This window comes from Salegentibacter salegens (genome assembly GCF_900142975.1).
Taxonomy (GTDB): domain Bacteria; phylum Bacteroidota; class Bacteroidia; order Flavobacteriales; family Flavobacteriaceae; genus Salegentibacter; species Salegentibacter salegens.
In genome coordinates this window covers 1-115,343 of record NZ_LT670848.1, presented here as the reverse complement: position 1 = coordinate 115,343, position 115,343 = coordinate 1, and the positions used below count along the sequence as shown (strand labels likewise).

Annotated in this window: 104 protein-coding genes and 1 pseudogene (1 of these 105 running past the window's edge); 24 read left to right on the top strand and 81 right to left on the bottom strand. The window is 35.9% G+C overall.

What is annotated here, in order from left to right:
• The 3 genes in view from B5488_RS00500 to B5488_RS00490 are tightly spaced (at most 4 nt apart) and all read right to left on the bottom strand, a layout consistent with a single transcriptional unit that may run on beyond the window.
• Nucleotides 1-1,139: the beginning of a GumC family protein gene (locus B5488_RS00500; RefSeq protein ID WP_079733499.1), read on the bottom strand. 1,264 nt of this gene lie to the left of the window's left edge; only the first 1,139 of its 2,403 coding nucleotides appear in the window; it begins with the start codon at nt 1,137-1,139; its stop codon lies beyond the left edge, outside the window.
• Nucleotides 1,140-1,925, bottom strand: coding sequence for a polysaccharide biosynthesis/export family protein (locus tag B5488_RS00495; RefSeq protein WP_106197123.1), 786 nt, complete (start codon nt 1,923-1,925; stop codon nt 1,140-1,142). It abuts the gene before it with no gap.
• Between the two features lie 4 nt (nt 1,926-1,929).
• The gene (locus B5488_RS00490) at nt 1,930-3,777 is read right to left on the bottom strand and encodes a polysaccharide biosynthesis protein (RefSeq protein ID WP_231919779.1); all 1,848 of its coding nucleotides are present in this window, start codon (nt 3,775-3,777) and stop codon (nt 1,930-1,932) included.
• 59 nt (nt 3,778-3,836) lie between these two features.
• On the opposite strand from B5488_RS00490, the gene B5488_RS00485 reads away from it, so the two are divergent.
• Entirely contained in the window at nt 3,837-4,832 is a 996-nt protein-coding gene (locus B5488_RS00485) for an IS1595 family transposase (RefSeq protein ID WP_079733415.1), read from the top strand.
• Here B5488_RS00485 and B5488_RS18370 read toward each other — a convergent pair.
• The 26 genes from B5488_RS18370 to pseB form a co-directional block, all read right to left on the bottom strand.
• Nucleotides 4,818-4,919, bottom strand: a complete 102-nt coding sequence (locus tag B5488_RS18370; protein WP_407690225.1) for a cytidylyltransferase domain-containing protein — start codon at nt 4,917-4,919, stop codon at nt 4,818-4,820. The two genes, B5488_RS00485 and B5488_RS18370, sit on opposite strands and share 15 nt — an antisense overlap.
• A gap of 14 nt (nt 4,920-4,933) precedes the next feature.
• Nucleotides 4,934-5,455: a KdsC family phosphatase gene (locus tag B5488_RS00475; RefSeq protein ID WP_079733496.1), complete on the bottom strand. Its 522-nt coding sequence runs from the start codon at nt 5,453-5,455 to the stop codon at nt 4,934-4,936.
• A gap of 159 nt (nt 5,456-5,614) precedes the next feature.
• Nucleotides 5,615-6,367, bottom strand: a complete 753-nt coding sequence (locus B5488_RS00470) for a crotonobetainyl-CoA--carnitine CoA-transferase (RefSeq protein ID WP_079733495.1) — start codon at nt 6,365-6,367, stop codon at nt 5,615-5,617.
• Nucleotides 6,368-6,597: 230 nt separating this feature from the next.
• Complete coding sequence (locus B5488_RS00460; RefSeq protein WP_231919778.1) at nt 6,598-7,650, bottom strand: N-acetylneuraminate synthase family protein; 1,053 nt, start codon at nt 7,648-7,650, stop codon at nt 6,598-6,600.
• Nucleotides 7,634-8,587 (bottom strand): polysaccharide deacetylase family protein, encoded by a 954-nt coding sequence (locus tag B5488_RS00455; protein WP_079733493.1) that lies wholly within the window; start codon nt 8,585-8,587, stop codon nt 7,634-7,636. The genes B5488_RS00460 and B5488_RS00455 overlap by 17 nt, the downstream gene beginning before the upstream one ends.
• Nucleotides 8,588-9,226: 639 nt before the next feature.
• Nucleotides 9,227-10,330, bottom strand: a complete 1,104-nt coding sequence (locus B5488_RS00450) for a hypothetical protein (protein WP_231919777.1) — start codon at nt 10,328-10,330, stop codon at nt 9,227-9,229.
• Between the two features lie 100 nt (nt 10,331-10,430).
• On the bottom strand, nt 10,431-11,369 hold the full coding sequence (locus B5488_RS00445; protein WP_079733491.1) for a GNAT family N-acetyltransferase: 939 nt from the start codon (nt 11,367-11,369) through the stop codon (nt 10,431-10,433).
• An 83-nt stretch (nt 11,370-11,452) separates the two neighbouring features.
• A complete protein-coding gene (locus B5488_RS00440) occupies nt 11,453-12,526 on the bottom strand; it encodes a glycosyltransferase (RefSeq protein WP_262507369.1) in 1,074 nt (357 codons plus the stop codon).
• 245 nt (nt 12,527-12,771) lie between these two features.
• Nucleotides 12,772-13,590, bottom strand: coding sequence for a glycosyltransferase (locus B5488_RS00435; protein ID WP_079733489.1), 819 nt, complete (start codon nt 13,588-13,590; stop codon nt 12,772-12,774).
• Entirely contained in the window at nt 13,583-14,692 is a 1,110-nt protein-coding gene (locus B5488_RS00430; RefSeq protein ID WP_079733488.1) for a glycosyltransferase, read from the bottom strand. Before B5488_RS00430 ends, B5488_RS00435 begins: the two co-directional genes overlap by 8 nt.
• A gap of 15 nt (nt 14,693-14,707) precedes the next feature.
• Nucleotides 14,708-15,961 carry a glycosyltransferase family 4 protein gene (locus B5488_RS00425; RefSeq protein ID WP_079733487.1) on the bottom strand — a complete coding sequence of 418 codons (1,254 nt, stop codon included), beginning with the start codon at nt 15,959-15,961 and terminating at the stop codon, nt 14,708-14,710.
• 3 nt (nt 15,962-15,964) lie between these two features.
• Nucleotides 15,965-16,705 (bottom strand): glycosyltransferase family 29 protein, encoded by a 741-nt coding sequence (locus B5488_RS00420; protein ID WP_079733486.1) that lies wholly within the window; start codon nt 16,703-16,705, stop codon nt 15,965-15,967.
• Between the two features lie 2 nt (nt 16,706-16,707).
• Entirely contained in the window at nt 16,708-17,331 is a 624-nt protein-coding gene (locus tag B5488_RS00415; RefSeq protein WP_079733485.1) for an HAD family hydrolase, read from the bottom strand.
• The gene (locus B5488_RS00410; RefSeq protein ID WP_079733484.1) at nt 17,312-17,998 is read right to left on the bottom strand and encodes an acylneuraminate cytidylyltransferase family protein; all 687 of its coding nucleotides are present in this window, start codon (nt 17,996-17,998) and stop codon (nt 17,312-17,314) included. Before B5488_RS00410 ends, B5488_RS00415 begins: the two co-directional genes overlap by 20 nt.
• Before the next feature lie 4 nt (nt 17,999-18,002).
• Nucleotides 18,003-19,535, bottom strand: coding sequence for an aldolase catalytic domain-containing protein (locus tag B5488_RS00405; RefSeq protein WP_079733483.1), 1,533 nt, complete (start codon nt 19,533-19,535; stop codon nt 18,003-18,005).
• Nucleotides 19,536-19,834: 299 nt separating this feature from the next.
• Nucleotides 19,835-21,649: an ABC transporter ATP-binding protein gene (locus tag B5488_RS00400; RefSeq protein ID WP_079733482.1), complete on the bottom strand. Its 1,815-nt coding sequence runs from the start codon at nt 21,647-21,649 to the stop codon at nt 19,835-19,837.
• A 17-nt stretch (nt 21,650-21,666) separates the two neighbouring features.
• Nucleotides 21,667-22,602 (bottom strand): glycosyltransferase family 8 protein, encoded by a 936-nt coding sequence (locus B5488_RS00395; protein ID WP_079733481.1) that lies wholly within the window; start codon nt 22,600-22,602, stop codon nt 21,667-21,669.
• Entirely contained in the window at nt 22,603-24,057 is a 1,455-nt protein-coding gene (locus B5488_RS00390; RefSeq protein ID WP_079733480.1) for a hypothetical protein, read from the bottom strand.
• A complete protein-coding gene (gene pseI, locus B5488_RS00385; RefSeq protein WP_079733479.1) occupies nt 24,044-25,093 on the bottom strand; it encodes a pseudaminic acid synthase in 1,050 nt (349 codons plus the stop codon). The genes B5488_RS00390 and pseI overlap by 14 nt, the downstream gene beginning before the upstream one ends.
• Nucleotides 25,090-26,094 (bottom strand): GNAT family N-acetyltransferase, encoded by a 1,005-nt coding sequence (locus B5488_RS17955; RefSeq protein ID WP_106197129.1) that lies wholly within the window; start codon nt 26,092-26,094, stop codon nt 25,090-25,092. Before B5488_RS17955 ends, pseI begins: the two co-directional genes overlap by 4 nt.
• 8 nt (nt 26,095-26,102) lie before the next feature.
• Entirely contained in the window at nt 26,103-26,816 is a 714-nt protein-coding gene (locus tag B5488_RS00375) for an acylneuraminate cytidylyltransferase family protein (RefSeq protein ID WP_079733478.1), read from the bottom strand.
• Nucleotides 26,801-27,559, bottom strand: coding sequence for an SDR family oxidoreductase (locus B5488_RS00370; protein ID WP_079733477.1), 759 nt, complete (start codon nt 27,557-27,559; stop codon nt 26,801-26,803). The genes B5488_RS00375 and B5488_RS00370 overlap by 16 nt, the downstream gene beginning before the upstream one ends.
• Nucleotides 27,556-28,452 carry a Gfo/Idh/MocA family protein gene (locus B5488_RS00365; RefSeq protein ID WP_079733476.1) on the bottom strand — a complete coding sequence of 299 codons (897 nt, stop codon included), beginning with the start codon at nt 28,450-28,452 and terminating at the stop codon, nt 27,556-27,558. The genes B5488_RS00370 and B5488_RS00365 overlap by 4 nt, the downstream gene beginning before the upstream one ends.
• The gene (locus B5488_RS00360) at nt 28,437-29,291 is read right to left on the bottom strand and encodes an aldo/keto reductase (protein ID WP_146128764.1); all 855 of its coding nucleotides are present in this window, start codon (nt 29,289-29,291) and stop codon (nt 28,437-28,439) included. The genes B5488_RS00365 and B5488_RS00360 overlap by 16 nt, the downstream gene beginning before the upstream one ends.
• Nucleotides 29,257-30,474 (bottom strand): UDP-4-amino-4,6-dideoxy-N-acetyl-beta-L-altrosamine transaminase, encoded by a 1,218-nt coding sequence (pseC, locus tag B5488_RS00355; RefSeq protein WP_079733474.1) that lies wholly within the window; start codon nt 30,472-30,474, stop codon nt 29,257-29,259. Before pseC ends, B5488_RS00360 begins: the two co-directional genes overlap by 35 nt.
• A 3-nt stretch (nt 30,475-30,477) precedes the next feature.
• Entirely contained in the window at nt 30,478-31,494 is a 1,017-nt protein-coding gene (gene pseB, locus B5488_RS00350) for a UDP-N-acetylglucosamine 4,6-dehydratase (inverting) (RefSeq protein ID WP_079733473.1), read from the bottom strand.
• Between the two features lie 182 nt (nt 31,495-31,676).
• On the opposite strand from pseB, the gene B5488_RS00345 reads away from it, so the two are divergent.
• On the top strand, nt 31,677-32,648 hold the full coding sequence (locus B5488_RS00345) for a sulfotransferase family protein (RefSeq protein ID WP_079733472.1): 972 nt from the start codon (nt 31,677-31,679) through the stop codon (nt 32,646-32,648).
• Between the two features lie 757 nt (nt 32,649-33,405).
• On the opposite strand, the gene B5488_RS00335 is transcribed toward B5488_RS00345, so the two are convergent.
• From B5488_RS00335 to B5488_RS00255, 17 genes are all read right to left on the bottom strand, one after another.
• Entirely contained in the window at nt 33,406-34,662 is a 1,257-nt protein-coding gene (locus B5488_RS00335; protein WP_079733470.1) for a sulfate adenylyltransferase subunit 1, read from the bottom strand.
• Between the two features lie 84 nt (nt 34,663-34,746).
• A complete protein-coding gene (gene cysD / locus B5488_RS00330) occupies nt 34,747-35,652 on the bottom strand; it encodes a sulfate adenylyltransferase subunit CysD (RefSeq protein ID WP_079733469.1) in 906 nt (301 codons plus the stop codon).
• Nucleotides 35,652-36,260 carry an adenylyl-sulfate kinase gene (gene cysC / locus B5488_RS00325; RefSeq protein ID WP_197686283.1) on the bottom strand — a complete coding sequence of 203 codons (609 nt, stop codon included), beginning with the start codon at nt 36,258-36,260 and terminating at the stop codon, nt 35,652-35,654. Before cysC (B5488_RS00325) ends, cysD (B5488_RS00330) begins: the two co-directional genes overlap by 1 nt.
• Nucleotides 36,253-36,708, bottom strand: coding sequence for a DUF2061 domain-containing protein (locus tag B5488_RS00320; protein WP_456114821.1), 456 nt, complete (start codon nt 36,706-36,708; stop codon nt 36,253-36,255). Before B5488_RS00320 ends, cysC (B5488_RS00325) begins: the two co-directional genes overlap by 8 nt.
• The gene (gene cysQ / locus B5488_RS00315; protein ID WP_079733467.1) at nt 36,701-37,495 is read right to left on the bottom strand and encodes a 3'(2'),5'-bisphosphate nucleotidase CysQ; all 795 of its coding nucleotides are present in this window, start codon (nt 37,493-37,495) and stop codon (nt 36,701-36,703) included. Before cysQ (B5488_RS00315) ends, B5488_RS00320 begins: the two co-directional genes overlap by 8 nt.
• A 120-nt stretch (nt 37,496-37,615) precedes the next feature.
• On the bottom strand, nt 37,616-38,560 hold the full coding sequence (locus B5488_RS00310) for a UDP-glucuronic acid decarboxylase family protein (protein ID WP_079733466.1): 945 nt from the start codon (nt 38,558-38,560) through the stop codon (nt 37,616-37,618).
• 15 nt (nt 38,561-38,575) lie between these two features.
• Nucleotides 38,576-39,970 carry a UDP-glucose 6-dehydrogenase gene (locus B5488_RS00305; RefSeq protein WP_079733465.1) on the bottom strand — a complete coding sequence of 465 codons (1,395 nt, stop codon included), beginning with the start codon at nt 39,968-39,970 and terminating at the stop codon, nt 38,576-38,578.
• A 338-nt stretch (nt 39,971-40,308) separates the two neighbouring features.
• The gene (locus B5488_RS00300; RefSeq protein WP_079733464.1) at nt 40,309-41,592 is read right to left on the bottom strand and encodes a nucleotide sugar dehydrogenase; all 1,284 of its coding nucleotides are present in this window, start codon (nt 41,590-41,592) and stop codon (nt 40,309-40,311) included.
• Nucleotides 41,593-41,650: 58 nt separating this feature from the next.
• Nucleotides 41,651-42,316: a GNAT family N-acetyltransferase gene (locus tag B5488_RS00295; protein ID WP_079733463.1), complete on the bottom strand. Its 666-nt coding sequence runs from the start codon at nt 42,314-42,316 to the stop codon at nt 41,651-41,653.
• Nucleotides 42,317-42,322: 6 nt separating this feature from the next.
• Complete coding sequence (locus B5488_RS00290; protein WP_079733462.1) at nt 42,323-43,318, bottom strand: SDR family oxidoreductase; 996 nt, start codon at nt 43,316-43,318, stop codon at nt 42,323-42,325.
• A gap of 325 nt (nt 43,319-43,643) precedes the next feature.
• Entirely contained in the window at nt 43,644-44,900 is a 1,257-nt protein-coding gene (locus B5488_RS00285; RefSeq protein ID WP_079736479.1) for a sulfate adenylyltransferase subunit 1, read from the bottom strand.
• Between the two features lie 117 nt (nt 44,901-45,017).
• Nucleotides 45,018-45,923: a sulfate adenylyltransferase subunit CysD gene (gene cysD, locus B5488_RS00280; RefSeq protein WP_079733461.1), complete on the bottom strand. Its 906-nt coding sequence runs from the start codon at nt 45,921-45,923 to the stop codon at nt 45,018-45,020.
• Between the two features lies 1 nt (nt 45,924).
• Nucleotides 45,925-46,518 (bottom strand): adenylyl-sulfate kinase, encoded by a 594-nt coding sequence (gene cysC / locus B5488_RS00275; protein ID WP_079733460.1) that lies wholly within the window; start codon nt 46,516-46,518, stop codon nt 45,925-45,927.
• Nucleotides 46,519-46,638: 120 nt separating this feature from the next.
• Nucleotides 46,639-47,463, bottom strand: a complete 825-nt coding sequence (gene cysQ, locus B5488_RS00270) for a 3'(2'),5'-bisphosphate nucleotidase CysQ (RefSeq protein ID WP_079733459.1) — start codon at nt 47,461-47,463, stop codon at nt 46,639-46,641.
• Between the two features lie 238 nt (nt 47,464-47,701).
• Nucleotides 47,702-48,571 carry a glucose-1-phosphate thymidylyltransferase RfbA gene (rfbA, locus tag B5488_RS00265; protein ID WP_079733458.1) on the bottom strand — a complete coding sequence of 290 codons (870 nt, stop codon included), beginning with the start codon at nt 48,569-48,571 and terminating at the stop codon, nt 47,702-47,704.
• The gene (gene rfbB / locus B5488_RS00260; protein WP_079733457.1) at nt 48,568-49,626 is read right to left on the bottom strand and encodes a dTDP-glucose 4,6-dehydratase; all 1,059 of its coding nucleotides are present in this window, start codon (nt 49,624-49,626) and stop codon (nt 48,568-48,570) included. The genes rfbA and rfbB overlap by 4 nt, the downstream gene beginning before the upstream one ends.
• 86 nt (nt 49,627-49,712) lie before the next feature.
• Complete coding sequence (locus B5488_RS00255; RefSeq protein WP_079733456.1) at nt 49,713-50,720, bottom strand: LacI family DNA-binding transcriptional regulator; 1,008 nt, start codon at nt 50,718-50,720, stop codon at nt 49,713-49,715.
• 306 nt (nt 50,721-51,026) lie between these two features.
• Between B5488_RS00255 and B5488_RS17950 the strand changes: the two genes are divergently transcribed.
• From B5488_RS17950 to B5488_RS00220, 8 genes are all read left to right on the top strand, one after another.
• Entirely contained in the window at nt 51,027-51,176 is a 150-nt protein-coding gene (locus B5488_RS17950) for a hypothetical protein (protein ID WP_170065302.1), read from the top strand.
• A 158-nt stretch (nt 51,177-51,334) separates the two neighbouring features.
• Nucleotides 51,335-51,655: a phosphoribosylpyrophosphate synthetase gene (locus tag B5488_RS00250; RefSeq protein WP_079733455.1), complete on the top strand. Its 321-nt coding sequence runs from the start codon at nt 51,335-51,337 to the stop codon at nt 51,653-51,655.
• Nucleotides 51,656-51,753: 98 nt separating this feature from the next.
• Entirely contained in the window at nt 51,754-52,245 is a 492-nt protein-coding gene (locus tag B5488_RS00245) for a Dps family protein (RefSeq protein WP_079733454.1), read from the top strand.
• A 10-nt stretch (nt 52,246-52,255) separates the two neighbouring features.
• The gene (locus B5488_RS00240) at nt 52,256-52,864 is read left to right on the top strand and encodes a mechanosensitive ion channel family protein (RefSeq protein ID WP_079733453.1); all 609 of its coding nucleotides are present in this window, start codon (nt 52,256-52,258) and stop codon (nt 52,862-52,864) included.
• Between the two features lie 24 nt (nt 52,865-52,888).
• Nucleotides 52,889-53,173, top strand: coding sequence for an IS66 family insertion sequence element accessory protein TnpA (tnpA, locus tag B5488_RS00235; RefSeq protein ID WP_079733452.1), 285 nt, complete (start codon nt 52,889-52,891; stop codon nt 53,171-53,173).
• Between the two features lie 3 nt (nt 53,174-53,176).
• Entirely contained in the window at nt 53,177-53,551 is a 375-nt protein-coding gene (tnpB, locus tag B5488_RS00230; protein WP_079733451.1) for an IS66 family insertion sequence element accessory protein TnpB, read from the top strand.
• Nucleotides 53,552-53,589: 38 nt separating this feature from the next.
• Nucleotides 53,590-55,230, top strand: a complete 1,641-nt coding sequence (gene tnpC / locus B5488_RS00225) for an IS66 family transposase (protein WP_079733450.1) — start codon at nt 53,590-53,592, stop codon at nt 55,228-55,230.
• A gap of 69 nt (nt 55,231-55,299) precedes the next feature.
• A complete protein-coding gene (locus B5488_RS00220) occupies nt 55,300-55,614 on the top strand; it encodes a mechanosensitive ion channel family protein (RefSeq protein WP_079733449.1) in 315 nt (104 codons plus the stop codon).
• A gap of 335 nt (nt 55,615-55,949) precedes the next feature.
• On the opposite strand, the gene B5488_RS00215 is transcribed toward B5488_RS00220, so the two are convergent.
• On the bottom strand, nt 55,950-59,669 hold the full coding sequence (locus tag B5488_RS00215) for a metallophosphoesterase (RefSeq protein WP_079733448.1): 3,720 nt from the start codon (nt 59,667-59,669) through the stop codon (nt 55,950-55,952).
• Nucleotides 59,670-59,723: 54 nt separating this feature from the next.
• On the opposite strand from B5488_RS00215, the gene B5488_RS00210 reads away from it, so the two are divergent.
• Nucleotides 59,724-60,908 carry a Pycsar system effector family protein gene (locus B5488_RS00210; protein WP_079733447.1) on the top strand — a complete coding sequence of 395 codons (1,185 nt, stop codon included), beginning with the start codon at nt 59,724-59,726 and terminating at the stop codon, nt 60,906-60,908.
• Here B5488_RS00210 and B5488_RS00205 read toward each other — a convergent pair.
• Nucleotides 60,900-63,269 carry a GAF domain-containing protein gene (locus B5488_RS00205; protein ID WP_079733446.1) on the bottom strand — a complete coding sequence of 790 codons (2,370 nt, stop codon included), beginning with the start codon at nt 63,267-63,269 and terminating at the stop codon, nt 60,900-60,902. The two genes, B5488_RS00210 and B5488_RS00205, sit on opposite strands and share 9 nt — an antisense overlap.
• Before the next feature lie 137 nt (nt 63,270-63,406).
• Here B5488_RS00205 and B5488_RS00200 point away from each other — a divergent pair, with 137 nt between their 5' ends.
• Nucleotides 63,407-64,528, top strand: a complete 1,122-nt coding sequence (locus B5488_RS00200; protein WP_079733445.1) for a TlpA disulfide reductase family protein — start codon at nt 63,407-63,409, stop codon at nt 64,526-64,528.
• A 70-nt stretch (nt 64,529-64,598) separates the two neighbouring features.
• Here B5488_RS00200 and B5488_RS00195 read toward each other — a convergent pair whose 3' ends face one another.
• Both B5488_RS00195 and B5488_RS00190 read right to left on the bottom strand, forming a co-directional pair.
• Nucleotides 64,599-65,291: an SIMPL domain-containing protein gene (locus B5488_RS00195; protein ID WP_079733444.1), complete on the bottom strand. Its 693-nt coding sequence runs from the start codon at nt 65,289-65,291 to the stop codon at nt 64,599-64,601.
• Between the two features lie 48 nt (nt 65,292-65,339).
• The gene (locus B5488_RS00190) at nt 65,340-65,987 is read right to left on the bottom strand and encodes a rhomboid family intramembrane serine protease (RefSeq protein ID WP_079733443.1); all 648 of its coding nucleotides are present in this window, start codon (nt 65,985-65,987) and stop codon (nt 65,340-65,342) included.
• Between the two features lie 52 nt (nt 65,988-66,039).
• Here B5488_RS00190 and B5488_RS00185 point away from each other — a divergent pair, with 52 nt between their 5' ends.
• Nucleotides 66,040-66,942 carry a lysophospholipid acyltransferase family protein gene (locus tag B5488_RS00185; RefSeq protein WP_079733442.1) on the top strand — a complete coding sequence of 301 codons (903 nt, stop codon included), beginning with the start codon at nt 66,040-66,042 and terminating at the stop codon, nt 66,940-66,942.
• Here the strand turns inward: B5488_RS00185 and glmM are convergent.
• Complete coding sequence (gene glmM / locus B5488_RS00180; protein WP_079733441.1) at nt 66,939-68,324, bottom strand: phosphoglucosamine mutase; 1,386 nt, start codon at nt 68,322-68,324, stop codon at nt 66,939-66,941. The genes B5488_RS00185 and glmM overlap by 4 nt on opposite strands.
• 191 nt (nt 68,325-68,515) lie before the next feature.
• Here glmM and B5488_RS00175 point away from each other — a divergent pair, with 191 nt between their 5' ends.
• Nucleotides 68,516-69,097, top strand: coding sequence for an acyl carrier protein phosphodiesterase (locus B5488_RS00175; RefSeq protein WP_079733440.1), 582 nt, complete (start codon nt 68,516-68,518; stop codon nt 69,095-69,097).
• Nucleotides 69,098-69,150: 53 nt separating this feature from the next.
• On the opposite strand, the gene B5488_RS00170 is transcribed toward B5488_RS00175, so the two are convergent.
• The 6 genes from B5488_RS00170 to B5488_RS00145 all read right to left on the bottom strand — a co-directional run bounded on the left by B5488_RS00170 (nt 69,151) and on the right by B5488_RS00145 (nt 79,216).
• The gene (locus tag B5488_RS00170; protein ID WP_079733439.1) at nt 69,151-70,809 is read right to left on the bottom strand and encodes a hypothetical protein; all 1,659 of its coding nucleotides are present in this window, start codon (nt 70,807-70,809) and stop codon (nt 69,151-69,153) included.
• A 91-nt stretch (nt 70,810-70,900) separates the two neighbouring features.
• Entirely contained in the window at nt 70,901-72,355 is a 1,455-nt protein-coding gene (locus B5488_RS00165; RefSeq protein WP_079733438.1) for a hypothetical protein, read from the bottom strand.
• A gap of 598 nt (nt 72,356-72,953) precedes the next feature.
• Nucleotides 72,954-73,982, bottom strand: a complete 1,029-nt coding sequence (locus B5488_RS00160; RefSeq protein ID WP_079733437.1) for a M12 family metallopeptidase — start codon at nt 73,980-73,982, stop codon at nt 72,954-72,956.
• Between the two features lie 432 nt (nt 73,983-74,414).
• Complete coding sequence (locus B5488_RS18035; RefSeq protein WP_079733436.1) at nt 74,415-76,043, bottom strand: thrombospondin type 3 repeat-containing protein; 1,629 nt, start codon at nt 76,041-76,043, stop codon at nt 74,415-74,417.
• An 82-nt stretch (nt 76,044-76,125) separates the two neighbouring features.
• Nucleotides 76,126-77,799, bottom strand: coding sequence for a hypothetical protein (locus B5488_RS00150; protein ID WP_079733435.1), 1,674 nt, complete (start codon nt 77,797-77,799; stop codon nt 76,126-76,128).
• Nucleotides 77,800-77,863: 64 nt separating this feature from the next.
• Nucleotides 77,864-79,216 (bottom strand): hypothetical protein, encoded by a 1,353-nt coding sequence (locus B5488_RS00145; RefSeq protein WP_079733434.1) that lies wholly within the window; start codon nt 79,214-79,216, stop codon nt 77,864-77,866.
• A gap of 352 nt (nt 79,217-79,568) precedes the next feature.
• On the opposite strand from B5488_RS00145, the gene B5488_RS00140 reads away from it, so the two are divergent.
• Nucleotides 79,569-80,807 carry an IS256 family transposase gene (locus B5488_RS00140; RefSeq protein WP_079733433.1) on the top strand — a complete coding sequence of 413 codons (1,239 nt, stop codon included), beginning with the start codon at nt 79,569-79,571 and terminating at the stop codon, nt 80,805-80,807.
• 51 nt (nt 80,808-80,858) lie between these two features.
• On the opposite strand, the gene B5488_RS00135 is transcribed toward B5488_RS00140, so the two are convergent.
• Nucleotides 80,859-81,836, bottom strand: a complete 978-nt coding sequence (locus B5488_RS00135; RefSeq protein WP_079733432.1) for a helix-turn-helix transcriptional regulator — start codon at nt 81,834-81,836, stop codon at nt 80,859-80,861.
• 509 nt (nt 81,837-82,345) lie between these two features.
• On the opposite strand from B5488_RS00135, the gene uvrA reads away from it, so the two are divergent.
• The 4 genes from uvrA (at nt 82,346) to B5488_RS00115 (ending at nt 91,377) form a co-directional block, all read left to right on the top strand.
• A complete protein-coding gene (gene uvrA, locus B5488_RS00130) occupies nt 82,346-85,177 on the top strand; it encodes an excinuclease ABC subunit UvrA (protein WP_079733431.1) in 2,832 nt (943 codons plus the stop codon).
• A gap of 16 nt (nt 85,178-85,193) precedes the next feature.
• The gene (locus B5488_RS00125) at nt 85,194-85,883 is read left to right on the top strand and encodes an LOG family protein (RefSeq protein WP_079733430.1); all 690 of its coding nucleotides are present in this window, start codon (nt 85,194-85,196) and stop codon (nt 85,881-85,883) included.
• 73 nt (nt 85,884-85,956) lie between these two features.
• A complete protein-coding gene (locus tag B5488_RS00120) occupies nt 85,957-88,770 on the top strand; it encodes a gluzincin family metallopeptidase (protein ID WP_079733429.1) in 2,814 nt (937 codons plus the stop codon).
• A 204-nt stretch (nt 88,771-88,974) separates the two neighbouring features.
• Nucleotides 88,975-91,377, top strand: a complete 2,403-nt coding sequence (locus B5488_RS00115) for an alpha-ketoacid dehydrogenase subunit alpha/beta (RefSeq protein WP_079733428.1) — start codon at nt 88,975-88,977, stop codon at nt 91,375-91,377.
• Between the two features lie 96 nt (nt 91,378-91,473).
• Here B5488_RS00115 and B5488_RS00110 read toward each other — a convergent pair whose 3' ends face one another.
• From B5488_RS00110 to B5488_RS00100, 3 genes are read right to left on the bottom strand one after another with little or no spacing between them, the layout of a single operon-like run.
• Nucleotides 91,474-92,994, bottom strand: a complete 1,521-nt coding sequence (locus B5488_RS00110; protein WP_079733427.1) for a PH domain-containing protein — start codon at nt 92,992-92,994, stop codon at nt 91,474-91,476.
• On the bottom strand, nt 92,984-93,511 hold the full coding sequence (locus tag B5488_RS00105) for a PH domain-containing protein (RefSeq protein WP_079733426.1): 528 nt from the start codon (nt 93,509-93,511) through the stop codon (nt 92,984-92,986). The genes B5488_RS00110 and B5488_RS00105 overlap by 11 nt, the downstream gene beginning before the upstream one ends.
• Nucleotides 93,499-94,338 (bottom strand): 1,4-dihydroxy-2-naphthoyl-CoA synthase, encoded by an 840-nt coding sequence (locus B5488_RS00100; RefSeq protein ID WP_037320904.1) that lies wholly within the window; start codon nt 94,336-94,338, stop codon nt 93,499-93,501. Before B5488_RS00100 ends, B5488_RS00105 begins: the two co-directional genes overlap by 13 nt.
• Before the next feature lie 106 nt (nt 94,339-94,444).
• Between B5488_RS00100 and B5488_RS00095 the strand changes: the two genes are divergently transcribed.
• A complete protein-coding gene (locus B5488_RS00095) occupies nt 94,445-94,936 on the top strand; it encodes a hypothetical protein (protein ID WP_079733425.1) in 492 nt (163 codons plus the stop codon).
• Here the strand turns inward: B5488_RS00095 and B5488_RS00090 are convergent.
• From B5488_RS00090 to B5488_RS00060, 7 genes and pseudogenes are all read right to left on the bottom strand, one after another.
• A complete protein-coding gene (locus tag B5488_RS00090) occupies nt 94,933-95,769 on the bottom strand; it encodes a CvfB family protein (protein ID WP_079733424.1) in 837 nt (278 codons plus the stop codon). The genes B5488_RS00095 and B5488_RS00090 overlap by 4 nt on opposite strands.
• A 114-nt stretch (nt 95,770-95,883) precedes the next feature.
• Nucleotides 95,884-96,228 (bottom strand): DUF2853 family protein, encoded by a 345-nt coding sequence (locus B5488_RS00085; RefSeq protein WP_079733423.1) that lies wholly within the window; start codon nt 96,226-96,228, stop codon nt 95,884-95,886.
• A gap of 67 nt (nt 96,229-96,295) precedes the next feature.
• A complete protein-coding gene (menD, locus tag B5488_RS00080; protein ID WP_079733422.1) occupies nt 96,296-98,029 on the bottom strand; it encodes a 2-succinyl-5-enolpyruvyl-6-hydroxy-3-cyclohexene-1-carboxylic-acid synthase in 1,734 nt (577 codons plus the stop codon).
• 250 nt (nt 98,030-98,279) lie between these two features.
• On the bottom strand, nt 98,280-99,428 hold the full coding sequence (locus B5488_RS00075; RefSeq protein ID WP_079733421.1) for a chorismate-binding protein: 1,149 nt from the start codon (nt 99,426-99,428) through the stop codon (nt 98,280-98,282).
• Nucleotides 99,429-99,431: 3 nt separating this feature from the next.
• Nucleotides 99,432-99,596, bottom strand: a pseudogene (locus B5488_RS00070) (PaaI family thioesterase); the annotation flags it as partial.
• A 63-nt stretch (nt 99,597-99,659) separates the two neighbouring features.
• Nucleotides 99,660-100,907, bottom strand: a complete 1,248-nt coding sequence (locus B5488_RS00065) for an IS4 family transposase (protein ID WP_079736478.1) — start codon at nt 100,905-100,907, stop codon at nt 99,660-99,662.
• A gap of 99 nt (nt 100,908-101,006) precedes the next feature.
• Nucleotides 101,007-101,858 carry an endonuclease/exonuclease/phosphatase family protein gene (locus B5488_RS00060; RefSeq protein ID WP_231919775.1) on the bottom strand — a complete coding sequence of 284 codons (852 nt, stop codon included), beginning with the start codon at nt 101,856-101,858 and terminating at the stop codon, nt 101,007-101,009.
• 339 nt (nt 101,859-102,197) lie between these two features.
• Here B5488_RS00060 and B5488_RS00055 point away from each other — a divergent pair, with 339 nt between their 5' ends.
• Nucleotides 102,198-102,743 (top strand): hypothetical protein, encoded by a 546-nt coding sequence (locus B5488_RS00055; RefSeq protein ID WP_079733420.1) that lies wholly within the window; start codon nt 102,198-102,200, stop codon nt 102,741-102,743.
• Between the two features lie 128 nt (nt 102,744-102,871).
• Nucleotides 102,872-103,099 (top strand): hypothetical protein, encoded by a 228-nt coding sequence (locus B5488_RS00050; protein ID WP_079733419.1) that lies wholly within the window; start codon nt 102,872-102,874, stop codon nt 103,097-103,099.
• 46 nt (nt 103,100-103,145) lie between these two features.
• Here the strand turns inward: B5488_RS00050 and katG are convergent, their stop codons facing one another.
• Nucleotides 103,146-105,443, bottom strand: coding sequence for a catalase/peroxidase HPI (katG, locus tag B5488_RS00045; protein WP_079733418.1), 2,298 nt, complete (start codon nt 105,441-105,443; stop codon nt 103,146-103,148).
• Nucleotides 105,444-105,769: 326 nt separating this feature from the next.
• On the opposite strand from katG, the gene B5488_RS00040 reads away from it, so the two are divergent.
• On the top strand, nt 105,770-106,039 hold the full coding sequence (locus B5488_RS00040; RefSeq protein WP_079733417.1) for an alpha/beta hydrolase family protein: 270 nt from the start codon (nt 105,770-105,772) through the stop codon (nt 106,037-106,039).
• Nucleotides 106,040-106,153: 114 nt separating this feature from the next.
• Here B5488_RS00040 and B5488_RS00035 read toward each other — a convergent pair whose 3' ends face one another.
• Nucleotides 106,154-107,464, bottom strand: a complete 1,311-nt coding sequence (locus B5488_RS00035) for a sugar porter family MFS transporter (protein WP_079733416.1) — start codon at nt 107,462-107,464, stop codon at nt 106,154-106,156.
• A gap of 220 nt (nt 107,465-107,684) precedes the next feature.
• Here B5488_RS00035 and B5488_RS00030 point away from each other — a divergent pair, with 220 nt between their 5' ends.
• On the top strand, nt 107,685-108,680 hold the full coding sequence (locus B5488_RS00030) for an IS1595 family transposase (RefSeq protein ID WP_079733415.1): 996 nt from the start codon (nt 107,685-107,687) through the stop codon (nt 108,678-108,680).
• Here B5488_RS00030 and B5488_RS00025 read toward each other — a convergent pair.
• The 11 genes from B5488_RS00025 to B5488_RS18240 form a co-directional block, all read right to left on the bottom strand.
• Nucleotides 108,666-109,652, bottom strand: a complete 987-nt coding sequence (locus tag B5488_RS00025) for a glycoside hydrolase family 130 protein (RefSeq protein ID WP_231919774.1) — start codon at nt 109,650-109,652, stop codon at nt 108,666-108,668. The two genes, B5488_RS00030 and B5488_RS00025, sit on opposite strands and share 15 nt — an antisense overlap.
• Before the next feature lie 12 nt (nt 109,653-109,664).
• The gene (locus tag B5488_RS18080) at nt 109,665-110,294 is read right to left on the bottom strand and encodes a RagB/SusD family nutrient uptake outer membrane protein (RefSeq protein WP_231919773.1); all 630 of its coding nucleotides are present in this window, start codon (nt 110,292-110,294) and stop codon (nt 109,665-109,667) included.
• A 41-nt stretch (nt 110,295-110,335) separates the two neighbouring features.
• A complete protein-coding gene (locus tag B5488_RS18075; RefSeq protein ID WP_231919772.1) occupies nt 110,336-110,995 on the bottom strand; it encodes a RagB/SusD family nutrient uptake outer membrane protein in 660 nt (219 codons plus the stop codon).
• Between the two features lie 160 nt (nt 110,996-111,155).
• Entirely contained in the window at nt 111,156-111,524 is a 369-nt protein-coding gene (locus B5488_RS18030; RefSeq protein ID WP_197686281.1) for a TonB-dependent receptor, read from the bottom strand.
• Nucleotides 111,525-111,628: 104 nt separating this feature from the next.
• Nucleotides 111,629-111,922 carry a hypothetical protein gene (locus B5488_RS18025; protein WP_197686279.1) on the bottom strand — a complete coding sequence of 98 codons (294 nt, stop codon included), beginning with the start codon at nt 111,920-111,922 and terminating at the stop codon, nt 111,629-111,631.
• A 54-nt stretch (nt 111,923-111,976) separates the two neighbouring features.
• Nucleotides 111,977-112,396, bottom strand: a complete 420-nt coding sequence (locus B5488_RS18020; RefSeq protein WP_231919771.1) for a TonB-dependent receptor domain-containing protein — start codon at nt 112,394-112,396, stop codon at nt 111,977-111,979.
• Between the two features lie 287 nt (nt 112,397-112,683).
• Complete coding sequence (locus tag B5488_RS18015; protein ID WP_197686275.1) at nt 112,684-112,830, bottom strand: hypothetical protein; 147 nt, start codon at nt 112,828-112,830, stop codon at nt 112,684-112,686.
• On the bottom strand, nt 112,827-113,882 hold the full coding sequence (locus B5488_RS18010) for a TonB-dependent receptor plug domain-containing protein (RefSeq protein ID WP_197686316.1): 1,056 nt from the start codon (nt 113,880-113,882) through the stop codon (nt 112,827-112,829). The genes B5488_RS18015 and B5488_RS18010 overlap by 4 nt, the downstream gene beginning before the upstream one ends.
• Complete coding sequence (locus B5488_RS18005) at nt 113,828-114,247, bottom strand: carboxypeptidase-like regulatory domain-containing protein (RefSeq protein ID WP_197686273.1); 420 nt, start codon at nt 114,245-114,247, stop codon at nt 113,828-113,830. The genes B5488_RS18010 and B5488_RS18005 overlap by 55 nt, the downstream gene beginning before the upstream one ends.
• Before the next feature lie 190 nt (nt 114,248-114,437).
• The gene (locus B5488_RS18245) at nt 114,438-114,884 is read right to left on the bottom strand and encodes a substrate-binding domain-containing protein (protein ID WP_262507366.1); all 447 of its coding nucleotides are present in this window, start codon (nt 114,882-114,884) and stop codon (nt 114,438-114,440) included.
• A gap of 2 nt (nt 114,885-114,886) precedes the next feature.
• Nucleotides 114,887-115,243, bottom strand: coding sequence for a type 1 periplasmic-binding domain-containing protein (locus B5488_RS18240; RefSeq protein ID WP_172839992.1), 357 nt, complete (start codon nt 115,241-115,243; stop codon nt 114,887-114,889).
• Between the last annotated feature and the right edge of the window lie 100 nt (nt 115,244-115,343).

The following is a 115,343-nucleotide window of genomic DNA, read 5'->3' as shown; positions in this document are numbered from 1 at the left end:
TTCAAATACATATTACGCTCCATGACCAGCGTATTATAAGAAGTTATTAAACCAGCAACTCCCCCTTCGCTTATTCCAACTTCTGGCAGTAATTCATAATTGCCTTGGTTTCTTAAAACTTCTTCTATTGATTCAAGAAGGGAAAGTTCCGTTTCAAGACCAAAAATTTCCTGTTCCGCTGCAGAAAATTTTGATTGAAACTCTGATGCTCCACTAGAAATATCCATCAAACGATTCTCTCGCTTAAATTCGGCTATTCCACCTTCTACAGAATCTAATTCAGTTGTAATCATTTCAAGCCTATCCTGGATAAATTGAGTCGTATTCTCTGCAACTTCCTGCTTATCTTCAATACCTTCCTCGTTAAAACGTTCCATTAATTTATTAAGGAAATCTTCTGATTTTCCTGAAGATGCATGAACTAAACTTAAGGCTAAAATATCCTTGGCCTGACCCTTTTGGGATATTTGCAATTTAGAAATATACTCTGCAGCCACCGCCCTTAGCGATTGAATTCTTATATTTACAGGACTAGTTTTTCTAAATGTTCCTTCTTCTCCTCCTGATTTTGGTAAAATAGTGAATTGAATATTATCTAATTTAATCACTTCACCAATACTATGATCTTTAGAATATCCACTGGCCTCCTCTTCCAGTTTAAAAGAAGTATCTGAAGTAGGAGTAACTATGAGATTTTTTGAGATAGAATGGATAATACTATCAGGGGTAATGAACTCAATTAAAACAGGGCTTGATTTATAAGCCTCAACAGTAATCACATTTCCCTCTATGAAATAGCTTACGTTGTGGTTTAATTCATCCACAACACTTTCAACCAGTTGTTTAGATTTTAATTTTTCTATATGGTTTTGTATGCCGTCATCTTCCAGTGAAAAAATAGCTCCGCCTCCAGATGGGGTAGCGTTCATAGCATTTTTTTCCTGATCGTCCACGATCATCATCGTGGCTTCCGTACTATATTTTGGAATAGTATATCTATTGTATAAATAGGCTATTAAACCTCCAATAAGAAACCCCAAAAGAATCCATTTCCAATAAGCTATATATTTGAAAATCTCTGCTTTTAAATCGAAGGTCGATTCTTCTTTCTCTTCAGTAAAATCGTTTAGTTCTTCCATTTAAAGACTATTAATTAAAAAGTAAAGACTAATTATAGTTGTACCCACCGAAACTATCCCCTGGTAACTGCTAAAGAAACCAGCTGATTTGACAGTTCTATAAGTAGGCTCTACATATACCAAATCATTTTGTTTCAAATAGTAGAACGGGCTATCAAAAAGGTCTGATTCAGTCATATCAATATATCCTACTGTTTTAACTCCGTTAACTTCCCGAATTATTTTAATATTTTCACGCTTACCATTGTAGGTAATATCACCACTCATTGCCAATAGCTCTGGCATGGTAACTCTCCCATCTGTAATTTGCACTCTACCGGGAGAACCTATTTCGCCTAAAATCGTTACACTAAAATTTACAATTCTAACATCAACCACTGGGTCTCTAACATATTCGGCGATTTGCTCTTCCAATTTTTCCTGAATCGCGGTTCGGGTTAGGCCTTCTACTTCTAAAGTTCCGAGAACAGGAAAATTTATGGTTCCATTTGGGCTTACCAGGTAACCGGTTAATGAGAGATTTTGGCCACCCCCGCCGCCGCCAGAACCCTGCCCTTGACTATTCATTTGAAAAGGAGCTACGATTTCTTGGTTAACCGAAGAGGAAGAAACGTTAATCCTTAGCACATCATTACGCTCTATTTTGGGTTCATAATCTAAAAGATTTTCTTTTCCCTCAAGACTTTGTGAATTATCAAAATAAACCACCTCATCTTTTGTGGCACAGCTTAAAACACTAATCGATACACTAAGAAGTAAAAACGCTCTACTAATTTTCCCAATCATTAATTTATCTTTTATCACTTATTACTTCTTCTTTATTATCCAGACTTTCAAATAAGGAATTATTACTCTTAAATTCTGGAATCAGCATTTTTAATTTTTTCACCATCTTGTCGGCTTTTAGAGAATTCGCCGATTCAATAATACTTTCTATTCTATCACTAATCAGTTCATAGTCCCTAACCACTTCCTGGCCAATCATTATTTTTTTATGGTGGGTTGGTAGGGTTTTGCATTCATCATTCAATAATTCTTCATAAAGTTTTTCACCGGGTCTTAAGCCGGTAATCCTTACCTTAATATTCTTGTTTGGTTCGTAACCTGCAAGTTTAATCATTTTTATGGCCAAATCCATAATTTTAACCGGCTCTCCCATATCAAAAATAAAGATCTCTCCCCCTTTTCCCATAGCACCGGCTTCTAAAACCAGCTGACAGGCTTCGGGAATAGTCATAAAATATCTAATGATATCTGGATGCGTGATTGTCACCGGGCCACCTTTTTCTATTTGCTTTTTAAACAACGGCACTACAGAGCCATTTGAACCTAAAACATTCCCAAAACGGGTGGTGATAAATTTTGTGGTATCTGGATTTTCTTTAATGCCTGAATGATAAAGCGACTGTACATACATTTCCGCAGCTCTTTTGGAAGCTCCCATTACGTTACTCGGGTTCACCGCTTTATCTGTAGAAACCATTACAAAATGTGAAGCCTTATATTTTAAAGAAAGATCGGCCAGGTTTTTTGTTCCCTGGATATTTACAAAAACAGCTTCGTGCGGATTTTCCTCCATTAGAGGCACATGCTTATAGGCAGCAGCGTGATAAACTACATCAATTTGATGATTTTGGAACATGAGCTCCAAACGCTTAAAATTCCCTACATCGCAAATAATAAATTTGCAATTAAGCTCCGGAAATTTTGCGTTCACCTCAAGACTCAAAGAGTGTAGTGGTGTTTCAGCCTGATCGAGAATTATTAATTTCTTCGGATTATATTGCGCAACCTGCCTTACAATTTCGCTACCAATAGAACCTGCGCCCCCGGTTACTAAAATAGTTTTCCCGGTTAATTGTTCAATCTTATTTTCAGGATTAAGTCTAATGGGTTCGCGTTCTAAAAGATCTTCAATTTGAAGCGATTTTACCTTTTTGGCAATAGGTTGGGTATCTTCTCCCCAGGTAGAAATAACTGGCGCATTAAACACCTTTATATTATTTTCAAGACAATCTTTAACAAAAGCAAATTTTTCTTCTGCAGTAAAATTGTTTTCAGAAAGAATAATGGCTTCCGCTTTAACAGATTCAATCGCCTTGTGAATTTGAGCTGAATAATTAATTACCGGTTTATCCAGTAACCTAATACTTTTATTATGTCTTTCATTAATTAGAAAACCAACTATTTTAAACCTTCTTGGAATTTCGATATCAAGGGCACCTGCAATAGAAATTGCGTTTTCATCGGCTCCAAGAATAACTGCGTTCAGGATATCTTCGTTCTGACTAACTAATTTAAAATATTCGTAAATCTGTTTTACACCTAATCTAAATAGAAAAAGTAAAGAAAAGGAAATACATAAATTGATTAATAAACCGCCGACCAAAAAGATCTTTTTATCTATAACAAAGTAAGTTATATAATTGATTAGCATTAAGGTGATAAACGAACTAATTGTGGCCAATAATAGTTTTAGCGCATCTATATTAGAGGAATACCGAATAATCCCTGCGTAAGTTTTAAAAACGTAAAAATAGAAGGTATGTACCGCTATTACGATAAATGCCTTATCATAAAAACTGAGTATAGTATAGTAATTTGGAGTAAGGTCTACAATAATTAAAACGGTAAACAATGTAGAAAAGCTTTGTTCTAAGATGAATATGTCTTATATTTGTGTAAAACTATATAGATATGATACCTTCAGATTTCAGGGATTTTTTCGTTAATAGTCCAGCGACTGTTCAACAAGAGATAGTGGCTTCGTTGCTATCATTGTCTTTGCAAGAAAGTGAAGTAAAGGACAGCAACGAGGCAAAAGCAGTTACCTGTCCTCATTGCTCAGAAAAGCGTGTTCGTGCCAATGGCAAGCTCAAAGGCGTTCAACGCTATGTTTGCAATGGCTGTAAGAAGAATTTCAGTGAGACCACAGGTAAGTTTTGGTATAATATAAAAAAGAAAGAGAAGTTAAATCGGTATTTATACTGTTTGTTGTCGGGCTACAGTATCAGGAAAAGTGCAGAAGAGACGGAGATATCAATTCAAACGTCCTTTGATTGGAGACATAAATTGCTCACGTCATTTTCCAGTGTTTCGGTAGAAGAGTTTCAGGGCATAGTCGAAAGCGATGACCTGTTCTTTGCCTACTCAGAAAAAGGAGGACGTCATTTAGGTAGAAAACCGAAAATGCGAGGAGAAAAAGCAAGCAAAGCAGGCATAAGTGATGAAAAAGTAGCTGTAGTGGCAACTTGTGATAGATCTGGAAACAAAGACTTTAAAGTGGCCACAAGAGGTCGTATCAGTAAAGAGGATCTGAATAGAATACTTAAAGGGAAACTTGATAAAGCTGACGTACTCTGCAGCGACAGCCATAGAAGTTATGGTGCTTTTGCAAAAGCCAACACAATTGCCCATAAAAAGTTCAACACCTCAAAGGGACAGCGAACCGTAGATAAGGTGTACCATGTCCAGAATGTAAACAATATGGATATGAGATTGAGAAAGTTCATGGATTCTTTCAATGGGGTAGCTACAAAATACTTACAGAATTACTTGAATTGGTTCTTGGTACTTGAAAAAATCAAGAACTCAACCAGTAAAATGGCAACAGTTACAGCCATTGCCTTTGCTTCAAATAGCGCATGGTACGAGTACAAACAACAACTATTCAATATGCTAATTAGAACTTAGCCTTTTTAATCTATTCACTACATACCAAATGAGAGGCTGTGGACCAATTTTCATTAAAGATTTTCCCGGTAATCGGGAGCTTGACATCCTGGCCTGTATAATTATTCCTGCGTTTGCAAACATTCATTGATGTATTTAGCGTATGTCTCCTCCAGATCCCCTGATTTTTCTAATATTACTTCAACAAATTCCCTGAAAGCACCATTTCCTCCTTTTTTTTTCAATACAGAATTAGCAGCTTTTCTGATTCCATAATAAGCATCCTCAGGACAGGCAAAGAAACCAACTTTCCCAATTAAAGGAAAATCATTCATATCATCTCCTATATAAGCAACTTCAGAAAGTTCTATATTCATTTTATTACAATAGGAGCTAATAACTTTTAATTTATTTTTCCTTCCAAGTTCAACATAACGCAGCTTCAGTTTTTTCATTCTTTTCTCGACCATCATATTCTTTTCGGAAGATAGAATAAGAACAGGAATATTGGCCAGCCGGCATAAACTTATACCATAACTATCTTTGGTGCTGAATTTTCTTATAACATCCCCTTCCGAAGAATAGTAAAAAGAACCATCTGTCCATACACCATCTACATCTGAAACTACAAGTTTATATTTCATATTGTATTTAATTGTTTTACAAAAATCAATTCACTCTGAACTCATTGATTAAATCCCAACTCATGCCTTACCCTCCCAAGTTTCCAACTCCCTTTTCTCCAAATCTCCCTTTCTGCCGACCTCCAAGTCTCCTGCTCTCCATGTCCCCACGTCTCCAACTTAATCCATCACAACGTAAGACTGCATTCCACTAAATTTATTTCTCTGGATCTTAAGGGAATTTAAATCTGCAAATTCCCTGAGAGCAAGTGTCTCTCCCGGAAATTTGGGATCGTTAAGTTCATCAAAACCTAAAACAGCTCCTTTTGTCAAATAAGGTTTAATTAGGTTTAAACAATCCAAAGTTGGCTTATAAAGATCAAAATCAAACCACGCAAAAGCGATCAGTGCTTGAGGATTATCCTCAAGATATTTTTTCAGGCTAATTGGGGCGTCTCCTTTGATGAGCTTATTTTTCTCAATATGCGATAATGGACATTCATTTTCATGAACTTGCAAAAGTTGTTCTAAATAAACCTCATAATTCCCAGTAACTCCTAGACTCCCCTCTTTTATAATTGAATCTACACCATCCTTTACATCCGTATTTTTAAAACCTTCAAAAGTATCAAATCCAAGAATTTTTCGGTTATAATTATAAGGCTCATAAATCGCCCTTAAATTATTTAAAGTAATAAGATTCTGTCCCCATCTACATCCAAACTCTATAATTATACCATGTATACTCTGGATCTGCTGGTACAATTCATTAAAAAATAAAATTTTAGATAGTTCCTGACGCTTTAAAAATAAAGCTGAGTTAGACGTCACTTCCTCGCCTGGAAGTGGATTTTTTTGATAAAGATCAAATAATTTTTCCCTGTTTCTCTTTTCTTGATTTGAGGCTAAGGTAGTCGTTGTTATTTTTTCCATGGGATAAATTTATTAATAATTAGGTTCAATTGCTTTTCGACCAGAATCAATCCTTTTAAGCCTTCAATAAGCTTGAATATTATCAAAAATATTCTTCTCAATATTGAACTAGTAATGATACTAAGAGCCAAAATATTTACCATCAACCAGCCAGGAATCACAAAAAAATTTAATTGAGTTTGTCTCAATAATAACGGAAGCAGATTTTAAATGATGAATTTTCATATTCTTTATGAGATATGGCCAGGTAAGATGATCTCATCTTTATAAATAATCTGGCTTGTCTTTTTTCCTATGATCCTGAATCTCTCATTCCATTTATAACCTGTTCCCGGAGACAACAAATGAATATCCTCCTCTAACATTATTTCTCCCTTCATAATGGTACGATTCGTAGCCAGGGATCGCTCTAGTTTATTCCTTACAGCCTGAACAGCATCCTGAATAAAAATATCCTCTCGCCCTAATGCCATTTCCATCAATCGTATATCCCTTACCATACGCCGCACCCCGTCTATTCCCAATGACCCTTTTTGGTCGGTTCCTTTCATACTTCGATCAATAGTTATATGTTTTTCAATGATTTGTGCTCCTTTCGCCACTGCTGCAACCGGAACTGAAATCCCAATAGTATGATCGGAATAGCCAATGCTATATTCCCCATAATTCTTCAACAAATAATCCAGGCTTCTTAAATTTACATGTTGTGGATGAGTCGGGTACTCAGATACACAATGTAAAATAGAAATTTTAGAATGAATTCGGGTTATTACCTCCAATGCCTCATCCAATTCCTGCTTCCCTGTCATTCCTGTAGACAGTATAATAGGAATCTTCGTTTCAGCAAGAGCTTCCAGTAAAGGAAGATTTGTAAGGTCCCGGGAAGCTACCTTTAACTTATTCGGTTCAAAATATTTTAAAAGGGAAAGACAGGAAGGCGAACATAAAGTTTCTACAAAATCCAAATTCTTCAATTTCGCATACTTAAAGAGTGCAAAATGCTGTTCATCACTTAACTCCAAAGCTTTGCGGTGCTCCCCATAGGTTTTTCCAAAGGAATTGGGAGACAGGTATGGTTTCTTCATTTCGGAAGCAGAAAGCTCTTGTGTTAGATCTCTTTTAGTGAACTTTACCGCATCCATACCTTTTACCGGAAGATCAAACAATTTTTCCCTTACCGGCATTGCTGCCAGATCGATAATTTGCTTTGCCAATTCAAAGGACCCATTATGATTCTGGCCTATCTCCCCAATTAGATATGTACTTTTACACTTTTTTTCCAAGTTTACTCATATTAAAAGATTGAAAATTATATTTTTTCCTACAGAAATCAAAGTGACTTAATATTTGCTTTAGGTCCTGAAGATTTTTCTCTGGATTATCTCCGAAATTATGTGGGTGCCACCACAAATGATAGATCTCTTTATTCTTAGCAGCTGCACTCATTTCAGACTGTATCCTATTCAGACGTGTTTTATCAAGAAAGCTTTTTCCACTATAAGGCCTTAATAACCTGCTAGCTTTTTGCCCGGTAATACCGGGAGCTATTTCTGGGATATCCCTGTAAGATTTATTGTTCAATCCAAAATAGGCATCCCCTGTTCGGAAAATCTTCTGTTGTAGACTGTCTTTCTGGGTATTTTCCCAATACCAATCCGCTGGATTGGTTCTGACGGTCCTTAACCCGTTTTCCATGCATACATCCAGGTAATCTTCGTTACATTGATTTCTGGGAAATACCAAAGATTCTAAGTTTATTCCAAACTTATCAGCCATCTTCTTTGATTTTTCAAGATCAGCCCTAAAGCTTTCTAGGGTTTGTCCAGGCTCCAGACAGTAATAGTGCGAATAGGTATGTGTCCCTATTTCCTGGCCCTGGGTTTCTTTAATAAATTTTATAAGATTAGGAGCGAAACAAAATTCCTCAGTTTCTTTACTTTGGATAGAATTCCCGTATTTATATGCAGATAGCTTCTCATTATAATATTCCGGTATAATTTGGGGAACATTTGAATTCCAATCATCCCAATTTTCGTTAAATAACATTCCTACAGTAGCCCAGGTACAGGATATTTCATATTCTTCAAACAGCTTCAGAATTTCAGGAATTAGCTTTCTGGTATTCTGAAAATATACTTTTCTCTCCCTCCATTCTATCTTATCAAATACACCCCATAGCAGTTCAAAATCTAAAGAAATTACCAAAGCACCATTTTCCATACTGCTGTTTATTTTTTTAATATTTAATAATTCTTGAAACCCTTACCCGACCTCTTCCTGAGGGAAAGGTGAAATAAAAACATATTTGTGCATTCGTGGCAAAAACCAATTAACAATACCACATTCCGGCAACTTAGGTTCCGAATAAAATAATCAATGACAATAGCTTACTATTTACAGCTTCACATAATTACTACTCCAAACCAACAGAATGCCTCACCCACGGGGTCGCAATGACGATATAGTGCTATAAATTCATAAATAACCACAATATCATATTTCAAAAAATTCACCGTCATTGTAAGTGACGAAGTAGAGTGGCAAACCGTTTGACTGTATATTGAATACCATATAATTAACCACCAAACACTTCAATAGCATTTGCGAAGCCTAAATCTGAAGCAAAGGCTTAATGACCAGTAAAAGTACTAAAAAACAACTTCTCGATACGAGTAAAACTGCATTGACATTCCGTTTTACGCTACTCGAAGTGATGGTTTTTTTGATAAATGTATACATTGTAAATACTCAGTCACAACTTCACCAATTAACCAATCCAAAATTAATTAACGACTCTCGAACTCACGAATCCCGAATTAAAAACTCGCTACTCCAGTAAAAGTTCACAAGATCACATCGTCACATCATCACAACTTCACTATTCCGATTTTTTCTTCTTCTCTTCAACTTAATTATCTTATCATACTTCTTTTGCGCTAAATAATAATAGATCACAAAAAAGGCAAAATACATCACCATAGATTTTTGTCTCATAATGATCCCCAGGTTAGACATTACAAAGGTCATTGCGAAAGATGCCAGCAGGAAAACAACTAGGCTCATTTTAACAGCAATAGGTGAATTTTTTATAAATTTTATAAAATCCTTCTTTAGAACCTTAAAGAACAACAAAAGATACATCAGGTTTTCTACCGAGGTAATAAGCCCCAGAATTCCGGGAGCATCAAAAAACAATGGCCTGAACCAAAAGGTGAAAAACTTTATGGGTAAGGGATAACTTGACATATCCACTCCGGATCCTGAAGTAGCCAATTTATCAGATCTACCTTCCGAAAACTGGCTAAAATCTTCAGTGAAATCTTCAGAACCCTCAAGCCCTGCCATTCCCAGAATAGTATCCTGAACCAGGACCAATCCTCCTATCAAGGAAATATAGATGAATAGTTTCTTACCAAATGATATTTTTTCCTTCCCACTCATATAACCTAAAACGGTTCCTACTGCCACAAACATGAATACGTGAGGACGTATATAGTAAATAAGGAGCGAACCCAAAATTAAGGTTATAAGCCTTGATTTTGGGTTTTTAATTGCATAGGCGAATAGCATCAATCCTAGAAAAATTGGGGCTCCTTTTCCCAAAGAAGCGGTCCAGAAGTGCATGTTTGGAAAAAACAGAATGAGAGTAAGTAAATCAAAATTTTTAAAAACGGTGATCTTAATAGGGATATTTTCTCTAAAAAATACGTAAGCATACACAAAACCCAGATACCCAAACCAGGCGAAAAGCGCCATCATCATTTCGTAATTGAAGTTAAAAAAATTAACAAAAGGATAGGCTAAAAAATCAATAAATGTGGTACTGGTTCCAAAAGTTTCTGCCCAGGTTCTACTTGCAATTTCTGCCCGATCATAATAGGCCAAAGAGTCTGAACGATTAAATATGGTGTAGGTGTAGTAGATTCCCAAGAAAACAATATGATACCAAAAAAGTTGATTCATCAGCTTTTTTGAAAAGAAGGCATGTTTTTTAGACAGGGAGCTAAAAAGTCCCTGGGTAATAACAAATAGTATTAATATTAAAAAAAAACCTCCAGGCATATTAAAATAATTCCAGATCCCCCAAAGTATAGGACCAATTGTTAAGCTGTAATAATTCCTGTTTTAAATTTGGATCTAAATTTACATCTCTCAGCGTTAAAACCGGACCATAATTACCGGAAAACCCAACACCATAACTTAATCCTGTAGACGTAATAATTTGAGCCCCAAATTTTTTACTGAATTCCTTTACAGCTTTATTTATTTTTTGCAGACCACGATCGTCCGAATAAATATGTTCTGTTATACGAAGTTCTTTAACATATTTATGTTCTTTAATATATGCTGCCAGATAAAAATCCTGATCTGCCTTTATCTCATAATTTTGTAAGGGATTATTTTCATAACGCCAGATAAGATATTCCGGCGATTTTAAAGTGAATAATCTATTTTCCTCAGCTTTTAATTTATTATAAACCGAAGTCAAATTGGCTAGTTGTCCTTCACCGCAAGTATTATTAACAGTATAAGCTTTACCTGTTTTATTATTAAGCCAGTGAAATGGATTCGCAGGCTTCACCCGAATCTTTAATTTAGACACTTCCTTCCAGCCCATTTTTAGATATCCGGGTAAACTTTGGGTATTAGGGGTGTTAAAAATAAAATCATCCCCCTGTTCCTTAACCACCTCTAATGCATTCAAGGTAAGTTTTTTAAATACCCCCTTTCCCTGATGATCTGGGTGGGTTGCGGTATCTACCGCTCTGAAAGTAGAAAATATCTGATCTCCTAAACGCCATTCCCAATGCATAAAAGCACGAATTCCAACAATCTCCTCGTTTTCTTCAGCTACCAAAACCACTGATTTCCCGAACGGATTATCTTCATGCTTATACCTCCATACCGCTTCCGTCTTTTTTGAATAAGTTTCACCCAGACTTGCCTTTAGCACTTCTATAATCTCAGGTATTTCTTGCTCTATAGCTTCTCTTATTTGCATTTGTTATTGGTTTTGTCCCCCGCGTAGAAGAAGATTTTTCCATCCCCATTTTTCCCATTCAATTTCCTGCCTGATACTTTCATTTACTTCCCATTCGGGATTTGGAGAGCTAGCGATTCATAAATTTCTTCCAAAGAATCAACCATCGCTTTCAAACTAAACGAATTTACGGCCCGTTCCCGGGAAGCTTTTTTAAAGTTGCTTAACTTATCAGGATCGTCTATTAAAACTTGGCATAAACCGGAAAGTTTTATCCATTCTTCCATTTTGCAAGTTAAACCATCTTCTCTGTTTCTTACAACCTCTTTAATCCCTCCCGCATCTGTTGAAACAATTGCACACCCCATACTCATTGCTTCTAGGAGCGCAATGGGCAATCCTTCAAAAGAACTGCTCATCATAAAAATATCCATCGCGGAAAAATAGGGTTTAACATCGGTTTTTAAACCCGGTAGGAACACCTTTTTCTCTAATTCCAGTTTAATCAATTCAGCTTTTATCTCCTCTTCCAAAGGTCCTGCTCCAACAATTATTCCATATACATTCGGATTTTTATTTTCAATTGCTTTAAAAACCTGCAGCCATTCTAACAGTCGCTTTTGAAATCTAAAGACAGCCACATTTCCTAAAACCAAAGCATCTTCAGGAATTCCCAACTGCTGCTTTGTTTTAGTTCCCAATCCCGGATCTCTTTGAAAAGAATCCGTATTCGCACCATTTAAAAGTGTATTTACCGGAATTTTTGGATTGATGTTTTTCTTTATGGAATTGGTAACATCTTCTGAAACTCCCAAAGCCAAAGTCTGGGAATTAAATGTAAGGCTGTTAATTATTTTCGTGGCAATATGATAACGCTCCTGCATATTGTGCTCGGTATAAACAACCGGTATTTTAGTTTTGGAGAAAACCAGTCTACCTAAAAACCCTGCCCATGGCAAATGACAATGAATTAAATCGATTTCATTATTTTTACAATATTCAATCACGCCTGAATACTGTTGCATTAATCTTATATTATCCTTTGCTTCAAAACATGTCACTCTCCCCCCAGTGTTTCTAATACTTTCCGCCATTTGATCTTTCCAGGGAAGAAAATAAATATAATGGAATTCGAATCTAGATGTGTCATGTATTTTTAAGGTTTCAGGCAATAACATTTCTGCCCCGCCCCTGCCTAAAGATTTTATTATATGAAGGATCTTTATTTTTTGCATTTAATCGCTCAGTATTAAAGTGCAAAAATACTTGAATAAGAAAGGATAACAAGATTTTAAGAAAAATTTATTAAAGGATACGGATTACGCGAACTAAAACGAATTGCACGGATTCAAAAATTTCATTAACTCCCCCTTCGAGGGTTGGGGGGCTAGAATCCCCAATTAACAAATCCCGAACTAACGAATCAATAACCCTGATGCAACTTTTCAATTTTACCCAACTTTCCTGCTAGTCCGTGCACAGTACCTAAGCCTACCAGGTATATTTTTTTTAGCTTTTCCGGCTCTTTAGATATTATCCTGTAAAAAGTACCCATAAACACATATATCATTCGGACAGCACCTTTCAGGTTAAGTGGAAAGATCCGGGTTCTGTAATATAAAGTATTACGGATGGTGTAATAATAATACCAGGAAGGTTTATTTCCGGTACGCTGATGTAAATGTTCTACAACGGCATTCCCACATCTATATGGTATGATCCCATTCTTCCTGATCATTCTATTCTGTAAATACTCTGTATCTTCTGCCCAGTAAAAAAAATCTTTGATAGGCAATCCTGCTTTTTCTACTATCTGCTTTGAGATCAAAACTCCCCACCACCCAAAGGCAATAACCTCTTCCCCTGTTTTTTTAAGAACTTTTGAAAAGATATAAGATTCTGTTTCTGTACAGTCCATTAAGGATTGGAGGCAACCCGGTTCCGGTATGATATCATCATCCATCAACCAAACAAAATCACTTTTGCTTTCCAGGAATTTTTTTAAGCCGTAATAAAAACCTCCCGCAGGCCCCACATTGTCGTAAATTTCAAAAGAGATTTTTGAAGGAAATTCCAAAGAAAATTTCTTTATAACCTCTAAAGTTAAACTCTCATTATCGTTTACTATAATATGAAGATGTTCAATTTTATAAATTGAAGATTTTAACACAGCAGTTAAGCATTGCTCCAGAATACTTGCTCTTTTATAAGTAACAACTACGGCAAATACCTTTTTATACATATCCTGACTTATGATTCAAGACTTCAAAATAGCGTTTGGCAAAACCTTGTGCAATTTGCTTATTCAGAAATTTATCAGAGATCATATTTTTGGCTGTTTTAACCCTATCGGCAATATTTTCATTCCCTGTTAAGATTTCCTCAAGATGCTCCTGAAATTTAGCCTGCTCATTTTTTTCTACAAGCCACCCGGTTTTACCCTGAACCACAACCTCGCCAATTCCGCCAACATTATAGGCTACTACCGGAATTTCACAATACATGGCCTCCAAAATAACGGCAGGCAATCCTTCTATCAAACTCGGTAAAACAAAAGCTTTGGAATTATTTAAAATATCTAGGACATCGCTCCTGTAGCCTAAAAAATGCACATTATTCTGAATTTGTAATTCTTCTACTTTTGACTTAATTTTCATCTCCAGATTACCTTTTCCCAATAAAAGAAGCTGGGTTTCGGGAAATTTCTCTAAGCTCTTATTGAAAATATTAATAAGCCCATCGTGATTTTTTTCGGGTACAAAACCCCCAATATGCGTTATGACAGGCCCCCTTTTAAAAATTTTCTGCAGATCTCCAGGAATTCCTTCTAATTCCTGTTCCTCTACTCCTATCTCTACAGTATTAATCTTTTTCTGTGGATAAGAAAAAGTTTTTATAAAATCCTTTTCACATTCCTTACTTACAGAAATTACATAAGCCACTTTTGACATATAAAAATTATTGAGTTGCCATTTTAATTTGGAAGTGATAAAATCTCCCATTTTATTCGCATTCCTGTACACCAATGGGTGTTTCCAGGAAAATAGTATTTTTGAACTCACAGCAAATTTTAGCGTATCGGCAGCGTTTGCCTGTATGATATCGGGTTTGAATTTCCGAATGATACTATTGAACTTTTTCCATCCATTAAGATCAAAAAATCTTTTTGAAAGCGGACGATCTAAAGAGATAAGCTTTCCTTTAAAAGGCAGTTCAGAATCTCCTTTAAAGATACTAACCACCAAAACTTCATGCCCCTGCTCTTTTAAATGATTAGAAAGTTGGCAGGCAAATATTTCAGCACCACGAAGTTGGGGTTTTTGTATAAGCTGGATAATCTTCAAAATTGAATTTTTTTATTAATATTTAATTTCAAGAATATCACAAACACTTTTCAATTCGTGGATCCAAGCTCCTTCTTTTTCAAACCAATTTTTGGAACTTTCCTCAAGTTTGAGCTTTAAATTTTCATCGGTTAAAAGGGTTTCCATCTTTTGGGCCAGGTTTTCAATATTTCCGGTATCGTACAATAGAAGATCTTCTTCGTCTGTAAATAACTCCGGTATTTCCCCTGCACGGGGAGCAATCACCGCTTTACCGGTAGCCTTGTATTCACGTAATTTTAAAGGTGAATAGTGAAAACCAGCAGCCGAACGAGCGCTTACTATGGCAATATCAAAATTACTAACAAAGCCAGGAATATCTGTGAACTTTTGTTTTCCGGTTAGAATAACTTTATTCTTTATTTTTTTTAATTCAATAAGCTTTTTAATGTCAGGCATTTGGTTGCCATCACCAATTAGCATTAAAACAGCCTTTGGATACTTTTTCTCAATTAAAATAAATGCTTCAATAATATGATCAATACCATGGAAATCTCGAAAACTTCCTATCCAACCAATTACCTTCTTTCCGCTAAGATTATATTCCAAAGCTATTTCTTTTCCTTCAACCCCCGGATTAAATAAAGTTGAATCTACCCTATTAGGCGTTACAATTACCTTATCTGGATCTACTCCTAAAGAAAGCACCTTTTCTTGTAATTCACTTGAAACACAACAAACCAGGTCTGATTCCTTTAAAGCTTTTGCTTCAAAATTATTTTCCATCCATTTCCCCCAGAAGGGTCTTTTAACGCCCCATTTTTCCGCTTCCCAAACCGCTAAGGCTTCAACAGAAGTAACCAAAGGTACTTTATATTTATCAGCTAATTTTCGTCCCGGCCCCGAAAAAAGATCATGTCTTTGCCATACCATTTTAACATTCTTGCCTTTTAAAGCGTCATTAACCTCAATAGGCCATATAGCCGGTTTAGAATTCTTTAACCTCCAGTCTTTATATGCAGTTATAAAGATTTCTGGTACAAGTTTTCTAATATTTTTTTTAGAAGAATTAGAAGAAGATTGTACCGATGAATTTTCATCGGTCCTTGGGAATAATCTTGATTCCCTGGGGTTAAATAAACCATCTGAAGTGGCTACAACAGCATTTCCCCACAATTGCTCTCCCGCTGCTGCCCAGCCCGATGCTGTTATCCAACCTGCTTCATTACCTTTCCATTCAGAACTGCCTCTGGGAATTATAAAGACTGATGTAAGGTTTTTATGTATCATAATTTAATTCTTCTGGTTTTTAATTATTTGTAGAAGCATTGGATCTAATATTACATGAGTATCCTTAGCTTTTATTTCATCCAAATTGCGTAAAAACTCTTTTAATTCCAAATCCGGATTATGAAGACCCTGGTCTCTAATATGTTCCTTATTTGCTTCCATATCTGTTAATTGATTTCGATAGTCTGCAGCATAAGGGGTTTTAAAAAATGTAAATCCTGTTATATAAACCTCTTTGCACTTTGAATTTAAAATTGTATTTAAAGCTGAAAAACCAACCGTTGGGATCCATTTATCAAAGTTCTTGGTATTTTTTTCAGAAAATGAGCGAGAAAGAATATAGGTTAAATTATCATTCAGGTTTCTTTTATAATAATTTAAATGCGTCCAAAGTCCTTTTGAATTAAAATTGGGGTTAACAATATAGTTTATCCCCTGCTTTGCGTAAAGCTCAAGATCTATTGGTCCACCACCGCTTTCTAAATTCTCGTAAAACGAGTGAAATAAAACATCAGTACGATTTCCTATAAACTTCGCTTTTTCAGCACTCCAGGAATGGGGGGCTTTATTAACCCTGACTATCAAATCAAATGAATCAATATAAGCTCCATTTTCCTTTTCAAAGGCAGAATCTGCTGCTCCAATCACAGCTACTCTTTTACCTTTAAACACATTTTCCGGATGGAAAATTTTTGTTGAAAAAAATAGCAACCAAAGTCCTTTTATAGTATTTAATAATTTCATTTTCAGGTAAAGCTTTCTATATACAAAGTTTTTAACTCTTTGAGCCGCTCATTATTATATCCGCCAAAATCAATATCATTACTTTCAGCAGCTTCATAATCATTGATAGAATCTCCTATCAAAATGGTATCATTTCGTTTATATTTATGTTTAATTAAAAGATTGTGCACCAATTCCTTTTTGGGAACCGGTGACCCATGTATTGAGATGAAATACCAGGAGATTTCAAGTCTTTCACATAAATAGTTCAGTTCCATTCCATCGGAACCTGAAACAATGTGCATATTGAATTTCCTGTAATTCTCCTTTATAAAATTCAAAGAATCCTTAATTAACAAAGGCGGTTGCACTAATTCCTTCTTCATTATTTTAGAAAATTTTTGCGCCCATTCCTTTACCTCTTCTTCCGAAACATTTTCACCTCTTATTTCCTCAAAAAAATGTCTAAATTTCACATAACGGGAAAGGCCCCCATTTTTTAAATGAAACTTCATAAGCGCCTGTACCTGGTCTTTTGGATAATTCTCTAAAACCAACTCGAATCCTTTGTTCCTTATAGGCATAGAATCCATAATGACTCCATCAAAATCCCAAAAAATATTTTTCTTATCCTTTAAATTTATCATATACTGCCTCTGCAATTTTAAAATCTTCTTCCCAATCTACATCTAAAGAAGTGAATTTATTCATCTCAAATAAGTAAGGATTCTTTCCTACCCTATCCCCATTCTTTTTATAAATCTCTTTGGGAGTTATAAAAACAGCACTATTAATCTCGTACAGCATTTCTAGGTCCTGGGTTTTGGGCCAACGCTCATCACCTATTCTATTAATAATATCATTACGTTCTTTTTTCCATAAAAAGTTTTGAAAACCTGTTACAGACATCAAAGAATCAAAACCCTTTTCCAGACCTTCATAATAGGTTTTTATACTATCTGAATAAATCTCAGTATCAACCATGGGTGAGGTAACATGGGTCCAAAGAACATGCTCGCTGTTTATTATGTTTGGAACATAGGCAATTAAATCACTTAAACTGGTAGTACTTAATGCTAAGGCATCGGGACGAACTTCAATTTTAAGTTTCGGGAAATCACTTTCAAAATTCCTGGCTACCGCTAAAGATTCTTCATCATTTGTTGAAAGCACAACCTCATCCACATCTAACTTAGCTAACTGTTTTAACTTTAATTCCAGCAAGCCTCCGTCAAAATTTGAAAATTTTCGTGTATTCTTATTTTTAACTCGTTCACTACCCTTCCGGGTGGGCAAAAAAACTGATATAGACATAATCTTAAATTAAAGCAAATACAGATTGAGGTTCTAGGCTATCATACAAAGTTGGGGTAATAGCAATAGGGGTGTAATTACCGTTTTCCTTAAGACGTTCAAAAATATATTCGTTTTCATTAAATAATTCCAGTTCCTGGGCTTTAATTTCTCCCGAATATCCATCATACCCTGCAAAATAGAATTTTTCAACCCCTAACTTAAGCGCAGTTTCTATTGCTAAAGAGGTAACCGATTCATGAAATTTATCGGTAAAGCTTATTTCCTGAAGCTGAAATGCCACATCTTCTAAACTTTCCGGTATATAAGTACCCATGGTTCTTGGATAAGGTGGTAGCACTACAAGTTTGTCTTTTATATTCATCTCGCTGTAACTATCTTCAAGGCGATGACCTTCATTCCCGGCCAGACAATGTATTTGAAGTTTATGAACATCTTTAAATTCCTGAGAATTCTTTGAACTGGAATGGATAAGACAGATATCCTCTTGTTTATCTATAAATTCATTAATGGCTTTAGCATGTTTCTTGCCACTAGGACCGCCACCAATTATTAAGGCTAATTTAAACTTTTTCTCTTCCTCCAAATTCTTTAGATCAATGTTGTCTTCAATTCCTTTTGATTGATTTGAAAGGGCCCGTATTATACTGTTTAAAGAATAAAAACGTTTGGTAACCCAAGACATTACCTCCTTTTGAGGAAGCGAATTTGCTCCAGAAACCATATAAGGTAGGTTGGTTCCCCACCCATACTCCTTCTGCATAGCTTCAAATGGATCTACCACTTTGCTCAAAGCATTGAAATCAAGATCAAGTTCTCCTTTTCCGTTAAGCGCAGTCAACAATAATTCTGTCTGCAAATTTCCGGCTCCACGCCCCATTCCTGTTACAGTTGTATCCACAATAGAAACACCACAATCAATAGCAGTTAAAGTGTTCACCAAGGCTAATTGTAAATTATTATGGCCGTGAAAACCTATCTTTGTATCAGTTTGATTTCTAACTATATCAAAGGTTTTTCTCACATCTTCAGGGTAAACCCCTCCAAAAGAATCAACCATATAGAAATAATCAACAATTCCGTTAATTTCCTTAATTTGCCCAAGGAATTCCTTTTCATTCTCCCAGTTAGACATATACATTACGTTAAACCCAACCTCAAAACCAAGTTTTTTTACAGCTTCTGCAAGACTCAGTGCTCTTTTAAAATTTTTAGGATCTATGGCTATTCTAACCATAGTAATATAGCCCACACAAGGTTCCAGTAAATCAGGAACATGTTCTGCCCGTACATCTTTTTCATTTAAGATAATAACCAGCTTTTTTGAACTATTTATTTTGGCATCTTCCAGTACATATTGCGGGCAATAAAAATATTCCCCCAGGTAAGAGTTCATTGAATTTGAACGATAACCAATTTCCAGGTAATCAATAGGAAGATTATTAAATGCATCAAAATATGCTTTTACTAGTTCTCTATCAAAATCCCAGTTAGTATAATAACCTCCATCCCTAAGTGTACAATCAAGTAATTTCATTTTATTTTATTTTTTTGTAGATATACTCTAATATGTAATAACCACAATTATTTTAATTTTATTTTTCAATCTTTGATTCGTAAAATATCGTTTTTAATTCAATTACCCCCCTATAATTATATGATTTGAACATATTACACCTCAATGCTATAGTTTCAGTTTATAAGAAAATAATCTAACATTTATTAAAACAAATAATTTACCGCCTATTTCTTGAAACATAAAGGCTTGGCATGTAGCACTCAAAATAATAAAAAATACAAATATAGTTTTTTGAAAGAATAAGAACTACCTATTAACTATTTGGCTGTCGGTGTCATACCCTGTAATTCTATCATATGTTTGAAAACTTCAGATTTCCTGGCCAATTCATCAAAACTTCCCATGTTTTCTATCTTCCCTTCCTTTAACACTACTATTTTATCGGCATTTTTTACAGTAGCCAGCCTATGAGCTATCATAATGATTGTATACTGTCCTTTTAACCTATCAATATTTGATTGTATTGCAGCTTCTGTTTCCCCATCGAGAGCTGAAGTGGCTTCATCCATAAATAGAAAATCCACATCTTTATATAGTTCCCTAGCTATAGACAATCGCTGTTTTTGTCCCCCACTTATATTGATTCCATTATTCCCCAGTAATTCGTCTTCCCGATCTTTAAGAGTATTAACAAAATCGTATAGAGCTGATTTCTTTATAGCCTCATTAAACTTCTTCAAGTTTTCTTCATTCTTCTCAGCCCAAAAGGTTATGTTATTAAATACGCTGTCATTAAAAATAGGAGCTTCCTGAGCAATATAACCAATCCTTTTCCTGTAAGAAATTAGATCTAATTCATTTAAGGATTTTTCATCTATAAAGACTTCTCCTTTCTCAGGCAACAGCAGACCAGATAGGATATTCATGAGTGTAGATTTACCAGAACCGCTCTCCCCTACTATCGCAATGCTTTCATTTTTGTTTATCTCAAAATTTAACCCAGATAAAATTGGAGTATCACCAAATTTAAAATGAATGTTATTAATTTTAATTTTTTCTTGAAATCCATCGAACTTAATATCTCCGTTCCTGTCTTTATTTCTTTTTAATTCCCGGGTAAAATTTGTCATATTTTCCATGGAACCAGAAACTCCAAGAAATCGGTTCCATTGTTCCTGAAGCGCTAATAAAAAGGTTAAGGATCTATATAAAAATAAAAGACTTAAAATTATTAAGCCAATATCCGAATTAAAATAACTTACCTGAATTAAAATAGCAACAACCACAACTAGTATAGTAAGTGGCTCCCTAAGTGCTTTCAAAGTAGAATCTACCAATCCAAGCTTTTTTTGAACTTCTTCTAATTCAGTAATATTTTGCTTTAATTTATTTCCATACCTGTAATTTAAACCTGAGGCCTTTAAATATTTAAAGTTAGCAACATGTTGAATTAACAAGCTTTGAAAACGATGGGCACTTTTGGTGTATGTTTTAGATAAACTTTTCGTTTTCCTAAACAACCATTTAAACAAAATATTAGTTAAAAAGCCTCCTATAGCAACAATAATTGCAAACCTGGCATTTGCAGCAAAAGCAAAAGCTACGTAAACAAAAACTAAAACCCCGTATTCTATAGCTTTAAAATAACTTTGATAGGCTATGTTAACACGCCCAACTTCTCCACTAAAAGTGTTTTGAATTTTACCTACATCAGATTTTACGAATTCACTAAACTTAAAAGTATTTAATAATCTAATATTACTAATCCTTATCTCCCTTATAAACAATTGTTGATATGTTACGCGAGCATAACCTTCTACAAAGGCAACCACTCCCTTAAAACAAAAGAATGTAAGAATTATTAAAAGTGTGTTTTGAATATTAAGAGTAATACCGATACTGCTTAAGAACTCCGGTAAAAAACTCAGGTTACCCAAGCCTTCACTCGGTACATCTTGTGGACCCGAAGTAGACATTTTTAATAGTGGAATAAACATCGCTAGTCCAAATCCATCTAAAACACCTCTTAAAAAACTTAAACCAAAAGCTATAAGAATTCTATAACGAAGGTAGGAGTAGAAATAAAAGAAATATTGAAAATTATTCTTAATTATTTTTTTAAATTTATCCATTAACTATTTTTAAGCGGTTAAGATAATTTTAGTCCTTTTCTAAAGAAATAAAATTTACGGCGTAAACCAATGATCTGCTTTTTTATAAGGTTTTTAATGTTATAATCAGGAAATTTATAATCTTTAAATTCAGATATTTTTAAGTATTTTAAGTACTCATTTTTTTTCGGATGAAAAGACATATATAACCAGGGTTTTTCAGGACCGCTATAGTGTACTAGAAAAGAAAGATCCTTCCGATAAACTTCCATTTTTTTATAAATTTTTTCCTCTCCCTGTATTAGGATTCTATTTAAAATACGCGGATTCCACAGCGGTGAAATTTCTTTCCAATTTCCCTTAATCACGTAGTTAAAGGCATCCTGATCATGGTAAGGTGTTAAATCCCACTTTTCGAAAGCAAAATCTAAAGATCTTTTAGAGATTTCATCATTACGCCATTTAATCAAATTAACAAGCATAACGCCTGTATTGAAGTATTGGTATGCTTTAATTCCAAGAACATTTTTAGCTTCTTGAGAAAAGTTTTCGAAAACCTGATCTTTTACTGCTCCAACATAATTATCACCCAAATCTATATCAAAAATTATAGCAGGGTCTTTTTCTAATATTATATCTGCATCAAAAAAAACAACTTTGTGCACATCAGGAGGAATAAGATTGTAAATTAAGACTTTATCATAAATCGAAGCATTAAGATGTTCACTTTTTGCTTTTAACTTGTTAGATATGCCAAAGTCACATTTTATTAATTGATAGCTTATATTTTGAGGTAAATAATTACCAAGACTGATTTCTAACTTTTTAAGGGATAATTCATCACAATTCGCGTAAAAAATAATAACCTCATATTCCCGATCTTTGGTAACCACATCCTTTAGTGACATAAGCATTAAGCACGCATGTTGTATATAAAATCCGTCGGCGTATGTAATTATATTAACTTTCTCCATTTAAGTTTCCTTTAATAACAATTTCAGTGTTTCTCTATAATCCACCTCTTTGTTCAAAATAGAATTTTGCCCTCTTTCTAAATAAATTCTAATTTTATTTTTTATAATCTGTGGATCACGTTCAATACACGGAAATGCCCAACCTTCCTCAATTAGGTTTTCATAAAAATTTATTCCTGTTTCACTTAGTATCAGAGAAAATCGATGCATTATGGCCGCTTCGGTTATAGAGCCAGATGAAAAAGATATATGTAAATCACATTCACGAAGAACCACAGGAAGTGGAGCCTTACTGGAATAATCAAACGTAATACTGTCTAATATTCCAAAATTACTTAATTTATCTAATACACCTTTTTTTTCTTCGCCTGTCATTCTAGGATGAAAACGTAACCACCATTCAAATTCCTCTGTTGTTTCCGCTATTATTTTATATAAGTATGAAGGAATGATATCATTTATGGGCTGGAGGGTAAACAATATAACTGGTCTTTTCTTGTTTATGCTTTTCTTATTATTCTCTTTTTTACCAAGCAATCCAATCCAGGGATTTCCGCCTAACAAAACATTATGAGGTGTTTTTTTCGCCCAGTTATTTATATTTTTATAATCCGAATCACTCCAAACCCAAAAAATATCGGGCAATAAGTTATAACCTTCAGCTGGTATTTTATTAAAAAAATAAGCTGGGTGAGCTTTTCCCATACCACCGTGCTGGAGGTCTATACTGGTAACTCCAAGTTTTCGAGCCGCAAGGTTTAGCCCATATATTGCATCAGAATAGTATACTAAACCTAAAACATACCTAGGGTTAGTAAGCTTTATAATTTTAGTATACACCTTTTCCCAGGATTTTATAGAAAGTATGATCCTAATTAATCTATTTTTATTATAGCCAGCATCTAAATTCGTTTTTACGTATACATTTTCTAAAAATTCATCAAACCTAGCAAGTTGCTTTAACTCCTCAACATATTTATTTTTATTTTTTGAGCTGGAGTATAATGCCAGCATACATTGAATATCTACAATACGCTCAGGACGATAAGCCCGCTCTTTTTTAACCTCTGGATATTCTAAAAGATAAGATTTTTCTCCCTGTTCTTCCAAATAATCCATTAAAGGCTCAATAAACCTATTAAACTCTCTATCCTTATAGAAAATACGTTGTTGATAGCTACTGCTAAAAAGAAAGTTTGCTTTTTCCAGTTTCAGTCGTTTTACATAAATCCAAGCTTTTATAAGTTTTTTTATTTTTTTATAAGCTCTAATATATATTGGGGAAATTTGTTGATTTTTTCCGCCATTCTCAACCAGAATTGTAAAAAAAATACTTTTCTTAAGGATAGGCCAAATATTAATTCCTCCAATAATCCAGGTTTCTACTGGGTATTCTTCTGCCCATTGCGCAAAGTAATTTGACAAAACGGTATGGTCAATTTTATTCTTTTCCATGCTCCACCAAGTCTAAACTAAAAGCTGTACCCTTCTCCACGTTTTTATCAACTTTTTTTCCCAGAACTTCTTTAAAATACTTAGGATGCAATCCAAAGCCCGGTCTTATGCTTCTTAAATTTTTTTCTGTAATAAGCTGTCCAGCTTTAATATCTTCTACTACATAAAGGGAACGACTAAAATCTTTTCCTTTCTTTTGTTTTTCAGTCAAAGTATAGTCAACTTTACCAAGTGCTTTTTCTGCCTCTCTTACCGCTTTAACCATTTCGGTAAATTCTTTTTCATCCATAGAAAAAGAAGCATCTGGACCACCAATAGATTTATCTAAAATGAAATGTTTTTCTATAATTTTAGCACCCATTGCAGTTGCAACAATAGGCACTGTACTTCCCATGGTATGATCTGACAAACCGGAAATAACATTATAGCGTTCCGCAAGGTCTTTGACCATCACCATATTAGCTTCTTCTATTGGGGCTGGATAGGACGAAGTACATTTTAACAAGGCGATATCACTATTCCCCATTCTTTTACAGGCATCTAGAGCAAGTTCGATATCTTCCTGTTCAGCTATACCGGTAGAAATAATAACCGGTTTTCCTTGAGAAGCTACATACTCTATTAGCGGGATATCGGTGATTTCAAAAGAAGCTATTTTATAAGCAGGTACGTCTAAACCTTCAAGAAAATCTACCGCTGTTTTATCAAAGGGGGAAGAAAAACAAATTAAACCTTCTTCACTCGCAACTTTAAATAATTTTTTATGCCATTCCCAGGGTGTATGGGCTTCCTGATAAAGTTTATATAAATTCTTACCTTCCCAAATGGTTCCCTTTATCGTGAAATCTTCTTTACTGGAATCAATTGTCATCGTATCAGCAGTATAAGTCTGGAGTTTAATACAGTCTGCGCCCGCTCTTTTAGCTGCCTTAATTGTTTTTAAAGCAGTTTCCAAACTACCATTATGATTGGCTGAAAGTTCTGCAATTATAAAAACTGAAGACCTCTTTCCTAATTCTCTATTTCCTATCTTCATTTTATTCTTTTTTGATATTTTAATTTTGAACCCTTTTCAAGCTCTTCAAATAAAAGTTTTTCAAATATTTTAATCGATGCCATATTTTCTTTTAAAACATATCCATAAACCATATTAATCTCGGGCCGGTTCTCTTTTAAAAACTTTATCCCATTTTCCAGCAAGTAAGTTCCTAGCCCTTTTCCTGTAAAATTTGGATCTAATAAATAATTTATTTTTGCTATTTGCTTTTCCTCTATATCAAACCTGATAGATCCAGCACATATGCCATTGACTTTAAGAATATAGTATTCGCAATTTGAATTTTCTATTTTAGATAAAAACCAAAATGCATGGTCTTTCAAAGAAATTTGTTGTTTATTAAATGAAAAGGCTCTTATACTAACATTATTTACCCAGCCAAATGTCAGGTTTAAATCTGATTCTGTAGCAAATCGTAATTCATTATTTTTATTCATTTTAGAATGAATCTTAACACTAATAAATTTACTGTTAAAATAACAATGTTCCTTTAATTCAGATTCCAGCGCAAAGCAGGATTTTTCTAAAGCAGAATAAAGCAAAGGTCTTAAATCATAAGCATAGGTAAATATTTTATGTAGCCCTAATTCCTTGAAAGCAACTTCTTCTATTAATTCTAGAAAATTAATCCAGTAAAGTTCGAAATAATCTTCCTCAAGGCTTGTGTTCATTATAAAAGATATTTCAGCATTCTTATCTACCCAGTTAATATGAACTAGGGCTCCATAACCAATGCATTCATCACCTTTTAAAAAAGAAAATAAAATTTGATTTGGTTTTTCCTGATCAAATAAATTAGATATTACATCATTAAAATATTCATCCTGATTTTCTTTGGTTAAAATCTCATTCTGTCGCAAATGATACATTTGTTCATTGCGCCATTTCATAATAGCGTAACGATCTTCCATTCTTATAGGTACAATAGCATATTCGCCAGAAGTAAATTTTTGTTGGTCTAAGACTTTATAGGATTTCATTTTTCAAATTAATTCTGAGGATTTCGAATAAAATATTTCGCCATTTCTAAATCCTCATATTCATCGATATCTATAGCTTTGATCCAGTGAACAGGAAAAAATGAATAGTTCACTCCATAGAACGTTTCTGTTTTAAAAAGCTCATCTTTTTTTGCTATCCAGATAGCGCCAGTAGGACAATATAGATCTGGCTGATCCTGCGATCTTTTCATTCTCTCCTTTTCCTCAAAGACCGGAGTAGCTTTTCCGCTATTATCCAATTTATGAGCCCACCAGGGATTCATCCAACCATATTTGAAACAACTAATTTGAAAATCTAAATTCTTTTGAAAGAAATTTTCAATAGCCTCATCGATGTCGTTACTATCTCTTAACGGACAATTAGCCATTAATTGCACTACTACTTCCTGTTTTTCCAGACCACTTTCTTCCCACTGTTTAAGTGCTCTAACAGTTGCCAAACTTATGGGAGAATGGTCATCTGCATTAGCATTTCTTAAAAAAGGAACCTTGGCACCATAATCTTTTCCTATCTCCGCTATTTCTTCATCGTCGGTGCTCACTAAAACTTCATCAATATATTTTGATTTCAACGCTGCTTCTATAGTCCAGGCTATCATTGGCTTACCATTAAGATTGACTATATTTTTTTTTGGAATCCTTTTAGAGCCACCTCTTGCAGGGATAACAGCAATTATTTTTTTATTTACCAAATTGTCCATCCTCCATCAACTTTTAAATTTTGACCAGTCATATCTTTAGAGCTTTTTGAAATTAAAAAATCAACAGGACCTATCACGTCTTCTTCCTCAAGCATTCTCTGTTGTGGAGTAAGGTTTTTATATCTATTCTCAAAATTCTTGTCAGTTCTACCTTTTACACCTCCAAAACTTACACAATTAACTCTAATTTCAGGAGCCAAACGTACCGCAAGCTCCTTGGTAAGGTGAATTTGAGCTGCTTTGGAAACTCCATAATGAATGGCAGAGGAATTTTCGAAATCATCATAAAGCGCCGGTGTAGGTGCCACCACCCCATACATAGATGAGATAAAAACAATATTCTCTAACTTATGAGCCATTTGATTTTTAACAGCCATGGATAGCTGATATGGAAAAACTACATCCATATAAAATTCTCCTGAAAAATTTTCACTGGATATTGTTTTATCCTCTTCCATTTTTAGAAAATTTAATGAACGTGCGTTATGGATTATATCAGTTAGTAAAATATTTTTGCCTTTTAAATATTCTATTATAATATTTACTGCATCTTCTGTATTAAAATCAACCTCAATCACTTTTAAAGCGTTAAGATTATAATCATCTAATTCCTTTTGCTTATTATTAAAAAAACGTTCCTTATTTGTTGTAGTAGTAATAACTGTAAATTCCTTTTTTAAAAAGTGTTTTACCAGCTGAAATCCTACTTTTCCGCTACCTCCTGTGATTAAAATATTTTTCATCTTCTTCCTTCTTCCAGGATTTTAATTATTTCTAATGTTTCTTCCCTATTAATATTTTTCTCTTTGCCATGTATCACATTTACAAACCTATGAAGGGATTTTTTAAAACATGTGAAAGAATCTTTAAATTGTTTTTCTACAGAACCCTTTTCCCCATAAAATTTCAGGTTTACTGGGACTGGCACATTTCCAGTTACTTTAAGATAAGCAGAAACATTCTCCCACTTAACCATACAATTAGCCACTGCATCAGTATGCATATTTTTAACTTCCAATAATTTCCCTCTATATGGAATGCGGGCTACAATGGGTTCAATAAGATGAATAGCATAAGTATCCCACTTTTTAGGTATAGCTGCTTCAATATGCACTATTTTCCCTATCTCTTCCTTTTCAAGCTTCGTTAAATTTAATTCCTCGGCAAAACGAATGGAAGAACAAGAAAAAATCTGATTTTCATATTGCTGTTCTTTTAATATTTCTTCAGCTTCTTCCACCGATAAAGCCAATGGTTTATCAATAAAAACAGGAAGACCGGCTTTTATAAAAGGGAGTGCCATTTTGAAATGATTTTCTGCATCGTCACGAGCTAAAAGTACAGCATCAACCTTCCCGATTAATTCCTCTGGTTTTTCAACAATATTTTCGATTTTAGAAGCAGCAGCAATATGTTTAGAAATCGTTATATCCTGAGTCCATATATGAGTTACAGTTCCCAATTCACTTAAACCATCTCTAGGAAAGTTTTGTTGAGATAAATAATCAGGGATCGCAGGGAAAGGGCAATCCTGCATTGGTATTTTGTTATAACCATTAAAGATAGCACTCCAGGAATAAGGGTGTCCATTCCCTTCACTCATACCCATTACTCCAATTTTTAATTTTTTGGCCATAGAGAAGGAATTAAAAGGTTTTCACTTATTTTATTTTTTAGCTCTGGCAAAGATGAAGCTATTTCTAAACTTTCTATATTTTGCACCAGTTGACTTTCATTTTCTACTCCGATAATTACTTTATCTATATATGATTTTTCTAGTACAAATTTTAAAAGTGCTCCGTTTAATGGTTTCTCATCCTGTAGATTAGTAATTATGGGTTTCACTTCATTAAAAAAATCATCTAGCTGCTGCGGATCCATAAAAAATAAACCTTGCAAAAAAGCTGATCTCGTATGAATCTCACAACCTTTATTTTTAAGTTCTTTTACAGCCGTTTCAAATCTTCTGTCAAAATAATTAAAAGGTACCTGAACCAAATCAGGAAAAAATTTTTTATCCAATAGTTGTGCTAATTCTTCCGGTTGGTTAAGTGAAAAACCAATTTTTTGAACTTTACCCTTTTCTTTAAACTTTTGCAACTCTTCCCATTGTCCAAGATCCTTTAAAATCTCACCGGGACGATGAGCCAAATACCCATATAAAGAATTAAGGCCTAAAATTTTTAGGCTATTGTCAAGTTGAATTGAGATTGATTCATTATGAGGTGGCATAAACTTAGAAATCATTTTAAAAGAAGACAGGTCGTTTTGGCCAAGGACATTCTCAGAATTTCCGTAGGCACTTGCCGAATCTAGAACTTCTACCTTATAAGCTTTAGCAGTTTCAAGTATTTTTCCAACTTCATTTGACGCAGTTTGGCCGGCATTATTAGATATCCCATAAGGGAGACCAAACTGGACCGTTCCTAAACCTAGTTTTTCACTGATCTTCATAAAATGAATTAATCTTCTCAATTACAAATTCCTGTTCAGCCTCGTTTAGAGTAGGAAACATTGGTAAGCTTATACAATTTTTGTAATACTGTTCTGCTAAGGGCAAATCACCTTCCTGCCATCCCAAATCACGGTAATAGGGCATTAAATGACATGGTATATAATGAATTTGCGCGAAAATTTTATGTTCTCTCAAATAGTTATAAAGTCCTAGCCTATTCTCAACCTCAAGAATATATAAATGATAAGCGTGCCCTTCAATTACTCCGGATTGTCCTTTTATAAAATCTTTATTTTCAAAAGCTTCCTGATATTTCGCAGCTAAGGCCCGACGTTTCTCTATCCCCTCATCTGCCCTTTTTAGCTGACTGGTTCCCAATGCCGCCTGAAAATCTGTTAATCGGTAGTTATACCCTAAATCTTGCATTTCCATATACCATTCAGGATAGTCTTGAGAATCGAGTATTGAGAATTGAGTATCACTAAGACCAGAAGCAAAGGCCGGGGTATTTTTATATTTATTTTCATCCTTTACAATACCATGAGTTCTTAACTGAAGTAGTTTCTCATATAGCTTCTCATCATTGGTGGTGATCATTCCTCCTTCACCGCTGGCAATGTGCTTTACCGGGTGAAAAGAATAAATAGCGAGATCGGCAAAGTTACCATTCCCGCAAAATTGCTTTTGATTTTTAGAATCATTAAAAAAACCTCCGGGTGCATGGCAGGAGTCTTCTATAATCCATAGATCATATTCATCTGCAAGTTTCCTAAACGCCTCCAGGTCTACTGCTCTTCCCGAAAAATCTACGGGAATAATACCTTTATAAGTTCCATTGGGAGAAGCCTCTAAAAGCTCCCTAACTTTTTTTATATCAAGAAGGTAAGTTTCAGGATTTATATCTAAAAAAACTATTTCCCCTCCACAATAGCGTACACAATTGGCTGAGGCGGCAAAAGTAATTGGAGTGGTAATTACCTTATCGCCTTCCTGAACGTTTAATGCCATTGCACAAAGATGCAAAGCAGCGGTACCGTTTGATACTGCAACTGCATAGTTGCTTCCTACATAATTTGCAAAAGCTTCTTCAAATTCTGCGATACGAGGTCCCTGGGTTAGATAGTCTGACTTTAGGGTTTCAACTACTGTCTGAATGTCCTCTTCGGTAATATTTTGACGACCGTATGGAATTGGGTTATTCATAAACTATACTTCAAAATTTGGATCCACATGTTCTTTGATTAAATTTCTGAGATCCTCTATAGATTCCCACTCTTCGTTTTTCCCGGAATTATATTGAAAACCAGAAGCCACTTTCTTAGCATTAAATTTCTGGATAAAATCTTCTAATTTCCATTTATGGGTAGCTGGTAAAATAGTGTAATATTTTCCTAGATCATAAGTATAATAAGAATCTGAATCGGTAATCATTTCTTCGTGAATTTTCTCTCCCGGCCTAATTCCTACCACAGGTTTTTTACAATCAGGACCAATAGCCTCTGCGATATCCATAATTTTATATGAAGGAATTTTAGGCACGAAAATTTCACCTCCCCAGGCGTTTTCCAAAGCGTGCATCACCATATCTACACCTCCCTGAAGGGAGATATTAAATCGAGTCATAGTTGGATCTGTTATAGGTAATACTCCTTCTTTTTTCTTTTTTAGAAAAAATGGAATTACAGAACCATTTGAGCCCATAACATTCCCATAACGCACTACAGAAAATTTGATTGGATTCCAACCGGTAATATTATTAGCAGCTACAAATAATTTATCCGAAGCTAATTTGGTAGCGCCGTATAAATTAATAGGCGCAGCAGCTTTATCTGTTGAAAGTGCTACGACACGTTCTACACTTGTTTCAAGACAGGCATTTATAATGTTTTCGGCACCCATAATGTTTGTTTTTACACATTCCATAGGGTTGTATTCCGCTATTGGCACGTGTTTCATGGCTGCAGCATGAATCACATAATCAATTCCCTTTAAGGCTCTTTTCACCCTAGCTTCATCCCTCACATCTCCTATAAAAAAACGAATTTGAGGAAATTGAGAGGCGGGATAATCCTGCGCCATCTCAAATTGCTTTTGTTCATCCCGGGAGAATATAACGAGCTTTCTCACTTTAGGGAAATTCTTTAGTATATGCGAGGTTAAAGCTTTTCCAAGCGAGCCGGTTCCACCGGTAATTAAAATTGATTTATCTTCTAAATTCTGCATATCTTGCTGTTTCAATGAATGATGAAATACTATGAATTATAATTTTAGTCAAGTTGGCAAAGATATAAGATAGATAGGCAATTTATTATTTTACAATCTTAAATATTTCTAAAAAACCAAAATAATAATTTAGTTTTTTTAAATTTATCCATTTAAAGTTAAGAATTAAATAATACTTTATAATGACATATAATCTTGATGAAAATTGGATTGCTAATGATATTAACTCTATTCCTGATTTTATTATTGGAGGATCAATGAAATCAGGAACAACCACGCTTCATCAAATACTTGCTGGGCATCCAAATGTTTTTATTCCAGAGAAAGAGATTCGTTTTTTTGATACAGACAATATCCTCCAACATCCAAATTTTCATTCCTTCAATCCTAAAAATCAAAAATGGAGTGATACAATTCAAGGGAACGAATTGAAAAAAGCCTGGAAATGGTACCAAAACCTATATGAAGATCAAAAAACAATGTTAAAAGGAGAGGATTCTACCTCATATTTAGCATCTGAAATTGCCGCGGATAGAATATCCAGGCAGAACAAGAAGATAAAATTAATATTTCTTTTAAGACAACCTACCTTACGGGCATATTCCCAATATTACCACATGCTTAGACGGGATTCAGCAATGTGGAGTTTCGAAGATACTTTAAAATTCAACCCCTATAGTGTTCTTTACCGTAGTTTATACAAAACACAACTGGAATATTATTATTCTCTATTCCCTGAAGATCAAATTAAAGTTATTTTATTCGAGGATTTAATCAAAAACCCTAAATGCGTCATAAAAGATTTATCAATCTTTCTTAATTTAGACTACGCTCAGTTTCCAGACGAAATATTTGATATGCATGCTAATAAAGCTAAATTACCAAGATTTCCTAGGCTGCAATTGCATAAAAATAAAATTATTGGAAATTTAAGTCCTAGATATATTAACAAGAGCCAGTCTAAAAGTAAACAGTTAATAACAGAAAAGGTCTTTGAAAAATTTTTTAATAGAATTAATCCTAAAATAAATAAAAAAGCTCCTAGAATCAACCCATCGACTAAAGAATATTTAGATAAATTCTTTTATCGGGAATTAAATGGCATCGACGAACTAACAGGCTTAAACATAATGAAAAGATGGTTTGATAAGTAAAAAACTACCTCGGGACAAGCCCACGAGGCATTAAATATATTTTTTTGATTTCCAGACAAGCCTCGGGGGCATTTAAGCAATTTTAAACATTCTTGAAATTATATTTCTAAAAAAACCTGACAGGAAATGTAATTGTATCAGCCATTAATTTCTGAAAGAAATTCAGCCGCTCTCCACTGATTATCTAAGTAAATGGGTTAGCTAACTGGTTTAATTCTGTTAATATTGCCAAATAACATATTATCGAGATTAGATTTCACTAAGTCTTTGCCTAATATCGTATTCCTAGATAAGAAAGCCAAGATAATTTCGATATATAATTTTTCAAGATTATCATAATAGGCACAGTAACGACTTTCTTTTTTCATTCTTGAAATGCTCAAGCCAAATGTTTTCCAAACACTATTCAAAAGAATCATATAAGAGAAAGATTAGTATGTTTAGTTATATTCCTTTTTGGGGGGAGTATTATAGGGATCCTTTGCTACTCTTCTTTTTCTCGTTTTCATTCTTGAAAAAATGACTCCTTTAGGATTTCGGATTAAATGAATAACTAATTGATTAGAACCATATAACTCATTGAATTGTTTTATTTGATTAAAGCCTTTAGATAAATCTATTAATAAATTTGATTTAGCTCTCAAACTCTCCTAGGAAAAATGATCCATCATAACCGTTTAAAAGTTTTCCCAGAAAAGTGGTTCCACTTCTGTCATAGGCAATGATTGATAAAACCTGATTATCCATAATTTTACCTTTAAACAATCATCCCTGCCGCAACGGTTTCGTTCGTGTTTTCATCTATTAAAATAATGCTACCCGTATTGCGGTTATCCCGATAAGGATCCAGCATTAACCTTCTGGTAGTTCTAATTTTCACCCTGGCGATATCGTTCATTTCTAAATTGAAATCTTCACTATTTCTTTCGAAAGTGTTAATATCCATTTTATAAACTACTTGCTTTATCATTGCCCGCTCTTCATTAGAGGTATGCATGATTGTATATTTAGCACGCGGTTTTATAGCCTCATTATTTAACCAACATAACATCACATCAAATTCCTGTTCTTGTTCAGGTTGATTGTTCTTTTTAACGATCATATTTCCCCTGCTTACATCAATATCATCTTCAAGGGTCATTGATATACTCATCGGGGCATAAGCTTCTTCTACTTGCTGTTCTCCGGCATTGATCGATTTAATTTTCGATTGAAAGCCTGAAGGCAATACAGCCACCTCGTCTCCTACCCTATATATACCGCTTGCTATTCTTCCAGCATAACCGCGATAATCTCTAAAATCGTCGCTTTGAGGTCGTAATACCGTTTGTACCGGAAATCGAGCATCTATCTTATTAATATCGCTACTTATATGAAGATTTTCTAAAGTACTTAATAAAGTTCCTTCCTGGTACCAGTCCATATTTTTAGATCGGTTCACCACGTTATCACCTAATAAAGCGCTAATTGGAATAAACCTAACATCTTTCATCAAGAGTTTTGACGCAAATTCCTCAAACTGAGTGACAATTTTATTATATACTTCTTCAGAATAATCTACCAAATCCATTTTATTAATACATACCACTAAATGAGGGATATTTAATAAAGAAGCAATAAAGGAATGTCTTTTGGTTTGCTCAATTACCCCGTGCCTGGCATCAATCAGAATAACTGCCGCATTTGCTGTAGAAGCCCCGGTTACCATATTACGGGTGTATTGAATATGCCCCGGGGTATCGGCTATAATAAATTTACGTTTGGGCGTGGTAAAATAACGGTAGGCAACATCTATGGTTATTCCCTGCTCTCTTTCATCCTTAAGCCCGTCAGTAAAAAGAGCCAGATCTACCCCATCATGTCCTTTTTTAGCACTTGTTGCCGTTATTGAATCAAGTTGATCTTCAAAAATAGACTTCGAATCGAATAAAAGCCTTCCTATTAAAGTACTTTTTCCGTCGTCTACGGAGCCTGCTGTGGTAAATCTTAGTAGTTGATTGTTATTTATCTCCATATTGAATTTTGTTTTTGAACGTCATATAGAACTTGTTTCAGTATTCACATGATAGACCATGAAAAAAGTTCAGGGTGACGTTTCCTAGAAATATCCTTGTTTTTTACGATCCTCCATTGCTGTTTCTGAACGTTTATCATCTGAGCGATCTCCCCTTTCGGTTTTACGCATTGCAGAAACTTCCAGTACGATTTTCTCAAGAGTATCTGCATCAGATTCTATTCCGCCGGTAATGGTGATATCGCCTAATGTTCTAAACCTAATTTTCTTTTTCTCTATATTTTCACCTTCTTCAAGTTTTAGGTATTCTGAAACAGGGATCCAGGAATTACTGCGGAAAACCACTTCTCTTTCGTGAGCAAAGTACAAGGAAGGAATGCTAATATTTTCCCGTTTAATATAGTTCCATACATCCATTTCGGTCCAGTTACTAATTGGAAAAGCCCTGAAATGCTCGCCTTCAAAGTGCTTTCCGTTTAACAGATTCCATAGTTCTGGCCTCTGGTTTTTTGGATCCCATTGCCCAAAATCATCACGATGACTAAAAAAACGTTCTTTAGCACGAGCCTTTTCTTCATCCCGTCTTCCGCCTCCAATTGCACAATCTACTTTATGCTTTTCAATCGCGTCTAAGAGTGTAGTAATTTGAAGTGCATTTCTGGTAGCACTTTTTCCTTTTTCTTCTGCTACGCGTCCTTGATCTATTGAATCCTGAACAGAACCAACAATAAGTTTAACGCCTAGCTTTTCGACTAAATGGTTTCGAAACTCGATAGTCTCTGGAAAATTATGCCCAGTATCTACATGCATTAGTGCAAAAGGAATTTTACTGGGATAAAATGCTTTTTTTGCCAAATGGGTAATCAAAATAGAATCTTTCCCTCCTGAAAATAGGATTACCGGATTTTCAAACTGCGCCCAAACTTCTCGCAATATAAATATTGCTTCAGATTCTAATTCGTCTAAATAATTTAAATAATATTTACTCATTATACTCTTATTTCCAGTTTATCTTCTAGTCGTAAAACTATTCTTTTTATTGCGTCTTCCAAGTTTTCCTTTTCAGTTTCGACTTCTAAATCAGGATTTATAGGATTTTCATAAGGTGCATCAATTCCAGTGAAATTTTTTATTTCCCCGGCTCTTGCTTTTTTGTAAAGTCCTTTTATATCCCTGCGCTCACACTCCTCCAAAGAGGTCTTAATAAAAACTTCGATAAAATCATCTTTTCCGATAATTTCTTTTATCATTTCCCTATCCTTTTCTAAAGGCGAAATAAAGGAAGCTATTACTAGCGATCCCGATTCCACAAAAAGCTTCGAAATTTCAGCAATTCTTCTAAGGTTTTCCTGGCGATCGGCAGCACTAAAACCAAGATTATTGTTTAGTCCCTTCCGGATGTTATCTCCATCCAGTGAAAAAGTTTTGATTCCTTTTTTAAATAATTCATTTTCCACCTGGTTGGCTATAGTCGATTTTCCCGAGCCGGAAAGGCCGGTAAACCAAACCACAAAAGAATTATGACCATTTAATTTGTTTCTATCGGTCTTCCCGATATGAAAATCATGTGGAATAATGTTCTCCATATTATTATTCATTAGCAGTTTGTTCCTGTAACTCTCTTTTTCTTTCTCTACGCTTTTTCAGACCGTAATCTATCCTATACCAGCCCCTTTCGTGAAAATAATACAAAATCATTTTAGTTACTACTTCGGCTCCTCCTACCTGTAAACCAACCATCGGATCTCCAGAAATTAGCCAGGCCAGGATCATTGTATCAATGGTACCTACTATTCTCCAGGTAACTGTTTTGGCAATATGTCTTTTCTTGCTATCCCCGTTTTGCGTTATTCCGACCCTAATTTTAAACCATATTCTTTCGTGGAAATAGTATAAAATCATCTTAGTAATTACCTCTGCAAAACCAATTTGAAGCCCTGTTAAGGGATCCCCTGAAATTAGCCAGGCCAGCAGAATTGTATCTGTTGTACCTATAATCCTCCAGGTAATACTCTTGGCTATATGTCTTTTATAAGATTTACCCAAGATTAGAAACGAGGAAATAATTATTTAATAAATTCTCCTGATTATATTTTAATTCTTCGGAAGTACTCTTATCAATTACATTTAAACCAACGGCATTGCAAATAGCCTGTCCTGCTGCCGTATCCCATTCCATCGTGGGTGCGAACCTGGGATAAACATCTGCTTTCCCTTCAGCTACCAGACAAAATTTTAAGGAACTTCCTTTTGAAACTATTTCTACCTCCTTATTATACTTATTCTTAAGCTTTTCTATATAATCTAATGTTTCCTGGCTCATATGTGACCGGCTACCAACTACTTTAATCTTATCACTTCCATTAGATGGTTTGATTTCTTTCATAAAGTTTTCAGAGAAATTATTATCCTCCTGAAGAACTCCTTTAAATGACTTACCTTCTAAGACATCTCCATAGAACAATTCCCTATTAGCAGGAACATAGATTACTCCGAAGATGGTTTTCTGGTTTTCAACTAAAGCTATATTCACTGTAAACTCTCCATTCCTCTTAATAAATTCTTTAGTTCCATCCAATGGATCTACTATCCAGCATTTATTCCAGGCTTTTCTTTCTAAAAAATCAAGTTGCTTATTTTCTTCACTAATAATTGGAATACCAGTTGGAACTAGATATTTATTTATAATATTATTAGCCCTTTTATCAGCAATGGTAAGTGGGGAATCATCATTCTTGGACTCAACCTGAAAATCTTCAGTTTCATAAATATTCATAATCTCTTTTCCGGCTTCGATCCCTGCCTTGATAGCTGTTTTATATATTCCCTTCATTTTTTCATTTTACTGTAAAGACAAACAACATTTAAAACCAATAAAACCTAACCAAACCTGTAATAAAAATATTCATTTTAGTGTTTTTTCTATATACTATGCTTTCTTAACAAATAATCTTCAGTTATGATGGCTTTTTAAATTTCGAAAATATTCAATAGTAGTTCTTAGTCCTTCTTGTAATTCAATTTCTGGCTCCCAACCTAATTTATTTTTAGCTAATTCTATAATCGGCTGTCTTTGAAGAGGATCATCCTCAGGTAATTTCTGAAAAATAAGCTTACTTTTACTTCCGGTAATTTGAATTATTTTTTCAGCAAGTTCTAACATGGTAAATTCTTTAGGATTTCCAATATTTACAGGACCAGTAAATCCTTTTTCAGAATTCATTAATCTAATCATCCCATTTATTAAGTCACTCACATAACAAAAACTACGGGTTTGAGTTCCATCTCCATAAATAGTAATATCTTCTCCCTTTAATGCCTGCATTATAAAATTACTTACTACCCTACCATCTTCAGGATTCATATTGGGACCATAGGTATTGAAAATACGCATTACTTTAATTTCAAGCCCGTGTTGCCTATAGTAATCAAAAAATAAAGTTTCAGCACATCTCTTACCTTCATCATAACAAGCTCGAGTTCCAATAGGATTTACATTGCCCCTATAGCTTTCTGGTTGTGGATGAACTTCTGGGTCACCATACACTTCACTAGTACTAGCCTGTAGTATTGGAATTTTTAACCTTTTGGCTAAACCAAGCATATTGATTGCTCCTAGAACACTGGTTTTTGTAGTCTGTACCGGATCAAATTGATAATGAATAGGACTTGCAGGACAAGCTAAATTATATATTTGATCTACCTCAACAAATAATGGATGAGTCACATCGTGTCTTAATAGTTCAAAATTTTTATCATCTAATAAATGATGAAGGTTTTTTCTTGAGCCTGTATAGAAATTATCTACGCATAATACTTCATTCCCTTCATTTAGCAGTCTTTCGGATAAATGACTTCCCAAAAATCCTGCTCCACCAGTAATCAAAATTCTTTTCATTTATTTATTTTATAATTAAGAGCCTATCGCATAAAACTCAAATCCAATCTCTTCTTTAGTCTTTCTTTTCAGCAATCTCCTGCCATCAAATAAGAAAGCGGGTTTTAGCATTTCATTATATACCTTTTGCCAATCCAGTTCTTTAAATTCATCCCACTCGGTTAATACCGCTACAGCATGTGAATCATTTGTAGCTTCGTAAGGCGTGTTTACCACCTTAAGCCTGGCGCGGTTCTCTTCTGAAGAACGACTGTTTAAGTAATCTAAATCGGCGTATATTTGTTCGGTTTTTACCTTTGGGTCATAAATCACAATTTCTGCCTGTTCATTTAATAAGTAATCAGCAACATAGATTGCAGCCGATTCCCGGGTATCGTTGGTATCTTTTTTAAAAGCCCATCCTAATAAAGCAATCTTCTTTCCTGAAACCGTATTAAATAAGGTCTGTACGATTTTTGCAGCAAATCTTCTTTTTTGATGATCGTTCATCAGGATCACTTGCTCCCAATAATCGGCCACTTCATTTAATCCAAAAGATTTTGAGATATACACTAAATTTAAAATATCCTTTTGAAAGCAAGAGCCTCCAAAACCTACAGAAGACTTTAGAAATTTCGATCCAATCCTGGAATCCATTCCTACAGCTTTAGATACTTCATTCACATCTGCCCCGGTTTTCTCACACAATTCACTCATTGCGTTTATACTGGAAACCCTTTGTGCTAAAAAAGCATTAGCCGTTAATTTCGATAATTCCGAAGACCAAACATTGGTAGTCAGCAATCGTTCACGTGGCACCCAATGTGCATAAACATCAACTAAAGCTTCTACAGCTTCTTTTCCTTTGGTGGTATCAATATCTCCACCTATTAGCACTCTATCTGGATTCATAAGGTCATCAACCGCAGTTCCTTCGGCAAGAAATTCAGGATTAGAGAGGATTTGATAATTTACCCCGTTTCCGGTATTATCAAGTATATTTTTTAAAGCTTCTGCGGTACGAACCGGCAAGGTAGATTTCTCAACTACAATTTTATCATCTTTGGAAACCCTCGCAATTTGTCTTGCACAAAGTTCAATGAATTTTAAATCGGCTGCCATTCCCTTTCCAATTCCGTAGGTTTTGGTAGGAGTGTTTACTGAAATAAAGATCATATCAGCTTTGTCTATCGCTGCATCAACATCGGTAGAAAAAAATAAATTTCTACCACGAGCTTCTTTAACCACTGCCGATAAGCCGGGTTCATAAATTGGAATATTTTCTACATCCTCATCATTCCAGGCTTTTATTCTTTCCTCATTTATATCTACTACGGTTACGTTTATTTCAGGGCACTTTTGAGCGATCACGGCCATTGTAGGTCCACCTACGTATCCAGCTCCTATGCAACAGATGTTTTTTATTTTCATATTTTATGTGATCAGGTGATCCAGTGACGAAGTGAACAAGTTAAATTCCTGACATAATTCAAATAAACAGAATCTACTTCACTTCATTACTACCTCACTACATTACTTTTTCAAACTTTGTATTAATTTTAGAATCATTCTTTTGATATATTATTTAATTACATATCAGGGAATCATATTTTACTTTTTAGACGTCACCCTGAACCGGTTTCAAGGTCTAAGTTGGAAATAAATACCTTTCGTGTTAGATGCTGAAACAAGTTCAGCATGACGATCTAATAATAATATAAACTTTTTGGTTATAAATTTAATTTTTAATCGTGCACATAGTCACTGTATCACAACTTCTTATCACACCTATCTCCAAGCACTCCCTTTACATCATAAACAACGGTATTTCCATTCTTTGATTGGTCAAGATCCATTTCCAAAAATTCTTTATGAGCCACCGCTAAAACAATGGCATCATACTTTTCTTTTGGAAGCTCTTTAACTGTTTTTAGTCCATATTCGTGATTTACTTCCTCTGGGTTAGCCAAAGGATCGTAGATTGTAACATTTGTGCCATATTCTTTTAGGTTTTTTATCACATCCACGACTTTAGTATTACGAACATCAGGACAGTTTTCTTTAAAGGTAATTCCCAAGACAAGAATATTTGAGTTTTTAACCTTCTGGTCATTTTGCAGCATTAGCTTAACCACTTCTGAAGCGACATATTGCCCCATAGAATCATTCATTCTTCTACCGGCAAGAATAATTTCAGGATGGTAGCCAATTTCCTGGGCTTTTTGAGCTAAATAATAGGGATCTACCCCTATACAATGCCCACCAACCAAACCGGGTTTAAATGGAAGAAAGTTCCATTTTGTACCCGCAGCTTCCAAAACATCCTGGGTATCTATTCCCATCATATTAAATATTTTAGCCAATTCATTTACAAAAGCAATATTTATGTCTCGTTGGGAATTTTCAATAACTTTTGCAGCCTCAGCTACTTTTATAGTCGGCGCCAGGTGAGTACCTGCAGTAATTACTTCAGCATAAAGCTCATTGACTTTCTTTCCGATTTCAGCCGTAGAACCCGCAGTAACTTTAAGGATTTTTTCTACAGTATGCTCTTTATCTCCCGGGTTAATCCTTTCCGGGGAATAGCCCACAAAAAAGTCTTCGTTAAACTTAAGACCACTATGTTTTTCTAAAACAGGAACGCACTCATCTTCAGTCACACCAGGATAAACCGTGGATTCATAAACAACAATATCTCCTTTTTTAAGAACCTTTGCTACTGTTTCACTACTTTTATATAACGGGGTAAGGTCAGGTCTATTGTTTTTGTCTACCGGGGTGGGGACGGTAATAATATAATAATTACAATCTGCTATATCTTCAAGATCGGCCGAACAAAATAAACCATTTCCATTTTGTAATTCTTCCTTTTGACCTAAAACCGATTTTAATATATCATCTTCCACCTCTAAAGTGGAATCATGACCACTCATCAATTCTTTAATTCTAGACTGGTTTATATCAAAACCTATTACCGGGTATTTAGTAGCAAATAACCTTGCTAAAGGTAAACCTACATATCCGAGACCTATTATGGCTAATTTTTTATTCATTATTTTAGTATTTATTTCTTTCTCCAGAGATGATAAACATATTCTGGAGTTTTCAGCTCTAAACCAAACCTTCTAAAGAGGACAATGCTTTTCTATTAATCTCCTGGGTTCCACTTACCAAATATTTACACCCCTGCTCGATCAGTTTATTTTCTACTGCCCTCATTAGAGCAAATGAAACACCTTTCCCTTCAAAATTCCTATTTACAGCAAAAAGAGGTGCATACCCATTCTCTCCTTCTATCTTTATGGTTCCAAAACCCACAACTTTTTCATCGTGCTTATAAACCAATACATCGTCTGCTATAATTCCTTTGATTGAATTAGTTATCCATTCTTCGAAGATTTTATTATAAATACCCACTGAAATTTGTGAATCACGACCAAATCTACCTTCCTTTGCTGCAAGTTTTGCCAATTTGATTAATTCCGGCGAAGGCAATTCATCTCTATAACTAGATATATTTGGGTGGTTCTTGGTTAATGTTTTAACTTCTTTGATAATTGGAATACGATTATAAACCTTTACAATATCATAGTACTTATTACTCAACTTTTCAAAATCAGGTTTTGTAGAATTAAAAATCACTAATTCTATATCTTCATTAAATAATCCTTCCAGTTTAGTTATTGAATTAGACCAAAGATAATCCATCTCCGTTTTAGCCACTTTAAAACCAAAAAAATTAGTATCCCATTCCTGAATTTTAAAATTTTCAGACATATTAATTTACCTTAAATTTTCCCAATACCATGAAACAGCTTCCTTCAAACCATCGTCAATTCGGTGGCTCGGATTATACCCCAGTAAATTCTTTGCTTTCTCTACCGATGCAAGTGAATGCGGAATATCACCAGCTCTATTGGGACCATGCTTAACATCTACATTGGCAATCTCGGGATCAAATTCAGATAGGTGTTTTTTTAACAACTGAGTTAATTCTACTAAGTTAGTTCTATCACCTACAGCCGTATTATAAACTTCATTTACAGCATCTTTATTTTCAGAAGTAATAGCCCGTAAATTCATTTGAATTACATTATCAATATAAGTAAAATCGCGCGAGTATGTGCCGTCACCATTAATCACCGGGCTTTCATGTTTCATAAACTGCATCACAAACTTTGGAATTACCGCAGCATAAGCTCCGTTTGGATCCTGCTTTCTTCCGAAAACATTAAAATATCTTAATCCAATAGTGTCTAATTTGTAAGCATCCTGAAAAATATCGGCATATAATTCATTTACATATTTCGTGATGGCATAAGGGGAAAGAGGTTTTCCTATTTCATCTTCAACTTTGGGAAGTTTTTCTGAATCTCCATACGTAGAAGAACTTGCAGCATAAACAAATCTTTTTACGTCAGCGTCACGTGCTGCAACCAACATATTTAAAAATCCTGAAATATTCACTTCGTTACTGGTAATAGGATCAGCTAAAGATCTTGGTACAGATCCCAGTGCGGCTTCGTGTAAAACATAATCTACATTCTCACAAGCCTTATGACAAGTCTTCAGATCGCGAATATCTCCTTCAATTAACTGAAAATTCTCGTGATCTTTAAAAGCAGTAAGATTATGTGTATGCCCGGTAGCGAAATTATCTAAACAAACTACTTTTACGTTTAAATTTATTAAAGTTTCACATAAATTGGAACCAATAAAACCCGCTCCACCCGTAACAAGCACCTTTTTATTTTCTAATTTCTGCTGAAATTCAGTCATTTGCTAATTTTAATTTGATTTTGAATCGACGGCAAAGATAGAATTTCTTTATAAGCCTATTGCTAAAGAAACCTTAAAGCTTTAAAAACGTTAAAAATCATGTTTATTGCAACACGGAAAGTTTAATTTGAAATAAAAACACCTACATTTTTTTAAGTTAATGTGAATTCTTGTTTACAAAATGGAAAAGGGGTCCTTTATGAGAATTCGCATTTAGTTAATTTAAGTATTATTCCAAAAGAACCACTAAACATCCTGGAAATATTCGTGAATTCCAGCAAATACAAAGTTCAAACATTGAAGCTTAAACATTAGACAAAAAAACCTAAACCACCATCCCAGCAGCAACGGTTTCATTGGTGCTTTCATCTATTAAAATAATACTTCCTGTATTTCGATTTTCACGATAAGTATCCAACATCATCCTTCTCGTGGTTCTTATTTTAACCCTGGCAATATCATTCATAGCCAGGTCCTGGTCGGTCTTATCCCTTTCAAAAGTATTGATATCCATTTTATATACCACCTCTTTAATTAGTGCCCGCTCCTCGTGAGAGGTGTGCACTATTGTATATTTCGCCCTGGGTTTAGCAGGATCATTATTCAACCAACATAGCATTACATCAAACTCCTGCTCCATTTCCGGCTGGTTGTTCTTTCTCACAATCATATTTCCGCGGCTTACATCTATATCATCTTCCAGAGTCATTGAAATACTCATGGGTGCATAAGCCTCCTGAACTTCATGCTCACCGGCATTAATAGATTTGATTTTTGATTGAAAACCTGAAGGCAATACAGCCACTTCATCTCCAACCCGGTAAATTCCACTAGCGATTCGCCCGGCATACCCGCGATAATCCCGAAAATCTTCATTTTGAGGTCTTAAAACTGTTTGCACGGCAAAACGAGCGTCTATTTTATTAATATCACTGCTTATATGAAGATTCTCCAATGTGCTCAGCAACGTTCCTTCCTGGTACCAGTCCATATTTTTTGAACGGTTTACCACATTATCTCCCAAAAGTGCACTAATAGGGATAAAACGAACATCTTTCATTAAAAGTTTGGAGGAAAACTCTTCAAACTGACTAATGATTTTATTATATACCTCTTCTGAATGATCTATTAAATCCATTTTATTAATACATACAATAAGGTGCGGAATATTCAGCAAAGAAGCTATAAACGAATGACGCTTAGTCTGTTCTATAACCCCGTGACGGGCGTCTATTAAAATAACCGCTGCATTGGCGGTAGAGGCGCCAGTGACCATATTTCTGGTATATTGGATATGCCCCGGGGTATCAGCGATTATAAATTTACGCTTAGGGGTGGTAAAATAACGATAGGCTACATCTATGGTAATACCCTGTTCCCTTTCGTCTCTTAGACCATCGGTAAACAATGCCATATCAATACCATCGTGTCCTTTTTTAGCACTTGTCGCCGTTATTGAATCAAGTTGATCTTCAAAGATCGACTTAGAATCATATAAAAGCCGACCAATTAAAGTACTTTTCCCATCGTCTACACTTCCAGCGGTGGTAAATCTTAGTAGTTGATTGTTGTTTATTTCCATATTCATAAAAGCCCCTCCCAACCTCCCCGAAGGGGAGGAGAAGAAAGGTATATTTTAAATTATTTCACATTCCATTTATACATTGAAAAGGTTCCCCCTTCGGGGGTTAGGGGGCTTTTAAAAATAACCCTGTTTTTTCCTATCCTCCATAGCGGTTTCACTTCGCTTATCGTCTGAGCGGTCTCCCCTTTCGGTTTTGCGCATTGCAGAAACCTCTAATGCGATTTTTTCAAGTGTATCTGCCTCAGATTCTATTCCGCCGGTAATGGTTATATCACCCAATGTCCTAAACCTGATCTTTTTCTTTTCCACTTTTTCATCATCTTCAATCTTTAGATATTTTGAAACAGGAATCCAGGAATTGCTTCTAAAAACAACTTCCCGCTCGTGTGCAAAATACAACGAAGGAATACTGATATTTTCCCTTTTGATATAATTCCATACATCCATCTCGGTCCAATTACTAATTGGAAATGCCCTGAAGTGCTCGCCTTCAAAATGTTTTCCATTTAGCAAGTTCCATAACTCCGGACGCTGGTTTTTAGGATCCCACTGTCCAAAATCGTCACGATGACTAAAAAAGCGTTCTTTGGCCCGCGCTTTTTCTTCGTCACGTCTTCCTCCACCAATAGCGCAGTCCACTTTATTACTTTCAATAGCGTCAAGTAAAGTGGTAATTTGAAGCGCATTTCGAGTAGCATTTTTACCCTTTTCTTCAGCAACCCGACCCTGGTCTATAGAATCCTGAACAGAACCAACAATTAATTTTACTCCAAGCTTTTCAACTAAATCATTTCGAAACTGGATGGTTTCAGGAAAATTATGCCCGGTATCTACGTGCATTAATGCAAAAGGAATTTTACTGGGATAAAAGGCTTTTTTTGCAAGGTGCGTTACTAAAATAGAGTCTTTTCCACCTGAAAAGAGGATTACAGGATTCTCAAACTGCGCCCAAACTTCCCTCATAATATAGATGGCTTCCGATTCTAATTCGTCTAAATAATTTAAATAATATTTGCTCATTTTACTTTAATTCAAGTTTCTTTTGAAGCAGATTTACAATTCTGTTAGCAGCTTCTTGCAGATTTTCTTTTTCAGTATTTATTTCAATTTCAGGGTTCTTCGGTTTTTCATAAGGAGAATCAATTCCCGTGAAATTTTTGATTTCACCCGCTCTTGCTTTTTTATAAAGTCCTTTTACATCCCGTTTTTCACAAGTTTCCAAACTCGTGTTTACAAACGTTTCTATAAAATCTTGCTCGCCAATAATTTCTTTCACTAAGTCCCTATTCGCTTGTTTTGGGGAAATAAAAGAAGCCAACACTACTGAGCCTGAAGACACCAATATTTTAGCAACTTCAGCCGCTACTCTTAGATTTTCTTCCCGCTCTTCAGGACTAAAGTCCAGCTCTTTATTTAACCCATTTCTTAGACTATCGCCATCCAAAACAAAGGTTCTAACTTTCTGTTCATATAGTAGTTTCTCTACCATATTTGCAAGGGTTGATTTTCCCGAACCGGATAATCCAGTAAACCAAACAACAAATGAAGTATGATTACTCAGTTTGCTCCGTTCTTCCCTGCCCAGGGAAAAATTAAATGTTGTGATGTTATTCATTTGCCTTCTTTATTAGATCAGGTTTAAATTTATCTTCGTGAAGATAACATAAAGCTTTTTTTCACAACCTTCAATGAACTAACTTTTCCTAATACCAAGCCATATTTTATAGATATAGAGTTACTGGAGATTTGAAACTATAAAGGAGTTGTTCAGCAGGTTTTTTCTATTATAAACCATTTCCATTTCAGTTTCTTTATCTATAACCTTTAATCCAACTGCTTTGCAAATTGCATGACCAGCGGCTGTATCCCACTCCATAGTAGGTCCTAACCTTGGATAAACATCTATAAGTCCTTCTGCAATCAAACAAAATTTAAGCGAACTTCCCTTCGGGATAACTTTCACGTCCTGATCATATTTTTCTTTTATCGCCTCGATGAAGCCAAGCGTTTCTTTATTAATATGAGACCTACTTCCTGCAACATTTATAGTTTTTTGAACAAAACCAGGAAATATTTCCTGGGCATTTTTGCTCAAATCTTCTACTTTTTTTTCATCATCAATTACAACCTTAAAAGATCTTTTCGCTTTAACATCTCCATAGTAGAGTTCCTTACTTACCGGAATATAAATCACTCCAAAAACCGGTTTATTATTTTCTATAAGTGCGATATTAACTGTAAATTCACCACTTTTTTTAATAAATTCTTTAGTGCCGTCTAAAGGATCTACAATCCAGCATTTATTCCATTTATCTCTTTCAGAAAAAGCAATTTCCTCATTTTCCTCACTAATAATTGGAATCCCAGTAGATTTTAAAAAATCGTTTATTATAGCATTTGCCGATTTATCTGCAATGGTTACCGGCGAATCATCTTCTTTAAGTTCTACCTGAAAATCATCATTTTTATAAATGTTCATTATTTCTATACCGGCCTTTACCGAGGCCTGTATTGCCACAAGAAAATCCTCTATAATCTCATTTTGAATTTCACTTTTCATAAATTTCTTTTTTGGCAATATCATAGCTACGTGGCAAATATAATATTTCCCATTAGTCTATCGAATTAATAGGTTTTTAATTATTCAGATTTTTTGAATTTTTATTAAAGTGTGATTTTCTTTGGGAATTATAACAGAATTGAAGAACTCAGGAAAATTAAATTACGAATCTTTACAGTGCTAAAATGTTATTAGGAAGCAAAAATTATCGGAAACTAAAAAACACGCATCGCTAACATTACACCAAATTCATTAAATACTTCCCATATTCACTTTTCTCCAATTCAGAAGCAAGATTGCGCAACTGCTCTTTATTGATATATCTTTTACGAAAAGCAATTTCTTCAGGGCAGGCTACTTTTAAACCCTGTCTTTTTTCTATGGTTTGTACAAAATTAGAGGCCTCTAACATAGAATCGTGCGTACCGGTATCTAACCACGCGTATCCCCTGCCCATAATCTCAACTTTTAATTCTTTCCGGTTCAGATAGTCCTGGTTAATACTGGTGATTTCTAATTCCCCCCGGGCGCTGGGTTTGCATTGTTTAGCAATTTCTATTACTGAATTCGGATAAAAATAAAGTCCCGTTACCGCAAAATGACTTTTGGGTTTTTCCGGTTTTTCTTCAATACTAAGTGCATTCCCGGTTTCATCAAAATCTACTACCCCATAACGCATTGGATCTTTTACATAATAACCAAATACAGTGGCCTGCCCGGATTCTTTACAGTTTCTAACCGCATTCTCCAGTAAACCGCTAAATCCCTGGCCGTAAAAGATATTATCTCCTAAAACAAGGCATACGTCCTCGTTTCCTATAAAATTTTCTCCAATAATAAAAGCTTCAGCTAAACCATTTGGCTTTGGTTGTTCCTCGTAAGACAAATCCAGCCCCCAGGCTTCTCCATCTCCCAGCAGTTTTTGAAAATTAGGAAGATCTTCTGGAGTTGAAATAATAAGGATTTCCCTTATACCCGCCAGCATTAAAACCGATAACGGATAATAAATCATTGGTTTATCATAAACCGCCAGCAATTGTTTTGAAACACTTTTGGTAAGTGGATATAAGCGTGAACCGGTCCCCCCGGCTAGAATAATTCCTTTCATAAATACTGCTTTTTATAATACTCTTTATAACTTCCCGAAATCACCGCCGCTATCCATTTTGGATTCTTAAGATACCATTCAACTGTTTTCAGCAAACCTTCTTCAAAGGTAACTGAGGGATCCCAGCCGAGTTCCTTGTTAATTTTACTGGCATCAATAGCATAACGTTTATCGTGGCCGGGACGATCTTTTATAAAAGTGATTAACGCTTCAGATGCTCCCTCATTCCTATTAAGTTTCTTATCCATAATGCTACATAACAACCTGATTAAATCAATATTCTGCCATTCGTTGAATCCGCCGATATTGTATGTAGATTTATTTTTGCCTTTGTGAAATACTAAATCAATAGCCCTGGCGTGATCTAGCACGTACAACCAATCGCGTGTATATTTTCCATCTCCGTAAACCGGCAATGACTTATTTTCGATAATATTATTGATGAATAACGGAATAAGTTTCTCTGGAAATTGATTTGGCCCGTAATTATTGGAGCAATTTGAAATTACGTATGGTAAATTATAAGTCTCTCCATAAGCTCTTACAAAATGATCTGAAGCTGCCTTGGAAGCCGAATATGGGGAATTTGGCGCATAAGAAGTGGTTTCTGTGAACAATCCTGTTTCTCCCAGGGTACCATAAACTTCATCGGTACTAATATGATAGAATAATTTATCTTCCAGGTTTTCTTTCCAGATTTCTAACGCGGCTTCCATTAAATTTAGGGTGCCGGTAACATTGGTTTCAACGAATATTTTCGGATTAGAAATTGATCTATCAACGTGGGATTCGGCTGCAAGATGAATTACACTATCAAATTTATATTTCTGAAATAGTGTTTTTATTTTATCGGCATCAGTAATATCGGCTTTTAAAAAGTGATAATTTGAGGCATCCTCAATATCTTTAATATTCTCAAGATTGCCTGCATAAGTTAAAGCATCTAAGTTGAATATCTGATAATCTGGATATTTATTTACAAAAAGCCGTATTACGTGAGAGCCGATGAATCCAGCCCCACCGGTGATAAGAATATTTCTTTTAGAAGAGTTCATTTAAAAAATATAGATTTCCTTTCAAAGATAGTTTTTCTAAGCACTTTTAAAAACTGCCTTTAAACTTGTTTCTTATAACGTAACCTCTAAAAATCTGTAGATTCTAAATGAATTAATTTAGTATTAATGGTTTTGTTTATTGGTTGCTTTCCTCCAATACGATTTTCTATTCTATTTACTAACAAATCAACCGCTTGCTCGCCTATTTCCTCGGGGAATTGCTCTACGTAACTTATAGATGGAGTTAGAAAACGGGCCACATCGGCATTTAAAAAGCCAATTACCTTTAAATCTTTTGGGATGATAATTTTATTCTCATAAGCCAATCTATAAACCATCATCGTACTCACAAAATCGGTGCATAAAATCGCCTCTACCTTATCTTCTACCAGGAGTTTCTGTGTTTTTTCTCTTAAGGAATCGGGTTTTGATGAATTCGCTATATAAAAATCGTTTTCGTTTTTTAAAGCATTTCGATAACCGGTAATTCTAAGTTTACCTACACCTAAATGATGAATTGAGGTAGCAATGCCTATTTTTTTTATACCACGAGCTTGCAACATACGCGTTGCTTCTTCTAAACTGTACTCATCATCAATCCCTATTTTATCTACCTGGAGATCCAGGTTTATCCTATCATATAATACTACCGGAATATCGTAATCTACAAGGTTAAAAAGATGGTCATACTCTTTTTTACGTTGTGTTTCTTCTGAAATGGCTATAAGTACCCCATCCACAAAACCAGAGGTTAACATTTCAGCAATTTGCTGTTCCCGCTCCAGTTTTTCATTAGAAATATAAGTAATTACCTGTAACCCAGATTTCTGAGCCCTGGCCTCAATACCTAATAGTACATTGGCAAAAAAAGTATTTGAAATATTGGGAATAATCACTCCTATAGTTCCGCTTTTACTACTTTTCAAATTTACCGCTACGGGATTTGGGCGATAATTATGAAGTTTAGCAAGCTCCTTTACACGCTCTGCTGTTTTAGGACTAATTTCGGCGCTATCGTGCAAAGCTTTAGAAACCGTAGAAACCGAAACATTAAGTAATTTTGCCAGTTCCTTTAAAGTGATTTTATTTTTCATTTTGCTGAATTCTTAATAATGGAATACTTTTCCTTATTTTATTTTAACGAAATCGCTAATCTGCAAATATCCAATAAATTCATGAGTTAAGAAACCCTCACTTCGTAAAAATTTTGCTTGAAGATCTAAGGCTTTATAAAAAAATTATAAATCTATACAGATATCTCCCGAAATATAGGGAATTCAGACAAAACGCTGGCAATTCCAATTTAGCCTAACATCACTTTCATCCTATTATTACTAATATTGATTTTCTAAAGAATCTTCATATGTTTAAATTTGTTCCTCAAAATTCAATTTTTCTTTATGAAATTCCGTAAATCTTACTGGCTTTATATAATTGCTGCTGTTATTACCATTGTAGGTTTACTAACAGGATGGTATTTCTTTCTTTTACTGGTTTTTCCTTTAGGTGTTTTTAGCTTCGGAAATAATAAAAATCACGACGATAATTAACGGCAATTCTGCTTTTATATCAGCTACAGGTAATTCCGCTAAAGCCTTTAAAAATAAGGCTTCATAAGGAGTTAAACTTATCCTAAACAGCTTTTATAATTTGCATATCAGGGCCTGTAAACGTAATTTAACATTATTAATCAGTCAAACAATTTAAGATGAAAGATTACGGAACGCTTTCCCAGGCGATAAACAAATTAAAATTAGAAGAAGGCTATGAACACGATTTCAACCTTCTGGACGAAGAAATAGAGCTTAAAGCAAAAAAAGAAACCTTTGGAGTTGAAGATTTTGATGTAGATAAAGTACTTCGCTTTGAAGGAATGAGCAATCCTGATGATAATGCTATTCTTTATGCAATAACCACTTCTAAAGGGTATAAAGGAGTTTTAGTTGATGGCTACGGAATTTCTAGCGGCCAGGTTTCTAAAGAAATGATCGCAAAGCTTGATCTAAAGGAAAACCGTCCTTTAAATTAGGCTTCGTTAAACTTCTATTAAATCAGTCATTTTTGTTGGCTGGACTTTCTAACTATTATATTTTTGTATTGAAATTTTAAAAACCATAAATTAAAACTATGAGCTATTTAGGACTCGATAAAGAAAAAACAAGTAAAACTGTAGATGAATTAAACGTTCTTCTGGCAGATTACCATTTATATTATCAAAAACTTAGAAATTTTCACTGGAATGTAATCGGAAAAAACTTCTTCGATCTACACGAAAAATTCGAAGAACTATATGATGATGCCAAATTAAAGGTTGATGAGATTGCAGAACGTATTCTTACTTTAAGATATACACCAATTAGTAATTTAACCGATTATCTTAAAACTTCTAACATCAAAGAATCTAAAGCAGATTTAACCGATTATGAAATGATTGAAACCCTGCTTAAAGATCACGGCACTTTGCTGAAGCAAATGCGCTCTGTTGTAGAAACCGCAGATAAAGCAGGTGACGAAGGTACAATAGATCTAATTGGGGCTTATATTAGAGAATTAGAAAAAACAAGCTGGATGTTAGATGCCTGGAAAATGAAAACTACAGACTCTCATAAGTCTAGCTAATAAATAAAGATTGGAAGACGAATTTAACCTTAGAGAATCCCTGGAAGGGATTACCGCAAAGTTAGTAAGTTGGCTTGATGCATTAATTCTAAATTTACCCAACTTCTTACTTGCAGTCCTGGTTTTTGTAATATTTATTTTTCTGGCCAAATATACCGGCCAGTTACTAAGCAAACTCCTGGGAAAACAGGTTAAACAAGATTCTATAAGACAAATAACCGTTAAGGCGAGCAAAGCGATTGTGATCCTTATCGGTTTTTTTATTGCCCTTGGAATTTTAGACCTTAACAAAGTCCTTACTTCCGTTCTTGCCGGTGCAGGGGTTGTTGGTTTGGCTATAGGTCTTGCGCTCCAGGGAACATTAAACAATACTTTTTCGGGAATTATTTTAAGTTTTTTACCCGAACTACAAATTGGCGATTGGATAGAGACCAATAATTATGCGGGGGAAGTTACTGAAATCAATCTGCGTAATATTGTTGTAAAACAAGCCGATAATAATTACGTGGTAATTCCCAATTCTAAAATTGTAGAAGAACCTTTTAAGAATTTTTCCAGGACAAACCGTTCCCGCGTAGTATCCAAACGGCTAAGTACATCTTTTGTAAACTTCAGATAAATTCTAGCTTGCCACAAAAAATAAATGGATAAGCAAGCCAGTATGTTTGAAATAATCAAGGAATGGGAAATTAGTGGTTTAAGTAAGAAAACTTTCTGCCGTAACCATGGGATAGCCCCCAGTAAGTTTTTTTACTGGTTAAAAAAATGGAAAAACACAAAAGAGGAAGCTTTTGACGGTTTTGTAAAATTATCTCCTGATAAAGCAGATTTTTTCCAATCTCAGTACCGCCTTAGGTATCCTAATGGCGTGCAATTAGAGGTTTCCGGTATTGGTTTGGGTCAATTATCTGCACTGATCAACCTGTAGCTTATGTTCAGTTTAAGTTCTTCCCACCGGTATTATCTCTATAAGGGAGCTTGTGATATGCGCAAAGGATTCCACGGCCTATCGGGATTGGTAACCGGTAAGATGGGAAAAGATCCTATTAGTGGAGATGTGTTTATTTTTATCAACCGCCGGGCCACCCACATCAAACTCCTGCACTGGGAATCCGGGGGTTTTGTCATTTATTATAAGCGCCTGGAAAAGGGTACGTTCTCCCTGCCCAAAGGCCTGCGATCAGGAGGTGTGAGTTGGGGCCAACTGGTGATGATGATTGAAGGGATTAAAGCAGAAAAACTGCGTCACCTTTCCAGGTACAACCCTCCCAAACCCCTTGTTTTTGCTGATAAAAATGTAAAATAATTGTTGCTTTAAAGGCTAAAAAACCGTACTTTTATAGTATGGAAAAAGCCCTTGAATCCTTCTCAAAACAACAATTGTTGGCCCTTATAAAAGAGCAGTCCCAAGAGCATTCCAAAGCGATCGCTTCCCATAAAAAAGAGCTTCAAAAATTTCAGCAAGAATTAAAGCAACAGGAGAAAGATTTAAAACAAGCAGACAAGGAACTTGCCCGGGGCGATGAGCAACTTCGTAAATATTTAAGCAAATCTGGGGTTCTTGAAGAAAAAGTAGCTTATCTGGAAAGCCAGCTGGATATGTTTCGAAGGATGCAGTTTGGTCAGAAACGCGAGCGTTTTGAGGATAAGGATCAGTTGACCCTGCCTTTTGAGCCCAATACCCAAGAACTTCAAAACCGGGAAGAAGCCTTTACTGAGAAGATTACCTACCAGCGCAAGAAGAAAAATACCAATCATAAAGGCCGCCAGCCATTACCAGACCATCTCCCGGTAGAAGAAGTGAAGATCTATCCCCAGGAGGATATCTCCGGAAGGAAATGTATCGGTCAGGAAGTTACCGATGAACTGGACTGCGAACCTGCACGGTTTTTTATCCGCAGGTATATTCGGTATAAATATGCCCACAAGTCTGGCGAAGGTGTGGTCATTGGGGAACTACCGGAGCGGGTGATCGATAAAGGTATTGCCGGGGCCGGACTTGTAACTTCCATATTGGTCGATAAATTCTGTGACCATTTACCACTTTACCGGCAGCTTCAGCGTTTTAAAAGGGAAAAGATACCCATTGCTCCTTCTACTATCAATGGCTGGTGTGCCAAAGGGCTCGACCGGATTGTTCCTCTCTTTGAAGAATTAATAGCAGATGTAAAATCCCAAGGCTACTTGCAAGTAGACGAGACGACAATAAAAGTCCAGGATGAGGGAAAAAAAGGAAAAACCCATCTGGGTTACTATTGGGTATACCATAGCCCGATCGATGGAAATGTAGTCTTTGACTACCAGCCTACCCGTGGGCAAAAGGCACCTGTCCATATGCTGAAAGACTTTAAAGGCTATCTTCAGACAGATGGTTATGTAGTGTATGATGAATATGCTAAAAAGGAAGGGGTAACCCATCTAGGATGCTGGGCTCATGCCAGACGTTATTATGAAAAATCCTTGGATAATGATCCGCAAAGGGCAAAACATGCCTTAAGGCAGATACAATGTTTATATGCCATTGAAAGAGAAATCAAAGAAGCTAAGCTGGGCCCTGAAGACACCAAGGAGCTTAGGCTGAAAAAGGCACTACCGGTGATCAATGAATTGGGGAAATGGATGACCCAGCAGCTTGCCCGCACCCTGCCCAAAAGTCTGATAGGAAAAGCCCTTGCCTATAGCGTCTCCAGGTGGGATGCGTTGTGTGCATACCTCTATGACGGCAATTTACGTATTGACAATAATTTAATAGAGAATAAAATCCGAACCATTGCAATCGGTAGAAAAAACTACCTATTTGCCGGGTCCCATCAGGCTGCGCAAAGAGCCGCAGCAATCTATTCCTTTTTTGCCATCTGCAAAAAACATGAGGTAAATCCTTACCAGTGGTTAAAATATACCTTAGAGAATATCATGATCATCAAGTATAAGGATATTAAGAATCTCTATCCCCAGAATTACAAAAAATTACAGCTGAATAAATAGGCAAAAGAACTGCTTACAAAATTATTCAAGTTTTATAAGGGGTACTTAGCCGAATGGATACCCCGCGTAATGCTAAATTGTGGAGTGGGTTATTCTTCTAACCTGGAAAAAGTAAAAGAAATGACTATTGAAACTATTTCTGAACATTTCCCTTCTCGTGGAAATGAACAGGTAGAATTTATGTTTACTGAATTTGGAGATAGCTCCATCAACTTTGTAGTGCGTTTCTGGACTGATGTTAAGAAGAACCGCGACATTTTAATTGCACGGGATATTGCTATTATTCAAATTAAGAAAACTTTCGATAAGAATGGTATCAACATCCCATTCCCTATTCGAACTATCGATTTCTCTAATACTTTGAATATGAAAAAACCGGAATAAATTGAAAGTTTAATTTCAGCATTTTTCAGCGCTTATTTCTATTCCTTTTATTCTAAAAACAGTATACATTTGGGGTTAGTTGAATATTTTAATTTCTTCTTCAACTTAATGCTTTTTAATCTCTCCTCTTGAAATTTATAATTCATTCTTACTTACCATTTCATTTAGCAGAATGAGTCCTGTTGTTGGTTCGATAGAACACTTCTAGTTCCAGAACAGTAGGATTATTAAAGGCTTATATTGCGCTATAAAATTAACCGGCATTAATACTGCATCAAAAAAAACTGCCGGGAAATTTCTTCCCGGCAGCTTATAAAATCTATCTTATACTATTATTAAAACTGAAATCCGAAGCCAAAAGAGAATCGGTAGCCATCGTCACTTCTAAAGAGGCTAAAGGTTCCGTTAACAGCGTCTGCACTATTTACCCAGAAGCCCACTCCATAACTGTCGTGCCATTGGTTACTGTCTTCAAAATCGGCCCAAACTCTACCTAAATCATAACCTCCAAAAACACCAATTTGTAAGGGTAAAAACCTGGTAGTAAATTGATCAAATCCGTACCTAAGATCTGCCCCGGTTGCAAAAGCACTTTTCCCGGCAAAACGTTGTAAACGATATCCTCTCAATCCACTCTCTCCACCTAAATGTGCAGCCTGATAAAACTCATAATCATCACCCATATTTAAATGAGCCTGGACCCTTGTTTTTAAAACCAGTTTGCGGTTTGTGGTAAGTGCATTATAAAAACCCCAGTAAGGTTTAAAATATCCATACACCTGGTTGGTTTCTGCGGTATTTATTTGCCCTCCCAAATTCAGTTCAAACTTCATTCCCCTGCTTGGATTCAGGTTATTATCATAACTTTCGTAACGATATAAAGCATCTAATCCCGCAAAATATTTTCTGTCGAAGAAATCAGGATCCTCTGTTTCAAAATTTTCGGTAATAAACCTTCCTTCGGTGGCTTCCACTTTATTTCCTTCAAAAGTAGCCATATACCTAAACAGGCTACCAAAAGGTGTTTTATTTTCAAACCCTGCCTTTATCCCAAACCGACTTATTTTCACACGGTTGTAATCAAAATCTAATTCATCATCAAAATTTGGAGTTTGATTTCCGAAGCCAAAAAAGTTTCTGGCAAAATTCGGGCTGGCATAATCGGCACCAACTTTTAAATTATAATTTCCAAGAATATTGGCAAATTCACCTTCGTAGTAAAGATCAAAACCATTGGTGGCAAAATAATATCCACCGCCAAATGTATGCTGGGCGGTAAACGGATTTCGCTTAAATGCATTTATGGTGTTTACTACTTCCAGTCCTATTTTAAATCCGTCATCGGGGTTAAATCCAAAACCGGGTAAAATAGCTCCTGTGGTAAAGTTCTTTTTATCCTTATCGTAAGTATTAATTTCATAATCATCGGTAAATCTAAACTTAGCACCGCCAGCTTCTTCTATGGTATTTGGTTTAGATTTGTGGTCGTAAATCTTGAGCCTGTTATTATTTTTTATGGTATAAATATCATTATTCTGGCCCCCAATTATTCTTAAGAAGATATAGTTATCACCCTCGCCCTCTACTTGAATTTTATCATCATCATCCAGGGCATATAACCAAATCTCATCAGTATCTTCTTTATGATAAATTTTATCACTTAAAACATCAGCTCTTTCACCACCTTTGTTTCTACTAATTTTAATTCGGGTTTTTCCATCTTTCATTCGGGTAACGTCTACAAAATCGTCTTTATCTGTTCCCGTAACAATTGCCAAATCGGCAAAGTGATCGTAATAACGCATTGTAATATCTACAATATTATCCCGTCTTGCTTTTACCTTTTTAATTAATTCTCTAGTAGTATCATCGTAAGTATCAGGCGGAAGTTTTTTGAAAGCTTCTTCAATAACTGCATCGGTCATATTTTCCTGGATATATTCAGCTTGTTCTCTCCAGGTTTCTTTACCTACATTTTGAAGCAGGGAACGATCTAAACCAGTTGCTGAAACATTAAACCATTCTACATTGTTTATATCTTCATCGTAAACTGCAAATTGAGAAGCAAAGCCTGTTAAAGCTCTTAGCGTTCCAAAAAAAGCACCATCAAAATTAGAGAATACCTGGTCTCTGTCCCTGGGAATTGGTTCAAATATACGGTTACCTTTTTCATCCTCAATTTCAGCCCAGCGCCATTGATCCTGGTGCCTGTCCCAATCGCCAATAAGCATATCAAATATGCGCGCTTTTACATAGGCCGGTTCGTCTAACGAATATTTTTCGTCTCTGCGCAAACGGTCAAACATACCGGCAGTACTTTGAATATCGTGGTTGGGAGATCCAAAACTCTCTGCACCCAACCAGTGATCTTCGGGACGCTCCTCTATCATATAAATAGCATCGCCGTGTTCTTCATTATATTTCCCTAATTTGGGCTGTTTTGGTAAATAATAAATTTCGGGATTAGTGTGATGCACGCCAATAGCATTAGCCATAGTAGGAATAGCCAAAAATGCATATGGATGTGCTGCGGTATAAAAATCTGAAATAATATCTTCGGCTACCGTGTTTTCCAACTGGGTTTCAATAGGAGTATTTTTAAAAGCAACCGTTTGTAAAAATTGAACAGCTTTCTTCTTAATGCGTCTAAAGTTATATTCCCGATCCAGACTATCTTTCATTCTAATGGAAATAGTTTGGTGGCCACCACCGGCCCTCATTGGGGTTAAACCTCCGTAAAGTGTTTCCAGGTCTGCCACTTCTAATGTGATATCTGTCCCGTAAAGTTCACGATATCGCTCTCCCCAAACCGTTCTGTGAACCGATCCCTTATCGGTTTCATTCTCAGGGTAAACCGAGGTGGTAATGGTTTCATCAAATTCTTCTGGAAATTCAGAAACATCAAATTCTTTGGGAGCTTCAAATATTTCCTTCTGAAATATTAGGTCTGGTTTGTTATCCTTATTGCCATAGAAACTAACCCAGGTTGAACCATCTTTGAATACATCGTATACTGCAAATCCTTGTTCAGGATAAGCGAAAACCCCATCGTTACTTAAAGTCGCGTAAGTTGCTTTTGAAGTTGAACCCGAAACAATTTGTTTAATTTTCCCATGTTCAATATACTGCAAGGAGTGTTCGTGACCACTTACAAATATTAATCTATCAGATTTCTGGCCTAAAGTTTCCAGGCGTTTAACTAAAGATTTATAGCGTTCGTTTTGTGCATCTTGAATAGAAACACCACCTGTAGTTCTAATTAAGGTGGCCAGGGAACCTAAAATTGGTACTGGAATTTTCTTTTGAGAAGGATAAATATGACGGTTAAAATTGTATTGACCGCCGTGAACGCCGTTAGTAAATAACGGGTGATGTAGCGCTACAATTATATTTTTGTTCTGGCTTTTTTTAAATTCAGTTTCTATTTCAAGAAACATCGCCTCGCGGGTTTTTATTTCAGCACAATCATCGTTTATGGTAGGACTTTTATCCCAATCTTCAAGATACCACTGTGAGTCTATTACTATTAAGGTAATTTCTTCGCCAATATCCATAATTTCCAGGCCGCAACCTGTTTTGGGACTCCATATTAAATCCTCCCCAAATTTTTCCTTTAAATATTCTTCTTCTCTTTCCAGCCCGCCAATACGTTCATTATACCAATCGTGATTACCGGGTATAAAAAGTACATTTCCATCATAATCTTCAATGGCATCCAACTGCGCATCTATTCTATACTCGGCAGCTTCCCTATCGGGATGACCTTCTTCAGGCATTCCGTCGGGATAAATATTATCTCCCAGAAAAATGGTATAATTATCTGATTGTTTTACGGAATCTAAGTAACTTTTAAAGGCGATGAGGCCTTTAGAGCTTCCACCCATTGGGGAGTAGCCACCGTCTCCTAATAAATAAAATGATTTTTCAATTTCTTTATCCTGGGGATACCCAAAATTAGAAGTAAGTTCTCCTTCACGGTATTTAGGATCTGATGAAACACAAGAAAAAATCACTAACAGGGCAGTTAGTGACATAAAGATGTTAGTTTTTTTCATAAATGATATTGAACATTTTTTGTACTTTGGCGAAACAAAAACAAGCTAAAATATATGAATAATCTCATTGAGAAAGCAGATGATTTTGTTTTAAATCTTTTCAAGGAAAAATTACCGAACACGTACATATACCATAATTACAAGCATACAGAACGGGTGGTTAAAAGTACTAAAGAATTAATTGCCAATTCTGAAATTAATGTTAAACAAGAAGAGGCACTATTGCTTGCAGCGTGGTTACACGACACCGGATATACCCGTACCTTTAAGGGTCACGAAGAGGAAAGCGTAAAAATTGCAGAAGACTTTCTAAAGCAAAATAATGCCACTCCAAAGCTCATTGAGGATGTTCTAAAATATATAAAAGCAACTAAATTTGACTCCAATCCAGAAAGTCTTCCCGGGAAAATTATAAAGGATGCAGATTCCTCGCATTTTGCTAAAGAATATTTTGAAGAAACCAGCGAACTTTTAAGGCAGGAATTAGAACTTCATAATATCAAGAATTTTACAACCGGAGAGTGGATTCAGGAGAACATTAGAATGTTCACCGAAAAGCATCAATTTTATACCGATTACGCTATTGAAGAATGGGGTCCCAAAAAGGAAGAAAACCTGTTGGAGCTCATTGGAGATAAAAATAAACAGGAAAAGAAACTAAAAAAAGAAGAAGCTAAAGCGCGTATGAAAGCGCGTTATAAAAACGATAATCCCGAACGAAGTATTCAAACGCTTTTTAGGGTCACCCTTAGAAACCACATAAAATTAAGTGATATTGCCGATACAAAAGCCAACATTTTACTTTCGGTAAATGCAATAATTATTTCCCTGGCGCTTGCTAATATGATTCCGAAATTGGATGCTGCCAGTAATAAACACCTGCTTATTCCTACCCTTATCCTTATTTTGTTTAGTGTGGCTTCAATAATACTTTCGGTATTATCTACCAGGCCGCAAGTTACCAGTGGAGAATTCACAAAAGAACAGGTTAAAAACCGGGAAGTAAACCTTCTTTTCTTTGGTAATAGCCATAAAATGCCTTTTGAACAGTTTAAATGGGGTATGAAAGAAATTATTAAAGATAAAGACTATGTCTACGAATCTTTAATGTTAGACCTCCACTTGCTGGGCAAAGTTTTACATAGAAAGTATAAAATTCTAAGAATAACTTATACGGTGTTTATGATTGGAATTATTGTTTCGGTAATCGCTTTTGTAGGCGCTTTTTACTTAATGTAATTCTTCCATTAGATTCTCATAAGTAATAGTTCTATCGGGTTCATTGTTATCGGGTGTATATAAAACGTTTATTCTAATGGCTTTGAGCCCAACTACTCCCTGCACATCCTCAAGTTCCAGTAACTCCAAATTCTCACCCAGGTAATTCTTGGTTTGCAGATATTTAATATACCTCAAATATTCCTTTTCATCTCCACGCTGGCTATAAACAATGGCTATTTTTCCTTTTTGGGTAATGCGTTCTTCGGTACCTTTTATAAAAGATTTATCTATTCGTTTTTTTATAATTTCATAGCGAGCATTATAGGTGCCATCTACATCAAATTTCTTTTCATCCATTCGGTATCTTATAGACATTGTAGAGCTATAAACCAGTATTAAAGAAGCGGCATCAAGCTTAATTGGCGTGGTTTGTTGCAATTGATAAAAGCGGTTTTCCATCTCGCACATAGTACTCAGTTGCCAAAGCCTTAAATTGTATAGATACACCTTATTAAACGGCCGGTCTTTCACCATAGATGCACCAATATAAATATTATGGTCTACCCCATCGGTCTTGTAACGTTCAAAATAATGCGGATAAATCTTTTGTGCAGCAATTTGTTTTCTGTCTAAAAAACGAGACATAGTGCGGTTAATTTGCTGTACAGTTTCATCGTATTTTTTGCGATCATTGTAAATTATTCCCGTTTCTGGATTTAATTGATTTTGATATTCTTCAACCGCTTTTTTTAATTCAGAAGATTGTTTGCTTAGGTGACTCATAATAGGATTTACCTCTTTCTGAAGCAAATTAAACACCTTTTGTTCACTGGAAGCATTCAAACTACTTTCCAGCTCTTCCATAAAATCGGAAATTCTGAATTTCACCTGTTCGTAAATAGGAAGTTCTTCTATATTATAAGCTTTATCAATTATAGACTGAATTATTTTTAATTGATGAAGCAAGTCTTTTTGTATAGCATCATTTCGCGCATCTGAAGAGGCTACCACGTCTATTTGACCGTATAATGGATAAATATCTTTAAAGACAATATCTTTAAACGATGCCAACCCGTCATCATCATAATCCCTAATATATTTCTTGGCTTCTTTTTCAAAAACCCATAGCACACTGGGGTGTATAGATGTACATTCACTCTGGATTACGGCTTTAACCCTATTTTCAAAATCGCTGCGATTTCTATCTACCGCAGTGGCGATATAAGGGAGAATTTCATCTAACTTAATGGTATTAATACTATTAAGCTGATTCTTTTTCTTCGCCACCAACTCTAAGATTCCCAGCAAACGGTTATTTTTAACAACCGGGGCCAGAATACAGCTTTTTACGTCCCCTTCTTTTAATCGCCTGGAGAGGATATTATTTTCCGTTTTTTTGGCATATTCGTCTACGTTAGCAATGCTAAAAAAACTGTGATTTTTAAAAATATTGTTGAAACCTTCTTCACAAACTCCCTTTCTACATTCACTCACCAATTCGTCATTTAAAATATAACTATTGGCTTCTTTATATTCCATTTTTTCGAACATTTCGTCCTGCGGATTATAAATAGTAAAACCTACTCGAAGATCTGGGATTTTGTAAATAGACCTGAAAATTTCTTCTAATTTTTGGAGTTCATCCTTTTCTGAAGATTTTTCAAATAGTAAAGCAGTTTTTAATTCAGATATGGCGTCATCCATAGTAACATCGGTAAGGTTCACGATCGTAAACCCTTTAAACACCCAACTATTAGGCGGGAATTTTTTACGCCATAAATCTATATCCTCAACATTTTGCAGGAGTTCATCTACATCATCATCTGTAATTTTTTTGGCATTTTCTTTAGGGTATATATCAATAAAATCTCCGTTTAAAGCAATGCGATACCGCCTGGTTATGCCCTGTTCATCGGGTATATCAAAATATAAAGGCCGGGAATAATCTATTTTATAACCGTAATAATCGTTTAAAATATTAATGCATTCCTGCACGTACACCGTTTTGTTATCCAGATTTCTTATCTCGAGCTCAAAATCGTCTGGAGTAGCCTCCATTATTTTCTTTAAACGCTTAGACCTATTAAATAAGAAATTTTGAAAGGGTATGGAAGCTGCTTTAATTTCATTATTGGTAAGTACGTTGGGAAAAAGATCGTCTAGCAAAACCCTAACTGCCTCTTTATAATTTTTTAGTTCTTCAAAATCTTTAATTCCTTCTATTAAAGCCGGAAAAGCTTCTACATGCTCTAGAATATTTTTTATATAATTTCGGGAAATTTCATTTTCTTCACACTTCAGCTGCTTTTTATACTGCTCAACAACTTTATGAAAACTAATTTGAATCTCAAAAGGTAAATTTTGTTTCTGTTCTTTCATAAATAAGTAATATCAGTTAAAATTACATATTCCTCAAGGCTTACAAATCTACAGGGTTTAAATTAACAATTTTTTATAAGATTTGGAAGGTATTGCCATGCCAGATGCTTATTTTTGCCTTAAACAAAACAATTTTTATGCGTAAAATTATAGTAATGCTGGCGGTTGCAACCGTATTTGCCTCCTGCCAGGAAGATAAAGGATATTTCATTTCTGGAAGTGCTCCCGAAATGGAGAACGGAAAGATGGTCTATGTTTCTGAAATTGACGAAAACACCAATCGTCCAAAAAGAATAGATTCTACCACGCTGGAAGACGGCGAATTTGAGTTAGATCTTCAGGATCCTGAAACTCCAAATTTAAGTTTTCTTGAATTTGAAGGCTTACAGGGAAATGTAATTTTTATTGCTGAAAATGAAAAAATAAACTTTAAAGTTTATAAAGATAGCCTGAGAGCTTCTAAAGTTAACGGCGGAAAAGAAAACCGTTTATTATATGAATATTTAGGCCATCTTAAAAATGTAAATGAAGAGGTAACGAAAGGCCGTACCGAAATGCAAGCGGCTTTTCAGGCACAGGACAGTACAAAACTTACTACGCTTCAGGAAACAGAAAATGAAATTATAGATAACGATAAAGTTTATAAGAAAAAAATCGTTAAAGAAAATCCCGATTCATTTGTTTCTATAATGGTAATTAGCGATATGCTTAGAATGAAATCGTACCCGGCAAACGAGATTAAAGAAATGTTTGACGGACTTTCTGAAGAAGTGAAAAATACCGCTATTGGGAAGCAAATTACTCAAAATCTTGAAAGAGAAAATAAAGTAGCGGTTGGTAGCAAAGCTCCTAATTTTACCGCTCCTACTCCAAATGGTGACGAACTTTCTTTAAAAGACGCGATGGGAAAAGTAACGGTAATCGATTTTTGGGCGGCCTGGTGTAAACCCTGCCGTGTAGAAAATCCTAACCTTGTTAGAACTTATAACAAATACAAAGACGATGGCCTAAGTGTTATTGGTGTTTCGTTAGACCGTCCCGGCCAAAAAGACCGCTGGATAAAAGCTATTGAAGAAGATGGATTGCCCTGGCACCAGGTTTCCAATCTTAAATTTTGGCAGGATCCTGTTGCGCAACTCTACGGAATTCAAGCCATTCCCGCAGCTTTTGTTTTAGATGAAGAAGGTACTATTGTAGCCCGTGATCTTAGAGGTGACGATTTAGATAATAAAATTGGAGAATTACTTAATAAAGGATAATATTTTGAGTTTTTTCCTCACAAAAAAAGCGCCCTGGTGGCGCTTTTTTTATTTGGTAATTTGTTAATCGTTATTCCATAAGTAACTGAAAAGCTACATTTACATCTATGCTTATTTCCATTTCCCCGGGTGCAATAGTCTCCTGGTTAGAAGCTTCATCTGCAGAACCTTTTATTCTCATAGAACCATAAACCGGTTGGTAATTATTACTGCTTCCTTCACTAATCATAAAAGCTTTTCCCACTGTTTGCCCTAATGGTTCAGCAAGTGCTTCAGCTTTTTCCTTTGCATTTAACACCGCTTTTCTTCTGGCTTCAACCTTATGCTTTTCAATATTTGAAGATTCAAATTCAATTCCGTTTATTCCGTTAAGGCCATTTTCCAGTAAACCTTTCATTATAGATTCATATTTGCTAATATCTTCTAACGTAATTGAAATCGCCTGGTTTGCTACATAAGTATACGTTTTATCGTTATAATTATAGCGTTTATTCAAATTGATATAATTAGTGTTGATATTTTTTTCGGCTATCCCTTCAGATTTTAAATATTTAATCACTTTATCTACCACCTCATCATTTTGAGATTTTACTGACGTAGCGCTTTGGCCTTCGTGTTCAATTTGTGATTTTATCGTGACTTTATCGGGGGCTACTTTTACAATTCCTTCACCGGTAACATGAATTCCGGTATTGTTGTTTTCATTTTGAGCCTGCATTGCAAAACCGCTAACTACGGCAATAAGTAAAATTAATTTTTTCATAGGTGATTTATTATTAGTTGAAAACTCTATTACAAGAAGAGTACCAATTTAGATTTTTCCCATTTTTTGCATAACAAATAAGAAAACAATGGGAAGTGCCAGTAATAATACCATTAGCAAATGTTCTTCAAAAACCCAACTGGCCAACAGAAGGGTCAATAAATATCCGCCTACTGCGCCGCCAAAATGAGCATCGTGACCAATATTACCAACCTGGCGTTTCATACCGTAAATAGTATAAAACAAATAGCCTATTCCAAAAATATAGGCCGGAATGGGAATAATAAAAAACAAACCAAGCATCATATCGGGTCTCAAAAGAATTGCCGAATACAACACACCCATTACCGCACCACTTGCGCCTACCGCTGTATAATGCATATCTTTTTTATGAAAATAATAAGACAGTAAATTTCCCAAAACCAGGCTGGCCAGGTAAACAATTATAAACCCAGCGATTCCCAGAAAAAAGATCACTGAATTGGCGAAAAAATAAAGCGTTAGCATATTCACCAAAAGGTGGGTGGTATTTACGTGCAAAAATCCTGAAGTAAGAATTTGATATTTAGCACCGCGATTTATATCGGCAATATTAAATTTATATTTCTGAAAAAAAGAATCGTCTTTAAATCCTTTGAATGAAACCAATACATTTACACCAATAATTATAAGGGTAACCAGGTTTAATTCTCCCATAGTAGCTTTAATTTAGTGCCAAATATACCATATATTTGCTGAAAATTATTTTATGCAGGCTGTAGTTTTTTGGTTGAGTTACCCGCTGCTTTGGCTAATTTCTATTCTTCCTTTTCCTCTTTTTTACCTGGTTTCAGATGTGGTTTACTTTTTAGTTTATCACCTTATAGGGTATAGAAAGAAAACGGTTACCGATAACTTAAAATTTGTCTTTCCTGAAAAATCTAATGAAGAAATTATTCAAATTAGAAAGAAATTCTATTCACATATGTGTGATATGTTTCTGGAAATGATAAAAAGTATTTCTATCTCTGAAGAGGAATTAAAAAAACGATTTGTTTACACCAATCTTGAAGAGCTTAGGCGTATAGAAAAACTGGACAAAAGTATTATGCTTATGTGTGGGCACTATGCCAGTTTTGAGTGGCTTTTTGCGCTACAACTCCACGATCTTAAACACAGCGCTTTTGGTATTTATAAAAAAATTAGAAATCCCGGTTTTGACAAACTAATTAATGACATTAGACAGCGTTTTGGTGCCGAACTTGTACAAAATTCTAAAGCCAGTTTGCGCATAGCCAATAATCAGAAAGAAGGTATTCGGGGGGCTTATGCCATGATAGCCGACCAATCTCCTAAAACACCCAGTTATAAATTCTGGACCGATTTTATGGGGAAAAAAGTTCCTTTTTATACAGGTTCTGAAAGAATAGCTACAGAATTTGATATGGTGGTACTTTACCTGCACGTAGAAAAAGTAAAAAGAGGCCATTATAAGGCCTCTTTAATTAATATTTCTGATAATCCTGCTGAAACTAAAAACAATCAAATAACTTTAGATTACATTCAGCTTTTAGAAAAACAGATTCGCGAAAAACCAGAGCTTTACCTATGGACGCACAAGCGCTGGAAACATTTTGGGAAAGAAATTCCTGCAAATGCCGTTGTTCGTTAAGCTATAATTTTCTTGATTTCCTTAATCATATCCTCAGCCAATTCATCGGCTTTCGCCTGAGATTTTGCTTCGGTATAAATTCTAATAATAGGTTCAGTATTCGACTTTCTTAAATGCACCCAGTTTTCAGGAAAATCTATTTTTACTCCGTCTACGGTAGAAATTTCTTCATTTCTATATTTCTCTTCCATAGCCTTTAAAATTCCGTCTACATCAATTTCGGGCGTCAACTGAATTTTATTTTTGCTCATAAAATAAGCGGTATATTCTTTTCGTAATTTAGAAACACTTATATTTTTTTCGGCTAAATGGGTTAAAAACAAGCCAACACCAACAAGGCTATCACGCCCATAATGAGATTCAGGATAAATAATTCCGCCGTTTCCTTCTCCGCCAATTATTGCATTAGAATCTTTCATTAATTTTACAACATTCACTTCACCTACCGCGCTGGCTTTATATTCCCCACCATGTTTTTGAGTAACATCGCTAAGCGCCCTTGACGACGATAAATTACTTACGGTATTTCCAGAAGTTTTAGATAATACATAATCGGCACAAGCCACAAGCGTATACTCTTCCCCAAACATTTCGCCGTTTTCATCTATAAATGCAAGCCTGTCTACATCTGGATCTACAACAATTCCAAAATCGGCTTTCTCCTTTTTCACTAATTCACTAATATCGGTAAGGTGTTCTTTTAAAGGTTCTGGATTATGCGGAAAATGCCCGTTTGGCTCACAATAAAGTTCTACAACCTCAACGCCCATTTTTTTCAAAAGTTTTGGAATAACAATTCCTCCACTTGAGTTCACTCCATCTACTACAACTTTAAAACCGGCTTTTTTGATTTTATCAGCCTCCACAAGTTTAAGTTTCAAAACCTCCTCTATATGAATATCCATATAATTATCTTTCCTGGTGATGGATCCAAGATCATCAACTTCAGAAAAATTAAAATTATCGTGCTCTGCATATTCCAGGATTTTCGCTCCTTCTGCCCCATCCAGAAATTCGCCTTTACTATTTAATAATTTAAGGGCGTTCCATTGTTTTGGATTATGACTGGCAGTTAAGATAATTCCGCCATCTGCATTTTCCAAAGGCACGGCAATCTCTACCGTAGGAGTTGTTGAAAGGTCTATATCTATCACGTCTATTCCCAACCCGGTGAGCGTATTCATCGTTAAATCCTGTACCATTTTCCCAGAAATTCTGGCGTCACGACCTACCACAACTTTTAATTTTTTATTTTCTGAATTATTCTTTAACCAGGTTCCATAAGCAGCGGCAAACTTCACCGTATCTATTGGTGTTAGATTATCACCCGTTTTACCACCTATAGTACCCCGTATTCCTGAAATTGATTTTATTAAACTCATAAGTTTATTTTATAATGAATATTTTCTATAAAGTAAGCTAGCCAAAGGCAGGCTCACAATGCATTTTATTTTTAAATGTTGAATCCCGATTATCGGGTAAAATTTTAACAAATATACAAGGAGCAGGCAGGTAGCGCCAAAACTTAACAAAAATTAAACAGGAAACTACCGGATTTACGTAACTTTCAAAAATGAATTTCTTAGCACACATATATCTTTCGGACGATAACACGCAATTAAAAATTGGGAATTTTATTGCAGATTCGGTGAAAGGAAAAAAGTATTTAGAGTATCCGCCAGAAATTCAAAAAGGAATAGTATTGCACCGTGCAATTGATACTTTTACTGACACTCACCCTATTGTTAGTAAAAGTGTTGAGCGCCTATTTGATCGTTACGGCCATTACAGCCGGGTTATTGTAGATATTTTATACGATCATTTTCTCGCTGCAAACTGGAAAGAATATTGTGAAACCCCACTAAAAGAATATACCGAAGATTTTTATAAACTTTTACAGGATAATTTTGAAGTTTTACCAAAACCGGTTCAAAATTTTCTTCCATATATGGTGGCCGATAACTGGCTTTATAACTACCGAAAAATAGATGGAATAGAGAAAATTCTTTTTCAAATGAACCGCAGAATTAAATATCGGGTCAAAATGCATTTAGCGGTGGAAGAACTAAGAGAGTTTTATGAAGAATTTGAAAATGAATTTAGGATGTTCTTTGAGGAGCTAAAGGCCTATGTAAAATCTGAGATTAAGGCATAAAAAAGAAGAGCCCAAATTGGGCTCTTCAGTTTCAATAAAATTAAAATATTAGATTAGTTTGAAGGATTAATATTATCTGCAGTTAACCCACTTAATATTGTTGGGTTGTTAGATAATGTTATATCGTCCATAGCAAAATCGTTGCCAGAATTAGCATCTTCAACATCTCTAACTCTCATAATCATTTGCCCGTCTGATTTTGCTTCCATAATGAAACCAACTTCTTTCCATCCTTGTGGATCACTTCCTCCGTCTAGATCGGTGATAGTAAACTGGGTTAGTACCACTCCGTTTGGATCATCTTCAGACTGATAATTAATGCTCAATCTAGCATTATTAACATCTGGTTGACTAAGATCTCTCAATCTCATTGTTACAAAATAGGTTGCTCCTGCACAAAGTTCTGGAGTTCTAACGGTGTAATAAGCTCTATCAGAATAACCTTCTGGTGAACCATCTAGAACTAACATCATACCATCATCATCTGTGTGTGACGTAAAAGGACCATATAAATCGCTAGGTGTATCAGTAATTAAATAAGAACCATAAGGATTGCTAGGATCAAATACATCATAATCGGTATCATCTTCAAAATTCATAGAATCAATGAAATTACCGGTTTCAAAATCGTTTTCGACTGTAACATATTCTGAAAACAAGCAAGGATCTGAATCATCCTGATTACTACATTCTCCTTCTCTAAAATGGTAGTAATTGCTACCGCTATCATATCCTTCTGGCACTTCAGAAAGATCTAAGGTTTCAACATCATCCTGACTGAATGCTCCTAAACGAATTACTTCCCATTCCCCTTCTTCATTCTGCATGGATAGCTCGCCATAATATACATTCTCATCTTCCTCTCCTCTTGCAGGTAAGGCTACACATAATGGTCTTGCATACGCATCTCCATTTTCATAATCACCTGTTTCATTTACATCGCGATAAAGTAAATTATCGTCACTTGTATCAGGAATGGTATTTTCATTATAATTCCATACCGAGAATTGGAATTCAGCAGGAGTGTGTCTACCATCTTCATCACAGTAGTTACCAAATAAACATAGATAAACGATATCTACTTCAGTAAAGTCGAAAAATAAATAGCCGTATTCCTGCACATAATGCTCATCATAACAAAGTACCTCTACATCAATATACTTTTTAACACCATTTTGAAGTACAATATCTTCAATTGGCAAAGCATCACTTACAAAATTTTGATATTCTGCCGGGCCGTAGTCATCATTTTCACGAGGTGCAATATATATAGGATTTCCATCGGTATCCACTACGTCAAAGTATTCCAGAGAATAAGTGCCGGCTAAAAGTTCTAATTCATCATTAGACCCTTCATCAGTGATCCAATTTGTGTCGCCTACCTCTCCGGGAACTACTGGTATCTCAATAAAATCTTCTTCTCCATCTCGATCCAGTACCCAATTACCATCACTATCCTGTAAAGCAACTCTTACCATTGCAGGTTGTGCGTCTGAACAAGCGGGAATGGCGTCGTCACCTTCATTTCCAGGATTTGCTTGTTTAGAGGCCATAGCTCTATCAAAATCTTCGAGGAGCGCTGTAAAGCCTAAGGTTGCCATCTCATCACCAGCCGGTCCATCGGGACTGTCTGGATTGTCTTCCTTACTACAGGAAGTCATTACCATCGCTAAAAGAGCGACGTAAGCCAAATAAATTTTAAAGTTTTTCATAATAAAAAATTTAGATTAATTAATAAAAGGTTTGATTAATAAGCCTGGAAAAGATCCACCCAATGACAGGCTTATGAGTTAATATTTTAGTTTATTCTATTTCGCATATTGATTGATTATCTACGTTGGTTGCCGACATAACCTTAAAAAGATTATTTCCGAAAATTTGTCCCGGATAAAATGGCTCTGAGCAACTTGTATGGAGATTATATGATACTTCTGAAATTGTAAATTCCAATTCTGTCCATACTGAAGGAATAGGATGTCCTCCATTTGTTGCCTCCCCTGGCAACAGTATTTCTTCATTTGTATTTACATCTCCATTAAATATTTCGTAAGGAGCGTCTGGACCGTTATGAGTTACCACCAAATTAATTAGATCGTCACCTAAATATTTAACCGTTAGCTGCTTTATTTTCCCACCCTCATTATTATCACAAGGTACACAGTCTTTCGGTTCTTCGGGATCCTGGGGTTCTTCTTCACATTCTCCTTCATTTTCTGTTAAATCATCTAATAAATCGAAATTATCTGCTTCACCGCAACAAGCTTCTCTAAAATGGTAGTAATAATGCTTTTGCTCTTCCTGGTATATATTAGCAAGATCTTCAGCATTAAAACTTCCTTCCCTTATTAAGGTTTCAGTTTCATCCGCTACGATCCATATTTTTGCATAATAATTATCTATTTCTGGAAGTGGAAAGCAAAGTGCATCAGCGTAATAATGAGTTCCAGTATCATCAGTAAAAGTTTTTCTTTCATTTTGGGCAACTACTAAAAGATCACCTTCATTTGTGTCTTCCCAAACCTTCATTTTAAATTGGGCAGGCATATGTCTCTGATCTTCTTCACATATATTTCCGTAAGTACATAGGTAAATTAAATTGGTTGCATTAAAATCGAAGAATAAATACCCAAAAGCAAATGCGTAGTGTTCCTCATAACATAAGACTTCTATAGGCTGGTAATATTTTACACCGGGACGAATTTTAACTTCTATTGGTAATGGGTTGTTTACGAAATTGTGATACTGAATACTTTGGCTGTAATCTAAATCTCCTTCGGGGATTCTAGGAGCCATATAAATAATATCTTCCTGATTGTTCCCGGCTGCAGTAGCTACAGCAAAATATTCTATACTATATTCACCTTCTTCAAGTTCAAGATCTGCTGATTCCTGGGTAAACCAGGCATCCATATTTCCATCGTTATCCAAATCGGTTCCGTTGGGATTAACTTCAATTTCTATCTTATTTTGGTTAGAATCTTTATACCAAACCCAATTTTCATTATCATCTTTTACCTTAATAGCCACTCTCACAAAAAGAGGGTTTTCGTCTGAACACTGCGGGATATTGTAAGAATCAGAAGAACTTTGTTTATTTAATTGATTGCGGTTAGCCAGGTCGCTTAGTACGCTTCCGAAGGAAAGTTTCCCAACAGCGTGAGATTCCTGTATTTCTTTACCTACTTCTTCTTTAGTGCAGGATACAACACAAAACAATATTAGAATTATTCCCAGGCTAAAACGTATAATTTTTTTCATAGCTTAAGTCGTTTAAATATTCCCTGAAATACATCAGGCACATTTCCGTATAGTGTAGGGATAAAATGATTGGAAGGGGTGAAAATTTCAGGCTGGTAGGATATTGCCTTTAAAATTTAACTCTAATTTATGTGGAGGATGATAACTACTAAATGGGGGAAATCCTGTAAGATTCAGCAACTTTCAATCAATTAATTATTAGTCTTTTTCTTACAAGAATAGTCAAAATTTGAAAAATTAGGATCTATCTTTAGTATAAAACATAAATGAATAGATGAAATACTATTAGATTCGATAAACTATAATAATTAGTATACTCCTGAAAAAGGCAAAAACTTAAAACTCTAGCCTGATTTTAAATTTTAACCCCATTTATTTCCACCACCCGTAGGAAAATTTGAAGGAGGTTCTTTTAGAAAATTGAAAATAATAACGAAAAAATTTATAGAGTAAAATATTATTGCCTGAATGGTAATTAATTGTGGAAATTACCCTCAATTACTGTGGAAATTATGTCTACACTTTTGAGACCAAAAATTTTATAAAAGCAAAACCCGGAGGATATCCCCCGGGTCGCATTCAACTATTTAATAAAAAATTATACAAAAAACCAATAGCCGTATTTTTGCTCGACTTCTTTCCAGCCCCATTTAGAATTATAATACCATCTATCATACTTTCTAAGGACTGTCAATCCGTTAAGTGTATAATATTCACCGTTTACATACTCGGGTTCTGACCCATCTTCTGTATACATACTTTTAATGCCAGAAATATCGCCCGAAGAAAGTGCTGAACGTTGCACCTGGTAGGTGTTACCATTTGTTCTCGTTATAGTAGGATCCCCATTCTTAGAAAAAGAATAAGCACCATACATCATTATGGATTCAAAATCCAGGCTTGTGGTATATTCATCACCATCAAAACCACTGGCTTCGTAAGTATGAAAATTATGCTCAGTACCGCTTCTAACATTATCCAGGTGTACCGTAATATAATTATTCCTATCTACACGGCTTTGTTCGTGCCATAGTCCTACGGCATGACCAATTTCGTGGATGGTATTTCCGGTGCTACAGTAATCAGATAAGGTTATGTTCTGTCTGCCTCCAATCATACCGACATAGGAAGAGCAACCAGATCCGGTAGTAAAGTATATATAATTAGATTGCCCTGATCTTTCTACGAACTTTAACGGGGTGTTATTCTCCCAATGACGTATTGCATCGTAAACTCTGTTTTTATCAGAGAGACTGGAGTTTATAGAATAATAAACCGTATTGTCGGGCCACATTCCCGAAGTACGCCCTGTACTCTTTTCCTGGGGAATAGCCTCTTTATTTTTATAAACAATAGATTGAGGGGATTTGCTGGATTTATTTTTAGGAATCAAAATATCACCCTGGTAAACATAATCACTGCCATGATCTTCTACAGGCATCTTTTGACCGGAATAATAAATTTGGGAAACAGGTCCCAGATCGTCGGGAAAGGCCATTTCTGATTGTTGATCTGAGATTTCTTCTGGTTTGAGTTGCGTTTCTGCTTCTTGATTTTCTGAAATTGGATCTTTACTACATGCCAGAATCGCCAGAACAGGTAGTAACAAAAATTTACTTTTTTTCATAAGTAGGGTTTTACTTTTTTTATGATTTAATTAATACAAAATTTCATTCTGGATTTACAAAGGTCGTTCCAAAAAAAACACGTTATAATCGCTGTAAATTTTTAATAGTCAGATTCCTACAAGGATAATGAATTTTCAGTTTTAAAACGATTTGGGATCTTCTAAAACCTAATAAAATTATTTTTCATTTTATTCTTGAAAGGCTGTTATTACTATTACATGCAGTAAGTTTTAAATTTTAAATGACTTGTAAATACTCAGAATTTAGGGCCAACATACAGCCTTATTTTTGATTCGTTAATTTTTTTAACAAAAAAGCTGTGCGAAATTTTCGCACAGCCTCTTTTGCAATCATCAAGATTGAGGATTACAAAAAACCCAGTTAATTAGTCACCCCCCGGTTATAAATTTACTGGGTAATTTTTATTCTAATTAAGTATCAGATCTTGAACATACGTTCGCAGAAAAACGTACATACACGGTTCCTGAGAAATCTCCTGTAATTGTAGTCTCAATATCAGCATCATTAGTATCCTCTGGTGCAATTAGATTATTTTCATTTACACAAGTTATTGCACCGCCCAATTCGTCTACAATTTCCATCTTATAATCCTTCAGATAAAAATCGGTATTGGTACTGATTAATAGCATATCACCATCATCATTAAAAGATATTAGTCCGAATGCTAGGCTAGTAGTCTCGTCACTAAAAAGTGCTAAAGGCTCCGAACTTGTTATTGCTATCCAATCGGTAAGATCAGTTAAATCAGTCCCTGCAACATAAACTCTTTCACAGTCGCCAGCTGATGGTAAGGTAGGACACTCTGCAACATCATCCCCACATGTGGGATCTGGATCTCTTACACACCCAGGGTTTTCATTCTCATTTAAAATATCATCGCCATCAATATCAGAATCACAAACATCTCCTACTCCATCTTCATCTAAATCTGCCTGATCTGTATTTGGAGTACTTGGGCAATTATCCTGCCCATTAGGTATTGTATCTTCATCACAGTCAGCAGCAGGATCTGTTGGGTCACATTCTTCACCATTTCCATTGCCAGGATCCCCGTCACAGAAGAATAAATGGAAATAATCAATAGTCCCATCTTCACGAACACTTTCCATTAAGTCTGACCATGAAAGATCAAGGATAATTTCTTCATCGGCAGGAGTTGGATAATTCCCTTCCCAATCCGATAAAGTTGCAATTATTCTTATATAATCTGTACCACTGGTTTCTTCAAACATAGGCGCAGGAACTGCAAAGCAAAATGGATCAGCGTAGTAAACATCTGTATCATCATCAAATCCATAACTACCTTCTGGAAGATCCATACTTTCATATAAAGTTCTATCTTCATCTCCGCCAGTATATATAACCTCAAGGCTATAATTGGCAGTATAATGTCTTCCATCTTCATCACAGTAGTTTGCAAAAATGCATACTTCGTGCAGTACTTCAGGTACCAGATCAAAAAATTGGTAACCATATAAATTTACATCACGATTATCAAAGCAAAGAACCTCAATATCAACATATTTTTTAGAGCCTGCTCTTATTAGAAAATTATATGGAAGTCCCTGGTTTACAAAAGTGCCATAATCACTGGTAGTTGTTGGTGCTGCCCAAATTACTGTAGAACCAGCATCTTCTGGATCTCCATCATATACCAAAAAGGTAGTAACTGATACAGTTGCTGTCTTATCATCAGCATTTGCCACGGGAATTTTTAAGTCTTCATCATAATCTGTGTAAAAGCTTCCATCTTCACTTAAAATAGGAACATTTACATTAATAATACCTTCCAGGTCTGTACCTGAATTATGTGTTAACTCAATATGCGCATAGGCCGGAGCGTCAGATGAACAGTCGGGAATACTTTGTTTCACCGCTGCACGGTTTACAAAGTCATTAAGGGTTGCTCCCAGACTTAATTCAGCAAAACTTTCGGAACCTGGATCGTTATTTAAAGTTCCTTCCTCATCTTTGGTACACGAGGTAAAAAAGAGGGAAAAAACGGCCACAATGGCCAGATATTTTCTTAGAAGTTTCATAATTAAAGTTTTTGGATTAAATATTTAGAATGGTTAGTAAAAACTACCAGGAGTTTTAATGCTCCCGGTAGTGATTTTCATTTTAGTAACAAGCTACTGCGTGAATAATAATATAGAAATCATCACTATAGCCTCTATCCCATGTATATGTAAGTGTATTTTCATCTACCTCATCGTTGAGGTTATATTGCCCGGGTGCAAATACATCATTTCCAGAAGGAGCATTTTCACTCAAATTAATATGAAGATCATTTAAACTCACATTAGGATTAAGTGTAATTTCTAAAGTGATTTCATCACCATCTATAGAAATTTCAGCCGTACCAATATGTTCTCCTTTAGAAGTATCATTTTGGCCAGCACCTGCCCAAATATCGTAGGTTTCACTAGCTCCATCTATACTTGTTTGATAGTGCTCTGCCCAGCCCCAACGATTTGCATTGGCAAGTGTATTTAGTGCTGTATCACCTTCCATATAGGCGGTTTCGCAGATATCACCACCTTCTTCAGGACATCCATTATTGGATTCCGGACCCGCCTGGTAAGGACAATCATCATTACAATCATTTAATCCATCATTATCAGCATCGCCAGTACAGTCGTCAATAGGACAACCACCATCTAAAGGATCACCAGCATCTTCAGGACATTCATCACATCCATCTGGAACACCGTCTTCGTCCATATCATCCTTATCATTATAACCTGGACATACATCATCTTCATTAGGTATACAATCACCATCGGTATCCCCTTCGGTTATTGGACAATCGAGTATAGGATCATCTCCACAGTTAAAGAATATATGTTCATAATCTATAGTGCTATTATCGCCAAAATATGACTGTACATCCTCCCAGCTTAGAAAAATCACTTCAGACTCTTCACCTTCCGGAGATTCATAATTAGCATCCCAATCAGCTAAAGTAACTGTAACACGTAAATAAATGTCAGTGTCTAACTCATCATACATTGGAGAAGGAATTGCTAAGCATAATGGCTCAGCATACCAGTCTCCTGAATTATCATCTTCGGTATTTCCGGTTTCCGGAGACCTGTTAGTATATAAGTTAATATCGTCTTCCCCTTCTCTTATATAATCAATATCAACATTATAATTTGCTGTGAAGTGTCGTCCGTTATCGGTACAATAGTTTGCAAATACACAGAACTCATAAAGCTCTATTGGAATAAGATCAAAGAACTGGTAACCATACAGGTTTACATCTCTATCATCAAAACATAATACTTCTACATCCAGATATTTTTTAGAGCCTGCTCTTAAATCAAAATTGATAGGTAAAGCATCATTTACGAAGTTCTTATATTCACCTTCATCGGTTGGTGCTACCCATATTGGTGAAACACCTTCTCCAGGTTCTTCAGCATACACCATAAATGTTGTTAGGCTTACTGCGGTTGTGGTTTCATTAGCAGGAATAGGAATTTCCAGATCCTCGTCATAATCAGTGAAATAAATTTCACCATCAAAAAGGATAGGTATTACTACATCCTCGGTTCCCATTTCGTGGGTAAGTACAACCCAGGCATACATTGGTGTTTCATCGGAACATTCCGGGATTACATCTGTAATAGCCTGACGATTATTATTCACAAGGTCATTTAGAATAGCACCTATTGAAATACTACCCATTTCCTCATTTACAGAGGGTTCGTTGGTCTCATCTTTACTACAGGATGAAAATAGCAGCCCCGTAGCCATGAAAATGGCCAGAATTAATTTTAAATTCTTCATTGTTTCTATGTTTTAAAAGGAATTAAAAAGGTGTCCCAGTTTTTGGGACACCTTTTAAGAGTTTTTAGTACTCGTCAAATTCACCACAAGCGACTGGTGTAAAGTCTGCTTCGTGAAGCACAGCTGTTCTAGCTTCAGGATCACCCAACGCAATAACTTCGGCATTGGTCAAAGAAAATGTTCTGGTGTAAAACATATTACCCATAGCATCTGCCTCAGGCCAAACTGCTCCGGCATAGTCAAGTGACCAGATTGGATTTCCATAATCTCCACAAGAAGCATTTTCGTGAATGTGTTGTGGCACATCTCCTGGAGTAAGTTCGGTAGCTGCTGTAGTAGCGGTTAACTGGTTTCCTACTAGTTTAAGGTAAGCGAATCCAACAGCGTTAGCGTCGCCTAAATTCTTTAAACATGCTTTATAACGCTTTGCTTCAACTCTTGGGTCATCAAATGGTGGAGGGTTGTCATTTCCACATCCATAATTAAAGTGGTAATAATCCATTGTTGAATCATCGTCTTCACTATAGAACATTCTAATTTCTTCATCAGTGATTGGACCTGCAAGAATTACTTCTCCGGCATCGTCTGAACTATACTCATCGGTATCATTCAACGATATCTCGAAATAGTAAGTATCAGTTTCAGCTGTATCAGGTAACCAGAAACATAATGGATCTGAAAAATAATCGCCAGTAGTTTCATCTACGTCTACAGTATTAGATTCAGTGTAAATTGGATCTCCAACTGCTTCTGAGCCCATCCATACATTTACTGTATAACCGGCTACATAGTGTTTACCATCTTCTGAAGGACAGAAGTTTCCGAATAAACAGAATTTAATTAGCGGAATTGGTACAAGGTCAAAGAATTGGTATCCGTATAAGTTTACATCTCTGTCATCAAAACATAATACTTCTACATCTACATATTTCTTTGAGCCAGCTCTAAGTTCAAAATTAATTGGAAGCGGATCGTTTACAAAATTCTCATAATCACTTCCTTCCTTTGGAGCTATCCAAATAGGTAATGTAGTGTCACCCGGTTCTTCGGAATACACCCAGAAATCGGTTACACTAATTGAAGTGGTTGTTTCCCCTGCAGGGATTGGAATTGCCAGTTCCTCATCATAATCTGTAAAATAAGTAGTCCCATCAAAGTTAACAGGAACAACTACATCTTCTTCTCCCATATCATGAGTAAGAATAACTCTTACATACATGGGTGCATCTTCTGAACACTCAGGAATCGCCTGTTTTAATAATCCCTGTCTATCCAGATCATTTAAAACTGCTCCCAGGGAAATGGTCGCCATTTCTCCATCGGTTCCCACATTATTAGTGGATTCATCTTTACTACAAGATGTAAATAGTATCGCGACAATCACGAAACTTGAAAGGTAATTTTTTAGGTTTTTCATAACACTAAAGTTTTGGTTAATAAATATTTAGAATGGTTAAAACAATATATATAATCTGACTCCATAAGGAGCATCTTGATATATCAATACTATACTAATGGGGGGCTCAAAAATTATGTTGAGGTAAATACTAGTGAAGTGGGGTGACTAGTAATTCATATGATAAATGTAGTCTAATTCTTTCCTATCATGCTATAGGGGTTTTCTCCCCTATTTTACCGAAAAACAAGTTTTACACTTTTTGATAATCTATAAGCTTATGATTAATTGCATAAATAATACTTTCCAGGGAGGGTGTAATCTCAAGTCTGTCTAGACTTTGAAAATTAAATTAAAATTTTTAGACTAGATTATGACACAAGAAGAGATTAAGGAATTAAAGGAAAAAGCATTAAAACAATTTTTATCAGGAGAATCCCTAACCGGCAAAAACGGCGCTTTTGCTCCAATGCTTAGGGAGTTTATGGAAGAGGCCCTGGAAGCAGAAATGTCTTCGCACCTTTCCGATGAAGAAAAAGGCTCAAAAGCAGGTAATAAGCGTAATGGCAAAGGCAAAAAGACCCTAAAGAGCAGCCAAGGGGACGTCACCATTAACACGCCCCAGGATCGTAACAGTACCTTTGAGCCGGAGATCGTAGCGAAACGCCAGCGTATCCTGGCCGATAATTTAGAAAAGCAGATTATAGGCATGTACGGGATGGGCAATAGCCTGCGGGATATCTCAGCTCATATAGAGGAAATGTATGATTCCAAGATATCCACACACGTTCTAAGTGATATTACGGACCGGGTGATTCCCAAGGTTAAGGAATGGCAGGATCGCCCCTTGGAGCCGGTATATTGCATCCTATGGCTCGACGCGATGCACTTCAAGGTACGCGAAGAAGGCAAAGTAAAGCACAAGGCCTTGTATAATATTTTAGGAATAAATAAAGCTGGAAGAAAGGAAGTGCTGGGTATGTATATCTCGGAAAGTGAAGGGGCCAATTTTTGGCTTCAGGTGCTGACCCAATTAAACAACCGTGGCTTAAAAGATATTCTGATTGCCTGTACGGATAATCTTACGGGCTTTAGTGAAGCCATTCATTCTGTTTATCCCAAGACTGATATTCAGCTATGTATTGTCCACCAGATCCGCAATAGTATGAAGTATGTGGCCAGTAAGGATCAAAAAGATTTTATGAAAGACCTTAAACTGGTGTACAAGGCTGACACCAAAGACCAGGCTGAATCGGCTTTACTGGATCTGGAAGAAAAATGGGGCAAAAGATATCCCATAGTGATCCGTTCCTGGAATGATAACTGGGACCGATTGAGTGCTTATTTTGAATATACCGCACCCATTAGAAAACTCATATACACCACAAATGCCGTAGAGGCTTTTCACCGGCAGGTAAGAAAAGTAACCAAGACCAAAGGCGCTTTTACCAATGATATGGCACTATTGAAGCTGGTTTACCTAGCTACCAGAAGAATTGAAAAGAAATGGAACGCCCCACTGCAGAACTGGGGTTTGGTAGTTCAACAATTAGCTATTAAATTTGAAGGTCGGCTAGAGTTGGACTTAGCCACCAATGAAACGAAAAACTAAAATTTTCTTCTCCCGGGGGTACCCCCGGGAGAAGAAGCAGACAGAGTTGAGCTAACACTCCCTTTCCAGGATTGTATCAGAGTTCGTTCTCTTTATAATATTAGAACGATGTTTCTCTATAGTTTTAGGGGAAATAAATAAAGCCTCAGAGATATCTTTGGTTTTATATCCTTTTATAAGCAATTCAATAATTTCCTTTTCCCGGTTGGTAAACTTAAATTCGGTTAGCTGGCTATTTTGCTTAAAACAATTTTCTACCTCTTCAGAAGCAGTTCCTATCCTATCATTAATCGCTTCATTCTCCTCCATGAGATCTATAAACATGACAAACTGATGCCCAAAATTCCTATTTAACTTAGAAAAATTAATACGGGCATTTCTTACCTTATCATTTCTTAATAATAACGCAGTCCTGGTGGCTGCTTTTATATGTTTACCCCTGGCAAAATTTCTTAAACTATCTTTAACTTTCTGTACATTTTCGCACTTTACGAAGTCGGTTAGTTTTAAACCCTTTTTCTCTTTCACATCAAAACTTTGCTTAAAAGCATCGTTCATGGCTACAATTTCATTTTGATCCAGGAGTACTACCGGTTGGGAAATTATATTAAACATTCCCATAAAGGCATCTTTCCAAAAATTAGAAAGGGAACGATTGCTGTAAACCAATTTTATGATTTTTCCACAAAGTGCTTCTATAGTAGGAGAATATAAAAATTCATCTACCACTTTTCTAAACCTGCTTTCGGCCTCGGCCCTATACCGCTCTTCAGCATAAACTACAAGCCAGGCCTTTGTAAGAAAATGATTTGATTTAAAATTGGCGATATTCTTAAAATTCCTTCCCGATCTAAAAGAAGAATAATCTAATAAGATTACATCGGGCAATAAGTTAAGTGCCATGTTAAAGCCAGTATGTAATGAGTTTGCATAAGCTACTTCAAATTGCATACTAACACCCTCCTGAACACAGTCTACCATACTTTGTTTGTTGGTAATAAGCAGTAACTGCTTTTTTTCTGTTATCATAATACATCAATTTTGCGGCTGTTTAGCCAGTTAGTAAAAATCGTGGAGTAGGTCCACAAAACATTAAATTGATAGATTCAAAACATATCAATAGAAGGGTCTGGATGTTTTAAATCTCAGTGGGGGGACAAAAAATAAAAGGGGCAAAATTGATGGGGCTAAAATTTACCTACTTGTAGGTTTACTATTTTTCCGGGGGGTGGAAAAAATTTTTCATGAAGATTTGGTATTTCAAATATAGGGGATTAACCTTATTTTATGCAAAAAAATAAAGTAATATTATACTGACAATCAACATAATAAATCAAGGATGAAAGTAGTTACAAACCCGATAAATTCGAATTAATATATTACTCCTAAGAAAATTATATTAACCCCAATACTGTTCTCCTCAAAAATTAACGCTAATTCACAACTTAAAAACTTTAAACCATAATTAACACTACCGGAAACTTCCTTTCTTTTTAGTTAGCAACACTTTAAGTACCTTTGCCCCCTTGATAAAAAATATGGCTAAAACCGAAGAATTTATAGAAGTATTAGGGGCTCGCGTCCATAATCTTAAAAATATAGATGTTAATATTCCGAGAGAAAAACTGGTAGTAATTACCGGTCTATCGGGTTCAGGAAAATCATCCCTGGCTTTTGATACTATTTACGCTGAGGGACAGCGCCGTTACATAGAAACTTTTTCAGCATATGCCCGGCAATTTTTGGGCGGCCTGGAGCGTCCCGATGTAGATAAAATTGAAGGCCTTTCCCCTGTTATTGCCATAGAGCAAAAAACTACCAGTAAGAATCCGCGTAGTACAGTTGGTACTATTACAGAGATTTACGATTTCTTACGCTTACTTTATGCACGCGCCGGCGATGCTTATAGTTATAAGACCGGTGAAAAAATGGTTAGTTACAGTGATAGCCAAATAAAAGATCTCATTTTAAAAGATTTTAAAGGAAAAAAAGTAAGCGTTTTGGCTCCGGTGGTTAAATCCAGAAAAGGGCATTACCGTGAGTTATTTGAACAAATAGCCAAGCAGGGATTTCTTAAAGCAAGGGTAAATGGTGAAGTTAGGGACCTGGTAAAAGGAATGAAACTAGACCGGTACAAAACCCACGATATTGAAATTGTAATCGATAGATTAAAAATTGATGATAAGACCGATGCACAAAAGCGGCTGGACGAGAGCATAAAAACTGCGATGTATCACGGCAGTGATACGCTAATAATTTTAGACCAGGAAACTGAAAATGTTCGTTATTTCAGCAGAAATTTAATGTGCCCTACAACCGGGATCTCTTATCCTAATCCAGAACCTAACACTTTTTCTTTTAATTCTCCCAAAGGTGCCTGCCCAAGTTGTAACGGCATTGGTACGCTATACCAGGTGAATATTGATAAAATTATTCCTGATAATTCAAAATCGATTAAAAATGGAGCTTTAGCTCCCCACGGCCCGCAAAAGAAAAATTGGGTGTTTTCTCAGCTTGAATTAATTGCTGAACGCTGGGACTTTAAACTCACAGATCCTGTTTCTAAAATTCCAGATGCCGCAATGAAGTTTATTCTTAACGGCGGGAAAGAGACCTTTACGAAAGAATCTAAAAGTCTTGGGATAACCCGTGAGTTCAAGATCAATTTTGAAGGTGTCGCAACGTTTATTGAAACCACTTTTAATAATAACGATTCTACTTCGTTAAGACGCTGGGCTAAAGAATATATGGATAAAGTTGAATGTCCTGTTTGTGAAGGCAGCCGACTTAAGAAAGAATCGCTTTATTTTAGAATTAATAATAAAAATATAGCTGAACTTTCTTTGATGGATATTGAAGACCTGGCTAAATGGTTTAATGGTTTGGAAAAAAAACTGAGCGAAAAACAAAACCAGATTGCTTCTGAAGTTATTAAAGAAATTAGAACAAGAATTGGTTTTCTTGTAGACGTTGGGCTCACCTATCTTTCACTTAATCGCGGTTCAAAATCACTTTCGGGTGGGGAAGCACAACGAATAAGATTGGCAACGCAAATTGGTTCTCAGCTGGTTGGGGTACTCTATATTTTAGATGAACCAAGTATTGGTTTGCATCAACGGGACAACGAGAAACTCATTAATTCTTTAATTGCTCTTCGTGATATTGGCAATTCTGTTATTGTGGTAGAACACGATAAGGATATGATAGAACGCGCCGATTATGTGATTGATATTGGGCCAAGGGCCGGAAAATATGGTGGTGAAATTATAAGTGAAGGGCCACCTTCAGAATTATTAAAACACGATACCCTTACCGCTTCTTATTTAAACGGAAGTAAACAAATTGCTATTCCTAAAGAAAGAAGAAAAGGAAACGGAAAGCATATAGAACTAAAAGGAGCGACTGGAAATAATCTTAAGAATGTTTCAATTAAAATTCCTTTAGGACAAATGATTGCGGTAACCGGTGTTTCCGGAAGTGGTAAATCTACTCTCATTAACGAGACGTTATATCCTATTATGAACGCCCATTATTTTAATGGCGTAAAAGAACCAAAACCTTATAAAACAATTAAAGGACTGGATAACGCCGATAAAGTAATTGATATTAACCAGACACCAATTGGGAGAACTCCAAGATCTAACCCGGCCACTTATACCGGTGTGTTTTCAGAAATTAGAAGTTTATTTGCAAAAACTCCCGAGTCTCTTATTCGTGGTTATAAACCTGGAAGATTCAGTTTTAATGTAAAAGGCGGTAGATGTGAAACCTGTAGAGGTGGCGGATTACGAGTTATTGAAATGAATTTCCTCCCAGACGTTTACGTAGAATGCGAAACCTGCCAGGGAAAACGCTTTAACCGTGAAACTCTGGAAATTAGATACAAAGGAAAATCTATAGCTGACGTTTTAGAAATGACTATTAACGAAGCAACAACCTTTTTTGAACCAATTCCCAAGATATATAGAAAGCTAAAAACTATTAAAGATGTTGGTTTAGGCTATATCACTTTGGGCCAGCAAAGTACCACCCTTTCAGGTGGGGAAGCCCAGCGAATAAAACTTGCTACCGAGCTTTCAAAACGCGATACGGGAAATACTTTTTATATCTTAGACGAGCCTACCACTGGTTTACACTTTGAAGATATTCGGGTATTAATGGACGTTTTAAACGAATTGACAAATAAAGGAAATACTGTCCTTATTATAGAACATAATATGGATGTAATAAAAATGGCCGATTATATAATTGATATAGGCCCCGAAGGTGGTAAAAATGGCGGTAAAGTAATCGCTAAAGGCACACCCGAAGAAGTTGCCAAATCAAAGAAAAGTTATACTGCCGGTTTCCTTAAAAAAGAATTACACTAACAATACTAATTATAATATGAACAATAATCTTAAAAATAAAGCCTGGAACGAAATTAAAACCAACGATTCCTGGGCGATCTTTAAAATAATGGGCGAATTTGTAAATGGCTATGAAAAGCTAAGTCAAATTGGGCCCTGCGTTTCAATTTTCGGTTCAGCACGAACCAAACCAGATCAAAAATATTATAAACTGGCAGAAAAAATTTCTAAAAAAATTGTCGAAAATGGCTACGGCGTAATTACCGGCGGTGGCCCCGGCATTATGGAGGCTGGTAATAAAGGTGCTCATCTTGGTGGCGGAACTTCAGTAGGATTAAACATTGATCTTCCTTTTGAGCAACACGACAACCCATATATTGACAACGATAAAAGTCTCGATTTCGATTATTTCTTTGTTAGAAAAGTAATGTTCGTAAAATACTCTCAGGGTTTTGTTGTAATGCCAGGAGGTTTTGGAACGTTAGACGAACTATTTGAAGCAATCACGCTAATTCAAACTCATAAAATAGATAAATTCCCTATTATTTTAGTGGGAAGAGATTTTTGGGGAGGTCTCGTAGACTGGGTGCAAAAAACTCTTTTAGATACTTTTCAAAACATTAGTGCCCCAGATATGGATCTTGTTCAGGTAGTAGATACCGAAGATGAGGTTATCGAAATTTTGAATGAATTCTACGGGGAATATAATCTTAGTCCTAACTTTTAATCAAATCTTGAGAAGGGAAAAAAACTTTGATTATATTTAGCTCGAATTCTGTGTTAAGTTAAATATATTCCCATTGAGATTTTATCTGTTTTATTTATTTTTTTTTGTGGGAATTGGATGGGGTTTTACGCAAAACTCCATCTCCTTAAATGCTCACTTAAACGATAGTACACACACTTTTACCATAGAACAGGAATTGGTTTATACCAACTCCAGTAACGATACCCTTACCCAAATCTACCTTAATGATTGGGCAAATGCTTTTAGTGCAAAAGACACTCCCCTGGCAAAACGTTTTGCCGAAGAATTTGCAAGGCGCTTTAGATTTGCCAAAAATGAAGAACGAGGCGCTACCTACATTAATAAACTCACCAATACCGAAAACGAATCCCTTATTTGGGAACGCCCAAACCAGGCCCAGGATCTTATTAGAGTTAATCTTTACAACCCTTTGCTTCCTGGTAAAAGCATCACTATAAACTTAGATTACGAGGTAAAAGTTCCAATAGATAAATTTACACGTTACGGGGTAGATTCAAATAATAATTACAAACTACGGTATTGGTATATTACTCCCGGCGTTTATAAAAATGGTAATTGGGAAGTTTATAGCCATAAAGATTTAGGCGATCAATATAATGCAATGCATGATGTTGAAATAACCCTCACCACTCCCCCTAAATATTACGTGGGATCGGCCCTGGATTTTGAAAGTGTTAGAACGAGTAACGGTTCTAAAACAGTTAAGCTTTCAGGTAAAGATCAATTAGACACTAAATTATATCTTACCAATTCTTTTATTTTTGAGTCTATTAGAACTGAAGCTCACGAAGTCTTCACAAACGTAGATGACGACGAACTCCAGCCAGAAATTAAAAGAATTCTGTTAGATCGTATTATAAAATACTACAACAACAGGCTTGGTGAATACCCCCATAAAAACATTTTTGTAACCCGTGACGATTATTTAAATAGTCCTATTTATGGTTTAAACCAATTACCGGGTTTTATTCGTCCTTTTCCAGATGGTTTTCAATATGATATCAAGCAGTTTAAAACTATCACCAATTACCTGCTGAAAAATTCAGTGCATATTAATCCGCGTAAAGAACAGTGGGTTCACGATGCTATTCTGGTTTCTTTAATGATAGATTATGTAAATGAGTATTATCCTAAAATGAAACTCTTAGGAAATCTCAGCAATATTATTGGTATACGATGGTTTCACGCTGCAGACCTGGAATTTAACGACCAGTACCAGTTTCTTTATATGAATATGGCACGAATGAATTTAGACCAGCCCCTTACGGCCGCTCAGGATTCCCTGGTTAAGTTCAATAAAAATATTGCTAATGCCTATAAAGCCGGGGTGGGCCTTAAATATCTTGAAGATTACCTCGGGAACGATAAGGTGAAAAATGCAGTTAAAGAGTTCTACCAGGAAAATAAAATACAACCCACCACGGCAGAAGCTTTTGAACAAACTTTAAAAAGCCACGCCAATAAAGATATTTCCTGGTTTTTCCAGGACTATGTAGACTCAAATAAAAAAATAGATTTTACCATTCAAAGATTATATAAAACAAAAGATTCGTTACGGGTTACCATTAAAAACAAAAGAAAAACCGATTTCCCCGTGTCTCTATATGGCTTAAAGGACGGAGAAATAATCTTTAAAAAATGGGTAGAAAATATAGACAAGACCAAAACAATAGAAATTGCCCGGCAGGATGTAGACAGGCTCGCATTAAACTATGAACAAAAAATCCCTGAATTCAACCAACGGGACAATTATAAAGCGGTTACAAAACTTTTTAATAAACCCCTTCAGTTTAGATTACTGCAGGATATAGAAGACCCCAGGTATAACCAACTATTTTTTATGCCAGAATTCAATTATAACTTGTACGATGGTATTTCTATTGGGCCCAAATTGTATAATAAAACGGTTCTTTCAAAAACCTTCAATTTTAATATTTCACCCAAATATGGTTTTAATAGTGAAACCATAGTTGGCTCGGCATCTCTTAGCAATACCCACCAGTTTGAAAATAAAGAACTCTACAAAATCTCTTACGGCCTGGGAGGAACGCGCTATTCGTATGGTTACAATCTATTCTATGAAAAATACACGCCGTTTTTAAATTTTTCTTTCAGAGATAAATATTTGCGTGATAATGAGCGTCAAAATTTATTGATAAGAAATGTAAATGTAAGGCGGGATAGCGATCCAGATAAAACATTAGATGAACCTAACTATAATGTTTTCAACATTAATTATAGATACAGCAAGCCCCATTTGGTAGATTATTATAGCGCTTCTTTTGATTTTCAACTGGCAGAAAAATTCAGTAAAATTTCCATGAGCCTGGAATATCGAAAATTGTTTAGAAATAATCGTCAAATCAATCTACGCTTCTTTACCGGTACATTTTTGTATAGCGATGATATGGAAACCAATTATTTCAGTTTTGCTTTAGATCGCCCTACCGATTATCTTTTTGATTATAATTACTACGGAAGAAGCCAGGGTTCAGGTTTATTCAGTCAGCAAATTATTGTGGCAGAAGGTGGGTTTAAATCCCAATTACAACCCGAATATGCTAACCAATGGCTAACCACTTTAAATGCCAGTACTAACCTCTATAAATGGTTTTTTATATATGGTGATGTAGGTTTGGTGAAAAATCAGCATCAAAATGCACGGTTTTTATACGATTCTGGCGTTCGTTTAAGTTTAGTAGACGATTATTTTGAAGTTTTCTTTCCTGTTTATTCTAATTTAGGCTGGGAAGTAGCTCAGGAAAATTACGACCAGAAAATAAGGTTTATTGTTTCTTTAGATCTAAACACATTAATCAGGTTGTTTACCCGCCGCTGGTATTAACAAAGATTTAAATGCTTAGGTAATTCTTAGCAATCTTCAATTGAATTACATTTTAATCAGTATTTACTATTAAATTCTATATTTCTTTTCAGTAAATACAATAAAAATCTTTTAAAATACACTTTTCTTAAAATATTTTGATTTTAATGAATTGTGTACAATCTAAGTTTTCGTTACATTTGTTATTATTCATAAATTACGTTCATGCAAAGCGAAACAAAAACTAAAGATTCAATTTCATTTGAGGATTTCAAGACCGAGGTGCTGGCAGATTTTAAAATAGCCGTTACCAGCCGGGAATGTAGCCTTTTGGGTAGACGCGAAGTGCTTACCGGAAAAGCTAAATTCGGAATCTTTGGCGATGGAAAAGAAGTGCCACAGCTTGCTATGGCAAAAGCTTTTAAAAATGGTGATTTTAGATCTGGTTACTACCGTGACCAAACTTTTATGATGGCCATTAATCAATTTAGCATAGAACAATTCTTTTCCGGTTTGTATGCCGATTCTAACCTGGAAAACGAACCAATGTCTGGCGGAAGACAAATGGGAGGCCACTTTACCACCCACAGTCTTAATGACGACGGCAGCTGGAAAAACTTGATAGACCAAAAAAATTCCAGTGCCGATATCTCCCCAACAGCCGGCCAAATGCCAAGACTTTTAGGCCTTGCCCAGGCTTCAAAAATTTATAGAAACGTAGAAGGTTTACCTGCCGAGAAATTTTCAGAAAACGGAAATGAAATCGCCTGGGGAACTATTGGAAATGCCAGTACCAGCGAAGGCCATTTTTGGGAAACCCTGAACGCTGCAGGCGTAATGCAGGTGCCTATGGTTTTAAGCGTATGGGACGACGAATATGGGATTTCGGTACACGCCAAACATCAAACTACAAAAGAAAATATTTCTGAAATCGTAAAAGGTTTCCAAAGAGATGAAGAAAATAAAGGCTACGAGATTATCGTGGTTAATGGCTGGGATTATGTAGCGCTAATTGAAGCCTACGAAAAGGCTGAAAAAATAGCACGAAGAGAACATTGTCCGGTTCTTATTCACGTGGTAGAACTAACACAACCACAAGGGCACTCTACTTCCGGTTCTCATGAGCGATACAAAAATGAGCAACGTTTGTCCTGGGAACGTGAATACGATTGTAATGTAAAGTTTAGAAAATGGATTTTAGAGAACAATATTAGCACAGATGAAGAGCTGCAAAATATTGAAAAAGAAATAAAACGCGAGGTAAGAGAAGGCAAGAAAAAAGCGTGGAATAAGTATGCTGAACCCACCAAAGCCAAACAAAAAGAATTACTCGTTGTACTTTCTAAACTGGCAAAAAATACCGAGAAAAAAGATACAGTAGTTAAACTTGCTAAAGATCTTAACGCTAATAAAGAACCGCTTAAAAAAGATCTTGCGGTTGCAGCAAGAAAGACTTTAAGGGCAATTAGAAAAGAAAATTCTGAAGAAAAATCCCAATTACTGAATTGGCTTAAGGAATTTGAAAAAGATATGGCTAATGATTATAACAGCCATTTGTATATTGAATCTAACGGGATTCAAACTGAAGTTTTACCGGAATATGATGAAGATTCAGCTGAAGTTGATGGAAGAATTATTCTGCGTGATAACTTTGACCAGATTTTTGGCAATATCCCTGAAACCCTCATCTTTGGTGAAGATACCGGTGAGATTGGTGATGTAAACCAGGGACTGGAAGGTCTTCAGAAAAAATACGGAAAACTACGCGTTGCCGATGTTGGTATTCGCGAGGCCACGATCCTCGGCCAGGGAATTGGAATGGCAATGCGAGGTCTAAGGCCTATTGCTGAAATTCAATACCTGGATTACGTTATGTATGCTATACAGGGGATGAGTGACGATCTTGCTACCTTACAATACCGAACCAAAGGAAAACAAAAAGCTCCGCTAATTATAAGAACCCGTGGCCATCGCTTAGAAGGAATTTGGCATAGTGGTTCCCAAATGGGAGGAATTCTAAACCTGGTACGCGGAATGTATGTTCTGGTACCAAGAAATATGACCAAAGCAGCAGGTTTTTATAATACTCTTTTAAAACAGGATACTCCTGCGCTATTGGTGGAGTGCTTAAACGGGTACCGTTTAAAAGAAAAAAAACCGAGTAACTTAGCCGATCTTAGAACGCCAATTGGCAAAGTAGAAACCATTAGAGAAGGAAGCGATATTACCTTAGTTTCTTATGGCTCTACCTTAAGAATTGTAACTCAAACGGCTGAAGAATTAAGTGAATATGGTATTAATGCTGAAGTAATAGATATTCAATCTCTACTTCCTTTTGATTTGGATCACGACATTGTAAAAAGCGTAGAAAAAACTAACAGACTTCTGGTTATAGACGAGGATGTTCCGGGAGGAGCCTCAGCCTATATTTTAGATAAGGTTTTAAACGAGCAAAACGCCTGGAGATACCTGGACAGCAAACCGCAAACACTAACCGCTAAGGAACATCGCCCGGCTTATGGAACCGATGGAGATTATTTTAGTAAACCTTCAGCAGAAGATATTTTTGAAAAGGTTTATTCAATTTTCAACGAGGTAAATCCAGAGGAATATCCGGCGATACGATAAATCTTGTTAATTGTTTAAAGTGAAAATCCCCAATCTAGTTTTAGATTGGGGATTTTTTTTATTTTAACTTCTTGCGAGTAACAAATTCAACACTTCTTACATCCAGTTTTTTGAACTAACCTCTGCCTTATACAACACATAATTTACGTATTGCAAAATATCTCTATTCACAGCATAAAAGTTTAAATCACCCCCGGCGGTATGGAAAACTACATTCACGAGGTTTTTTCTTTTATACCAAATAGGTTGCTTTACACTTATAGATTGGATTTTAAATAATTCCAGGGTTTCTTCGGTTTTATTCCAAAAGCCAGTTTTTTTCTGAAGAAATTCTTCGGTAATTATAAGTTTTCTAGCTCTAAAGGCAAGAATTTGTAAAGATAAAGCGGCAAGCATATATAAACTTGCTACGGCTAAAACAGCCCATAATTTTAGTCTTATAAAATCTGTAAAATACCAGAGTGCGAGAAATATCAATACCGGCAATACTGCCAATGAAATTTTTCTGAATAATAATAATTTATCTGGTCTAAAGGTCGTGCTGAAACTAGATTTAGAAGATTCTGGATATAAAAAATACTTTATCTTTTTTACGATCTCTTTTCCCAGGCCGGGAATCTTTATTTTATTTTTTTGAAGTTCATTTTCGCTGCTGGATAAGGAAATTTGGGCTTCATAAAGATTGAACCGCTTTTGAACCGGGTTGGTTTTAATTCTCATCAATTGAAGCCGTCTTGGTTGAAGGGAAACCTTGGTATTGGTTTTTAACCCCATTTCTACCTCCATTTTATCCTTATTCTGCTGAATTGTTAAGCCATAATACTTAATAAATACTTCAATAATTGTAATACTTATACTTAAAAGTAAGAGAAGCACAAAAAGCAGTGCTAAGAACCCGATAGATTGCAAGACCCCAGAAAACTGATCAAAATAAACTTCAACATCTTCTACCCGATCTTTAAAATAGGTGTTTACTCTATTATAAATAGTCATTACAAATGCAAAAACCAACGAAAGCCCGCGAAGATAATTAGTGCTTATCCCAATTTTAAGAAGCGTGAGAAATCCTACCTTATGAGTCCAAAAAACCTCGTTATTATCCTCAGTTTCTAAAGATTCTTCTATTGAATTTTCTTCGGTATTTTTAGCTTTCGCTTTTAATAGAATTTTTGAAAGCTTATTAGCATCTTCGCCAGATATAGCTTTAATTTCAACCTCTTTTAGATTGCTTCCAGCGGTATCAATTATCAGGCTGTACACCTTGATTATTCGTTGCAGAATAGAACGTTTAAAATAAACCTGCTGAATTTTATCAAAAGGAATCGCAGTATTTTCGGTAGAAAAAATTCCTTTTTCCAACACAAATTCCTCCCGTTTATAATCTATATAAAAAACAAATTTGCGATAGTACAGGTAGCTATAAATAAAGGTTAGAATCCCAATAAAAAGCAAACCCAAACCAATATAAATTAAAGTATTTCTACTGGGGCCGCTAACTAACAAATAGGCACCAACCGCCCAAAAAGTTCTAAATAATTTATAGAGGCTTGAAATAAATATAAGAAGGATTCCGGCTATAGATTGGCGCTGGGCGTTACTGTAGGCTTCAGGATTCATCTTCAGAAATCTTAACCGCAATTGCCTCTTTTAATTGAACAGCCATTTCGGGATCTAAACCGGGAATAGTAATATCACTTCCTCCTCCACCGGCAGTAAAAATATTAAGGCTGGAAATTCCTAAAATCTTATCCCAAATCCCTCTTGAAATTGAAGCGTGCTGTACCCTATTAAACGGAATTACCGTTGTTTTACTAAAAATAAATCCTCTTCTATAAATAATATCTCTTTCCCTTATAGCATAACCCAAACTTTGAAGCAGCTTATAATTATTCCAAAATCTAAATATAAAAGCGATTAATACAAAGGCAAAAATAATTCCCGATTGAATATAATTTAGCTGAAAAAACCAAAAAACACCAAGCGCCACAGTAAGCACGAGCATAAAAATGCCCGTCTGAATATTCATTTTTATAAGATATTTAGACGAAACTGAAGAAAACGCTACCGACTCATATTTGGGCAGGGAAGCTAAATCTATTTGTTCGTTACTAAAATCTTTGGCTATGGAATCCATTTTTTATCAAAATTAGGTTTTCTTTTTTCCAGAAAAGCATCACGGCCTTCTTTTGCTTCATCTGTCATATAAGCAAGTCGGGTAACTTCTCCTGCAAACACTTGCTGGCCAACCATTCCGTCATCGGTCATGTTCATGGCGAATTTCAGCATCTTTATAGAAGTTGGCGATTTTGCCATAATTTCCTGTGCCCATTCATAAGCAGTATCTTCCAGCTCATCGTGCGGAATTACCGCGTTCACCATTCCCATTTCATAAGCTTCTTGCGCAGAATAATTTCTTCCGAGGAAAAAGATTTCCCGTGCCTTCTTCTGCCCTACCATTTTCGCCAAATAAGCTGAACCATAACCGGCATCAAAACTAGTTACATCGGCATCGGTTTGTTTAAAAATAGCGTGTTCTTTACTGGCAAGTGTTAAATCGCAAACTACGTGCAAACTATGCCCACCTCCTACTGCCCAGCCGGGAACTACACAAATTACAGCCTTTGGCATAAACCGTATTAACCGCTGAACTTCCAAAATATTTAATCTATGGTAGCCATCTTCACCTACGTAACCCTGGTGTCCACGTGCTTTTTGATCGCCACCGCTACAAAACGCCCATTTCCCGTCTTTTGATGATGGGCCCTCGGCCGAAAGTAAAACGCAGCCAATTTCAGTATCTTCGTGTGCATTATGAAAGGCATCTAACAGCTCTGAAGTAGTTTTAGGTCTAAACGCATTGCGAACATCGGGACGGTTAAAAGCAATTCGCGCCACGCCACCCGATTTTTTATAAGTTATATCTTCGTATTCTTTTACAGTTTTCCAGTTGATTTCACTCATAGGTCTTTATTTTATTCAAAAATAAGCTTTTCAATTTATCTTAATATCTTTGCTGTGCAATTAGATTTGCATTGTTTTTGCTATATTAAAGACAAAAGCCCTGAAAATGAAATTTCGCTTCCTATTTCTAAGTCTGTTTTTATTCAGCATAACTTCAGTTTCTGCCCAGGAATACTGGGATATTGCCGATTTTGAAATTAGCAACTACAGTATAGAACCTTCCTGGAGCGATCTTAGTTTTGGACAACAATTCTTTAAAGGAGATTTTGATCTTCCCAGCGGTGAATTTATAAATGTAGATGAAAACAAACGTTCTAGCGTAGATATGGTTGGAATCCTGGAACAGCAGCGTAATATGAAAAAACGCACCGTAGATATTGGAAGTCCTTTACCTACAACCACGCAAAAGAAAAAAGCTTTCGAAATTTCTAATAATTACCGACTTAGGGATAATGACGAAGTTTACAATGATGCCCTGAATTCGAATCCTTATTACCAAAACCAGCGAATTTATCAAAACGCCCTTCACAGGCAAACCCAGCGAAGAATGTATTACGGCTCACAATATTACTCGCCAAGAGGGAGCTACTTTTACTAATCTTCTTTAAGATAAATACCGTCGTCTTTAATATCTATTTTTCTTTGTTTATAAAGATTCCCTGCGGCACGCTTAAAGCTCTTTTTGCTAATTCCTAACTGACTGTGAATAGCTTCGGGAGAAGATTTATCGGTAAGGTTTAGATAACCTTCGTTTCTCTTTAATTTATCAAGGATTAACTCAGCATTTGGTTCAATACTTCTGTAACCTGGTCTTTGCAGGCTAACATCAATTTTGCCATCGGGACGGGTTTTAGTGATAAATCCGCGCATTTCATCACCAACATTTATTTCCTGGAAAACATCGTCGTGATAGATCAAACCTAAATGCAGCTGATTAATAATTACATTGTAACCTAAATCACTTTTATTGCTAATTATAAGATCTACCTCTTCAAAAGGCGCTATGGTTAATTCAGAATTATCCAAAAATGCATGTACTTTGCTTGAACCTACCAAACGATCGGTTTCTTCATCTAAATAGCAAAAAATAAGATAGCGTCCGCCCTTTTTCATAGGGTAAGCCTGCTCCTTAAACGGAACAAATAAGTGTTTTTCAAGTCCCCAATCTAAAAAAGCACCAAATTCAGTGGTTTCTACACATTTTAGAAAAGCAAATTCATCAAGTTTCACTAGAGGTTCTAAGGTAGTTGACACTGGTCTTTCTTCATGATCCAGGTAAACAAAAACATCAATCTCTTCACCTATTTCAAAAGTTTCGGGTATATATTTATTCGGAAGTAAAACTTCATTCCCTTCATTATCTGTTAAGAAAAGTCCAGGCTCGGTTTCCCTTACAATATTAAGCGTATGATTTTCACCAATTCTAAGCATAATCTATATTTTGAGGTGCAAAGATACTTTATATTTTACGGTTTCTCTATAAAACAGAAAAATCCGTCTTTCACTCCAGAAAAACGGATTTTTATAATATTTAGACCATTTATTTTATTTAAAAACACTTTCTTTTTTAAAGTATTTTGTAAGTAAATAATAGACTACCGCACGATACTTATTCCTATTAGATTTACCATATTTTTCCATTACGGCATTTAAACCTACATCTAATTTCTCGTCATCCTTAAGCCCTAATTTTTTGATTAAAAAATTGCGTTTTACGGTTTCCATTTCAGACTCTGAAGAACTGGAAACGGTTTCAGCATCGCTTCTAAAAATACTTGGACCACAAGATTCGGTTACTTTTCTAAGCAAACCAACATCGGGTTCTTCGCCCGTTTTGTCTTTCACATCCTGAATGTATTTACCTACTTTTTCATCGGTTTTTGTACTCATAATTAAGAATTTTGGTTTATTTCTCAACAAGTTACTTAAATGAGTGTTTATCAACGAATTTAAATTCTTAAGATTTCATAAAATTGAAGTATTCCAGTAGCACTTTATCGTTAATCTTTCTCGGTGTAAAAATTTCCAGGATTTTTGGTTGAACCGAATCGCTAAAAAAAGTTTTTAATTGCTCTTTTATTTCTTCGGAAGTTTCCGCAGAACGGTATTCAAAACCGTACATTTCACTTAACGATTTCGCCTGAAGCTGATGCGTGGTTTCAAAATAAGTCTCAAAATTCTCTGTATTCTTATTTCCGGGTAGGATTCTAAAAATCCCGCCTCCGTTATTATTCAAAATTATTATTCTAAAATTCTTCGGAATATAATTATTCCACAACGCATTGCTATCATAGAAAAAACTCAAATCTCCTGCTATCATTAACGTAGGTTCAGCATTTAAAGAAGCCGAACCAACTGCCGTAGAAATACTACCATCAATTCCGCTTGTACCTCGATTACAAAAAATACGCAAACTTTCCTTCCACTTAAACAATTGCGCATACCTAATCGTAGAACTATTACCAAGGTGTACAATATAATTCTCAGGCACCGCGGGAACAATTTCCTGCATCGCTTTAAGGTCTGAATACGGAATTTCGTCCATATACTCTTCGTGCCGAACCTGGCGCTTGCTTTTCACTTCCTTCCAGAACTTTCCATAATCACTTTCTACATTTTCGGTAAGCGAAAAGAAATGTTTAAAAAATGAATTTACAGTGGTTTCAAAATGCTTATTTAAGCAGAAAAATGTGTTGTAGGCTTTTTTAGAATCGATATGCCAGTGTTGTTGGGGCTGGTAATTTCTTAAAAATGCTTTAATCTTTTTTGAAACGATCATTCCGCCAAAAGTCAGTAATATTTCCGGCTGAAGCGTTTTGAATAATTCTTCCCGATTTTCATCTTTTTCAATCGGGCCTATAAGAGTATCAATTCTCGTAAAAAATTCAGGATGATTTAAATTCGAGGTGGTTTCAGTAAGCACAATAACCGAATCGTCTTTGGCGAGTTTTTCCAGAAATTCCTGTTCCACTGCATTAGGTTGCGCCACTCCAACAATTACCATTTTCCGCTTTGCTCTATTCCAAAGCTCGGCATAACCGCCTAATTGACTTTCGGTATAGGTACGTTCTTTAATTTCTGGCAGAATCTGTATGGGATTTACCTCAACATTCTCTACCAAATCGTACAAAGGTTCATAAAAAGGAACATTAATATGAACCGGTCCCTTCTCTTCTATCGCTTTGTTTAGCGCCAGATTGACTTCCCGCTCGTTATGTTTTTGCGATTCAAATTGTTTTTGCTGAAGTTTTTTATCGGTTGCTTCAGAATCTAAAACTAATTCTGAATGCAAGTTCGCCGAATATAAAATATGGTTTTCAAATACGTTTTTCTGCCTAATTGTTTGTCCGTCGCCAATATCTATACGTTCAATAGGCCGGTCTGCCGAAATAATTACCAGCGGAATATCACTATAAAAAGCTTCGGCAATCGCCGGATAATAATTTAGCAATGCAGAGCCCGAAGTACAAACCAGGGCCACCGGTTTTTGTAATTGCTGCGCCATTCCTAAAGCATAAAAAGCAGCGCATCTTTCGTCTACAATACTGTAAGGCTTAATATCGGGATGGTGCGTAAAACCAATGGTTAAAGGCGCATTTCTAGAACCGGGAGAAATTACTACGTGATTTATATTTTTAGCAACGCATAGCGCTACAATAGATCTGGCAACAGGTATTTTGGAATATTTCACAAAGTTTATTTTTCAAACCAGACCTCACAGGTTTTGAAAACCTGTGAGATCTTTATTTTTAACCCCGTCAACCTAAACTTGATTCAGGTTCTAGGTTGAACGATAACATAGATTCTGAAATAATCCCGAAGCATCGGGACAGAGTAACGAGAAATTTTACATTAGAACTAGTAGATTTTTCAACCTTATTAGTTAATTTGAATAGCTCAAAATTACAATTTCAAAAGGATTTCCAGTGGAGGTTTTGACCTTATTTAACAAGTACCGATTTTATGGTATGCGATTTATTTACGGTTTCCTGCCATTCATCGGCAGGATTGGAATCTTTTGTAATCCCACCACCAATAAATAACCTGGCTTTTCCCGCTTCCAGTTTCATGCAACGTAGATTTACAAATAAGGAAGTTTGTTTCAGGATGCTTCCATAAGCTTGATTTTCCTGGTTTCTGCGATTGTTATTTCGCTTTACCTCCTTTTTCATATTCAATTCTCCTAAAAAGCCCGAATAAAATTCGCGATCATAGTCTTCATTTTCTAAAATAAATTGTTGCGCCATTTTCTTCGGAAGTCCGCATACGGCTGGAGTTGGGTGTAAGGCTAAAATCAAGCTTTTAAGGCTTGTTTTTTTTTCCAGATTCAACATTCCCGTTATATCGGTTTGCAAATGCAGCAAATTACCGGCTTTAGATGTATATGGCTCTGATTTATGAATGGTGCCCGAAACTTTATGTTCGAGATTTTCCAAAATCGAATCGGTAACAATTTGTTGTTCTTCAATTTCTTTTTCTCCCCAGTTAACAGACGAAGTTCCCTTAAAAGCCTGGGTTCCCGCCAGGGCCATAGTTTTAAATTTATCACGCTCTACGTTTAAAAGTGTTTCTGGTGTGGCACCAAGCCAAATCCCGGTTTGGGGATGAAACCAGAAATACACAAAAGCCGTTTCATATTTTTTAAGCAAATTCTTAAAAATATCCAGGGCATTGAGTTGGGTTTGCACATCTTCTTTACGGGACAAAACTACTTTTTTCAATTCTCCCTCTTCTATGACTTCAATCCCCTTTTGAACCAATTTTTCGTGCTTAATTTTCGCTTCATTATTGGTATAAGCCGGGGGAAATGCTGTGTTTTCTTTCTTTACTCCTTCTAAATTTTCAGCCGGGTATTCCGCAGTAATAATTTCGGCATTTTCTGAGGGAATCAAAAATGTATTTTCAGCATTTTTAAAAGGCGAAAATATAAATCCGTTTTCGGTGAAATTACTGGTTTTATAAATTTCAGCTGAATCCTGAAGCAAAGCTTTGGTTAACCCATTCTTTGCCTTAGGATTTCTATAGGCTACAAAGGGATTTCCGCTTTGAATTTGTGCATCTAATTTTGTGAAAAATTCGTCGCTCATCATTTTTTATTTCTTTTTTGGCAAAGCTATGGTAGTCAGTTTTACCATAGAAATCAGGTTATCGGCTTCGTCGGTAATTTTTATTTCGCACAACTGCGTTGTTCGGCCTTTATGAATAAATGAAGCCCTGGCAAACACAAAACCTTCAGCAATACTTTTTAAATGATTGGCCACACTCATCCGAAAGTTTTTGACTTTAAACCTAAAACCTTCGGCCACCCCTATTTTCAGGCTTCAATTAGGGCTAATGGGAGAAAATAAGTCTGGATCTACCCTATAGTGGAGTTTGGTCTGACCCCTTATTCTTTTCGCCCCTTCTCCTACGGTATTGCAGGCATAATCGAGGGTAAGATAAAAACATAGACAGATCCTGATCTTTTCCACGAAATTGGAAAATGCATGTTCTTTTTTGGCTATTGTCCTCACAATTATCTGGAGCAGCAAATAGGTTATGAGCGCGATGTATATTTGTGATTTTACGGCGTTCTCACTGGTTCCAAGGAAGGTCTTTATTTGGAGGTTCTGTTTTATCGCCTTAAAAAAAAGTTCAATATCCCATCGTTTTTTATAAAGGTCCGCGATGGTCCTGGCGCTCCAATCCAAGTTGTTGGTGATTATTTCTATCACTTTGTTCTCGTCCTGCTTATAAACGTGCACCAACCGGAGAGGGTGTTCCGCAATGCCTGTTTCCACGGCCTTCTTGCTTGGTAAAACGATGATCTCGTCTTTTAGGATATCCTGATCGCTACCTTCGGGGAGCTCCAGTTCTTCCAAGGTTTGATAGACCGTATTGATCTTGATGCGAGTGACAAAAACATTTTCTGCCGCGATCCTCTGGCGCATCAACAGAAAATCGAAGTACGCCCTGTCCTCCACGATGACCGTTCCCTTTCGGAAAACGGATTGGGCCAGTCCTTTGCTGTCATGGAGCTTTGCCTCTGTTATATTGACCATATCGGGGATCATCATGGCATCGTCCCAGCAGGTATGTATTTTTATACCTCCTTTAGCTGTCCGAAACTTTGCCCAATCGAACATGGACAGACATAGACTGATCGTGGTGCTGTCGATCAATTTTATGTCACGGTCTTTGATTTCCTTGATTATATGAGACTGTCCGTGCTTCGACAATAGTCGGCCATAGTGCCCTAACAACCGGTAATATAAGCTCTCGAAGACTTTATAACTCCTCTTTTTGTTGCCATCGCTCATGGTAGAACGCGCTGGGCTCTGCTCAAGACCCAAATCCGAAATAAATGTTTCGCTGACCCCGATACCAGTGGAAATGTCACTAAGAGTGTAGCATTTATTCAGCTGTCCGAAAGTTTGGGCAACGAATTGATCGTAGGTCTTATATCTGCTGCACCCCTTGTCGCCATTGTGCTCATCGGCACAACGCGTGAGCATCCAGCGAGGACATAGGTCAATTATTTGTCGAAGAAGAGGTTTGTTTGTATTTTTAGTGCGCCTGAAGAGTCCCATAAAAATTATTTTTTTTGTCCAAAACAAAAATAAGGGATTCTCAGGCTATTTTATTTTTCAACTTTCGGATGGTTGTGAAATTTGCACTAAGAATGAATCTTAATTTCCCATCATCAAACCATCTTTAGTTTCTCCTTCTCCCCTTTCAATATCGAACTCCGCCCATACAGGAATATGATCTGATATTCTTCTGGCAGAAACCATATCAGGAAAACTTCTGTAAAAATGTACTACTCCGGTATTCAGCACTTTTAGCTTTCTTGAATTATAAAAAATATTATCAAATTCAGATGCCAGGCATTCTTCTCCCACACATTTCATTTTCATTGTGGTCTTTTGGTTTTCCAGAACCGGTTTGTACCCAAGCTTTTTGAGAGGATTAAATACCGTATGACGTTCCGGAATATTAAAATCTCCTAAAAAGATCAGGTTCTTATCAGGATATTTCTCAGGAAAAAACTTGAAAAATTTAATTTCGGTCTCAGGTTGTTTTTTTTGTGGAATTGCATGGAAATTAACAAGAGTAAAAATCTTATCCTTATAATCAAATTCCGAAATAAAAGGTTCGCGATCTATTTGGTGCAAATAATTCTGGTCTAGCCAACCACGCCTAACTTCTTTAACTTTAGAGGTTTTCCAAATGTAGGCATAACGTTCGGTGGCATATGGAGTACTCTCGGTAGGATCGCTAATCATATAATCCCATTTCGCGCCTTTCCTGTTTAGGGCATCAACAAGCCTCGCTATTGCCTGAGGTCCTCCGTAGCCCGCCACTACTTCTTGAATGGCAATTATATCAAAATCCTTCAAAGTACCCGCCACAAAGGCGATCTCTGCTTGTGATTTGGTTTTACCGAAATTCTGTAAGTTCCAGGAAGATATCTTTATCTGAGCAACAAGAACACTCTGGAAGAACAGTGCTATTATTAATAGGAAAGTAATTCTATTCAATACTTATAAAATTTAGGTTCAGTTGTCAAATAGGCTTTATTAATAAACTAAGAAAAAGAATTCCTTTTCCTGCTTTTTCTTTTGTGTAACTGGTGAGGATAAACATCAAAGTATTATTCTCAAATTCTATAGATTCTAATCAGGCTAAGTTACTGATATTATATTTTGATTACAGATGGTCAGGCTCATTATAGACCTGAAGTATACTATCCAGTTGGACCTGAGAAAAGTAAATTAAAACATTACGGAAAGCCGTAATAATATCCCGTTTAAGCCTGGTAAATTAGCTTCAAAAATAACTCTATTCCCTCCTATCAGGTGAAATTCAATTTTTAGAAAATGGACGATTCCCGCGAAATAACAAATCTAACTTATAAGGTCTTTCAAGAGGTTCATAACCTGAATTCATCTAAAGAAATGAAATTTGAAGAAGTAAAATCTAAAATTGAGATAATTTCCGCTAACATTATTCAAGCTGAAGAAAAAGGCCTAAATGATCTAACCGATATAGAATTGCAGGAAAACATTATGAGAGAATTAATTTTCGATTACTGTGTTGCAAAAAATTATGAAGTAGACGAGTTTCCTTTTAAGCAATTTAAAAAAATAGAAAATAATGAGCCCGGTTATGATGAAGATTACTTCAGCTGGCAACATACCGAGTATTACCTTGACAAACTAACATTGGAAAAAAAGGACATTTTTGAATTACGAAAAATTGCCCTACAAAAATATTATCCTAATTGTAGCTCACAAAAGATCTATGAACACGCGAGGCTTTGTATAAAGCTGGCAGATAAAGAAAATTTCAGTTTTGATGTAAGTCACGAAGAGATTGAAGAGGCAACAACATACGTAAAACCAGAGCGACCAAAATTACCCTAGTTTTCCTTAGAATATATTTGAGTCTCCTCCCACCTTTCAATTTATGAATTGAAAAATATGATAATTCTCCTAAAGGCGTCATATTTTGACGCCTGGCTGACTTATTTTGGTACTTCTAAACAACGGTGATGAGAAAATTAGAAATAACACTTTCCGAAGAACAGTATCAACATATTCAAGAGGAGATCAATTATGGTGGTAGAACCATGTTGGAAGAAGAAACCCTGGGAGGTTTCGACCTCACTCTTCACGTAGGAGTACCTAATATTTATACTTACCTGGAGATGAATTATATTAATAAAATAGATCTGGGCGAAGTGGAATGGAGTTTTAAAACCCAACGTAAAAAAGCCTGATAGTATCATTGATAATATCAGGCTTTGAATATAAGTCAAATGACGATTAATCGTCTTTAACGTCGTATCTATCTAGCATCATCACTTTATCCCATGCTTTCACAAAATCTTTTATAAATCGTGCTCTTCCATCTTCAGCACCGTATACTTCAGCAATATTTCGCAGCTGAGCATTAGATCCAAAAATCAGGTCACAACGGGTCGCCGTATATTTAATATTTCCGGTCTCTCGATGCTTAATATCAAAAAACATTTCTTTTTCATCTTGTGGGACCCATTCGTAATCCATACTTAAAATTACCTTAAAGAAATCGTTGCTTAAAGTTCCTGGACGATCTGTGAAAACCCCGTGTTTAGAGTGATCAAAATTTTGATCCAGAACTCTAAGTCCAGCAGTTAGAACCGTCCATTCCGGTGCATTTAGCGTAAGTAGCTGTGCTCGGTCCAGGAAGATTCTTTCAGCAGGTAAGTGATATCCCACTTTATCGTTATGGTAATTTTTAAAACCATCTGAAACCGGTTTCAGCCAGTCAAAACTTTCCACATCGGTCTGCTCCGGCGTGGCATCTGTACGGCCTGGAGTAAAGGGTACATGTACACTAAAGCCGCCATCTTTAGCAGCCTTTTCGATAGCTGCGCAACCTCCTAGTACTACAAGGTCTGCCAGGGAAACCTTTTTATTTTCAGACTGGTTCCCGTTGAATTCATCTTTGATAGATCTCAGGGTTGTCAGAACTCTATTGAGTTCATCAGGTCTGTTTAGATCCCAGTTATTTTGTGGCTCCAAAGCGATACGAGCACCATTGGCACCACCACGTTTATCTGAATCACGGTAAATAGCCGCGGAAGACCAGGCAGCTGAAACCAGGGCAGAAACCGACAGGCCACTGTCCAGAATGTTTTGTTTCAAGCTAGCAATTTCTGCTTCCTCAATAAGATCGAAATCTCTTTTTGGTACCGGATCCTGCCAGATCAAATCTTCCTGAGGAACTTCTGGCCCCAGGTAACGATCTTTTGGTCCCATGTCTCTATGGGTTAATTTGTACCAGGCTTTTGAAAACGCATCGGTGAAATACTCAAAATCGTTTAGAAATTTTTCGCAGATTTCACGATATGCTGGATCTACTTTTAGAGCGAGATCCGAGGTCATCATCATTAAATCGTTCATCTTTCCTTCTTCGTGAGCATCTGGCGTTTTTGGCGCATCTGGATCTTTAGGGATCCATTGAACCGCTCCGGCAGGACTTTCAGTTTTTTCCCATTCAAATTTGAAAAGGTTGATCAGGTAATTATTATCCCAGTTTGTAGGATCTGGCGTCCAGGAGCCTTCAATCCCATTAGTCATGGTATACTTTCCAAAACCTGTTCCTTCAGGATTTTGCCAGCCCATTCCCATTGCCTGCAAAGGTGCCACCTCTGGTGCCGGGCCTATTTTTTCTGCATTTACCTTACCGTGACTTTTTCCGAAGGCATGTCCACCCGCAATCAATGCAACGGTTTCCTCATCATCCATCGCCATTCGTTTAAAAGATTCGCGTATAGCCATTGCAGAATCCATAGGTTCGCCATTACCTCCTGGACCTTCAGGGTTTACATAGATCAGAGCCTGGTGAGTGGCCGCTAACGGATTTTCCATATCACGATCTGGATCTGAAGGTTCTCCCTTCCATCTTAAATTCTGGCTTACCATTTGTTCCGGATGCCCGTCGTAATATTCACCTACTTTAGATTCTTTAAAGGGTTTACCATTCCAGAATTCAGGTCCCCAATAAGTACTGCGATCGGGTTCCCAGGCATCACGACGCCCACCTCCAAAACCGAATGTTGGGAAATTCATGATCTCCAAAGCACAGTTTCCGGTAAGTACAATAAGATCTGCCCAGGATAGAGAAGCTCCATATTTTTGTTTAATAGGCCAAAGCAGCCTTCGAGATTTATCGATATTTCCATTGTCCCACCAGGAATTAAGTGGACCAAAACGCATCATCGCCTGGCCTGCACCCCCACGACCATCTGCAATACGATAAGTCCCGGCTGAGTGCCAGGCCATACGAATCATTTGAGGGCCATAGTTATTATAATCTGCCGGCCACCAGTCTTTGGAATCGACTAGCATTGCCTTTATTTCTTTCTTGAGTTGCTGAAGATCAATTTTATTGAAAGCCTCTTTATAATTTTCGTCGCTTAAAGGGTTTGCAACGGGTTGTTCCTGGTGAAGCAATTCTACCTGTAATCGGTTTGGCCACCAGTCATCTAATTGCGGCGATTTACCTATCGCTCCGCCAACCCTTGTTCCTCTAAAAGGACACTGGGCCAGGTTTTCTGGATTATCCATGTTTTTCATAATAATAAGATATTGTTGGTTTAAAAATGAGTTTAATGTTGAATGGCTAGTATCTTTCCCGGTAACAAATTTTTAGCATTAAGTCTTGTAACCTGGCCTAATGATCCAATACCGAAGAGCTATAATGATCTTTTGATTAGATATTGAAAAAAGGAAGAAAAATGTAGTCGTAACTAACGTTTAATTCTAAAAGTATAATTTAGGAAGATGCTAAGTAAATAGAGTGTTTACAATCGTTAAACTTTTTTTAAAACATATAATTACACGAACGACATTAATTGTCGCCTTCTCTTCTTTTATTTGTTTCGAAGCTTTAACTTTATAAAATGAAAATACTTTACCTACACGGACTCAATAGTAAATTAAGTGACGAAAAAAGAGAAGTCCTGGAAGAATACGGCCAGGTTTTCGCTCCTGATATAGATTATTCAGATAAACATTTCCAGCCCGATCTTATCCTAAAGGAATTCCCGAATACAGAATTCAACGAAGTGATGGGAAGTAGTATGGGGGCGCTAAATGCTTACGCCATTTCAGAAATCATAGGTCGGTCGGCTTTATTGTTTAATCAACTCAGATTAAATTCCGGGAAGTAAAATTAAACTTTAAATTTACTCGTGGAATTTTACATTTTTACCGGGAGGTCTACTATGTCTTGAACTAAGCAATACTCTACAACCATCTTTTAATGAAAAATTTCACTTTTAATCTTATATTTCTTCTTCTAGTGATTTACCTTTAGTTTCAGGGAATAGTTTTATTACAAAAATTAGTTGAAACACCATTGCCACTGCAAAAAAGCCAAAAGCATAACTACCTCCATTAGGTAAACTTGCAACTATTGGGAATAACCAAGTTAAGGCAGCTGCCCAAAACCAATGAATGAAAGTCCCAAAAGACTGGCCAGAAGCTCTTACCTTATTTGGGAAAATCTCGGAAATAAATACCCAAATTACAGCTCCCTGAGAAAAAGCAAAACTTGCAATAAATACCAAGATTGGAATGATCAATAAACCTTTACCTATTTCAGGCTGGTTAAGAAAAAAGGTACTAAAAACTAAACTTATTATCATACCAATAGAACCCCATAGCATTAGCTTCTTACGTCCTATTTTATCAATTAGAGTCATTGCAAAAATGGTAAAAACCATATTAACAAACCCTACAGATGCCGCCTGCAAAAATGCACTGTCCTCGGCTATTCCCGACATTTCAAATATCCTTGGAGCATAATACATAATTGCATTAATCCCTGAGAATTGATTAAAGGTTGCCATTAAAAAGACGAGTAAAATTGGCTTGAAATATTTTTTCTGAAATAGACTTTCTTTTACCTTATCCTTATTTAAAGACCCTTTAATCTTTTCAAATGTCTCATTTGCTTTAAGATCTCCTAGCTCCCTAAGAGTTTTTAGACCTTCTTCTCCACTTCCTTTAATAATAAGCCAACGTGGACTTTTTGGAATAAAAAATGTAAGAATAAAGAAAAATAAAGCTGGAACAGCTTCAACCCCCAGCATCCATCTCCAGGCATCAACCGAAATTTGGATTTTTAAAAAATAATTAGATATAAAAGCTAATAGAATTCCAAATACTATACTAAACTGAAATAACCCAACTAACCTTCCTCTATGAGATGAGGGGGAAATTTCTGAAATATACATTGGTGCTATAACCGAAGATGCTCCAACCCCTAGGCCACCTAGAAATCTATAAAACAAAAATAGTTCCCAACTACTGGTAAAAGCGCAACCTAAGGCAGATAACCCAAAAAATGCACCAATAATCAATAAAGATTTTTTCCTTCCCCAATACTGGGCCGGAATAAAAGCAAAAATAGCTCCTATTATCGTCCCTATTAAAGCTATCGAATTGGTAAATCCATGGGATATTGCATTAAGATTGAAAAATTCCTTTAATCCCTGTTCAGCTCCAGAAATAACTGCTGTATCAAAACCGAATAATAAGCCTCCTAAACTCGAGACTATTGCCCCGGTTAGGAGTTTTTTGCTTAGGCCCATAAATCTTTTTTTCTACTCGTTATCTGTTTTAACAACACCTACCATACTGTCAGCTGTTCCATAATATAAATACCATTCATCTTCAAAATACACTAATCCCTCAATAAAAGTTGTACCGTCCTTATATTGTCCCGATTTTTCAAAAGGTAATTCCGGCTTTATAAAAGGTAGCTTTGTTCTAAGATGAATATGTCTTATATTTGTGTAAAACTATATAGATATGATACCTTCAGATTTCAGGGATTTTTTCGTTAATAGTCCAGCGACTGTTCAACAAGAGATAGTGGCTTCGTTGCTATCATTGTCTTTGCAAGAAAGTGAAGTAAAGGACAGCAACGAGGCAAAAGCAGTTACCTGTCCTCATTGCTCAGAAAAGCGTGTTCGTGCCAATGGCAAGCTCAAAGGCGTTCAACGCTATGTTTGCAATGGCTGTAAGAAGAATTTCAGTGAGACCACAGGTAAGTTTTGGTATAATATAAAAAAGAAAGAGAAGTTAAATCGGTATTTATACTGTTTGTTGTCGGGCTACAGTATCAGGAAAAGTGCAGAAGAGACGGAGATATCAATTCAAACGTCCTTTGATTGGAGACATAAATTGCTCACGTCATTTTCCAGTGTTTCGGTAGAAGAGTTTCAGGGCATAGTCGAAAGCGATGACCTGTTCTTTGCCTACTCAGAAAAAGGAGGACGTCATTTAGGTAGAAAACCGAAAATGCGAGGAGAAAAAGCAAGCAAAGCAGGCATAAGTGATGAAAAAGTAGCTGTAGTGGCAACTTGTGATAGATCTGGAAACAAAGACTTTAAAGTGGCCACAAGAGGTCGTATCAGTAAAGAGGATCTGAATAGAATACTTAAAGGGAAACTTGATAAAGCTGACGTACTCTGCAGCGACAGCCATAGAAGTTATGGTGCTTTTGCAAAAGCCAACACAATTGCCCATAAAAAGTTCAACACCTCAAAGGGACAGCGAACCGTAGATAAGGTGTACCATGTCCAGAATGTAAACAATATGGATATGAGATTGAGAAAGTTCATGGATTCTTTCAATGGGGTAGCTACAAAATACTTACAGAATTACTTGAATTGGTTCTTGGTACTTGAAAAAATCAAGAACTCAACCAGTAAAATGGCAACAGTTACAGCCATTGCCTTTGCTTCAAATAGCGCATGGTACGAGTACAAACAACAACTATTCAATATGCTAATTAGAACTTAGCCTAAAAGGTTTGTCAGATCTATCTAATAGTTTCCAGGGTTCTTCAGAATCATATAAGGCCTGCCCACCTGTATAGATCCTATTACCTAAATGATCCACACCTATATTTTGCGAATTACCGGCATTATAGAGTACAACAATTCCATCTTCTGTTAAAACTGGAGGTGGTCCTGCTTCAACTAACCAGGAATCAAAATAGCCTGGTCGAGGACTTAACACTGGTGCAAGATTACCTTCATAATCCTCTACGGGCTCCCAGTTGACTAAATCATCGGAGCTGGCTAACCATATATGTGGTACTCCGTAATACATCCAATACTTTCCATTAATTTTAGCTGCCACTAACTTTCCATCCTGAAGTTCAGTAACAATTGCTCCTGATTTTGTTTCAGTGTCATGGTATTTTCCATCTTTCCATTCCTCGAATATAGGTCCTTGCTTTTCCCAATTCTTTAAATCAGTTGATGTAGCCACGGCCAACCTTGGATATTCCCTGTTCCATTGAGTGTAGGTAAGAACGTAAGTTCCTTCTTCAGTTTCTACTATCCTGGGGTCTTCTGTTCCTCCAGTCCATTCAAATTCTTTTTGACTGTCATCTGCGGGGTAAAAAATAGGCTCCTTCTTTCTTTCATATTCTTTTCCATCTGCAGATATTGCTAAACCTATTCTGGATGTATGTCCGCCAATTTCTTTTTCTCCTAATTTTTCTTCTGCCCTGTATAGTACGTGAATCTTATTATCCTTTACAATTGCTGCAGGATTAAAAGTTGCCATTGATTCCCATCTGATAACTTCACCTGTCATTGGATCTTCAAACTCACTTAAACTATCCTTTTGGATAATAGGTTTGGCCTCTTCAAACCTTTCAAAAGGTCCCATCATCCATTCCTTCTCGAGTTCTTCCTGACTATAACCTAATACACTAACCAGTAATGCAATTATTGTTGAAATAAAAAATTTATTCATTTTCATTTAAATTTATTATTAGTAACCTGGATTTTGTTCAATTTGACCTCCACTTCGATCAATCTCTCCCTGTGGAATTGGATATAAGTAATTATACTCCTGAAAATTTTTCCCCATTTCGGTTAAAACTTCATCTGCAATTCCCCAGCGCTTTAGGTCATTAATTCGGTGAGACTCAAAACCCAATTCCAACCTTCGCTCTTTATATAGAACTTCAAGTGCTTGTTCTTGAGATAAACCTGAACCGGAATACATTTCCAATTCACCGTTACTACCATCCAGGGACGGTGTATTCTCTGCCCGCATCCTAATTTGGTCTACTATTTCCAACCCAGCTTCAACCTGTCCTGTTTCGATCAATGCTTCTGCTTTCCATAGTAAAACATCAGCATATCTTATGTAAACTTTATTTCCAGGAGAATCATCATTCCCTTTATATTGGCTGTCGGTCGACCCTAGAAGTTTGTGCGGGGATTGAGTTTCTGTCTCAATGGTATATTCAAGTCGGGGATCGTCATCTTCAAAAGCATTTACAAAGTTCTCAGTTGGTGCCACAAAACCCCAACCCATCAATGCAGCTAAACCATTTCCTTTACTTGGGTTTAATTCCGCTCGGTGGTCATAAGCAAATATTACTTCGTCTTCCATGAATTCTTTTTCTACATCAAAAGAATCGAAATAATGATCATTTAAAGAATAAAATTCCAGGCTTGTAGCTCTTCAATATGGGCTAAAGACATCTCCCAATTTTCTTGAAATAAATCGACTTTTGCTTGCATCCCTTTTGCAGCCCCTATAGAAACTCTCCATGGTTCAGCATTACTGGAATATTTTTGCATCGGTAATAAACCTACCGCAGTTTCCAGGTCATTTTCAATTAAAGCAATTACTTCTTCCTCACTCGCCCGATTAGAAACTTCATAGGCAGCAGAGAAATCTTCCAGTGGTTCTGTTAATAAGGGAACCCCTCCAAAATGATTAAGCAAATCGAAATAATAAAAAGCCCTTAAAAAATAAGCTTCACCCAATAATCTGTCTTTGGTTGCAGCATCTAACCCAGTATCTGTAATGTCAGGGTTATTAAGAGTGTTAATGGCCATATTCGCCCTGGAAATGCCCTCATAATCATAGCTCCAGATACCATTAAAGGCCCCATTTATTGCGGTAAAATTAAAAGCTGCTACCTCATCCATCCAGGCCTGATCTCCATCAGGATTCCACTTTTTATTCATGTCTCCTGCAGCAATATCCTGAAGAATAAAATCATTTCTAAGTACTTTTCCTCCAGTCCAGTCCCATTCTCCAATAATATTTAAAGTATTGGAAAGTAACTGATAACTGGAATTCACTGAAGACGTAACTGAACTTGCTGTAGGCTCAGTATTAATCTGATCTCTTGTTATTAAACCAATGGGTTCTTCATTAAGTTCACATCCTAAAAGTACTACACTTAGTACTAAAAGGTAATATTTTGATATATTTTTTCATATTAGTAATTTTTTAGATTTTTTATAATGAAGCGTTAACTCCAAACATAAGTGTTAAGGACTGAGGGTAAGTTCCATAATCTATCAAAGCTGTAGATTCAGGATCTAATCCCGAATAATCTGTAACTGTGAAAATATTCTGTCCAGAAACATATAATCTTACATTGTCAATCCCTAAGCTTTCTTGCAAATTCAAAGAATAACCTAACTCCACATTCTTAAGTCTCAAATAAGAAGCATCCTCAACAAAAATATCCGAAACCCTACTACTTCCATTATCCGAAAAACTTACTCTTGGAATGCTATTGGTTGAACCTTCTCCGTCCCAGCTATTTAAAACCCTATCGGTATAATTGAATGGTCGTGTATCGTAATCAATAATTTTCTTCAAATCATTATATCGGTCTACCCACTAACTCCTTGAAAAGAATATTAAAATCAAAGGCATTATAATTGAAGCCCATACTAAGACCATAACTAAGTTTCGGGTTCGGGTTACCAATAAATCTCTATCATATCGTTTATTCTACCGTCTCCATTAATATCTCTAAACTTAATATCTCCGGGTTGCTGTGGAGGATTAGGTGTACCGCTTAAGTGTTCGGCAACTTCTTGCTCATTTTGATAGATACCTTCCTGAACAAACCCGTAGTAAGCATTTAAGGCTTCTCCCGGTTGGGTTCTAGTAACCATACCATCTATATATGGTAAATTGGGATGTAAGGAATTCACCTCATTATGCAGTGTGGCAAAATTTCCACTAATTTTATATTTAAAACTCGTTATCATAATTTCTATATGTTAAGCCAAATTCAAAACCACTATTAGTTACTTCCCCCGCATTTAAGAAAGTGGGAGAAACATCACCAACAAATTGTGGCAAGGAAATGGGTAATAAGATATCAGAAGTTTGCTTTTCAAATAATCCATTGAACCGAATAATCTATTGGCCATAATTCCAAAATCTAAACCTACATTAGTTTGAGTCGTAGTTTCCCATTTTAAATCCGGATTTCCGTAACGGTTTATTAAATATCTATCCGCATCTCTGCGGTATAAGGTTAAGTATGCAAAATTTGGTATTTCTTGGTTTCCTAATTGTCCCCAACTAGCTCTTAGTTTTAATTCGGATAGCCAGTCTAAATCTTGTGCGAATTCTTCTTCCGATATCATCCAACCTGCTGACATAGAAGGGAAATAGCCCCACTTATTTTCATCTGCAAATCTTGAGGATGCATCTGCTCTTAAATTTGCAGTTACCATATATTTATCCTGGAAAGAGTAAGTTGCCGACCCAAAGAATGAAAATAAAGACCATTCTTCAGCCAGACCCCATTCCAAATATCCTGTTCAGTATCACCAAAATCCATATAACGGAAATTTGGTTCAGTAAAGTCAAATCTTGTTCTTGAGGCATTCAGATTTGATAACGGCTTGTGATAAATTCAGATCCTACTAATGCTCAATAGTATGATCTCCAAACTCTTTCGAATAACTTAGACTGTTATTCCAAGGTCAAGGTAATATCCTCTCCTCTTACTTCACTTAAGCTATTGGGACGATTCTGTCTCCCGAGCCTCTATCCTGGCTGCACCGCCACCATCATCATCACCAAAGTTAACTCCAAAAGCTTTATTGTGAATGAAATTAATATCTGCTCCAAAATTAGTTCTGAACTTTAAAGCTTTATCATTCAAAAGCTATACTCTGCAAAGATGTTTCCAAAAGTCTTGAAAGTTCGGGCAGCATCATCTGTAAAATAAGCCAACGCAATTGGATTTTGTGAAAATTCATATTTGCTACTTTCATAGCTATCCGGTCCCTGAAAAAACGGTAAATCGGTAAACGGATCTTCCTCGGAATAGGTAGGGTCTGACGGATCTTTTCTTACCGGGATAATTGGAGGTCTTAAAAAAGCATGCCTAATAATTCCCGGCGAATCCCCACTGGAAGATATTCTGTCTTTATACTCATATGAAGCTTGAAGGTTAGCTCCCACTTTTAGTCTATCATTAAGGTTTGAATTCACATTGGACCTGAAATTAAACCTTCTGTATTGATCATTGTCATATACTACGGGACCATCTTGTCCGAAATATCCGGCTGAAAGAAAATAATCTGTATCTTCATTCCCTCCAGAAGCTGTAACCTGTGCGCTTTGTGTTCTCCCCAGCTCAAACAGTTCATCAAGATAATCTACATCAGCAAAATCAGATCTATTTCTATCTTCAATATAAGGATTAGTACCCTCATAACCAGCATTATCCCAAGCATTTTCTACAGTTTGCATATATTGCTCTGCATTAAGCATAGTGGGAAGATTTTGCACTTTTTGAATTCCGGTAAAATAACTAACTTGAATACCACTACGATCACTACCGTTTTTAGTTTCTATAACAATCACTCCTCCCGCAGCTCTTGAACCATAAATAGAAGCTGCAGAGGCATCTTTTAAAACTGTCATAGACTTAATATCACTTGGGTTCAGGAATGTTATCTCCCTAGTTGGTATCCCATCAACTACATAAAGTGGATTATTATTTCCAATTGTACCATTACCTCTAATTCTTACTTCTATATTATCCCCTGGAGCACCTGTACTTTGGGTAATATTTACACCTGGCACCTGTCCCTGTAAAGCTTGAGTTACATTGGGAACCCTTCTTGATTCTAAATCTTCAACATTAACAGAACTTAAGGCTCCGTAATTGTCCTCTCTTTTTGGGAAGTATAACCTACTACAATTAATTCATCTAACTGAGAAACTTCATCTTCTAAAGTAACATCTATGTTAGTTTCTCCGTTCACTTCAACTTCTGTTGTCTTAAAGCCAACGTAAGAAAAAACTAATATCGCATCTGAACCTGAAATTGTAAGACTATAATTTCCGTCAAAATCTGTTACTGTCCCATTATCAGTTCCTTTTTCAAAAACTGATACTCCAGGAATTGGAATACCATTTGCCGCGCCCGTGACTACTCCGGTAATTTCAGTTTGGTCTTCATTATAAATAAGTTCGTCTGAAATACTATTAAATGCTTGAGCCTGATAAGCCATTACAAGCATTAAAAATACCAGAAATTCACCTCCAATTTTCGTGACTTGTTTTCTCATATTGGTTAAATTAAATATTAGCGTAATCGTTGTAGTAAAATAACAATAAAACTTTAGTAAAACGTTTTACCTTGCAGCTAATAATTATGTTATTCTATATTACCAAATAAATAAAAAAAGATTGAAAATTTTAAAGAATTGAAAATAAGGGAGATTCCCCTATCTTAAGTAGAAACAGACCTATTTTTGACTAGTTCGATTTTCGATTAATAAGCTTTCCCTTCAAAACCTTTTGGTAGAAGACTTCTCTCGTTTCTTTTGTTTTCATTAATTGAAGAGTTCCTTTAATTAATTCATTAGCTAATTCGGGTACTGGTTGCGCTATTACACTTATTGGAGGAGTAAATAATTCAAAAATATCCCGATCATCAAACGAAATGATCGCAATATCCTCAGGAATCTTCAAACCTTTACTTTTTATCACTCTGAGACCACTTATGGCAAGATTATTAGTTGCAAATAAAATTGCATCAATTTCCGGATTTTGTGCTAAAAAATTCTTAATTGCTTTTTGCCCCTCTAAAGTTTTAATTTGATCGAATTTTATCAAAAGTGAATATTCCTGCAGCTGATAACTATTCATAGTATTTTTATATCCTTCTAATCTTTGGACCAATGGGGATAAATTAGATTCAATTCCTATAATGCGATTTTTCTTTTTCCGGAAGAATACAAAGACCTGGTAGCTTCCTCGGCTCCCTTATAATTTTCAAGAACTACATAATTGTGCTTAAAACTATCGAAATACCTATCAAACACCATAACCATTTGATGCTCCTCATAGATTAACCTTTTCAATTCATCTTCAAAGCCTTCAGGTGGGGTAATTATAAACGCATCAACTTGTCTATCTTTAAAAAGATTCAACAATTCAATTGCTCGCTCTTTTTTATTTTCAGTACTGCAATAAATTATCTTATAACCATTGTTAAAAGCGATCTCTTCCATTTGCTTTGCTATGGCAGAAAAAAATGGATCCGAAATATCTTCTGCCATAAAAACAATAGTTTTTTGATTTTCCTGTTCGTAAAGATTGCGCTGATGAGTTTGGTTTATATCCTACTTTCTCAATAAATCTTCAACCTTCTTTATGACT

Coding starts and splice junctions, on each gene's coding strand:
- B5488_RS00135 (WP_079733432.1), bottom strand. CDS start 81,836: ATGATAACAGAAAAAAAGCAGTTACTGCTTATTACCAACAAACAAAGT.
- B5488_RS00210 (WP_079733447.1), top strand. CDS start 59,724: ATGAATAATCTCATTGAGAAAGCAGATGATTTTGTTTTAAATCTTTTC.
- B5488_RS00305 (WP_079733465.1), bottom strand. CDS start 39,970: ATGAAAATAAAAAACATCTGTTGCATAGGAGCTGGATACGTAGGTGGA.
- B5488_RS00285 (WP_079736479.1), bottom strand. CDS start 44,900: ATGGAAATAAACAACAATCAACTACTAAGATTTACCACCGCTGGAAGT.
- B5488_RS00485 (WP_079733415.1), top strand. CDS start 3,837: ATGATACCTTCAGATTTCAGGGATTTTTTCGTTAATAGTCCAGCGACT.
- B5488_RS00195 (WP_079733444.1), bottom strand. CDS start 65,291: ATGAAAAAATTAATTTTACTTATTGCCGTAGTTAGCGGTTTTGCAATG.
- rfbA (WP_079733458.1), bottom strand. CDS start 48,571: ATGAAAGGAATTATTCTAGCCGGGGGGACCGGTTCACGCTTATATCCA.
- B5488_RS00075 (WP_079733421.1), bottom strand. CDS start 99,428: ATGATGAGCGACGAATTTTTCACAAAATTAGATGCACAAATTCAAAGC.
- B5488_RS17950 (WP_170065302.1), top strand. CDS start 51,027: ATGAAATTCCGTAAATCTTACTGGCTTTATATAATTGCTGCTGTTATT.
- B5488_RS18240 (WP_172839992.1), bottom strand. CDS start 115,243: ATGGCAGAAGATATTTCGGATCCATTTTTTTCTGCCATAGCAAAGCAA.
- B5488_RS00110 (WP_079733427.1), bottom strand. CDS start 92,994: ATGAATCCTGAAGCCTACAGTAACGCCCAGCGCCAATCTATAGCCGGA.
- B5488_RS00365 (WP_079733476.1), bottom strand. CDS start 28,452: ATGGCCAAAAAATTAAAAATTGGAGTAATGGGTATGAGTGAAGGGAAT.
- B5488_RS00215 (WP_079733448.1), bottom strand. CDS start 59,669: ATGAAAAAAACTAACATCTTTATGTCACTAACTGCCCTGTTAGTGATT.
- B5488_RS00095 (WP_079733425.1), top strand. CDS start 94,445: ATGAAATTTCGCTTCCTATTTCTAAGTCTGTTTTTATTCAGCATAACT.
- B5488_RS00425 (WP_079733487.1), bottom strand. CDS start 15,961: ATGATACATAAAAACCTTACATCAGTCTTTATAATTCCCAGAGGCAGT.
- tnpA (WP_079733452.1), top strand. CDS start 52,889: ATGGATAAGCAAGCCAGTATGTTTGAAATAATCAAGGAATGGGAAATT.
- cysD (WP_079733461.1), bottom strand. CDS start 45,923: ATGAGCAAATATTATTTAAATTATTTAGACGAATTAGAATCGGAAGCC.
- glmM (WP_079733441.1), bottom strand. CDS start 68,324: ATGAGTTTAATAAAATCAATTTCAGGAATACGGGGTACTATAGGTGGT.
- B5488_RS00370 (WP_079733477.1), bottom strand. CDS start 27,559: ATGAAAAATATTTTAATCACAGGAGGTAGCGGAAAAGTAGGATTTCAG.
- B5488_RS18080 (WP_231919773.1), bottom strand. CDS start 110,294: ATGGAAGACGAAGTAATATTTGCTTATGACCACCGAGCGGAATTAAAC.
- cysC (WP_197686283.1), bottom strand. CDS start 36,260: ATGAATAATAATATGGAGAACATTATTCCACATGATTTTCATATCGGG.
- B5488_RS00410 (WP_079733484.1), bottom strand. CDS start 17,998: ATGTCTATATCAGTTTTTTTGCCCACCCGGAAGGGTAGTGAACGAGTT.
- B5488_RS00475 (WP_079733496.1), bottom strand. CDS start 5,455: ATGAAATATAAACTTGTAGTTTCAGATGTAGATGGTGTATGGACAGAT.
- B5488_RS00025 (WP_231919774.1), bottom strand. CDS start 109,652: ATGAAAATGAATAAATTTTTTATTTCAACAATAATTGCATTACTGGTT.
- B5488_RS00420 (WP_079733486.1), bottom strand. CDS start 16,705: ATGAAATTATTAAATACTATAAAAGGACTTTGGTTGCTATTTTTTTCA.
- B5488_RS00395 (WP_079733481.1), bottom strand. CDS start 22,602: ATGGAGAAAGTTAATATAATTACATACGCCGACGGATTTTATATACAA.
- pseI (WP_079733479.1), bottom strand. CDS start 25,093: ATGAAGATAGGAAATAGAGAATTAGGAAAGAGGTCTTCAGTTTTTATA.
- B5488_RS00400 (WP_079733482.1), bottom strand. CDS start 21,649: ATGGATAAATTTAAAAAAATAATTAAGAATAATTTTCAATATTTCTTT.
- B5488_RS18370 (WP_407690225.1), bottom strand. CDS start 4,919: ATGTCAAGCTCCCGATTACCGGGAAAATCTTTAATGAAAATTGGTCCA.
- B5488_RS00450 (WP_231919777.1), bottom strand. CDS start 10,330: ATGAATCAACTTTTTTGGTATCATATTGTTTTCTTGGGAATCTACTAC.
- B5488_RS00390 (WP_079733480.1), bottom strand. CDS start 24,057: ATGGAAAAGAATAAAATTGACCATACCGTTTTGTCAAATTACTTTGCG.
- B5488_RS00055 (WP_079733420.1), top strand. CDS start 102,198: ATGGACGATTCCCGCGAAATAACAAATCTAACTTATAAGGTCTTTCAA.
- uvrA (WP_079733431.1), top strand. CDS start 82,346: ATGGCTAAAACCGAAGAATTTATAGAAGTATTAGGGGCTCGCGTCCAT.
- tnpC (WP_079733450.1), top strand. CDS start 53,590: ATGGAAAAAGCCCTTGAATCCTTCTCAAAACAACAATTGTTGGCCCTT.
- B5488_RS00050 (WP_079733419.1), top strand. CDS start 102,872: ATGAGAAAATTAGAAATAACACTTTCCGAAGAACAGTATCAACATATT.
- cysC (WP_079733460.1), bottom strand. CDS start 46,518: ATGAATAACATCACAACATTTAATTTTTCCCTGGGCAGGGAAGAACGG.
- B5488_RS00470 (WP_079733495.1), bottom strand. CDS start 6,367: ATGGAAAAAATAACAACGACTACCTTAGCCTCAAATCAAGAAAAGAGA.
- B5488_RS00115 (WP_079733428.1), top strand. CDS start 88,975: ATGCAAAGCGAAACAAAAACTAAAGATTCAATTTCATTTGAGGATTTC.
- katG (WP_079733418.1), bottom strand. CDS start 105,443: ATGAAAAACATGGATAATCCAGAAAACCTGGCCCAGTGTCCTTTTAGA.
- B5488_RS00405 (WP_079733483.1), bottom strand. CDS start 19,535: ATGAAATTACTTGATTGTACACTTAGGGATGGAGGTTATTATACTAAC.
- B5488_RS00345 (WP_079733472.1), top strand. CDS start 31,677: ATGACATATAATCTTGATGAAAATTGGATTGCTAATGATATTAACTCT.
- B5488_RS00415 (WP_079733485.1), bottom strand. CDS start 17,331: ATGATAAATTTAAAGGATAAGAAAAATATTTTTTGGGATTTTGATGGA.
- B5488_RS00190 (WP_079733443.1), bottom strand. CDS start 65,987: ATGGGAGAATTAAACCTGGTTACCCTTATAATTATTGGTGTAAATGTA.
- B5488_RS00295 (WP_079733463.1), bottom strand. CDS start 42,316: ATGTCTGAAAATTTTAAAATTCAGGAATGGGATACTAATTTTTTTGGT.
- B5488_RS00030 (WP_079733415.1), top strand. CDS start 107,685: ATGATACCTTCAGATTTCAGGGATTTTTTCGTTAATAGTCCAGCGACT.
- cysQ (WP_079733467.1), bottom strand. CDS start 37,495: ATGAAGGGAATATATAAAACAGCTATCAAGGCAGGGATCGAAGCCGGA.
- B5488_RS00175 (WP_079733440.1), top strand. CDS start 68,516: ATGAATTTCTTAGCACACATATATCTTTCGGACGATAACACGCAATTA.
- B5488_RS00205 (WP_079733446.1), bottom strand. CDS start 63,269: ATGAAAGAACAGAAACAAAATTTACCTTTTGAGATTCAAATTAGTTTT.
- B5488_RS00495 (WP_106197123.1), bottom strand. CDS start 1,925: ATGATTGGGAAAATTAGTAGAGCGTTTTTACTTCTTAGTGTATCGATT.
- B5488_RS00185 (WP_079733442.1), top strand. CDS start 66,040: ATGCAGGCTGTAGTTTTTTGGTTGAGTTACCCGCTGCTTTGGCTAATT.
- B5488_RS00160 (WP_079733437.1), bottom strand. CDS start 73,982: ATGAAAAAAAGTAAATTTTTGTTACTACCTGTTCTGGCGATTCTGGCA.
- B5488_RS00245 (WP_079733454.1), top strand. CDS start 51,754: ATGAGCTATTTAGGACTCGATAAAGAAAAAACAAGTAAAACTGTAGAT.
- B5488_RS00200 (WP_079733445.1), top strand. CDS start 63,407: ATGCGTAAAATTATAGTAATGCTGGCGGTTGCAACCGTATTTGCCTCC.
- pseC (WP_079733474.1), bottom strand. CDS start 30,474: ATGAATAACCCAATTCCATACGGTCGTCAAAATATTACCGAAGAGGAC.
- B5488_RS18005 (WP_197686273.1), bottom strand. CDS start 114,247: ATGAGAAAACAAGTCACGAAAATTGGAGGTGAATTTCTGGTATTTTTA.
- B5488_RS00170 (WP_079733439.1), bottom strand. CDS start 70,809: ATGAAAAACTTTAAAATTTATTTGGCTTACGTCGCTCTTTTAGCGATG.
- B5488_RS00375 (WP_079733478.1), bottom strand. CDS start 26,816: ATGGACAATTTGGTAAATAAAAAAATAATTGCTGTTATCCCTGCAAGA.
- B5488_RS00445 (WP_079733491.1), bottom strand. CDS start 11,369: ATGCAAATAAGAGAAGCTATAGAGCAAGAAATACCTGAGATTATAGAA.
- pseB (WP_079733473.1), bottom strand. CDS start 31,494: ATGCAGAATTTAGAAGATAAATCAATTTTAATTACCGGTGGAACCGGC.
- B5488_RS00310 (WP_079733466.1), bottom strand. CDS start 38,560: ATGAAAAGAATTTTGATTACTGGTGGAGCAGGATTTTTGGGAAGTCAT.
- B5488_RS00290 (WP_079733462.1), bottom strand. CDS start 43,318: ATGACTGAATTTCAGCAGAAATTAGAAAATAAAAAGGTGCTTGTTACG.
- B5488_RS00040 (WP_079733417.1), top strand. CDS start 105,770: ATGAAAATACTTTACCTACACGGACTCAATAGTAAATTAAGTGACGAA.
- B5488_RS00125 (WP_079733430.1), top strand. CDS start 85,194: ATGAACAATAATCTTAAAAATAAAGCCTGGAACGAAATTAAAACCAAC.
- B5488_RS00300 (WP_079733464.1), bottom strand. CDS start 41,592: ATGAATAAAAAATTAGCCATAATAGGTCTCGGATATGTAGGTTTACCT.
- B5488_RS00165 (WP_079733438.1), bottom strand. CDS start 72,355: ATGAAAAAAATTATACGTTTTAGCCTGGGAATAATTCTAATATTGTTT.
- B5488_RS00145 (WP_079733434.1), bottom strand. CDS start 79,216: ATGAAAAACCTAAAAAATTACCTTTCAAGTTTCGTGATTGTCGCGATA.
- B5488_RS00150 (WP_079733435.1), bottom strand. CDS start 77,799: ATGAAGAATTTAAAATTAATTCTGGCCATTTTCATGGCTACGGGGCTG.
- B5488_RS00440 (WP_262507369.1), bottom strand. CDS start 12,526: ATGTTATTGCCTGAAACCTTAAAAATACATGACACATCTAGATTCGAA.
- cysQ (WP_079733459.1), bottom strand. CDS start 47,463: ATGAAAAGTGAAATTCAAAATGAGATTATAGAGGATTTTCTTGTGGCA.
- B5488_RS18020 (WP_231919771.1), bottom strand. CDS start 112,396: ATGGTAACTGCAAATTTAAGAGCAGATGCATCCTCAAGATTTGCAGAT.
- B5488_RS00100 (WP_037320904.1), bottom strand. CDS start 94,338: ATGAGTGAAATCAACTGGAAAACTGTAAAAGAATACGAAGATATAACT.
- B5488_RS00250 (WP_079733455.1), top strand. CDS start 51,335: ATGAAAGATTACGGAACGCTTTCCCAGGCGATAAACAAATTAAAATTA.
- B5488_RS00335 (WP_079733470.1), bottom strand. CDS start 34,662: ATGGAGATAAATAACAATCAACTACTAAGATTTACCACAGCAGGCTCC.
- B5488_RS18025 (WP_197686279.1), bottom strand. CDS start 111,922: ATGATAACGAGTTTTAAATATAAAATTAGTGGAAATTTTGCCACACTG.
- B5488_RS00090 (WP_079733424.1), bottom strand. CDS start 95,769: ATGCTTAGAATTGGTGAAAATCATACGCTTAATATTGTAAGGGAAACC.
- B5488_RS17955 (WP_106197129.1), bottom strand. CDS start 26,094: ATGAAATCCTATAAAGTCTTAGACCAACAAAAATTTACTTCTGGCGAA.
- B5488_RS00065 (WP_079736478.1), bottom strand. CDS start 100,907: ATGGGACTCTTCAGGCGCACTAAAAATACAAACAAACCTCTTCTTCGA.
- B5488_RS00085 (WP_079733423.1), bottom strand. CDS start 96,228: ATGAGTACAAAAACCGATGAAAAAGTAGGTAAATACATTCAGGATGTG.
- B5488_RS00220 (WP_079733449.1), top strand. CDS start 55,300: ATGCTAAATTGTGGAGTGGGTTATTCTTCTAACCTGGAAAAAGTAAAA.
- tnpB (WP_079733451.1), top strand. CDS start 53,177: ATGTTCAGTTTAAGTTCTTCCCACCGGTATTATCTCTATAAGGGAGCT.
- B5488_RS00455 (WP_079733493.1), bottom strand. CDS start 8,587: ATGGAAAATGGTGCTTTGGTAATTTCTTTAGATTTTGAACTGCTATGG.
- B5488_RS00035 (WP_079733416.1), bottom strand. CDS start 107,464: ATGGGCCTAAGCAAAAAACTCCTAACCGGGGCAATAGTCTCGAGTTTA.
- B5488_RS00105 (WP_079733426.1), bottom strand. CDS start 93,511: ATGGATTCCATAGCCAAAGATTTTAGTAACGAACAAATAGATTTAGCT.
- rfbB (WP_079733457.1), bottom strand. CDS start 49,626: ATGAACTCTTCTAAAAGAAATATTCTTATCACCGGTGGGGCTGGATTC.
- cysD (WP_079733469.1), bottom strand. CDS start 35,652: ATGAGTAAATATTATTTAAATTATTTAGACGAATTAGAATCTGAAGCA.
- B5488_RS00140 (WP_079733433.1), top strand. CDS start 79,569: ATGACACAAGAAGAGATTAAGGAATTAAAGGAAAAAGCATTAAAACAA.
- B5488_RS00255 (WP_079733456.1), bottom strand. CDS start 50,720: ATGAAAAATAAAATCACTTTAAAGGAACTGGCAAAATTACTTAATGTT.
- B5488_RS00435 (WP_079733489.1), bottom strand. CDS start 13,590: ATGTATAAAAAGGTATTTGCCGTAGTTGTTACTTATAAAAGAGCAAGT.
- B5488_RS18035 (WP_079733436.1), bottom strand. CDS start 76,043: ATGAAACTTCTAAGAAAATATCTGGCCATTGTGGCCGTTTTTTCCCTC.